Genomic DNA, 114,801 nt, shown 5'->3' with positions numbered 1-114,801 from the left:
CGCGGTTCGGTTCCATCCGCTTCGCCCTGGCGAAAGGCTCCCAGCGCCGCTGTGGCAACTGTGGTCGAAGCCCGATGACCGGCGGCGGCCAGCGCATGCTTGCAGGCCCCGACAATCAACCCGCGCACCAACCCCGCTTCGCGAAAGCGCACTTCGGTTTTGGCCGGATGAACGTTCACATCCACCAGCTCGGCCGGGAGATCGACAAAGAGAGCCACCAGCGCATGACGGTCGCGTGCCAGGAAATCCTGATAGGCACCGCGCACCGCACCGTGCAGCAGCTTGTCTCGAACCGGCCGGCCGTTGACGAAGAGATACTGATGCTGCGCGTTGCCCCGGTTCAGGGTCGGCAGACCGATGTAGCCGGACAGGCGCACACCTTCCCGCTCCGCCTCGATGGGAAGAGCGTTTTCCGAGAATTCGTGCCCCATGACGGCTGCCAGCCGCTTCAGGCGGCTTTCGAAGAGGTCGCCTTCGGCGGGCGCGAGACGGATGATCCGCCGGGACTCGTCCGATAAAGTAAAACCAATGTCGGGATGGGCCATGGCCAGGCGGTTGATCGCATCCTGCGCGTGGTTGATTTCGGTGCGCGCCGTCTTCAGGAATTTCAGGCGCGCCGGGGTTGCATAGAACAGATCCCGCACTTCGATCCGGGTGCCCGGTGCCTGCGCCGCCGGAGCGGCCGGCAGCACTTGACCGCCTTCGACAGTAAGGCTCCAGCCGTCCTCGCTACCGGGGAGGCGGCTGCTGACCGTCATGCGCGAGACGGCACCGATCGAGGGCAGGGCTTCGCCACGGAAACCCAGGGTTTTGATGTCGACCAGATCGTCGGCCGGCAGCTTGGAAGTCGCATGGCGTTCGACCGCCAGCGTCAGCTCTTCGGCGGTCATGCCACACCCGTCATCTGCGACCGAGAGGAACGCGCGGCCCCCGTCTCGCATCACAACGTCGATATGGCGCGCGCCGGCGTCAATGGCGTTTTCGACCAGTTCCTTGACCGCCGCCGCCGGCCGTTCGATGACCTCGCCCGCCGCAATCTGATTGACCAGCGTATTGGGCAGGCGGCGAAGAACCCGCTTCGGCAAGCCTGTCTCCGCGCCTTTGCCAAGGCTTGATTGGATATCTTGGTCGGCTGTGGTCATCACATCGCTTTTTATCGAGACCGCTGTGCGAATCGCGCTGCAGCTGAATGACCTCAAACTAACAGGGAAGCACGCCGTCAGAAAGGCGTTTGGGCAAAAGGGGCACCCCCGTCGAGAAGACATCGATCGTCGAAAAATTACGCCGCCAAATACAGTTCGGGCCGGCGTGGGATACACACCGGCCCGAAAAGACTTCGATGGTTTCTGCTTCGCTGAACTTAGGAGGCGCCATCCGGAGCAGGCCGGGTGGCTTTGACGTTTTCGGGGCGTCCGACGACGACCACGGTCAAGGCCTCCGGCTTGAAGAGTTCACGGGCCACACGCTGCGCCTGCTCCAAAGTCACGGCCTCGATATAGCTGTTGCGCATATCGAGATAGTCGATGCCCAGGCCTTGAATCTGCATCCCCAGCATCATGCCCGCAATCCGGTCCGACCCGGACAGGCGAAGCGGAAAAGACCCGGTGAGAAAAGTCTTTGCATCGGCCAGGTCTTCAGCGCTCAATCCCGCATCCGCCATACGTTTCCATTCCGCGCGCAGAATATCCAGGGTTTCAGAAACCCGGGCGTTTTGTGTCGCCACACCACCGCCGATCAAGGATGCATGGTCCAACGGATTCAGATAGCTGTAGACTGAATAGGCCAGACCACGTTTTTCACGAATCTCTTCGTACAGCCGCGATGACATCCCGCCACCGCCGAGTACGTAGTTGACCACATAGGCAGCATAGTAATCCGGATCGCTGCGCTTGATGCCCTGATGTCCGAAGGACACAACACTTTGCGGCAGGTTTTTATCGACCACAACCAGATCACCGGTTCCCATGACTTCCGTATCGGGAATCGGCGGAAGGCTGGAAGTTTTTCTCAATCCACCAAAGGTCCGGTCCAACAGGGTCGCGAGCTCCTCTGGGGTGAGGTCGCCAACCACCGCGATCTTTAGGCGGTCCAATGCAAAGCGCTCACGCACCAGCGCCTGCATATCTTCGACGGTAATTGCCGGTACGCTCTCCATTGTACCTTCGGTCGCCTGACCGTAAGGGTGGTCACCAAAGAACAGTGCACGAAGCGTCTTTCCGGCGATTGCGTCGGGCGATTCTTTCCTCTGCGCAAGGCCGACCATGATCTGGCTGCGAATACGGGCAACCGCTTCTTCGTCAAACCGCGGCGAGGTCAAGGCAAGCCGCATCAGATTGAAAGCCAGGTCCTTGGTTTCCGTAAGGCTGCGCAGGGAGCCCGAGAACTCATCCCGGCCGGCATCGAAACTCAGCCCGATCGAATTTTCGTCCATGAGGCCGCGAAAGCCTTGGGAATCCAGCTCACCGGCACCTTCATCAATCAATGCGGCCGTCATTCCCGAGAGACCGGCTTTATCGGCCGGGTCCTGCGCCGCTCCGCCCTTAAAGGCGAATTCCATGGCAATGATCGGGTTCCGATGATCCTGCACCAGCCAGGCTTCGATACCGCCAGGGCTGACAACCCGTTCGATTTCGACAGCGTTAGCGGGAGCGGCGGTCAAGAAGACCACGGCGACGCTGACTGCCAGGCTGGAAACAACATTTTTCATCATTGGCATCACCGAAGGCTTCGAAAAAGAGGAGAGGTTCATGTAACTGTCCCGCATTACGATGTCGGCTTCGGCAGAAGAAGACCGGTCACGGAGCTTTCGTCCCGGAAGACGGCGCGTGCTGCTGCCAGGACCTGCTCGACCGTGACCTTATCGATCAGATCGGGCCAGTTTTCGATCTCTTCGATCGTCCGGCCGGTTGCCAGAGACATGCCGATGATGCGCGGCGCCGTGCCCAGGTCGTCACGAACATAAACCGAACCGGCTCGCTTGCGCCGTTTCGCCGATGCCAGTTCCTTGGGCGTGATGCCGTTCTCGAGAACTTTGGCGATCTCGGCACGCACGGCTGCCTCGAGGGTCTCAACTTCCACACCGGGTTGCGGCGAGGCATAGAAGCTGAAATCAGTGAGGTCTAGCGAACTCGCGCTGTAATTGCTGCCGACGGAAACCGCCAGTTTCTTCTCGACCACCAGCGTCTTGTAGAGTCGGCTCGTGGAGCCGCCGCTCAGCACCTCGTCAAGAACCTGCAGAGCATAAGCGTGCTCGGTCGCACCCCTGCGATAGCTGGGGGCAAGATAGTTAATAGCGAGGGTCGGCTGTCGAACGCGGGCGCTCTTGTGAATAACACGGCGCGCGGAGGTTTGCGGCGGCTCTTCAATACGGATGCGTTCCGGTACGGGCTTCGCAGGAATGACGCCATAGTATTTTTCGGCGAGAGGACGCACCTCCGCCGCAGTTACATCGCCGGCGACGATCAGGATCGCGTTATTGGGCGCATACCACTTTCGGTAAAATGCCAACGCCGTCTTGGTGTTCAGCGCTTTGATTTCGTGTTGCCAGCCAATGACGGGCAGACGGTAGGGGTGATTCAGATAAAGCGCCGCCCGCATGGTTTCGAACAGTTTGGCGCTGGGATTGTTGTCGGTCCTGCTCCGGCGCTCTTCGACCACCACATCACGCTCCGGCAGAACCACCTCATCGGTCAGGACCAGATTGGTCATCCGGTCCGCCTCGTGCTTCATCATGGTTTCCAGGCGGTCGCTCGCGACGGTCTGGAAGTAAGCCGTGTAATCCTGGCTGGTAAATGCGTTTTCCCGTCCGCCATTGAGTTGAATGATGCGCGAAAATTCCCCGGGACCAAGAGTCTTGGTGCCTTTGAACATCAGGTGTTCCAGGAAGTGGGCATTACCGGATTCGCCGGCGGATTCATCCGCAGCGCCGACTTTGTACCAGACCATGTGGGTGACGATCGGCGCCCTGTGATTTGGCACCACGACGACCTGCATGCCGTTGTCCAGCGTAAAGGTCTCAGAATCAAAGACACTAGCGTCTGCTGTTGCCTGGAACCAGGCAGATCCGCCAAAGACGATCGCCGCCAAGGCAAGGATATGAAGATTGGAGAGGAAGCGGAGAGACGTCGTGCGTGAAAAAAGATGCATGTCTTTTCCGGGAAAAAAGCGAACCAAAGGGCGAGTACGACTGAAACCAGAGTAACGAATTATGGTTAATATGGCGTTTACTTTGGTGACCTCAAGCCGTTCCGCGAACAGGCGGGCATCACATATGCTTGATTTTTGTCACAGACTCCCGCGCGACACGCAATTTTGCACCGGGTAAAGCCTTCGAGACTCTCACCCATCACCCTGGCCAAAAGGCATCAAGCCCCGAGCGTTATGCAGGTATCCTTCCGAGTCCGAAATCTCCAAAATCCGACCGGAGTCTAGAAAATTCCTTCGAGAAAGGCTTCATCCTCGCGCACGATCGTTGGCGTTTGCCCCGACGTCACCGACTTACCCAGCGCGGCATTCTCGCGGATGCGTTGCGACTCACCCTCGGCGTCGATAACCTCACCCGCTGGCGGTTGGTCTTTCCAGAACACGAGGTCGTTGATAAAGCTCTCATTTTCCTCGTTCAGACGGCCGGTCTCGCGATCCACGATCTGACGAATATCAGGCTCGGCCTTGTCCGCACCAGCGGCCATGAGCAGAGACCTCTCGCCGATAGAACGGCCGTCGGCAGGGATCCGCTCATCCAGTGACACGCCTGCTGTTTCCGCCCGGAACACAGCCCGCTTGGCCCGGTCTTGCGCCGAACCTTCCTGTGGACGAACGCTACCCGGCTCCGGCGGGCGCAGAGTAAACTCCGGCGGCAGACTCAATGGTGCCCGCGAAACCACGCGAAATTCATCCGGCGACTGTTTGTTCAGTCCCAGCTCGGAACGGACATTTTCGCAGGCGGACAGCAACAGGGCCGCGCCAGCCAAGCAAAAAATGCTAAAGAAATTTGTTCGAAACATCATGTTCCTCCCGCTAGAGCTTCCTGCATCAAACCTGACGCAGTTAAGATGCTCCAACCCATCAATGTAGAGCAAATGACCGCCAGACAACCAAAGCAGATTGTGCGTCGTTTGCTCTAGAGTCTGATCGTTTTTCACTGAACCAGTGGAAAACGTCAATCAGCCTCACCTTCATATAGTGAGAGGGCGATTTACGTTCGTGACCGTTTACATCAAGAACAATCGCACTCTAGCCCTTACCTTTTACCCTCACTGACGTAACCAAACAAGCTAGCAAACATCAAGACGGCTACACCCAGGGTAATGGCCATATCCGCGACATTGAAGGCCGGCCAGTGCCATCCGGCAAAATGAAAGTCCAGAAAGTCGACCACAACGCCAATGCGAATCCGGTCGATCACATTCCCGATCGCCCCGCCGACCACCAGTCCGACGGCAACGGCGTTGATCCTGTGGTCCTGTCCGCGCAGCCAGATCAGCAGTCCGACAACGATTGCGGCAGCCACCGCGCTCAACACATAGGGCATCCAGGTCGTGTCGTTTCCGAACAGGCCGAAGCTTACCCCCCGGTTGAACGCCAGAACGATATTGAAAAAGCCTGTGATCTCAAAGGTCTGCACCGGCTGCATAACGACCTCCAGGATCAACCACTTGGTGAGCTGATCCAGGACGACCACTATCGTGGCCAAGACGGCGGTAAGCTTGTACATCAGGCGCTATCCAACCGTCGTTTTATTGAGCTGCAGCGCCATAGTGCTGCACGGCATCGGCGCAGCGGCCACAGGTGCCCGGCGCCCCCTCAAATGTCCCGACTTCGGGAAGCGTTTTCCAGCAGCGCTCGCACTTCTCGCCTTCAGCCATCTCCACACTGACACCCACGCCGGACACCTCATCCAGAGTAAAGGCGCCATCCGCCGGCGTTCCTTCCACCAGAGTCAGGTCCGACGTGATGGCGACATCCATCATGTCGACGCCGCGTACGGCTTCCATCAGCTCCGGGCGGTCAATTGTCACGACGGGTTTTGCCTGAAGGCTGGATCCGATGCGCTTACCAGCGCGTTCCAGTTCAATCGCACCGGTCACCACGCGGCGGACCTCGCGAACCGCAGACCATTTCTGCGCCAGGGCCGCATCATGCCACTCGGCGGGAACCTCAGGGAACAGCCGCAAGTGAACACTTTCTTCCGGCCCGGTGCCGCGCGCCAACCAGGCTTCTTCGGCCGTAAAGCAGAGGATCGGCGCCAGCCAGGTCACCAGACAGTTAAAGGCTTGATCGATCACTGTCCGGCACGCCCGCCGCCGCAGGGCGTCCGAGCGGTCACAGTAGAGAGCGTCCTTGCGGATATCGAAGTAGAAGGCCGAGAGATCGACGGCGCAGAAATTATGCAGGTTCTTATAGATGTTATGGAAATCGAACTCAGTGCAGCCCTTGCGCACCACGACATCCAGTTCCTGTAGCCTATGCTGCACCCAGCGCTCCAGCTCCGGCATCTGTTCGGCCGGAAGGCGCTCTTCCTCTGAAAATCCTTCCAGCGCACCCAACATGAAGCGCAGGGTGTTGCGCAGGCGGCGATAGGCATCCACCTGATAGCGAAGGATCTTCGGACCGACCCGCAGATCTGCGGTGTAGTCGGACGCCACGACCCAGAGGCGGATGATGTCGGCACCGCTCTCGTTCATAACATCCTGCGGTTCGACGCCGTTCCCAAGGGACTTGGACATCTTGCGGCCCTTCTCGTCCAGCAGGAAGCCGTGAGTGAGGACCGCATCATAGGGCGCGCGGCCCCGGGTGCCTGAGGATTCCAGCAGCGACGACTGGAACCAGCCGCGATGCTGATCGGAGCCCTCCAGATAAAGCGATGCCGGCCATTGCAGCTCCGGCCGGGCTTCCAGCACGAAACTATGGGTACAGCCTGAATCGAACCAGACTTCGACCACGTCGGTGATCTGCTCGTAGTCCTCGATCTTGTAATCGTCACCCAGGAAACGCGAAGGATCGCTGTTGAACCAGGCGTCGCCGCCTTCCAGCGCAAAAGCCTCGGCCACGCGTTCGATAACGGCGGCATCGCGCAGCGGTTCTCCCGTCGCCTTTTCGACGAAGATCGGCAGCGGTACACCCCAAAGCCGCTGGCGGGACACACACCAGTCGGGACGGTCCGCCACCATCGACAGCAGCCGGGTACGGCCGGATGCCGGTACGAAGCTGGTGGATTCGATCGCCTCAACCGCATTCTTCTGCAGGTTGTTGGTGTCCATCGAAATGAACCACTGCGGCGTATTCCGGAAGATCAGGGGCGCCTTTGATCGCCAGGAATGCGGATAGCTGTGGCGCAGACTGCCCTTTGCGATCAGCGAGCCGGCCTCCATCAGAGCGCCGATCACCTTGCCGTTGGCGTCGCCTTCCTTGCCTTCACTTGTATAGACAACCGTGCCGGCGAAGAGCGGAACATGCGCGAAGAAGCTGCCGTCCGCATCGACGGTCTGTGGAATTTCCAGACCGTTCGCCTTGCCGAGCTCAAAGTCATCGGCACCGTGTCCCGGCGCAATGTGCACGAAACCGGTGCCTGCCTCTGTCGTGACGAAGTCGCCGTTGAGAACCGGCGCACCGGCATCGTAACCGGCAGCAGCCAGCGGATGATCGCAGCGCAACCCCAGGAGTTCGGAGCCGACGCCCTGCCAGAAGACTTCGTGCTCGGTGATCTCGCACTTTTCGGCAAAAGCGTCATAAAGTTCTTTGGCCAGCAGCAGTTTCTCGCCAACCTTGGCGCGGCTGTTCTCGCCGACAGCCTTGACCTCGATGCCGATGTAATCGAAATCCGGTCCACAGGCGACCGCGCGGTTGCCGGGGATCGTCCAGGGGGTCGTGGTCCAGATCACCACGGCGGCGCCCTTCAGGACATCGGGGCCTTCTACGACCGGGAAACGGACCCAGATAGTCGGCGACTTGTGATCGTGATACTCGACCTCGGCGTCCGCGAGAGCGGTTTTCTCGACCACGGACCAGAGCACCGGTTTGGCACCGGCATAGAGGCCGCCATTCAGCAAAAACTTGCCGATCTCGCGCACGATCCGGGCTTCGGCATCGAAGCTCATGGTCGTGTAGGGGCGTTCCCAGTCCCCTTCGACCCCGAGGCGTTTAAACTCCTCGGTCTGAATCTTGACCCATTTTTCGGCGAATTCCCGGCATTCGCGGCGGAACTCGACGACCGGAACCTCGTCCTTGTCCTGCCCCCGCGCCCGATAGCCTTCCTCGATCTTCCATTCGATCGGCAGTCCGTGACAGTCCCAACCCGGGACGTAGTGCGCGTCCTTACCCAACATTTGTTGAGAACGGTTGACCACGTCCTTCAGCACTTTATTGAGCGCATGCCCCATGTGCAGGTGACCGTTGGCATAGGGTGGCCCGTCGTGAAGAATGAACTTCTCGCGGCCTTTCGAGTCCTCGCGCAGCCGCTTGAAGAGGCCGATTTCCTCCCAGCGCGCAAGAATTTCAGGCTCACGCTGCGGCAAGCCGGCGCGCATCGGGAAATCCGTGCGCGGAAGAAATACAGTTGATTTGTAGTCAACGCTCATCGCGAGACTCTTCCATGTTGCATCATCGAAATTAACCTGCCTGCTCGGGCGGCAAACCGGGCTTTTCCAGGATTTAAGCTGGATAAACCGCCAGAATGCGGCGCGCCTGTTCGCAGTCGGAGGTGATTTGTGCCTTTAAACTGTCCAGGCCGTCAAACTTCTTTTCCCCGCGCAGAAATTCGATGAGCTGAACCCGCAGGAAGCGCCCGTAGAGATCTTCGTCAAAATCGAAGAGATGAACCTCGAGTTGGACCCTGCTGCCCTCGACCGTCGGCCGCCGCCCAAGGTTCGCGACCCCATCGACCCAGTTGTATATACCACTTCCGTCGTCCCCGCCCTTCATGCCGGCCCGGACGGCGTAGACGCCCAGGTTGGGGTGCATATAGGCCTCCATGGAAAGGTTCGCGGTCGGCACGCCGATCGTCCGCCCCCGCTTGTCGCCATGCAGAACCATACCGTCGACTTCCCAGGGTCGGCCAAGCAAGGCCGCAGCCCCCGAAAGATCACCTGCCAGAAGGCATTCGCGGATCCGGGACGAAGAATAAACCTGCTGATCGCCGGTCTTGACCGCCTCGGTCACGGTGACTCCAAAGCCGAGATCGGCGCCGCGCCGGGTCAGCAAAGCCGCATCACCACCGCGTTTATGACCAAAACAGAAATCCCAACCGACCACGATATGGCGCGCGCCCAAGTCGCTCTGCAGCACGCCGGTCATAAAATCCTCGGCGCTGCGTTTCGAGAAATCCGGGGTAAAATCCAACACGAAGACATGATCGACCCCGACGGATTTTAGGGCCTCGACCTTGGCCGGCAAGGGGGTGAGGCGAAAAGTCGGCAAGTCCGGTTTGAAGACAGAGCGCGGGTGCGGCTCGAAGGTCAGAACGGCAAGCGACGTGTCCAGCCGATCGGCAATCGCCCGCGCCTGCGCCAAAACCGCCTGATGTCCCAGATGCACGCCGTCAAAGTTCCCGATCGCGACAACCGCACCACGAGCCTCTGCCGGAACACTGCTGGAACTGTGAAATATCGTCATTCGCCTTGCCCGCCTCCGGTTACCGCCCCGGATTGCCATAAACCCACCGAAACCGCCACTGATTTAGCCGAACGGATCTAGATTTAACCCTGATCCGTCCGAAGATTCGCCGATCACCGCGAACCTCCGGCCGACCATAGCGCGGCGAAAGGGGCTTTGGGTAGGCAGCTCTTCCTTGGAGAAAGCTTGAAGGCGAACCAGGCTCTGGGGACAAGACCCTCGGGTCCTCCCTAGAGGCGAACTCCCCTTAACCGCTAGGGAAAGCCAGATTGGCGCAAAGTACTGGCCGCTATTGCTGCAGACAGACCCTAACTTGAATTCGGATATTAGGCGGCGCGCTACGCCGCCTTGCGGCTCACCATCAGCATGGCATCGCCGTCAATAACGACCTTGTCGCCGACACTGCAGACCGTATCGAAGACGACGCGGTTTTTTTCGCCGATGATTTCACGAATGGTCACTCGTGCCGTGACCGTATCGCCTGATTTGACCGCAGCTTTGAAGCGCAGGTTTTGGCTCATGTATATACAACCGGGCCCGGGAAGCTTGGTGCCGAAAACCGTGGACACGAAACTCGCCGACAACATCCCATGGGCGATACGATCACCGAACATGGTCTGCGTGGCAAAACTCTCGTCCAGATGTACAGGATTGGTGTCTCCGGAAACCCCTGCAAACATCACAATATCAGCGTCAGTCACCGTTTTCGCGAACACCGCCGTCATGCCGACGGTCAGATCTTCCATGTAGTAGCCGTGCTTCTCGAGCATAGTCTCATCCACCGTTCTGGCAGCTTCCGCTGCACCCTCACAAAAAACGAAAGATTATTATCAAAATCTTTTATGTAGTGTAATTTTCGAAACACAATCTAGTACAAGACGTAACAAGGCTGCAACAAGCTTTTCGCACCTGCACAATTATTTTGCGATAAACTAAATTACCGAACGGTCAGTCACAAATTGCCGACGCGCGAAACACTTGATACTGATGCCTGACCGGCAAGAAAGATACGGGTAAGGCCTGGAGCGCGCTTAACTGCAGGCCACAGGCCTCATTGCACCAGTATATTAGCGCTGACGATCCATTAAACAGGCTTGGTCGGGCTCTGTACTTCCTACAGCTTCAGCCATTCAAGCCAGCGATTTCAATAAGAACAAACCGGCAGGGTTCTCTGCCCGCACATCTCAGTTCAAATAGACTGTTGGACGTACTGCATTGCAACAAAGCGTCCATTGCGCCCAGTTCATACCTGCGGCCTTCGACCCTATCAGACACCTGCACCGTCGTTTCTTCCAAGGACAAGATCAGCAGAGCCGTTGCCGAACCTGACAGCGTCATGCCGGCCGGATTGGACTCGCACAAGCGTACGGAGCCACGCAGCCTGTGCCGCGCGAACATCAGGTTCAGGTTCTTGACCGGACCGTCACTCAGACGCCCTGTCAGAGTGCGTTCCCCGGGGAAATAGGTCGGTGCGTGAGGCACTACACGATCGCAGGTTCCCGCTGGGCGCGCATCAAGCTCAAGCCCCTTGCCCTCAACGACAGTGAGAATACGGCCGAAACCGGGAAAGGCGGAAAAGCCGGCGTCTTCGCTCATGCTCGCAAGGCTGACCCGCCAGTCAAAGTCGCCCACCGCCAGATCCGTATCTGCCGGAAAAACCGCGATTTCAGCGGTTTCACCGTGGCCGGATCTCCAGGGCGTGGTCTTCCAGTCAGACGGTCGGATCAGTTTCATCGGACGATTGAACCCGAGGTGCGTTAATCGGCAGTGAGTTCATCCAGACGCGCCTTCGCGGCGGCATCAAAGCCGACAACCACCTCACCGGCCAACTCAAAGACCGGGCGCTTGATCAGCGTGGGATTGTCCAGCAACAGGCGCTTTATTTTTAGCTCGTCGAGGTTCTCGCGCTCGGCTTCCGGCAGCTTGCGCCACGTGGTGCCACGCCGATTCAGAAGTTTTTCCCATCCGGCGGCGTCCAGCCACTGGACTACGGATTCTTCGCGCAATCCATCGACACGCAGGTCGTGAAAGCTATGCTCACGCCCTTGCTCCTTGAGCGCCTTCAAGGCGTTTCGACAGGTATCGCAATTCTTGATGCCGTAGACAGTGATCATTTCTCAGACCTTGCAGGTGGTTGGATTCGCGTGGCTAAGCGTCTTGATGAACGCGGGAGCATTCCGTAAGTGCTCCGAAGATTCAAGATCCCATTCGAACGTCACCAAGTAGATCTGAATAACCTAACCGTGCCGAAATCTCGGCTGTATGGCGCAACAACGCCCGCCAATAAAAACGACGATCATCGCGCAGGCGGAAGAGAGGGACTGAAACGCTCACCGCAGCGACCGGCCCACCGGAAACATCCCTGATAGCCGCCCCGAAACAAACGATATCCTTTTCGTTCTCCTGATCGTCGTAGGCATAGCCCAATTCATCTGCCCTGATCATGAAACGCTTTAGACGATCACGATCGGTGTTCGTTTGATCCGTCACCGCATCAAGCGGGAGCCGATCCAGAAGGGCAAGGGCGTCTTCATGCGGCATTGCGGAAAGATAGGCTTTGCCGACCGAGCTGGAATGAAACGGAACCGGCGTTCCGATCGTTGATGCCATGCGCACGACTTCGCGGCTTTCGATCTTGTCGATGTAGATCATCTGCTCGCGGTTCCGGACCGCCAGATGCACCGTTTCACCGGTGTCGTCCCGAAGCATCTCTAGCGATGGACGGGCCAGACTTCGCAAATCCATCTGGGCAAGCGCCTTGTGCGCCAGTCCAACCAAACGGGCTCCGAGCCTATAGCGTTTATCGCTCGTCTGCTGGATCAGCCCTTCTGCTTCCAGAGACGCCAGAATGCGGTAGAGCGTCGGGCGCGTCAGATCGCACAGCTTCAGGAGGTCGGATACGGACGGCGAGTCCCGCTCGGAGATCAACTGCAGGACAGCGATGCTCCGTGAAAAACTCTGCGTCCCAAGAATTCTATTGTTCACCGTCAAGACTTCCATCCGCCGACGTACTGGAGCGATTCAATACAGTTTTCGAAAAAGGCAGGACTGTGCCGCCTGAACTCATTGACAAAAGGCAGGCATTCTTTCAACTTATCATAAATTAGACGTATGTCCATATATTGGACAATTTGAACAACAAAAGCACAGCATGTCCAGCAACGATCACAAGCTTCAGAAACGCCGCACAGCATTTGTCACCGGTGGGACCAGCGGAATCGGTCTGGCGCTGGCGCAAGGTTTTGCACAGGCCGGCTACAAGGTTGCGGCAGCAGGTCTTGGTGACTTGCCCGACGGAACCGAGAGCATCACGTTTCACAGCCTCGATGTCTGCGACCAGAATTCGATAGAACAACTGATATCCGGTTGCGAACGGCTTGATGTCGTGATCAACGCGGCAGGGGTAATTCGCCGCGGCGAGGAACTTGATCCGGAGGTTTTCTCTTCGGTCGTCAACATCAACCTGAACGGTGCGATGCGGGTTTGCGCCGAATCCCGGACGAAACTTGCCGAGAGCCAAGGCTGCATCATCAACATCGCATCGATGCTTAGTTACTTTGGCGGTGGCCTGGTGCCCGGATATGCCGCGTCCAAAGGCGGTATTGCCCAGCTCACCAAGTCGCTCGCGATCGCCTATGCGAAGGACTCGATCCGGGTAAACGCCCTGGCCCCCGGCTGGATCGCCACGCCGCTCACTCACGACCTTCGAGGCGACGAAGAACGCAATGCCGCCATCATGGGACGCACGCCGATGGCGCGCTGGGGCAAGCCGGAAGAATTGATCGGACCCGCGCTGTTTCTGGCGGGTGATGCCGCATCCTACATTACCGGTACTTTGCTGAACGTTGATGGTGGCTACGCCGCAATGTGACCGTCCGGTCGGGAAAGAAAGTCCGCCCGCCCAAAAAAAAATCATTTTGAATAGAGAGACCGAACCCATGCCTCTTGCCGAAAAAGATGAAACAGCACGCATACCCTACCAATTGCCCATGCCGCCGGACGCCCTGCCCGAGATCATCGTTCCCGATGCAAATTCAGAGGACGAACGGCTTTGGGTAAAGCAGGCCGAGAACGTCTATTTCCGGCCGCTTTGCCTCAATGTGTCCCAGGGCTACTGGGTGACTTTACTGAAGGTCAGAAAATCCGGTGTACTGTCGCGCCACCGTCATGCCAACGCTGTACATGGTTTCGTCCTGAAAGGCCGCTGGCATTATCTTGAACACGACTGGGAGGCCCGGGAAGGCAGCTACGTCTACGAGCCGCCGGGTGAAACGCACACCCTGATCGTGCCCGACGATGTTGAAGAGATGATCACCTTTTTTCAGGTCAACGGCGTGATGTATTACGTCGACCCTTACGGCAAACATCTCGGATACGAAGACGTCTTCACCAAAATCGACATGTGCCGTGCGCACTATGAAGAGGTCGGTCTGGGCGCCGACTACGTTCAGCAGTTCATTCGTTAGACGGATGACGCAGATGCCAGACGTGAGCTACGGATTTGAAGGCCGTGTCGCAGTGGTCACCGGAGGTGCAAACGGCATCGGTGCCGCGATCGCCAGGAAACTCCATAACGCCGGTGCAACGGTGGTCGTGTGGGACCTGGAGGAACCTGAAGCCCTGGGCTTCGAACATGATTTCTACGATGTCGACGTCACGGATTTAACTGCAATAGAAACGGCCGTTGCCCAGACGCTTTCCCGTCATGGCCGTATCGATTTCCTCAGCCACAATGCCGGTTTTTCAGGCCCCACCGTCCCTGTGGCCGCCTACTCCGCAGACAAATGGCAGGCCGTAATCGACGTGAACCTGGTCGGGACCTTCAAGATCTGCCGCGCGGTCGTGCCTGTGATGCAAAATCAGGGCTTTGGACGGATTGTGAACATGGCCTCGCTCGCAGGAAAAGAAGGCACCCCCAACGCCTCCGCCTACAGCGCAGCCAAAGCGGGCGTGATGGCGTTCACAAAATCACTGGGTAAGGAGCTTGCGGGCACCGATATTCGGGTCAACTGCATTGCCCCGGCAGCCATTCGTACAGCGATCCTGGATCAAATGACTCCGGAACATGTGCAGACCATGATCGACAAATCGCCGATGAAACGGCTTGGAGAATCCGACGAAGCCGCAGAGCTGGTGTTGTGGCTCTGCTCGACCGCCTGCAGTTTTAATAGCGGTGCCGTATTCGATCTGTCAGGCGGCCGGGCCACATATTAGACTCAGGTCTTCAGCCATTGGACCCGCTTGTAAAACCAAGCACCAAACCCACATTCAACAATCAGTAACTAGGCCGCCACAAAACCAGCACTGGACTTTTGCACCCGAAGCATGATTCAACTTAAGACATTGGATACAATGCGATTCGCAGCTCGGAATTTGCAGCACTGGGCCATTGATTTGTTTCTACAACGACTAAAATTTCCGCAAACCTTCGCCGCCGTACGCGACTTCGCCGGCCTCGAAGCCCGTCATCAAGATGGAACGCAAAGCGATATGAAACGGAGCCGCAACAAGGCGAACTGGGTGTTCTTTCGACAATGGTTGCGCAACCCCTTTGCAATCGGCGCGGTCATGCCGAGCGGTCGTGAATTGGCAAGGGCCATGGCGAAAGCCAGCGACAGCGAATCCGGCCGTCTCGTCATCGAACTAGGCGGCGGGACCGGGAGCATCACACAGGCCCTGTTGGACAGCGGTCTTCCTCCTGAGCAGCTCGTTGTCATCGAACGCGACCGTCGGCTTTACCGGGTACTGGCGGCACGCTTTCCGCAAGTGCGGATTCTCAATATGGACGCCGTGAAAGCACTGAAAACACTTGGCGTTGAATATCGTGGCGATGTGGGCTCAATTGTCTCCGGTCTGCCGCTGCTCTCGATGCCACCCGAGTTTCAGGAAACGCTATTAGAAGAAAGCTTCCGGTTGGTTGGCCGGGACGGCGACTTCATTCAGTTTACCTATGGACCGGTATCACCGGTCTCGCAAAGACGGCTTGCAGCATTGGGATTGCGTGCACAAAAAGTTTCGCGCGCGCGCCTGAATATTCCGCCAGCATCCGTCTGGCGCTTTCTCCGCACAAGCGATTGGCTGCGCGCTTCGAGAGAAGCCGCCCAGCAAAAACGCAACGGAAACCGGGAAGCCACTGCGGCCTAGAACGGGTCATGTTTTCTGGGAACCACAACTTGGTTTCGTCAAAACATGCGAATCCGCCACAACTCATATGGTCGGAGTCGGTTCACCGGGCCGACGGGATCACCCGGAGTGATTGCGCCTAATCCGGAACTCCTCTCGTGCGGTGAAACGCAGAAGCGTCTGAATGAACCGCCAGCGCTACAACTCGCCATCAGATTGCTGTTGCAAGCGATAGTCCGCCGGCGACAACCCGAACGCATCCCGGAAAGCCCGGCTGAAATAGCTTCGGCTGTCATAACCGACCTGTTCCGCCACCGTCTTGACCGGAATGTCCGAATTTGTCAGCAGCTGCGCGGCCTGCACCAGGCGCAGTTCGCGCACCAGATCCATCGGGCCACGGCCGAAGGTGTTTTTGAAACGTTCGGCGAAACTCGAACGGCTCATTCCGGCGCGCTCCGCCAATGCATCGAGCGAATGGGCGGCTTCGGGGTTGCCGAAGATATAGCCGGTCGCCGCCCATAGGCGCTCGTCCTGAGCCGCCGCCATCCAGGGAATGTGACATTGCCCGCCGACACAATGCTCGCGCAGGAGCATGATGAGCAGCTGTTGCATCAAGGCCCTGATCAGCGCACGGCTGCCGGGCCTGGGAGACGCAAATTCATTGAGAATCTGGGTGAGCGCATGACCTAACCCCTCATTATGCGCGAGATCGGTCACAATCGGTTCATGCAGATAATTAAAGACGCCCTCAACATCCCGGTAACTCGCCCGGATCCTGCCGCAGGTCACCAGGACTCCCTCTTCGCCATCACCCGCGCTCCGGTGCGCCCAACCCGGTTCCAACGGCATGCAATGCGGTAGTACGGCCCCGCCCTGTCCGCCGGCACGTAGTCGGTGCGGTACCGCAGGCGGAATAATGACGACCGTGCCCGCCTTTGCCGAGATATCCGGCCAGGCGGCGACACGAAACGCACCTGTGCCGGCGATCACATAATGGAGTGTCGCCCGATCCTGGCAACCGACCTCGAGTCTGCCTTCGCCGCGCACTTCACAAAGCGCAAAAGGCTCGACGTCCACGACCAGCCCGTCAAGTACGCGATCCAGACTCAACACCCTGACGCCCCCTTTTTTCTCAGCCCCAACTCCGAATGGCTATTCCAAGAGTCCAACCCCCCGAGGGCTAATCCTCAAAGATCGCGCCCCCGGGCGACGCCATCTTGCGTCACACGCCACGCCCCACTCTACGATCAAGCAGATTGAGACTGCATTCAAGCCGGCTTGGACGATCGGGCACAGCTTAGCGACCAAAAGGCACCTGGCAGTCATTAGCTTTGAGGTATCACTTTCACCAAGAGGAGGACACCCAATGTCATGCTGCGATCATCACTCGGACGAGGAAAAAAAACTCGGCCGCCGGGACATGCTGAAAGCAAGCGCCGTAGCCGCGACTGCAGTCGCCGCGTCCGCCGGCTTCGCAACCGCAGCCCAGGCCGGCGATAAAAGCGCTTATGCCGATCCGGCAGAAGGCGCGCTGCCCGCAACCGATGTTGCCATCTCCCTGAACGACACGGCACTGGTGGTCATTGATCCTCAGATCGACTTCCTGAGTCCGAAGGGCGTGACCTGGAAGGTCGTGGGGGAAAGCGTCACCGAGCACAACACGGTTCCCAATATCGGCCGCTTGTTCAAGGCTGCCAAAGACTCCGGCATGACGGTCGCGATCTCGCCGCACTATTACTATCCAACCGATCATGGCTGGAAGTTCGAAGGCCCACTGGAAAAGCTGATGCACTCGATCGGCATGTTTGACCGCAAAGGTCCGCTCGATCTGACCGATTTCGACGGCTCGGGCGCTGACTTCATGCCCGAGTTCAAGGAATACATCAACGACGGCAAGACCATTATCGCCAGCCCGCACAAAGTCTACGGACCAGAGGTCAACGACCTGAGCCTTCAATTACGAAAATCGGGTGTGAGCAAGGTCATCCTGGCGGGCATGTCGGCCAACCTCTGCGTCCAGGCGCATCTCTACGAACTGCTGGAACAGGGCTACGAAGTCGCCGTGGTCCGTGACGCGACCGCGGGCGCAAAGTTGCCGGAAGGCGACGGCTATCTCGCCGCGCTGATCAATTTCCGCTACGTCGCCAATGCACTTTGGTCGACCGATGACGCCGTTAAGCGGATCCAGAACGCCGGCGCCTAAATCCGGAACCTGAACGTTTCATTTTAACTGAAACAATCACGCCAGTAGCCAAGCGGAGGTAAGCCCACGCAGGCTAGCAACATAGAATTGATGGTAGAACTTGGGGGTGTGCGGTAGCGCACACCCTCCTTTTTGCCCGCAACATTTCCTTGGAAACACTGCATCGCGATGCGGCAAGCCATGAACAAGAACGCGCTCAGGCGTTGAGGGCCTGGCCATGCTGCTGTTCCGGCTGGACCGAAATCTGGTCCTTATTGGTCGCTACGATCGATCTCGGAGAGTTGTTCAATCGGTCCCAATGGGCATGGGTCACACCCTGCGCCATCAGGGCGGCCTTCACTTCCCGCCAGATCTCGGGGGTAACTTGACCGTTGCCGCCGATCAATTCCGCCCAGTCGCCCCGGCGATTTATTGTGCATGAGAAGTCGTATTCATCGCCATGTTCGGCGAAGTTTCTTCCGGCTCTGATGACCCCGGTCACCCATTCAATCTCTGCTGCCATCTTCTACTCTGAGTCTCTCGAATTCATTTCTTGATCCCATGACGCCCTTTGCGCCGATCCAATGCTCCGGTCTCCACCCCGTCTCCCAACCGGAAAGGCCGGAGAGAACTCATACACTGCCATCTTGCCGTGGCTTCAGTACCCGAGCCGTCGAGAGTGTTTTCCAGAACGGGAAGTAGTTTGCATTGCGGTTATTAACCAAGGCTTTCCGCAGCAGTGGCAATCTTGTGTCAAGACGCTTCGCAGCCCTTAAATCCCGGCACGAAATTTCTATCAGATCAGCCGAATTCCGTCGGAAAGCGTAGGTTTCTTGAGGCAAATGAAACTCTATCCGGCCTGTAGCGCCTGACGCCCTTAAAATAACCGATCCCTGACACGAAACATATTTCTACAAACAAACACCACCACCGTGAATAATATATGACGCTTTATGTTCGCCTATATTGTGCAGAACCTAAGATTATTTATGTCATAGTAATGATATTTATGGTTCTTGTGTTAATTAACGGATATTCGATTCTGTTTATTGATTTTATCTCGGAATAAAAGCCTAATACTTCTTGAATTTACGCCAATACACTACAGCGGATCTTTCGATTGAAGATTTTCTGAACCTTTTGTGTTGGCCGCGCGACATAACCACGGGGCATTGAAGGCATAGGTTCATTTTAGCGCTCTGCGAAGGGGGGAAGATTCTTCGCCGTCTGCTGGTTTCCGAGGCCGTTTCATCGCCTCCCCTTGTCGAACTTTCGAGACAGGTCGGACACATCTCAAATGCTGCAAGGAGGCAGTATGTTTAATCTCGCGAAAAATTTCGCACCCCTGCGTAAAGGCAGACCTGCCAGAAACTGCCTGGGTGCGTTGGCAGCTGCGCTGCCTTTGGTCTTAATGACGATCCCAGGCGCCGACGCGGCCCTTATTACCGAATGGAACTACCGCGTGGATTCGGCGTTTACCGACTTTTCACCTGCAGGCGTCGTCCCTTCGGCGGGAAATCCCGAGCTTGCAAACAGTCCGACCGTCCTGTCCTGGGGTGATGGATCGGTCGGACCGTCATCGCTTTCGGTTGACCCTTCGATCACCGATCCACCCAACGTGGTGACCAACGGCGGGTCGGTCAACGGGGCAAGTCTGGTCCATCAGAATAATCCGATTTCCGGTGTCACCTTAACCTCCGCCACTTTGTTCTCGCAGATCACACTAACCTCGTTCCTGCCCGATAATTCGACGGTGGAAATCAGATCGCGGGAGTTTGACATCAGCTTCTTCGAATCCGGCAACACCGGCGATTGCGGCTTTGTCTCGACATCTTCCTGTGACGACATTTTCATCGTCAATAATCCGGAGGCGCTGGTGCAGGTCTTCCAGATCGAAGACTTCATCTACACGCTGACCATCGACGGCGAAGGCCTGGGCCAGCTCGCGGACGATGCCTGTCTGACCGCGGGCGCAGCAATAGGCTGCGTCGGCTTCCTGACTCTCGAAGGCCTGACCAATACGCTGCAAACCACCTTTTCCATCACGGCCCAAGCGGTGGGTGTCGCAGAGCCTGCGACCCTGGCCCTTTTCGGCTTTTCACTGGCTGGCCTGGGTTTCGCCACCAGGCATGGCAGAAAATCCGTATCCACGAAAGCCACTCTATAACAGCGCAACGTGGATAGAGTGCCCCTTGACGGCGGTTCCTGACGGAACCGCCGTTTTTTTTTGCCGCAGGCGCTGACCACACTCGATCGTGTCGTCCCGCTTTACTGGACGGGTGACGGCCCGAGTTGAGCGTCAACCGGCAATGGGCTCTTGAGGCAAGTCTTCAATCGGGACAAAGCACCCAACTTATCGAGACGCGCCTGCATCTCATCCAATCGCGCCTTTTCCTCTTCTTTTCTGTCGATTGCCAAAGCCGCGGGAGGGAAAAGGACACCGGACAGATATCCAGCCGTCTGTTCCTCTTTCCGCGTGCTGGTAATCTGGCGCTCGAGAACGCCATAGCGGTTATTGATGCCAGCTTTTTCCGCCGCAATCTCTCCGCAGGTCGCTTTGAGGTCGGCCTGATCGAAATCCGCCTCCGAAAGCTCTGCCTGTGGATTTACCGAAGCATAGTCCGCCGGCAGTTCGGGCGCAGATCGCGCGCAGGCCGCCAAGCCCAGGCACGCGATCACGGCGACCTTACTCTTCAAACGCAATAGCACGACCATTTCCGTCCAACGAGCCCCAGCTAGCAAGTCCCACGCCCACAGTGCCGTAGCGCACCAGGATTACGGCGTCGGCCCCAAGCTCCGCGGCTTCTTCACGCAACTCTTCATCGACCAGGGCAGGCGTTGGGTCGGGATGGAACAGGGTGGTCTTGTTGACCGTTACATTGATGTCTCCAAGGACACGGTAAGGCCGGTCCTCGATATCATCCTTGGTCACCAGAATGTCTGCCGGATTTGTTTTCTCGGCTGGCGCCGCCTTAGCTTCTGCCTTTGTCCCTGAATCTTTAGCTGTTGTACCGGCAGCTTCCGGTGCTGGCTCAACCTTTGCCGTCGACCAGGTGGAACAGCCAGACACTGCGAGTGCAGCTACGATAACAAGTACATGGTGAATTTTAAGCATAGTTCCTCATTGATGGTGTCAGTTGATTGAAGGTGAAATTTACGCCGAATGTAATTCTCACTAGGGGTGTAACACACAAGCTACTTCATTTCCGTTTAAAAGTCATAGACCATACTTCTATACGTTGTTTTTTACTGCAATTTTGAGCGACAGGAGGAAAGAGGAATTGAAAGCACCAAAATCCTCCACTTGAGATTGGCGCCCACAACGGACATTCCCTATGATCGGCTCTTCGAGGCGGACAAGGCTGGAACTGGCCGCGGACTGGGGAGCACAGGCGCAGAGTGACGGAAACGCAGGACATCGTTGTCGGTCTGACGGCCGTGGTTCTTGCCGTTACGGACGAAGTTCCACGGGTCCTTGTTGTCCGGCGGCTCAGCCACCCCCTGTCGACCCCGGCGCAGCGCGGCTCTGAAAGTTCGCAGGTCGACAGCCCGGATACCCTGCCCTTTGGCCCGTTCGATCCGACGCGCCACCGCACGCTTGAGCTCGGTCTGCGGCATTGGGTTGAGGAGCAAACCGGACTGGACCTTCGCTATGTGGAGCAGCTCTATACCTTCGGTGATCAATACCGGGATCTGCCGGAGTTGCAGGGCGGCCCACGCGTTGTATCGATCGCCTATCTGGCGCTGACCCACGAATCCGACGTGGCAGGCAGTGGCGAGGCCGACTGGCAGGACTGGTACCGCTTTCTCCCTTGGGAAGACTGCCGCGACGGCACGCCAAAGGTGGTCGAAAAGGTGATCCGCCCGGCTCTGCGGCGCTGGATCCGGCAAGCCGGGGACCGATCTCAACGCAGTCAGCGTGAGGAGCGCGTTTCCGTCTGCTTCGGGTTGAAGGCGCCCGCCGAGCTCGACCGCATTCGCACGCTTGAGCGCTATGAGTTGCTCTATGAAGTCGGGCTGGTGCTCGAGGCTCACCGGGATCACCAACAATTGCAGCTGCTGAATGGCAGCGACGACATCCCACCGGATCCAGAGTTAGTGGAGACCGCGCGGCAGCTCAGTCCGCCCCTGGCGCTCGACAACCGCCGCATCCTGGCAACTGCGCTCAGCCGGATCCGCGGAAAGCTCGCCTATCGGCCCGTGGTCTTTGAACTGCTGCCCAAGGACTTCACACTTCTGCAGCTGCAGCGTGTGGTCGAAGCCCTGGCGGGCGTGCGCCTGCATAAACAGAATTTCCGCCGGATGCTCTTTACCGGCGAATTGGTCGAACCGACGGGGCGCCGGGATGCCAGCGGCCGCGGCCGGCCCGCAGAGCTCTATCGCTTCCGCCGCGAGGTCATGCGTGAACGCTCTGCGGTCGGCGTCGGCCTTCCCAACCTGCGCGCCGCCGAATAAGCCTCTGGTCGCAACGTCTCGGCATCACGGTGCCGATCCCATGAAGGCCGCGGCGGAAACATCGCTGCGCGTCCGGTTCCTCCATGATATTTACCGCGTGAAGATCACCGGGTGAGGATTATCGGGTAACGCTCACCGCGTAACACCCACCAGTGAAATACGATGCCGGGTGTCCCCGATGCCTCATCTGCTGTCTGGCGACATTCACCCGGTGGCCAACGCATGGCTCCATTGAATGTCTCCTATCCCCTTGAGCGGCCCTTAACTGAGTAACGGCGACCTAGTGCCTGTCGACCGGCAAGTCATCCCCTCTGAACCCTCCGGCAGTTTTCTTTGAAACAGATTTTTCTTGATTATGCTCGTTTAGAGTATATATATTGCTCGAAATGAGCATAAATACTTTTAGAACCCTCGGAGAAGAATCATGACTACCGCCCTGTCCAGCCAGGCCACCGCAGCGACAGCCCCTGCGCCTCTCGACAGCGCCGCGCTTTACGAACGGGTCAAACGGGTCATCCCGCCCATGGAATGGCCGCAGCACGCCGGTCTGGTCGCCGACGTCCTGAAGCTGAAACGGGAGCGCAATGCGGTCGTACTCGCCCATAACTACCAGACCCCGGAAATCTACCACTGCGTCTCCGATATCGTTGGTGATTCCCTAGCGCTTGCGCGACGGGCGACGGAGAGCGATGCCGAGGTGATCGTGATGGCCGGGGTCCATTTCATGGCCGAGACGGTGAAGCTGCTCAATCCGGAAAAGACCGTGCTGATCCCCGATGCCAAAGCCGGTTGCTCGCTCGCCACGGCGATCACCGGCGCCGACGTGGAACGCCTGAGAACAGCGCACCCGGGCGTGCCCGTCGTGACCTACGTCAACACCACCGCCGAGGTAAAAGCCGCCGCCGACATCTGCTGCACTTCCGGCAACGCGGTGAAGATCGTCGAATCCCTGGGCTGCGACGAAGTGATCTTTATTCCGGATGAGTATCTGGCCAGCTACGTCGCCAGGCAGACCAAGGTGAAGGTGATCAGCTGGCACGGCCACTGCGAGGTGCACGAGCGCTTCACCGGCGAGGAGATCCAGCGCTACCGCGAGAACCTCGATGATGTGGTGATCGTCGCCCATCCCGAGTGCCCGCCGGACGTGCTCGATGCATCGGATTTCGTGGGCTCGACCGCGGAGATGATCAGCTACGTCAAGCGCGAGCAGCCGAAGCGCGTGGTCATGCTGACCGAATGTTCCATGAGCGATAACGTCGCCGCCGAAGTGCCCGAGGTGGAGTTCACCCGCCCCTGCAACCTCTGCCCCCACATGAAGCGCATCACCCTGGACAATATCCGCCAGGCACTGCTGACGCTTGAGCCGCGGGTCGAAGTACCCGAGGCCATCGCGGAGAAAGCGCGCGCCTCGGTCCAACGCATGCTGGCGGTGCGCTGACCTCCCGATGATAAAAGGTCCTCACATCACGCGCATCGAGACACCCGTCGTCATCGTCGGCTCAGGTGCCGCCGGCCTCGCCTGCGCGCTGGCATTGGCGCCCACGCCGGTCACGGTTCTGACCAAGACTCCACAGGCCGCCAGCGGCTCCAGTCCATTGGCCCAGGGCGGCATTGCCGCAGCATTAGGGGCCGGTGACTCGGCGGAGCGGCACGGCGAAGACACGCTGGCGGCCGGTGCCGGTCTGTCCGACCGAGACCGGGTTCGGCACCTAGTCTGGGAGGGAATTCCCGCGGTCAAGGATCTGATCGCCCGCGGCTTTCCCGCCGACCGCGACGCGAACCACCGCCTGAAGCTGGGCCGCGAAGCCGCCCACAGCCTGCCCCGGATCCTCCATGCCGACGGCGACAGCACCGGCCGAGCGCTCGTCGAAACTCTCCTGGCACAAGTTACATGCTGCCCTTCCATCACGATCGCGACTTCGGCCCTGGCCATCGACCTGCTGTGCGAGGACAGCCGGGTCACCGGGCTGCTCACCTATCAGAAGGACCAAGGTTGGATCCGTTACCGGACGCGTGCTGTGGTTCTGGCGAGTGGCGGCAGCGGCGCGCTCTGGCTGGAGACCACAAACGCAGCCGGCGCCACGGGCGACGGCCTCGCCCTGGCCTCCCGCGCCGGTGCCGAATTGAGCGACCTGGAGTTCATGCAGTTCCACCCCACGGCCTTGCTGCCTAAGGATCGGAACGGTGGCCAGCGGCTGGACCTGATGACCGAGGCCTTGCGCGGTGCCGGAGCCCGCCTGCTCGACGACGCGGGCGTGCCTTTCATGACGGCGGAACATCCGCTGGTCGATCTGGCTCCCCGCGATGTGGTCGCACGGGCAATCGGGCGGCGGCGATTGCAGGGGCAAAATATCACGCTCGATCTGCGGCCTGCGCTGGACTCGGCGGGCGAGAATGCTTTTCCGCAATGCCTCGCTCTCTGCCGCGCGGCGGGATACGAGCCAACCCGAACCCCGGTGCCGGTGGCCCCCGCCGCGCACTATCACATGGGCGGCATTCGCACGGATGCGGACGGCCGTAGCTCGGTCTCGGGCCTCTGGGCCTGTGGCGAGGCGGCGGCAACCGGTGTGCACGGCGCCAACCGTCTGGCCAGCAACTCCCTGCTCGAATCCCTGGTCTTCGCACGGCGGGTCGCGGCGGCCCTGCGTTCAGACGGCGAAGCCGTAGCCGAGCGTTCAGGCGGCGAAACCGTAGCCGAAGCGGCTGTTCCCGACATTCCTCTCCCGAAGATGCCAACAGGCCAGGTAAATAAGCTCGCCGACCTGACCCATCAAATCCGCAGCGCCATGTCGCGCCACGCCGGCCTCGTGCGCGATCCGCAGGGTTTGTCGAAAGCAGTGACAAAGCTGGGCAGACTCCAAACCGAATTCAATAGCCTGCAGTGTACAGTCAGCAACAGCAGGCAACCGGGTTTCGACGACCTGCAGCGGTGGAGTGAACTGCGTAACAGCCTGCTGGCCGCCCGTTTGATCCTGCAAACTGCCCTCCGCCGTGAGGAGAGCCGCGGCGCGCATTTTCGGGCCGACCTGCCCGCGCCCAATCCCGTCTGGGCCCATCATCAGATCCTGACCCTCACCGACTTGATCTGATCCAAATTGCCTCCCGTAACGAAACCGGAACCCAACCCGATGACCACGCCTCCTTTCACACCCATCTCGCCATTGCAATATGACGCCGTCATCGCGCGCGCCCTGGATGAAGACCTGGGTCTGGCGGGCGACATCACCACCAACGCCCTGATCCCCGCCGACGCCAAGATCGAGGCCTGGCTCGCCGCCCGGCAGTCCGGCCGGATCGCCGGCCTGCCCATCGCGCTGGAAGCCTTCCGTAAGCTCGACCCTGACGTCACGGTGCAGATCGCCCAGCCCGACGGCGCGGATGTGGAGCCGGGCTCGGTCATCGCTATCCTGCGCGGCCCGGCCCGTGCGATCCTGACCGGCGAGCGCACCGCGCTCAACATCCTGGCCCACCTCTCCGGCATCGCCACGGCAACCCGCGAAGCAGTCAAAGAGATCGACGGCACCGCCACCCGCATTGCCTGCACCCGCAAGACAACCCCCGGCCTGCGCGCCTTGGAAAAATACGCCGTGCGCGTCGGTGGCGGAACCAACCACCGCTTCGGCCTGTTCGATGCGGTCCTGATCAAGGACAACCACATCGCGGCAGCCTGTGGGCTGCGCCTGGCCATCGAGCGCGCCCGAACATCTCTGGGTCACATGGTGAAAATCGAAGTGGAGGTGGATAACCTGGCGCAGCTGCGCGAGGCGATGGAGATCGGCGTCGACGCCGTCCTGCTGGACAACATGAAGCCGGATACGCTTAAGGACGCCGTAAAGTTGGTCTCGGGCCGCGCCGTTACTGAGGCGTCCGGCGGCCTGCGCCCCGGCAAACTGCGAGGCTATGCAGAGGCCGGCGTCGACCTGCTGTCGCTGGGCTGGCTGACCCATAGCACAGCGTCATTGGATGTCGGGTTGGATATGGGGTGAACACGCTGACGCACCGTCTAGAGGAGGAGGCCGAACGCTGGTCTAGCCGCGACGTACTTCCTACCACGCTGATCGCCTCCGAACGCACCGGCCGCTCATACAGCGATCACGCTTTTGGGCACGTTTTCCGCGATGTCCGCACCTCGGCGGTAGAGGAACGGCCTGAAATGTCTGAGCTATGGTTCATGCGCCTGCGGCATACAGCCGTCGCGCGGTTGGGCGAAGCCGGCGTCAACGTCCCGCAGATCGCGTCCATTACCGGTCACACGCTAAAGACGTGCTATGACATCCTCGAGCGTGACAATGTGCGAACAGACAAAACGGCAGTCTCCGCCTTCCTACAATGGTTGGAATCGAAAGCGCACGACTGACACCCGGTATCGCTTGAAACCGTCAATTGCCATACACACATATTTTTTTATGGTTGATGGGCTCGTACTGGTCATGGATTTAATTGCACTCTTCGTCACCACGACAGGAACGGTGATTACCGTGAATCGTAACCAAGAAAAACAAGGCATTGCAGGTGTGCGTGTCGTTTACGGTAGAAAAAACTGAATTTTTTGTGCACTAAAATCCAGTAACGATCGACCGTGATCGCGCCACCCAGCCTCTGACAGAAGGCCTCCACCGCCGACTGAGCAACTTGATCACCCCAGGCGAAGCGAGAGAAATCGACCTCGACCGACAGGACCTTGCTACGATCTTCGATCCCGATCAGGTTCAAGAGCCACCTCGCATCCCCCTTCACTATCGCGGCACCGACAACGAAGACTGATCGCGCAACTAAAGAACGATCTACACCCACACTCATACGACTTGGCGCGGAACGTTCCACTTACAAAAGTCACTTAAACTCGAACGGTACTTCCGGATCGACCCGAAAACCATTCAAGTAATTCGTGTTAAGTTGTTTGCGGGGATTGCGCTAAACGCTTGAAACTAGATGGTGCCCCCGGCCTGACTCGAACAGGCACGCCCGTGAAGGCAACAGATTTTGAGTCTGCCGCGTCTACCAATTCCGCCACGGGGGCTTATGCGGCGGCATGATAGTCATGGAGGCGAGCTTGGCAATAGGGCAATGCGGTGCTTGGAAGAAATATTGTGCCGGGGGTGTAAGCGGGAATCTTCGCTGACATGGATTTAAGGCGGTCACGGCCTGCGGAGCGCAGAGACCATCGCGTCGCGGTCTCACGTTGGATGCTCGGTCAGCGGGAGGGCGATTGGACTCAGATTGGACTCTTGGTTGAGTCGCGGCATGGGCCCGGCGGAATGCGCGATCGGGAGACAATGGACTCGCCAATCGAGACCCGGTCATTGGCAATTGGTCTCACAGGCGTGGTGCGAATTTCAGTAGCTCTCTCACCACAAGTTGAGGTACAACTTAGTTAAAGGCTGTGGATTGTTGTGCAACATTTTCGGTATTTCAGTGACTTAGCCAGAGAAACCTCAGGGGATAGCCCTGGGAACAGGGAAGAGTTTTCTGATATGCCGGTTGGACGGCGCCATGGATATAATTTGAGGCAGTGCGGTCGTTACTTGATTGATAGAATACAGAAACCTCCAAAGGGACCCTGACGACGGATACAGGCCGTGGATCGGGAGCCGGATGGGGGTGCGAGTAATAGAGCGCCCATATTGGAGCTGTGTAGTAGAATGAACACCCATCGCAATTCTGATCGGATGGACACGACCCACCGAGAAGTCACTGCAGTGGTGAAGTGGTTTAATCCGACAAAGGGCTTTGGCTTCGTTCAGCTTAGCGATGGTTCTCCGGATGCGTTTCTTCACATTTCGGCCGTAGAGCGCGCCGGCCATCGCGATCTTCCTGACGGCACGACCCTGGTCTGTGATCTTTCCGCAGGTCAGAAAGGTCCGCAGGTCGCGCACATTCATCACATCGAATCCATGCCCGATGCACCGCCGCGCAGCAGCGGTGGCGGCGGTTATGGCGGCGGCGGCGGTTACGGCGGCGGTGGTGGCGGCTTTGAAGATACCGGAAACGACGAAGTGGTCGAAGGTTCCGTGAAGTTCTTCAATTCCGAAAAAGGCTTCGGCTTTGTCGCACCGGACAACGGCGGTAAAGACGTCTTCGTGTCGGCACGGACCTTGGAACGTGCGGGCGTGATGAGCCTGGAACCCGAAGCCCGGGTCCGGATGACGACGCGCATGGGGCAAAAAGGCCCGATGGCGTCCAGCGTCGAACTGCTTTAAGCGCCTTTCGCCTCTCAGGAGGCGGCCTAAAAGTGATTTAGGTGGCGTTACGGGGATCCATCCCCGGTCTTCTTCAGTCTCCAGGTAGGAGTGTTTGTTTTCGTGCCAAGATTCGGCGCGGTGCCACAGGAATGACCTGAAGAACCAAGCGCGTTGGGCTAGTCATGCCGGTGCTGTGCGCACAAAAAAACACTTAATCTATCTTGGCGTCTCCGGACGCCTTTTTTATTGCCCGCAGGTTTGAATGCCGCTCCTGGCCAATCGCCACGGGAACGCCTGCAGGCTGATCACCGGTCTATTGCTGCAGAAGCAGATTGCGTAACGGGTCTGTCACTGTAAGGGGCCAGCCTCAGGCTCTTCGTCAAGCGAGAGCGGCGAGACATTGCAGGGCCCGGCCTGATGATGAACCATCCGCCATTCACCCATCTCGCGGGCAAACACGTTGGTGGCGACCAGCACGCTGTCGCCAACCTTTTCGTAACAGACCACGAAGGCGGAATCCCGGCTGCAGACAAAGGCCTGCGCCCCGTGGCAGGAGACATCCGGCGCATCGGGGTTGGTCAGGATTGCCTTCCAGGAATCCAGCACCTCCTCGCGACCCGCAATGGCGGGCCAGCCGGGGTGCGCACAGGCAACTGGGAGCCGGTCAGCCCAGAGCCGCGCCATCATGGTGAGATCACGCTGCCGAAACACATGATAAAAGCTCTCGTTCAAGAACAGGACTTCGGCTTCGGCGTTCATGTTCCATCTCCCAGGCGAAAGACCAAGGTCCCTAACGATGGGCGAAAAGCCCGGTCATCACCGGAAGATCGCCGGGAAACAGCATAACAAAAAAACCGCTCCAGGTGGCTCAACCTTCTCACAGGCATTCGATCTTTTCGTCTGGAACTCGCTACGACGGGCCTGAAGACAAATCCTGGAGCTGTCGCCTCCTAACACCAAGGAGCGCTGGTAAAGTCGAATGGAAGCTCCGAAATGATGCCGGAACACAGCACACAACAGCTGTGACGGCGGCAATGGCTTCGTGCGCAAACCTTGAGCCGCCGCATAGGGATGCCGATCAAGCCGGCAGTTTCAAGTCAGACTGCCGCCACCTGCTTCTCCGACTTTTTCTTCGCCTCATGCTTGGCTTTCGCCTCGGCCTGATGGCGGGCCTTGGCCACGGCGGCGCGCGCGGAATCGTTCAACTCGAACATCTCCAAATGTTCTTCTGCAGCCTCGGCTTCCTCCACCGGTGTCAAGGCGACGTCCGTATAGGATTTGGAGGCGGGGTCGTTCTGGATCCGTTTGCGCATGCGGTTGATGCGCAGAACATAAAGCGCGAGCGCTGAATATTTGATCACGGTCTCGAGCAGGTATTTCGGATAGAAGGTCAGCGGGTTTTCCAGCGGCAGGGTTGAGCGCCGTTGGCGTCTAACCTTGCGCCGGACGTAGCCGCATTGCTGCGGATGCACCCGCTCGTAGCGCATGGCACTGCTGAGCTGGAGCGCATTGATCATCACCGCATGAGGTTTGATGCCACTCGCCACGGCGCGGCGCATCATGCGTTCGATATGCTCTTCGGTGTAATATAGGTCCCAGGCTTCGCGGTAGATCGAATCCCACTCCTCCGGCGACATCAGAGGATGCGCGGTAGTTACGTGCTCCAGGTCGTACTTGTTCATATCAGGGTCCATCCAGACGCCCATGTCGGTCAGGACCTTGTGATCCTCGGAACCCGGCAGCGGGGTCAGGTTGGTAAAGCCCAGGAGGTCGACCGGCAATTCCTTCTGAATGATCTCGATATCGCGGCGGATCGTCTCCGGCGTATCGACCGGGAATCCGAGGATATAGCCTGCGTAACTGATAATCCCGTGCGCCCGCCACTTCTGCAGCATGGTGCGGTATTCGGTGATGCGGTTCTGGCCCTTTTTTGCGATTTCCAGATTGGCCGGATTGATGTTCTCCAGTCCGATGAAAACCCGTTTGCAGCCCGCGCGCTCGGCCTTTTCGATGAAGTTCTTGGTCTTATGGGCCAGAACATCAACCTGAATGATGAAACGGATGGGGATCCCCTCGTTCTCCCGCAACTCGATCATGCGGTCGAAGATGGCTTCCCAGTTGCGGTTGCGCGCAAAGTTGTCATCGCTGATGAAATAACGCGTGATGCCCTGGGCGTAGTTCACGCGAATGATCTTTTCGATATCATCTGCCGAGCGATAGCGCGATACCCGTCCTTGCACATTGATGATAGTGCAGAAACTGCATTGGAAAGGACAGCCACGCCCGGCGTCAAAGCTTGCGTTGGAGCCGTCGTATTTATGCACGAACTGGTCGGGGAGGAAGGGCGTAAGCTGGTCCTGCAGCGACGGCAAAGTGCTCATATAGTTATAGATCGGCTTCAGCTTGCCCTGGTCGGCGTCAGTCAAAACCTCGGCGAAGTGCTCCTCCGCCTCGCCGGCGAATATCGAGATACCGAGATCGATGGCTTCCTGTATGTCGGCGGGGAGTTCCTTCAACATAGAGAGGCAGCCGCTGACATGAAATCCGCCGATCGCGACCTGAATGCCCTCTTTGCGAAGCTGGCGGGCCATATCCATAGCGCGCGGGAACTGGTTGGATTGCACACCCACCATACAGACCAGGCCACGGTTGCCGTTGGCCTTCATCCGCCGCGCCATCTTCTTGATGGGGATGACCGTGTTGACCTCATCATAAGGGTTGACGACGATTTCGGTGTCGTCGCCGAGCGCCCCGTCTTCGGACATGGCCTGACCGATGGCATAGAGGCATGCGAGGGAATTGGAGGGGATCCAGGCCTTGAACCACTGGATCACATAACCATCGTCGTCATAGTGTGACGGCTTGATCAGTTCGAGGTAAAACTTCTTCCGGTTATCTGCAGCGGCTGCCTGCATATCGTCCCCCAACGACTGCTCAGGCGTAACACCTTTCGACTTAGGCTGGCCTGACGGTGAAAATCACACAAACAAAGGCTTTTCCTGCTTCGGGTATACAGGAATCCGCGACTCTGGTCTAGAAATCAAACCTCTATCGGATGTTGCCGCCCCTGAGACTTGGAAGTAGCCGCCAGTGGGTTGCTGCGATTGCTTCACCCAATCTTAAAGACGGTGGGCTATTTACGGCGTCTCGGCGAGGAATCCGGGGGATGGAACCGCATTGGTTGCCCGCAGGCTGTGCAACTGCTAAACGGGGCCAACTGCTGAACCGGCCCAACTGCTAAACCGGTAAGACAGCCGCGGCACGTGATGCCGTTTCGAATTTGAGGATCAATTCCGGTCTGTCGGCGACCGGCCAGGGGGACTTCCAAGAGTGCTGCGACGGCTTTATGACTGGACCATGGACCTGGCCGCGCATCGCCATGCCCTGCTGGCATTGGGCGCCGTGTCCTTTATCGAATCTTCGGTTTTTCCGATCCCGCCCGACGTTCTCATTATCCCCATGGTGCTCGCAGCCCGCGACCGGGCTTGGCTGATTGCCCTGATCGCGACCGTGACCTCGGTATTTGGCGGTCTCGCAGGTTATGCCATCGGGGCATTCCTTTTCGATACTGTGGGGCAGTCGATCCTGGAATTCTACGGCAAGGAAGACGCCTACATCCGATTCCAGTCTCTTTACAGCGAATGGGGCGCCTGGATCGTGGCGGCGGCTGGCTTCACGCCGATCCCCTATAAGGTCTTCACCATTGCCAGTGGCGCACTCAGCCTCGATCCGGCGGTGTTCACCTTTGCCTCGGCCCTGTCGCGCGGAGCCCGCTTTTTCATGCTGGCCGCGCTTCTTTGGTACTTCGGGCCGCCGATCAAAAATTTCATCGACCGGCATCTTCCGATCTTGGCGACGCTGTTCTTCATCAGTTTGTTCGCCGGATTTATCGCGATCCGCTATCTCTTTTAGCTCAAGCTGGCTTCATTCCAGCTGCAACCCGCCGCCCGCTACCTTTTGAAGCAGGCGGTCAAGAAGGCTGGGCAATTGAACGACTTAGCGCTATATCTGACCTGTTGATCCTAACGTCTGATTGGTTTTCACTAAGCCAGCGAAAAACGTGAATCAGCCGCGATTAATCACAGTGCCGGAGTCCGAATGTCCGTCCTTGCCGAGCAAGACCCGCTGTTCAAAAACCCAAGGCTGATCCCTGCCGCCATTGTGTTGGTCTGCCTTGCCGCGCTTGGAAGCGCCTTCGCATCGGAAATCTGGGGCGGCCTTGACCCCTGTGTTCTGTGCATATATCAGCGCTACGCCTACGGCGCAGCCATGATTTTCGGCATTGGCGCATTCGTCGTCGCCGACCGGCCGAAGCTCAGGCGGATGGAGATTCTGCTGGCCGCCCTGGCATTCCTGGCTGGTGCCGGCATCGCAATGTTCCATGTCGGGGTCGAGCAGCAATGGTGGCAGGGGACGGAATCCTGCTACGCGCCGGCCGTCGACTTCAACGCCTCGATCGACGACCTGCGTCAGCAGCTCCTGGCCAAGAAACCAGCGACCTGCGATCAGGTCGCCTGGTCCCTGGGCGGCATTTCCATTGCCGGCTATAATGTGATCGCATCTCTTATCTTTGCTGCCGGCTGCCTGTGGGCTGGCCGCCGCGCCGGCACTTAGTAAAACCGGGAAAGAGACCGATGAAAGATCAGGAACACGCGAACGATCTGGCGAATGCCTCCCCCGATAGGGATGCGACACCAAAGCGGCTGCGCCGCCTGCCCGGCGACCTGACCCGGAAAGACGAACTGGCGCGGATGATCCGCGTGGATCAGGCAGGCGAATATGGGGCACGCCGGATCTACGAGGGTCAGCTGGCGGTGATGGGCCGGAACCATCCCAACAGCGAAACCGTCAGGCACATGCACCAGCAGGAGCTCCGGCATTTGGAGACCTTCGACCGGCTGGTGAGCGAACGCCGTGTGCGCCCGACAGCTCTACAGCCTGTCTGGCACATCGCGGGCTTCGCCCTGGGGGCTGCGACAGCCATGATGGGTGACAAGGCAGCCATGGCCTGTACGGTGGCCGTCGAAGAAGTGATCGACGAACACTACGCCAAACAGTCAGAACGCCTTGACGATGACGAGGCGGATCTTCGCGATACCATTGAAGAGTTTCAGGCCGAAGAGCTCGAACACCGAGACACGGCATTGGAACACGGCGCGGAACAGGCGCCCGGTTACGAAGCCCTGAGCGCAGCCGTCAAAACCGGCTCCCGGCTCGCCATCTGGCTGTCGGAACGGCTCTGAAAACGCACAGTGAAAGAAGGTGGGCCCTGCAATAGCGGCCTGAGCGTTCTTTATTAGGATTCCAGTTCCGAATCCCAGTAAAGAAAGTCGTTCCAGCTCTCATGGAGATAGTTGGGCGGAAAGGCCCGGCCGTTCTGTTGGAGCTCGTAGGTGGTCGGCGCTTCGACCGGCCGCAACAGTTTCATACCGCAATTCCCCAGCAACTGGTTGCCTTTGGCGAGATTGCAGTCCTGACAGGCTGTGACCACATTGTCCCAGGTCGTGCGGCCACCTCGGGAACGGGGAATCACGTGATCGAAGGTTAAATCCTCGGACGGCAGATGGTCGCCGCAGTATTGGCAGAGAAATCCATCACGCAGAAAGACATTAAATCGAGTAAAGGCAGGCCTCCGGTCGAGATGGACGTATTCCTTGAGGGAAATCACGCTTGGAAGCTTCATCTCGAAGCTGGGAGAACGAACCGTATGTTCGTATTCCGAGATGATGTTTACGCGTCCCAGGAATGCGGCCTTTACCGAATCCTGCCATGACCAAAGAGACAAGGGAAAATAACTCAACGGGCGGAAGTCCGCATTGAGCACCAATGCCGGAAAAGCATTAGCCGTACTACCCACGCTGTGCACCTCCTTCTGTATTACTACATAGTGTGCTTTCGCGTTTTTTCGCCGGATATCCAGCGACGCTCTAGTTCTTGATAGCTGACCTAGGAAGGATACACAACATATTGTGGCTAAAGGGTGAAAATCTTCACCGACATGACATACGGCGGTCAGCCTGACCCTAGATTTCTCTCGCCAATAAAAGCCCCGAGCCCTTTGACTTCTATGAAGAAAGGCTGTTTCACGCCTGTCGCTGTTTCAAGAGAAAACAGTCAGATTCTATGCATTATCGCCGGGAAGAAGGCTTCCAAGGCTCTCCATCAGAAAGCCTATCCCCATACGCAGACCGTTTTCGTCAATCCCGTGGGCAAGCCCGGGAACCATCTGGGAGTAGACTGTCACATTCTGGGCCAATAGAGCTGTCTCGGCGGCAGCAAGCGCCTGCGGCGGCACGACATCATCATCCTCACCGTGAACCAGCAGGACTGGTGGGCGACTCTTCAGTTCATCGTCCAGAAAACCCGGCGCGATCAATGCGCCCGAATAACCGATCACCGCCGCACAGGCATTGGGACGCCGCAGTGCAACATGCAGCGCCATCATGGTGCCTTGAGAGAATCCGAGCAGAACCAATTTATCGTCAGCCAGGCCGTGTGCCTTTAATTCATCGTCGATGAAGGCGTCGAGCACGGGTGCCGCCGCGCGCACGCCGGCCAGAATTACCTCTGGATCGCGGTCCTTAAGGCTAAACCATTGATGCCCCATGGGTGCCATATCACAGGGATCCGGCGCATTGGGGGCGACGAAGGCTGCGTTCGGAAAGGTCTGTGCCAGAAGTGGCGTTAGGCCGAAGAGGTCGTTTCCATCGGCGCCGAGACCGTGCAGCATGACGATCAGGTGTTCGGCCTCATTGCCCGACGCAGGTGTCGCACGCGGTCCATCAAGTTTGTTCGCAACTGCCATAATGGCGGAATCCTTCGATAATCCAGCATCCGTCATAGCCGATTCGTAGCGCGTCGTCACCTTTAACGAAATTCGGCGCGATCTTGGCACGCCACAGGAATGCCCGAGAAGCAATGCCGAGTGGGAGCTTATGCCGTCGTCCGGTTCTAGAATCCGCCCTCGGGAACGCCGGGATGCCGATAGAGGTGCCAGAGGAAACGAGCCGCTGCACTGCGGTAGGGCCGCCAAGCGTCAGCCAGCGCGATCATGGTTTCGCCGACCGGACGCTCGGGCAATCCCTTGAGCTTCTGTGCTGCCACCTGCACCGCAAGATCGCCCGCCGGCCAGACATCGGGACGTTGCAAAGCAAAGAGAAGATAAACTTCAGCCGTCCAACGGCCGATCCCTTTGGCCTGAATCAGCGCCTCGATTGCGGTCTCGTCCTCGAGATCTGCAATCCCGGTCAGATCAATCCGCCCGGATAGAATATCCTCGGCCAACGCTCGCCCGTATCTCTGCTTCGGACGGCTCAGCCCGATCTTCTTTTGCGTTTCATCATCCAGAGCCAGAAACCCCTCTGCCGTAACAGGCCGCAATTCCCTATCGAGCCGGCTGATGATAGCGCCGGCCGCCTGGGCCGAGACCTGCTGGGCAGCCATGATCCGGATCAGTCCGGCAAAGCCCGGTTCATGCCGACGCATCGGCGGCAGGCCGCAGGCCTCGTAGGCAACCGCAATATCGCTGTCCCGCTCGGCCAAAGCCTCCAACGCCGGTCGGAGGGATTCGTCGCCGGAAACTGCGTTCACCGAGCCTGGCAGCTGTTCATTCGAAGGCGTAGAAGACCGTCTTTTGGGCGTGGCGGATGAAGGTGTTGCGCTGTTCATCGCTGGACATTATCGGAGATCTGCCGGAAAGTCCGCCAACTCTTGAAACCAGGTCCCGAAACAGCCAGCAATGTCGGCAGCTCCCGTCACCACCCGCTTTGCCCCCTCGCCGAGCGGACATCTGCATCTCGGCCATGCCTTTTCAGCATTGTTCTCGGAACGAGCCGCGCGGCAACAGGGCGGAGCATTTCTGCTTCGTATCGAGGATATCGACACGACCCGCTGTCGCCCAAAGTTTGCGCAAGACATGATCGAAGACCTGGAATGGCTCGGCCTCACATGGGACGGCGCCCCCTTGTATCAGTCGTCGCGAAACAGAGACTACGCGCAAGCTCTCGAGCGCCTCACCGACCTGAACGTCCTCTACCCCTGCTTTTGCACGCGGGCTGACATTAAGGCAGAGATCGCCGAATCTGCCGCCGCACCCCACGGTCCCGACGGACCGCTTTATCCGGGTTTATGCCGCGGACTGTCAGATAACGAACGAGAAGCGCGCCGCGCCAGGGGCGTTCCCCATGCGCTCCGTCTCGACGTTGGACGCGCGATGGCAATCGCGGGGCCACTGAAATGGTTCGATCAGGGTAAAGGAGAGATTGTCGCGCAGCCCGAGATCTTTGGCGATGTGGTACTGGCGCGAAAGGACATCGCCACCAGCTATCATTTGGCCGTAACACTGGACGACGCCTTTCAACAAATTACGCTCGTGACCCGCGGTGAAGACCTCTTTGCCGCCACCCATGTCCATCGATTGTTGCAGGCGTTGCTCGAACTGCCGGTGCCGCAGTGGCATCATCACGCCCTTCTTGAGGACGATAGCGGACGCCGACTCGCCAAACGGCACGCGGCGCTTTCACTGCGGCAGCTGCGAACGGACGGAAAAAGCCCTGAAGAATTGCGGAGAATGGCCGGCTGTTAGAACTTGGCCGTTTTTTCATGAACATGATCAAGAACGGCCGCACTCCAGCATCTGACCGCTATCAGCCCACGCCACCTCTGCGCAAGCCTTCGACAATGTGCATGTAGTCCGGATCATCCGGGCCGAGATAACCATGCCTCAGCAGGAAGTCTATGATCACCAGATTGACGTTGAACTTGAAGTCCTCGGTCTCGCGAATACGCTCGATCACCTGGTCCAACGGCCAGAGATAGAAATCGTCGACTTCACCGTCCGTATTACGCGGAACAAAGTCAGCCGGCAGATCGAGATCGTAGCAGAACGCCACGTCGTCGCGCAGCCCGTCGGTCCATTCGCAAAGATAGGAGACCAGTCCGGCAGGCTTGGCCTGCTCGGCGAGAAGCCGTGGAATATCGGCCTCCTCGGCGCATTCCTTGATCAGATTCTCCCTGATGGTCAGGCCATGAGGCTGCCCGCCGGCCACGATATGATCGAGTTTGCCCGGCGCCGAGGGTTTATTCATGGCTCGAAGGCCAATCCACATGAAAGGCTGCCCGTCACGCTGCGTGACACCATTGACGTGAACACCAAAGCTGCGAATGCCAAAGGGGGCCGCCGCGCATCTATCGATGGTCATGACAGGTGTGTCGCCCCAGCGCCGCAGCAAGGGATAGTTCTCGCCGCGCCACTCGGGCAGATCACCGCTCTCGACCAAACGCAGCACGGCCTCTCCGACCGCTTCGCTGCGGCTGTCGAACCCATCCAGGCGGGACGAAAGACTTACCTGTGCGGCACCGACGTCGAAGATGCCGGGAAAGTCCGCAAGCCGCGCCGCGAGACCGCCGGTGATATAGCCGAAGGACGTGCCTTCAATGACAAACGGGCGATAGTCAGAGGGATTCCAGCGATGGCAGGCTCTGATCCGGTCAAGCAAGCTCACGCGTCGTTATCCTTTCAAACGATCCGGTCACGCATGCGGTTCCCGGACCCTGTTCACTCTGACGGTGATTACTCTGCCGCAAAGGCCCGCTTCTCCGATGTCAGAACGGTCTCGACGCCGTAAACCTGCCGCAGGCAGCGGGCAACATAGTCGGCCGTCTTACTATCGAGTCCCCCTACCTGAAGATCGATCGAGAGGTCACGGTTGGCGGGTCCGGTCACGTCGCTGTGCCAACGGTTGGGCACCAGATTACGTTTGGCAAAGAGTTCCAACACCCGGGGCATGACACCAGGTTCGGCAACGGCATGGATGGAAAAACAATGGACGGCTTTACCGGTGGCCAGATTGGCACTTCCGGCTGGAACGGCAAAACTGTCAGGTGCGGAAAATAAAGGCTGTGCAGACATCACAGTCATCCTCAAAAACGGTTGTGTCGCAAAAATCGAAAGGTCCCGGTCGCCCACTTGGCGCCGGGTCGCTAATTCGAATTGCGAAACCACTGAGGTACTGTGTTGTCATAACTTCTAACACTAGCCGCAGGCTGACCAGGGGGTCAAGTCGTGTAAATCGGCAGTCAGGGACCATATTTCGAAAACAGAAGGAATTGACCCCAAACGGGTGTTTGTTCACAGAGCTGTTACTTGCCCGTATTTCGATCTTAGGCACTGTTCACATTGTGTTTTTAGACCAACTCAAAGGAAGCTGCGATGAAATATCAGCCGCTCAAAACCCTTACAGGGATTGCGCTTGCCGCCACTTTTTTAACGACTGCTGCTGTATCCGCGAATGCTGCAGAATTTAAGGTCGATCCCTCACACTCGTTCATCGAGTTCAAGACCAAGCATCTTGGTTACAGCTGGCTGCCCGGCCGCTTCAATACTATTGAAGGGACGATGACCTACGACCCTGCCGCCGGACCCTCCAGTCAGAAGATCAACCTGACCATCGACACCGCCAGCATCGACACCAATCACGCCGAACGCGACAAGCACCTGCGCAGTGCCGACTTCTTTGACGTGGAAAAATATCCGACGGCGACCTTTGCCAGCACGGGCTATGACGGCGACGCAAACGGCGGCACTCTCACGGGCGATCTCACCCTGCACGGCGTCACCAAGTCGATCTCCTTCGAGATCCAGAAGATCGGTGAAGGCGACGACCCCTGGGGCGGTTATCGCGCCGGTTTCTCGGGTAGCTACACGCTCGTACGCAAGGATTTCGAAATGGGTTACAACCTCGGTCCGGCTGCCGAGGAGGTCGAACTCGATCTGCTAATTGAGGCAATCCGCCAGTAAAAGGGCTTATTTCCCAAATGCTGAGCAATACAGCCAATGGCTATGGGCTGGTGAGCAAACTGCTTCACTGGCTCATAGCCTGTTGTATTATCGGCTTGATCGGCCTGGGCTGGTGGATGGTGGGTCTCAGCTACTACGACACCTGGTATCACCGCGGTCTCGAACTGCACCGGGCGATCGGCATTGTCGTGCTGCTCATGGCAACTGTCTTCGTCGTTTGGAAAATACTCTCCCCTTCACCGGGTCTTCAAAATGAACTGAAGCCCTGGGAAAAACTGGGTGCGCGAGTCGCGCACATTCTCCTGCTGGCCGCGATGTTCGTCATTCCGCTGTCGGGCTATGTGATATCGACATCCTCCGAAAGCGGATTTACCTTCTTCGATCTCTTCGAAATTCCTGCCATTCTACCGAAGTCGGAATCTTCCAGAGATCTCGCCATCGCCGTCCACTACTACATCGCCTACGGACTTGTGGCGGTGGTCGCCGTTCATGCCGGCGCCGCGATCAAGCATCAGCTCATCGACAAGCATGGCACCTTACGGCGCATGCTCTTTTGAGAGGGCGCCGCGGGTAGATTCGATCCGGCGAGAACTTTCAGAAGCCGATAGAACGGCAATTCGACCCATTCAGGCCGGAAAAACACTTTCCACCCAGAGAAACAATCGCGCGTGAAGTCGCCGCATCGTTTCCAGAATGTCATTTTAATGTCACAGGGCTCCATCGGCCTGCGCAAGTGCCGCGCGCCCAAACCATGAGACCAGGCGCTCCAGCGCCCTCGCTTGCGAACCAGGCGGGACTTACAGTTCGAGTAGAGTCTTCAGGACGACAAATCGACCTGTGGGATCCCCCCTAACAAGGATCGCCCCTAGTCCAGCACCTTCGGCCAGTTGCTATCGCCCTTGACGATATTACCGGCAACATCGGTCTCCCACCGGCGTTGAACGCTGTGGCTGTAGTTTAGATACAGTTTGCCGTCGACGATCCGCCAGGCGGTTGGATCGGTTGAAGCCGTATACCCCTGAGAGACCGCCCAGGCACAATAACCGCCGTACTGCGGCGCGAAGGCTTCAGGGTCTTGCATGAAGATCTCCTGGTTCGCTGAACTGGCAAAGCGCCAGGTCACCCCGTTCCACTCGAACTCGTGATCCGAACTGCCCTCGACAGGCTTTCCCTCATTGAAATAGGCCACGGGATCGTAACCGCTAACGGCGAGCGAGCTGAAGGTGGTGGTATAGACAGGATCCTTCGCAGCGGCAGGCGTCGAAAGCTGCGGCAGTGCCGCGGCGAAGACTAGAGCTGCAAGGGCGACAAGACGGACCATCATGGCAAAACACTCCTCGAAACACGATGAACGGCGGTTTGCGTTTAACCAATACATCGCCTTCTCGTTCTTGGCGAAATCATATCTGCTCAAACAAATGTGACCGATCCGGAGCCTCCGATACAAACAGGCTCGGGCCTGGTACTGATCCGATTACGCCGCTTCCTGTGTCGTGCGCTCAACAATGTCCAGGATGTCCGAGAGGATAGCTGTCAGATCAAAATCCTTCGGCGTATAGACAGCCGCAACCCCTGCCGCTTTCAAAGTCGCCTCGTCTTCCGGCGGAATAATTCCTCCTGCCACGACCGGCACGTCGATCAAGCCGGAGGCGGTCATGCCCTTCATAACGTCACTCACCAGCGGGACATGCGAACCGGACAGGATTGAAAGGCCGACAACGTGGACGCCTTCCTCCAGCGCCGCGTTCACGATCTGGGCTGGCGTCAGTCTGATCCCCTCATAGACCACCTCAAAACCGGCATCCCTAGCGCGGACAGCGATTTGCTCCGCCCCGTTGGAGTGCCCGTCGAGGCCAGGCTTACCGACAAGCATCTTGATACGTCGGCCAAGACGTTCGGACAGGCCGGCCACACGGCTACGCAGAGACTCCAGACTGTCGCCCCCCTGGACCGCCACGGCCCGGCCGACACCCGTGGGCGCGCGGTATTCCCCGTAAACCTCGCGCAGCGCCGCCGCCCATTCACCGGTGGTGACGCCGGCATGGGCACAGGCAATGGAGGGCTCCATGACGTTGCCCTCCGCGCCTGCAGCCTGTTTCAGGGCAGCAAGGCTGTGCTCCACCGCCGAAGCGTCGCGGGCCGTGCGCCATTCCTGAAGACGGGCAATCTGCCCCGCTTCGGCATCACTGTCGCTGACCATATAACCGCCGTCGCCGCCCTCGGTCAGGGGCGAAGGTTCGGATTCCGTGTAGCGATTGACACCAATGACGGCCTGTTCCCCGCTTTCGATTGCGTTGAAACGGGCCGTGGCACTTTCGACCAGGCGCTCCTTCATGTAGGAGCTGTCCACTGCCGCAACGGCACCCCCCAACTCTTCGATGCGCTCAAGCTCCTCGCGAGCCTCCGCCATCAATGCCTCAACCTTCGCCTCAACCACGGTCGATCCGTTAAAGAGGTCGTCATACTCCAGCAGGTCGGTCTCGAAAGCGACGATCTGCTGTAAACGAAGCGACCACTGCTGATCCCACGGCCGCGGCAAACCAAGCGCTTCGTTCCAGGCAGGAAGCTGCACTGCCCGGGCGCGGGCGTCTTTAGAAAGCACCACAGCAAGCATTTCGATCAGAATGCGATAGACGTTGTTTTCCGGCTGCTGCTCGGTCAGGCCCAGGGAATTAACCTGCACGCCGTACCGGAAACGCCGGTATTTTTCTTCCTCAACGCCATAGCGCGTCCGGCAAATCTCGTCCCAGAGGCGTGTAAACGCGCGCATTTTGCAGAGTTCGGTGACAAAACGAACGCCGGCATTGACGAAAAAGCTGATCCGGCCAACGACCTTTGCAAAGTCCTCCGATGGTACCTGACCGGAAGCCTTTACCTCATCCAGTACCGCGATCGCGGTGGCCAGGGCGAAAGCCAGTTCCTGAACCGGTGTCGCACCGGCTTCCTGAAGGTGATAAGAGCAGACGTTCATCGGATTCCAGCGCGGCGATTCCCGGTAGGTGTAGGCGATCACGTCGGTGATCAGCTTCATGGAGGGCTTGGGTGGAAAGATATAGGTCCCGCGGGAAAGATATTCCTTGATCAGATCGTTCTGCGTGGTGCCTGACAGATCGGCCCGGGCCACACCCTGGGTTTCGGCACAAGCCGTATAGAGCGCCAGCAGCCAGGGCGCCGTCGCATTGATGGTCATAGAGGTGTTCATGCGGTCCAGCGGAATCTCCGCGAACAGGGTCTGCATGTCCCCCAGATGCGAGACCGGGACACCAACCTTGCCGACTTCGCCACGGGCCAGTTCATGATCCGAGTCGTACCCGGTTTGCGTCGGCAGATCGAAGGCGATCGAGAGACCGGTCTGTCCGCGCGCAAGATTCTTCCGGTACAGCGCGTTCGAAGCGGCTGCCGTGGAGTGCCCGGCATAGGTCCGGAACAGCCACGGCCGATCGCGCTGGCCTTGGGCAGGTATTTCGGACGGAGAGGCAGGCGGGGTCTTTGCTGCATCTGCTTCCTGCATGTGATCTGGTCGTTTCTCACTCATGCTTTCTACTCCAACCGCATCATCATCATTCTATTTTTACATAGTTAACGACAGAAAATTTCATTAATCATCGATAAATCGCAAAATTAAAATATTTTGTGCATTGCAAAAGATCCAAACTGGCGATAAATGTCAAGGCAATCCGGTGGCCGGTGAAGAGATTTTGTGGCAAGATACAGCCTACTCTTTCTGCGCCGCCGCAATAGAAGACCAAGGCAACTCCAACTTTGACTCTACTATAACAGGGCCAAAGCAACGGGAAACCAAGGGTAGATTAAGGTGAATGCCGAAACCGCGGGGTTTCTGATTTTCAGAATTCACGGTGATCGGAAACGACGAGGTAGATAACGCGATACCGGATTAACCCGGTCCAAACGACAGAGCGGTAGAGTTCGCTCGGCAAAACGATCGAAGGATCCCTTCGATGACTGTGGCCAGAGTTGAACCCGATGAACCCGCAAAGGATGGACGCGGAGGATCCGGACCACTTGGGAGAGAGGTCATGACCGACAGCGCTGAAGTGATGCAAGTTAAGCCCGGGCACGGACAAGAGAAGAAAGATCTCTACGAGATCGGCGAAATCCCCCCGCTCGGTCATGTGCCGAAACAGATGTACGCCTGGACGATCCGGCGCGAACGCCAAGGCAAGCCGGAACAAGCCATGCAGGTCGAGGCCGTTGACGTCCCCGAGCTCGACAGCCATGAAGTCTTGATCATGGTGATGGCCGCCGGCGTGAACTACAACGGCGTTTGGGCGGGCCTCGGCATTCCGGTCTCGGTCTTCGACGTCCACAAAGCCGACTATCATATCGCCGGGTCCGACGCGTCCGGCATCGTTTGGGCCGTCGGTTCCAAGGTGACACGCTGGAAAGTCGGCGACGAAGTCGTGGTGCATTGCAATCAGGACGACGGCGACGACGAGGAGTGCAACGGCGGCGACCCGATGTTTTCAACTTCCCAGCGGATCTGGGGTTATGAGACCCCGGATGGCTCCTTCGCACAGTTCTGTGCGGTTCAGTCACAGCAGGTTATGGCCCGTCCCAAGCATCTGACCTGGGAAGAAAGCGGCTGCTACGTGCTGACGCTGGCCACTGCCTACCGCATGCTCTTCGGCCACCGCCCGCATATCCTGCGGCCCGGCCACAATGTTCTGGTCTGGGGCGCCTCCGGCGGCCTCGGCTCCATGGCAATCCAGTTGATCGCAGCGGCCGGTGCCAACGCCATCGGCGTGATTTCCGACGAGAGCAAACGCGATTTCGTGCTTTCACTCGGCGCGCGCGGCGTGATCAACCGGAAGGACTTCGATTGCTGGGGCCGGCTGCCGGAAGTCGGCGATCAGGCCGCCTACAGCGCCTATATGAAGGAATGCCGCAAGTTCGGTAAGGCGATCTGGGAAATCACCGGCAAGGGTAACGACGTCGATTTCGTGTTCGAGCACCCCGGCGAGCAGACCTTCCCGGTCAGCTGTTTCGTGGTCAAACGCGGCGGCATGGTGGTGTTCTGTGCTGGTACCACGGGCTACAACATCACCTTTGACGCCCGCTTCGTCTGGATGCGCCAGAAGCGTATTCAAGGCAGCCACTTCGCCAATTTGAAGCAGTCCTCCCAGTCGAACAAGCTGATGATCGAACGGCGGATTGACCCCTGCATGTCGGAGGTCTTTTCCTGGCACGACATTCCGCGGGCGCACACCAAGATGATGAATAACCAGCACAAGCCCGGCAACATGGCGGTTCTGGTTCAGGCCAAACGCCCGGGCGCACGGACCCTGGAAGATGCCGTCGAAGACTAAGATCGAAACCTTCAGACTCGCATCGTTGCCGGAGGAAGTTCCCTTCGCGTCGGCGGTGCGGGTCAAGGATACGGTTTACGTTTCCGGCCAGATCGGCCATCGGCCAGGCGAAATGCGGCTGGTCGATGGCGGGTTCGAAGCGGAAGCGACGCAAGCGATGGACTATATGCGCGAGTCGCTGGAGATCGCGGGCAGCTCTCTCGAGCGGGTCATCAAATGCACCGTATACTTCGCCGACATTAAGGATTTTCGGAGCTTCAGCGCAATCTACCGGCGTTACTTTCCGAACCACCTGCCGGCTCGCTCAGGGATGGAAGTTCAAGGGCTGGCCCTTGGCGCGCAAATAGAAATCGAATGCATCGCACTGGTTGAATGATCGTCGGTGCATCAGATGATCACGGCACCACGGTCGCTGGACAGCCTGTGATCTGATGAGATCAGAAGAAGGACAAGTTTCATGCCCCAGACGGCCGCCAAGGATTGGACCACGACGGACAGCGTTTTTCTTCCGGACCTCATAGCGCTCTGCAGCGATGCACTGACATCTGCCGAAACCCTTCGGGATCAGGCGCGTGCCTCCGTATCCACCCTGGTTATGGGCGGCAACGGAAAACCGGATCCGGCCTTGCTGGAGCGCGAGCAGTTTGCGGTTCACGGATTTGCCTGGCTTTGCACCTACACCGCCGCTCTACGCGAAATGCTGAGCTGGGCCCAGCGGCTCGAGAACGCCGGCACCTTGCGCGATCTTGAAAAGCTGATGCTACAGGCCGCATTCGGCGAGTACCTCAGCCAGATACGTGGTGGAATCGCCCTGAGCCAGGTGGAGATTCTGCGCTTAGCCGACTTAGGCCTCCCGCCCCAGGCGGAAGAAACCTTCGACAATGCGAGCGTACGGAAGCTCATTTCGGGTGGCAATACTTCCGCTGTCCGGCAGCAGCTTGCCGAATTGATGAGCGAAGGCAGTGCGAATGGCGATCTCGGCAATCCTGCGCTCGACGACGAAACCCTGGATATGATCCGCGACCAGTTTCATAAGTTCGCCGACGATCACATGGATGCCGCGCACGAGTGGCATTTGAAGGATGAGCTGATCCCGCTGTCAGTGGTCAACCAACTCGCGGAGCTTGGTGTTTTCGGCCTGACCGTGCCCGAGGAGTTCGGCGGACTGGGTCTTGGTAAACTTTCAATGTGCGTTGTCACCGAAGAGCTGTCGCGCGGCTATATCGGCCTCGGCTCTCTCGGCACGCGTTCGGAAATTGCCGCCGAGCTGATCCGCCTTGGCGGCACGGAAGAACAGAAAACGAAGTGGCTCCCCGCGATCGCCTCAGGCGAGATTCTGCCCACGGCCGTCTTTACCGAGCCTAATACGGGCTCCGATCTGGGATCCCTGCGGACCCGGGCCGTGCGTGACGGCGAGATCTATCGCATCAAGGGAAACAAGACCTGGATCACCCATGCCGCACGCAGCGACATCATGACCCTGCTCGCGCGGACCAATCCGGAAGAGGCCGGTTACAAGGGCCTCTCCATGTTCATTGCCGAGAAACCACGCGGTGACGAGGCCGATCCCTTCCCGGCCCCCGGCATGACCGGCGGCGAGATCAAGGTCTTGGGTTACCGGGGCATGAAGGAATACGAGCTCGGCTTCGACGATTTCGAAGTCAAGGCGGAGAACCTGCTTGGCGGCGACGAGGGCGAAGGTTTCAAACAGCTGATGGCAACCTTCGAATCCGCCCGTATCCAGACTGCGGCGCGGGCCGTCGGTGTCGCACAGTGCGCGTTGGAACTGGGCATGACTTACGCAAAGGACAGGGTCCAGTTCGGAAAAGCGATCTATGGCTTCCCGCGTGTCTCCGGCAAGCTGGCCTGGATGACGGTCGAAACAATGATCGCCCGGCAGTTGACCTATGCCTCGGCGCGGGAAAAGGATTCTGACCGGCGCTGCGACATCGAGGCCGGGATGGCGAAACTGCTGGCAGCACGGGTGGCCTGGTCGAATGCGGACAACGCACTACAAATCCATGGCGGCAACGGCTACGCCGAAGAGTACAAGATCAGCCGCGTGCTCTGCGACGCGCGGATCCTCAACATCTTCGAAGGTGCGGCGGAAATTCAGGCACAGGTGATCGCACGCGGCCTTCTGGCCGGCCGAAATTAGAGGATAGCGGCCCCTAATAACGATACAGACTAACTGAGCAACTTTGTCGCGGGAGATCTTGTCAGGACAGACTGGCCGGGACAGACGGCGCGGGATATATCTTGTCCATGACGACTCTCTTCAACATTTTGATGGTGCTGGCACTGCTTGCGGTTCTCGGTGCCCTGGGCGGCGGTCTCTACTCCATGGCGCGGGGCGGCGACTACAACAAGAAAAACGCCAACAAGTTCATGCGGTGGCGGGTCATTCTGCAGGGTGTCGCGCTCATTATCCTCGCGGTGGGGCTTTACGTTACCCGAGGCTAACATCGCACAACCGACAAAAACCTAGTCGATAAGGAAATCGGCGGCAGGAGGAGTCTTCGGTGGTTCAACTGACACGCATCTACACCAAGGGCGGTGATAAAGGGAAAACCTCTCTCAGCAGTGGATCCCGGGTTCATAAGCACGACCCGCGCGTGGCCGCCTACGGCACCGTGGATGAGACCAACGCCACGGTCGGCCTGGTCCGCCTGCATAGCGATGGCGATGTCGATCAGATACTGTCACGGGTTCAGAACGATCTTTTCGATCTGGGGGCGGATCTGGCGACACCGGAGGTCGAAAACCCCGAATATCCGCCACTGCGCATTACGGCAGAGCAGGTCGAACGCCTGGAACAGGAGATCGACCGGATCAACGCTAACCTGGCGCCGCTGAAGTCGTTTATTCTGCCCGGCGGCTCACCTGCCGCAGCACACCTGCATCTGGCCCGCACCGTGTCGCGCAGGGCCGAACGCGAAATCACCGCGCTCGCGGAAAACGACAGCATCAACCCTGAGGCGATTCGCTACATCAACCGCCTGTCGGACCTGCTTTTTGTGCTCTGCCGCCATGTCAACGACGACGGTGCCAAAGATATTCTCTGGGTCCCGGGCGCGAATCGATAACAAAGGGTCGCAAATCCGGCAAAATTTGCACTGCAGAGAGCCTTCGTGAACCCGCGGAAACACTAGGTCAGAACTGATGTTTTCAGGTCGTTGACAGCCATGAAGGGGACACTTAATGTGCAGCCGCACAAAAAGCCGGGAAGCCGGAAATATAAAGGCCGGCAGCCTTGTGGGATGACACGGCATTTGACGTGAAAGCCCCGGTACTGGATCAACAACATACGACCGCGAGTGTTCAATGAAGGTTCTTGTTCCGATTAAACGCGTTATCGACGCGAACGTTAAGGTCCGCGTCAAAGCGGATGAGAGCGGTGTCGAACTGACAAACGTCAAAATGGCGATGAATCCATTTTGTGAGATTGCGGTCGAGGAAGCGGTTCGCCTGAAAGAGGCCGGAACCGCATCCGAAGTCATCGTCGTCTCTGCCGGCATCGCACAGTCGCAGGAGACCCTGCGAACCGGACTGGCCATGGGTGCCGACCGGGCCATTCTGATCCAGACCGACGTTCCGCTCGAGCCGCTGGCGGTTGCCAAGCTGCTGAAAGCGGTTGCCGACAAGGAAGAGCCGGGGCTGCTTCTGCTCGGCAAGCAGGCGATCGATGGCGATAACAATCAGACGGCACAGATGATTTCCGCGCTGCTGGGCTGGTCCCAAGCCACCTTCGCTTCGAAGGTCGCGATCGACGGTGACAAGCTGAACGTCACACGTGAAGTCGACGGCGGCCTTGAAAACATCAACCTCAACATGCCGGCCGTTGTCAGCGTCGATCTTCGCCTGAACGAGCCGCGCTATGCTTCGCTGCCGAACATCATGAAGGCCAAGAAAAAGCCGCTTGAGTCCCTGACTCCGGAAGATCTGGGTGTCGACGTGACCCCGCGGGTCGAGACGGTCAAGGTCTGCGAACCGCCTGCACGCAAAGCCGGCGTGAAGGTTGCGAGCGTCGCGGAGCTGGTGGACAAACTAAAGAACGAAGCGAAGGTAATCTGATGAGCATTCTGGTTATTGCAGAGCACGAAAACGCAGCTCTGAAGCCGGCCGTCCTGAACGCCGTGACGGCGGCTGTCGAACTTGCCGGGCATGCCGGCGGCGAAATCCACCTGCTGGTCGCCGGTGAAAACGCCGGCGCTGTTGCCAGCGAAGCCGCTCAGGTTGCCGGTGTCGCCAAGGTGCTTCATGCCGAGGGCGCCGAGTACGCACACGGTCTCGCAGAGAACGTGGCGCCTTTGATTGTCAAGCTGGCCGCAGATTACAGTCACGTCCTCGCAGCAGCCACGACCTTCGGCAAGAACGTCCTGCCGCGGGCGGCAGCCCTGCTGGACGTGCAGCAGATCTCCGACATTTCCGCCGTCGAGTCAGCCGACACCTTCGTGCGCCCGATTTACGCGGGTAACGCCATGGCGACCGTGCGCTCCACGGATTCGGTCAAGCTGATCACCGTTCGCGGTACGGCATTCGATGCCGCAGCAGCGGAAGGCGGTTCCGCTGCAGTCGAAACCGTCGACGCGACCGGCGATACCGGTCTGTCACGCTTTATCGGGCAGGAACTGACCAAGTCGGAACGTCCGGAACTGACCACGGCCGGGATTGTGATCTCGGGCGGGCGCGGTATGCAGAGCGGCGACAACTTCGCCATGTTGGAGAAGGTCGCTGACAAGCTGGGCGCCGCGATCGGCGCTTCGCGCGCGGCGGTCGATGCCGGCTTCGTCCCCAACGATTACCAGGTCGGCCAGACCGGCAAGGTGGTTGCGCCCGATCTTTATCTGGCGATCGGCATCTCCGGTGCGATCCAGCATCTGGCGGGCATGAAGGACTCCAAGGTCATCGTGGCCATCAACAAGGACGAAGAGGCACCAATCTTCCAGGTTGCCGATTACGGCCTGGTTGCCGACCTGTTTCAGGCGGTGCCGGAACTTGAAGCAGCCCTTGACGGTTAACGCCGCCGGACTACAGTTGCGCTGTCAGCCGAGATTTTCGAACCAAGGCTGACAGCGCGGCAAAAACATCGAACGCGACAGTAGCAACGGAACAAAAGACCGGACCCACTCATGGCAGAAGTAGACATTCAGGGCATTAAGTCCATCGGCGTCCTTGGCGCTGGCCAGATGGGCGCAGGTATCGCCCAAGTCTTTTCCCTGGCGGGTTATGGCGTCAAATTGACGGATATCAGCGACGAAAAGCTGGCCGGAGCCGTCGAGACGATCGAACACCACATGCGGCGCCAGGTCGCTAAAGGCCGTACGAAACCGGAAGAGGTCGAGGCTGCTCTCGCCAAGATCGAAACCGCCACCGACTACAGTATCTTCGCCGATTGCGATGTGGTGATCGAAGCGGCGACAGAGAACGAGGAGCTCAAGCGGGAGATCTTCAAAGAGCTCTGTCCGGTCTTAAAGCCGGAAGCGATCCTCTGCTCCAACACCTCTTCCATCTCGATCACGCGTCTGGCCTCAGTCACCGACCGCCCGGCACAGTTCATGGGCATGCACTTCATGAACCCGGTGCCGGTCATGCAACTGGTCGAACTGATCCGCGGAATCGCCACCGAAGAATCCACCTTCTCGACGATCCGGACCCTCACCCAGGCGCTGGGCAAGACGACCGCGTCGGCTGAGGATTTCCCGGCCTTCATCGTTAACCGCGTCCTGATGCCGATGATCAACGAGGCGGTTTACACTCTTTATGAGGGCGTCGGTTCGGTCGATGCCATCGATACCGCCATGCGTCTTGGCGCCAACCATCCGATGGGGCCGCTGGAACTGGCCGACTTTATTGGCCTGGACACCTGCCTGGCGATCATGTCGGTCCTTTACGAGGGCTTGGCCGACACCAAGTACCGTCCTTGCCCGCTGTTGGTGAAGTACGTCGAAGCCGGCTGGGTCGGACAGAAAGCCGGTCGCGGTTTCTACGACTACTCAGGCGACGTACCGGTCCCAACGCGCTAGGTCTCGCCGCACTAGGTCTCGCCGCACTAGACTGCGGTCGTTTTTCACCGAGCCAATAGTAAGCGGTCAGGCTCCGGACTAGAGCCGGGTTGAACGGGCGCGTCATGCACGATCTGTTGCCTTGCGGATCAACCCTAACCTCATGACCCGGTCCAGAAAGCTGAGTTTTCTTGCGCGGCGAGGCTCGCTGTCGAGCGTGATCTGCAGCCACGGGTCGGTCTACTGGGATTCGTTGAACTTCTCGTAGATCACCGATCCCGTCATCAGATCCAGATGCGCGCCGCCACCATTCTTGAAGAGCGTCACGGCATCTGAGCCGCTCCGCCCCGCACCGCCATTGCAGAGATCGTAAAGATCGCCTCTGACGTCCTCTTCCTTAATGACGCCGGATGCGAGGGGGATAGCAAGTTCACCGATGTCTTCAAAAGTCGTGTCGCGGGAATCGACGAAAACCTCGGCCTTTCGCATCAGTGCGTCATCCGCCTCGCGCATGTCGGGACGGTAGGCGCCGATCAGATCCACGTGGGTGCCCGGCTGGACCCACTCCCCCTTAAGAATGGGTGACGTGGTCATGGTCGCCGAGGAAACGATATCGGCAGATGCCACGGCTTCGGCAAGATCCGGCATCACCTCGACATTGAAATCCTGAGCGGCCAGATCACGCGCAAGGTCCTCAGCCTTCATCACATTGCGATTCCAGATGGCAAAGGAATTCAAGGCGGGAAAGACTTCGCGATAGGCGGCGAACAGCGTCCGTGCGACCGTACCGGCGCCCACGACCAGCAAACGCCGGGAATCCGTCCGTGCCAGAAAACGCGCACCGAGAACGGAGTCGCCGGCCGTCTTCCACTTGGTCACCAGTACCCCGTCCAACACCGCCTTAACCTGTCCGGTTTCTCCGTCGAACAGCAGCATGGCACCATGGATCGAGGGCAAGGGCGGTGTACGCGCGTTGTTGTCCGGAAAGACCGTCATGGACTTGAGCGCCAGTCCCAATCCCTTGATCCAGGCGCCACGATTAAGCAGAGCGCGATCTTGATCTCTGAGTAATAGGTCCCCGACCTGCGCCTTCTGAAATCGGTGCCCCGCCTCCAGAGCGTCGGCAATTTCCGTCCAGCTCAATCTGTGATCGATATCGTCGAAGCCGATGTTCTGCATGCCGTTACGCCTATTACAATCAGGAAGCGGGGACCCTGAGGACGCCAGTGCGTATGGCGACTCGGGGCCGCAGTCATTTTAAGCGATATCTTACAGGTTTCGCGAGATGCTCATTCCATTTCAGGCACTAACGCGATGAGAGAGACAGCAAAGTTATGCGGTCTTGGACAGCTTCGGCAGGTATCGACGTTCCGCAGGAAGGCTAATCGTCACAGTGGTTCCTTCGTCAAGGGCCGACTCGATAGACAGGGCACCCCCGTGGCCTTCGACATAGGCCTTGGCCAATGTCAGCCCGAGTCCCGACCCCTCATAGGTCCGCTGCAGGCTGCTGTCTGCCTGCCCGAAAGCCTTGAGACAGGTCTCGATCTGCTCGGCCGGAATACCTATGCCACTGTCCGACACGGACAAAAGAGCATCACCGTTATCACCGACAGAGAGCGACAGCGTAACCTGCCCTTCTTCTTTGTTGAACTTGATTGCGTTCGATAAGATCGAGCCCAGCGCCTGCTTCATCAATCGTTCGTCAGCGACGAAGAAAATATTTTCTTCGGGAGGTTCGATCGTCAGAGAAAGCCCGGCCTCCTCTGCGCGTTCACGCGACAGAGATCCCAGGCGCGCCATGAGGTCGCCAAGATCGATTTCTTCTTCACGCAGCTCCAGCTTTCCGTCTTCGATGCGTGCAAAATCCAGTACGTCGGTCACTGTGGCCAGCAATCGCGCGCCGCCGTCATAAATATCCTTGCTGTATTCCACGTAGTTGGGCGACCCCAGCGGCCCAAAGAGCTCGTTCTGCATGACCTCCGCGAACCCCATCACTGCGTTCAACGGGGTCTTGAGTTCGTGGCTCATGTTAGCGAGGAATTCAGTCTTGGCCCGGTTTGCCAGTTCGGCCTTTTGCTTGGCCGCCTTCAACTCCCGCTCCCGTCGCCGCGCACGCTTCTCAGCCTTCACGCGCCGGTCGATGTCCCGCATCAGAAGGATCAGGCCACCGCCGTGCTCCTCCTCCAATCGGGTCACCGCCATATCCGCATGGAACGCCCGGCCGGTCGTCCGCCTGCAGAGAATATGCATCGGATAACCTGATAGAGCGGCCTGCTCCAATACCTGTTCGAAGTCGGCACAGCCGGTTAGTTTCGAAGGTATATAGAACGCGTCCATCTTCAGGCCCGAGGATTTTGCCCGTGAAACCCGGAAGATCCGAACCGCGGCGTTGTTGATACTGCTGATTTCGCAATTTTTGTCGATCGTAATCAACGCATCAAAAGCATTTTCGGCCACGTTGGCCATCATGGCCTGGGACCGCAGTCGCGCCAGGCGCTCTGCAACGACCTTGAGCCCGAGTTCCCTGAACCGGATCAAGACAATGAAGGTGCCGGTCAAGAACGCCCCTACGATCAGTGGCGCGACGGGAAGCAGCAATCCCAGTTGGGACTGAATGACAAGCGCAGTCACGAACGCAACAACATCCAACGCCATGTTCGCAGCAAACGCTTTGTCAGGCCGCAACCGCCAAGTCAGGAAGGCAACGCCGGTCGTCATGCCCAGCAACAGAACAATCGTCAGGAAGATGGGCACCGGTTGCAGTGCCCGCCCTTGAATTAAGGACTGCGCTGCAAGCATCTGCACAAAGACACCCGGCAGAGATCTGTGAAGCGGCGTCGCGACATTGTCGCCGAGTTCAACCGCCGTCGCGCCGACAAGAATGGTTTTCCCAGTCAACAAAGCCGGATCCACCACGCCACCTGCAACGTCGGAAAAAGAATATCGCTGGATCGAACCCGGTCGGATGCCGTAGTCGATCCACAGGTTTCCTACCGGATCGCCTGTATCCACCGCAGTCTGAGGCAGCCGCGCAACACTGCTTGGAATTGAAGGAATGACTGACCCATTCCAGGCCTGCGCGGCCGGTAATCGCCAGATGAGCCCATCGTTTTCCGGGAAGACGTTTGCCGCCGCAATCTCACTGTGCTGGGCAAACCGCGGCAAGGGCCCGACATCGACGAACACGCCTTCCGACTCGCTCCATTGGCGGAAGGCAGCCAGCACAGTTCGTCCGCTGCGCCGGGCAAGGGCATTTTCCAAAGCCGCGTCTTCGGCCTCGCTGCTGGCAAGGCTGAAATCGACATCAAAAACGATTGTACCTGCGTCCGCTGCCGTCAGACGATCGATCAGCAAAGCGTGAAGCGATCGCTTCCAGGGCCAGGTACCGATCTGGCGTAAACTTTTTGGATCTATTTCGACAATAACGAAGCCGCTATCCGCGTCGCGCTGACTGAGTTTAAAGCGCTGCTCCATCAGGGGCCGCTCGACGAATTCGAGCGCCCCTGTGACAAATACAAGAATTGTGATTAAAGCAGCGGCAAGGCTACTGGCGAGCCTCGAAAACATCAGGCGCCAACAACGTCCAGCAAACTAGGCTCTGCCACCGTTACCGCCGCCACCGCCGCCGCCATTGCCGCCGCCATTGCCGCCGCCATTGCCGCCGCCGTTGCCGTTGCCATTACCACCAGCGTTGCCGCCGCCGTTACCACCGCCGTTGCCGCCGCCATTACCGCCACCATTACCGCCACCGTTGCCGCCGCCGTTGTCACTGCCACCACCGTTGTCGCTGCCGCCGCCATTGTCGCTGCCACCGCCATTGCCGCCGCCGTTACCACCGCCGTTGTCGCTACCGCCGCCGTTATCGCTGCCGCCGCCATTGCCGCCGCCGTTACCACCACCGTTGTCGCTGCCGCCACCATTTCCGCCGCCGTTGCCGTTACCATTGCCGCCGGCATTGTTGTTTCCCGCTCCGGCGTTAGAATTACCGCTTGCAGCGGCACCGTTGCTGTTGGCACTGGAGTTCGATACGCCGTTGCTGTTGCTGGAGCTTGATGAACTTGAGCTGCTTGATGAACTTGAGCTGCTTGACGAGCTGGAACTGCTTGATGAACTGGACGACACACCCGCTTCGCTGGCGGCTGCACTTGCCGACATTCCTGCCGTCACGTCTGCCGTGCTGCCATCGCGCGAGTCGGTAACAGAGACATTGCCGTGATCGACACTCACCTCCGCTGACTGTTCGTCAACGTCGACGCTAAACCCGGTGCCTTTAACGACGGCAACAAGATAAGGCGTCTTGACTGAAAAGGTGCCGGATTTGCGCTTTTGAACCGAATAGCCCACCTTGCCTTCGGCCTGACTGACCACGGTTGTTGCATCAGCGTCGTTTTCGGGGGAAATGTTGACGACCGACTCGGGTCCCAGCTCAATCTTGTCGAAGCCGTGTACGACCACCGCGTGAGCCGTCGCAAAGGTCCGAATTTCGATTTTCGCGGGAAGTTTCTGATTCTTGTAGAGCGTCTCCCAATCGGCACCACCCTGCGCAGGGCGCCACTGAGTCTTGCCTTCCACGAACAACACCGACCAATATTCAGGCGACTTTGCAGTTGAAGATTCAGGCATCGAGAAAAAGAATGCCGACAGGCCGGCGAATACAATCACTCCGGCAAGAATAGAATTCCTGAAACCACTCAAAGTATATTTAACGCCGAACATGTTTTTCTCCCACAACCTGGCAACCCCATAAAAGAAAAAAACTTTTCTTTCAGGTCACAATTATGACAGAGAAAAATTAAGCAAACGTTTTCTATTCCTAAAATACCATTTATTTAATTCTAATCGTAATTTTTTTATTCGTAAATTATTGTTGAAATAAATAAGAAAACAACTTTTCCAAGAACAGTATTGGTTAACGCTCCATCTTATATTGACGCTGGTGATGTGTGGAGGAGTCACATGGGTAAGGGCAAGCGTCAGGCCAGCCACAGAGAAAGACGAAACTCTCGCTGGGAAAAGCGAACTGAGCTCGGATGAGGTTCAACAGCTATGGCCGCCCGGGAGTCAGATCGTTTTCCGATACAGTTGAATTCGCGAATCATTCTCTCGATCATATAGCTAGAGCGTGTTCATTCTTGATAAATTCAGTCGAAAACGAACACGCTCTAGCTGTAAAAACGAGACAACTGTTCTCTTCCTGTATTGTATTGAGTTCAGTCTTAACGATAGACAGCGCAAAATAGAAGTGTCTGAGGCGCACCACGCAGCGCGCCAAGGGATACCTCGAAAACGAGCCTCCACGAGACATCTTAGAGAAGATGAACGCCGATCAATAGTTACACCTAGCTGCCGGCGCCGGAGCGCCAATCAGCCCAGCTCACCGTTGAGTTGCGGTGGCTTTTTGGCGCTGCGCTGCAATCGTCAAGCCTGCCAGACCGAGCAATAGAAGTGCAAGCGTACCGGGCTCGGGAATTTGAGTGGTCGTACCGCCTACCAGCTTCCAGACCGTCACATGAGAAATGTTCGGAGTGTTGCCGCCACCGTTGACCAGGCCCTCCGTGGTCCAGGGGCCGGTTGTCAGGCCCTCGATATTGTAGATAGAGAAATCGTTCGAGGCCTTGACCGTAAGTAGATAGAGTTCCTCGACGCCAGTGTAAGTCCAGGTCCCGGATGACGAGCCAGCGCCGGTGATGCTGAGGCCTCGAGAGGGATTGTCGTCGCTTTTGGCCGCTTCCATGACGTCGATGAAAGATCCAAAAACGTCGAAGAGCGCAGCTTCAACGACGTTTTCCTTATCATTCCCGTTGTTCGGAACCGTGACTGGACCTGATGGGCCTGTCAGATTTTGCCCCGCAAAGACTCGACACGCCAAGTCTGTCGCCGTATCGCAACCAATCATCGGCGTCGCCGGCATGGGCATCGCACTGACCGAAGTCGACATCATCGCGATTCCGCCGAGAATCGCTGAAAAAACCACCGAGAGTATACGCATTACGCCGTCCCCATATTAAAGTTCATGCTTTGAGCATGATTTTGTTAATTCTGGCTCATAAACACGCAATGTTCGTGCCAATCCCATGACCACGCTGTTTCCATTCACCTTTTTATCAGGGAGCCAAACCTGGTCATATAAGGGATAGTCCGCGTGTTAATTGGACCGACAGATCTAAAAAGGAAACTTTGTTTGTTTTCAATAAGTTAATTGATTACCACTTACCGGTGTGTAAAATTTATCGACAAATGACTTACGCCTCCATGCCGAGGTTCCCAGAATTCACAAGGCCATAGAGTCGCCTCAATTCCTCAACAGGCTTTGATAACATTTGGGTGCTAAAAGAAACGCTGTGCCCAGCTTGGTTAGCGCAAAATAGGAACAAATTTCATGCCAGAGCCTCAAGCCAAAGGACGCGGCAATCTCCGGTTCAGTCAGACTGGACATAGTCAGATTGGCCACATTCAGACTGGCCATATTCAGACTGGCCGCAAACTTCTGGCCGCAGGCATCGCAATCGCGGTTTCTGGCATTTGGGCGCTCGCGCCAAGCCTAGCCTACGCCGATCCCCCGCCCTGGGCACCTGCCCATGGCTACTACAAGAACGGCAAGGGCAAGGGGAAGGGGAAGCATAAAGGCAAGAAGAAAGGGAAACATAAGGTCGAACAGCACGACAGCTACGTCGCCCCCTTCGATCTGAACATCGGCACCTGCAATCGTGAACTTTTGGGCAGCGTCCTCGGCGGTGCCGTAGGTGGTGCAGCGGGAACACAGGTCGGAAAAGGCAGTGGAAAGACTGTCGCGATCATCGGCGGTACGATCGTCGGCTACCTGATTGGTGGTGCCATCGGTCGCTATATGGATCAGATCGACCAGAACTGTATTGGCCAGTCGCTGGAACATTCCCCGGACGGCCAAACCATCGCCTGGGAGAACCCCAATGACAACGGACGTTACAGGGTAAAACCTACCAGAACCTATCAAACCTCTAATGGCGGATATTGCCGGGAATATACAACGACCTCGGTCATCGGCGGAAAATCGCAAACACTTTACGGCACGGCCTGTAGACAACCCGACGGTTCGTGGAAGCTCGTAAACTAGAGCTGGGGATCTACCAGTCCGACGCACCGTCTGCAGACGCAGCCTCTCCTGAGCAATTGACCCGCGCCCAGCCGTAATAGGCTTCTACGGGTTCGCTGGTCTGATCGTTGTCGCTGAATAAGGCAAAGGCCTGAAGGCCTTCCGCCGGCGGGTGACCGAAGGCGCGCGTGAAATCCTCGAGGATATTGCGGTGCTCAACCACCCAGGCAGCAGGGGGTGAAGCCTGGTCGCCGGCCGGACTTGTAACGCGGACGGCGATGCTTTTCACGACGCCGGAAAGATAGGGATTGTCGATCACCTCATCCGGCTGAACGTGATCGGTAGTCCAGACGTATCGAAGCGTCGGGACCGGGTCGGGATCGGAATAGAGTCCGGGATCACCGAACAGCAGAAACAGTGAGGCGGCTACATCGTCACTCTGTTTGTCGTGCAGATTGACGCTCTGTTGTATCTTGGTCGCAGCCCAGGCCCATTCGATTTCGGGACAAGCCACAGGGTCGATGTCGACCGCACGGATCAGTCCGGACGCAGACTCCTGCCCGCGCGCTCGAATGGCCACCGCCTCATCGAAGATCGTCAACTGATAGTCGGTCTGCCCCCGCATACGCATGTGGAACCAGTCGTCCTGAATGCTGGTCGCAGCCTGGAACAGATAATTCGAAGTTCCCTCTGCCTCAGACGCAATCTCGTTTGCAGCATCGGGGAGACCGCCGTCATGCGTTTCCTGGGATGCACAGGCGCCGAGGAGGAGGAGCGGCAGGAAACAAAGGGTCCGTGGCGACAAAGACGGGACGGTAAACGGCACGATGACTCAGCCCGAGCTGGCAGGCATCGGCTGATCCAAGTAAAATTGCATCAACGCCTTGGCTTCGGGCGAATCCCACTCCGCAGGACCTTGCAGAATGCCGATAATCCGGTTGCGGCGATCAACCAGCAACGAGGTCGGCAAGCCTCTGACCTCGAACTGCCGGGATGCCGTGCCCTTGGGATCCAGGTAGATCCCCATGGCATCTAGATCCAGCTTTTCATAGAAGGGCTTTACGATGTCCAGGCCACGCCGGTCTTGGGATATGGCAACGATCCGAAAGCCCTGGGGAGCGAGCTCCGCCTGCAAGCGGTTGAGGGCTGGCATCTCTGCGACACAGGGGGCGCACCAGGTCGCCCAGAAATTCACCAATACGACCTCGCCTTTGAAATCCCGCAGGGTCGTACGTCCTTCGGAAGCGTCCGAAAATGCCGTCGGCGGTGCTGGTATCGGCGGTTCGAAGAGAGTAAAGTTCCCGCCGAAATCGCCCGCCAGGGGCGGTTCGCTGTTCTGCGCGGCGGTGGAAAAACCGGTGGCGATCCCAGTGGCAAACACTGCGACACCAAGTAACGCCGCAGCCAATCTGCGAAACCGCACCCCTATGGCGATGTTTTTTTGCATAACGAATCAGGTCCACCCAGTCATATGACCTCAGAAAAAACTCCGGCAGCCGGGCATACCGGCGGCGCCGCTACCTCTTCCGACAATGCCCCGGCCACGACCGATTCCCCCAGTGCGAACAAGATGTGGGGCGGGCGCTTCTCCATGGGCCCGGCCGAGGTCATGGAACAGATCAACGCGTCGATTTCCTTCGACCAGCGGCTTTACGCCCAGGACATCCAGGGATCCAGAGCGCACTGTAACATGTTGATCGCCCAGAACATCGTCTCCCAGGAAGATGGCGATGCGATCCTTAAAGGTCTAGACACGATTTTGCGAGAGATCGAAGCGGGCAGCTTTACCTTCAGCGCAGCCCTCGAAGACATTCACATGAATGTCGAAGCGCGGTTGCGCGAGTTGATCGGCGACGCCGCCGGCCGCCTGCACACGGGGCGCTCGCGGAATGATCAGGTCGCGGTGGATATTCGCCTCTGGGTCCGCGACAGCCTCGATCAACTCGACGCCAAGCTGGCCGAGCTACAGGAATCCCTGATCGACAAGGCGGAGACTTACGCAGACAGCGTCATGCCAGGCTATACGCACCTGCAGGCTGCACAGCCGGTGACCTTTGGCCATCATCTGCTGAGCTACGTCGAAATGCTTGGACGGGACCGCAGCCGTGTTGCCGATTGCCGGACAAGACTGAACGAGTGTCCTCTGGGAGCGGCCGCTCTGGCAGGCACGTCCTTTCCCATCGACCGGCATGCGACAGCACAGGCACTCGGCTTTGACCGCCCGACCGCCAACTCCATCGATTCCGTGTCGGACCGGGACTTCGCCCTCGAATACCTCTCGATCGGCTCGATCCTCGCGATCCATCTTTCGCGCTTCGCCGAAGAGCTCGTGATCTGGTGCAGCGAAGGTTTCCGTTTCGTCGATCTTTCGGACGCCTTCACCACCGGCAGTTCGATCATGCCGCAGAAGAAAAATCCCGATGCCGCGGAACTGGTGCGCGGCAAGGCGGGCCGGGTGATTGGCTCACTCAACACCCTGCTGATGGTCATGAAGGGTCTGCCGCTGACCTATGGCAAGGACATGCAGGAAGACAAAGAACCCTTGTTCGACGCTACTGACACCCTGGCGCTATGCGTCGCAGCCACAACCGGCATGGTGCGGGACCTGACCGCTAACGAAGCCCGCCTGAAGGCCGCGACGGCCGCTGGCTTCCTGACCGCGACGGACCTCGCCGATTGGCTGGTGCGCGTCCTCAACCTGCCGTTCCGCGACGCCCACCACATCACCGGTACGATCGTTCAACGCGCCGAAGCCGCGGGCTGTGATATCAGTGATCTGCCGCTTGCCGATATGCAGGCCGTCGAACCGCGCATCACTGAGGCCATCTTCGAGGTTCTGACGGTTGAAAGCTCGGTTGCCAGCCGTACCAGCCATGGCGGCACCGCACCGAACCGGGTGCGCGAAGCCGCCACCGAAGCTAGAAGGCGCTTCCTATAGGGTTCCGGTCGCCTTGAGGCCTGGACCAGAGCCTTTGACCAGGCGCCCCTTAAAACTAGGCGCCCTTTGACTAGATGGGCCGGCATCAATATCGTGTTGCAGCGGCGGGCTCAAAAGGGGTGTTCCGCAGTGTAGAGGATTGCGCGTTTCACCGGCGAAACGCTTGGAGACCATAATGAAGGTGAAATCACTGACACGGCGTAGCGTCGTGCTGACCCTGGTTGCGGCCGCCGGCCTCGCCGGTTGCGGTAAGAAAGGCGATTTAGCGCCGCCGGAGGGCGAGGAAGATCTCTACACCTATCCCGGAACCTACCCCAAACCTTCGTCACAGGTTCCCGGAGTCAACAAAGAGCGCACGCCGCAAAATACCACGCCGGACAATATCTCGATCTTCCCGGATTCACGCACGAAGACAAAAACCTACTAAAATCGCCGGACAACCGCATATTGTGTAGTCTGAAACCTGCAATCCGCGTCTCTGCGAGAGCGGCATCTTGTAGATTCCAGGTGATGATCCAGCGAAGGGTTGGTCACAGCGAGCAGAACTGAAGCGAAGCCTTATGACATTCTTTCCTTATCGAAACGGCCGCCTGCACATCGAGGATGTATCCCTCGACGAACTTGCCGCGCGGGTTGGTACACCGTTTTTCTGTTATTCCGCCGCAGCTATGGAATCAGCCTACACAAGCTTCGTGCGTGCGCTGGGTGATCTGCCAGCGACCGTTTGCTACGCGCTGAAAGCCAACTCGAACCAGGCGGTGATCCGGACTTTTGCGCAGCTGGGCGCCGGTGCCGACGTCGTATCTGAAGGCGAGCTTCGCCGTGCGCTCGCTGCAGGCGTGCCTGCAAGCAAAGTCGTCTTCGCAGGTGTCGGCAAGCAGCCTTCGGAGATGGCGACTGCGCTCGATGCCGGTATCCTGCAGTTCAATGTGGAATCCCTGCCGGAGCTGGAAGCTCTTTCGCGTATCGCACAGGAAAAGGGGGTACGTGCACCAGTCGCCCTGCGCATCAACCCGGATGTGGATGCGCTGACCCATGCGAAAATCTCGACCGGGAAGGCGGAAAACAAGTTCGGGATCGATATTCCCAGCCTTCGGGGCTTCCTGGACTCAGCAGCGCAGCTGCCGGGCGTTCGGATCGAAGGCCTGGCGGTCCACATCGGTTCCCAGATTACCGACGTCAATCCCTATCGCATGGCTTTCGAGCGGCTGGTTGCGCTCTTCACAGAGCTGCGGGACGCCGGCTGGCCTTTGGAGCGCCTGGACATGGGCGGCGGCCTGGGCATCGCCTACGAGGGCGATGCCGCTCCGGATATTGCCCGCTACGCGGAAATTGTACGGGAAACCACAAAGGGCCTCGATGCCAAGCTGATTTTTGAACCGGGCCGTTTCCTGACCGGAAACGCAGGTTTGCTGGTCACGCGAACCGTTTATGTGAAACATGGGACGGCACGGCGTTTCGCGATCGTCGATGCCGCCATGAACGACCTCATCCGACCGACCCTTTACGACGCCTGGCATGACATTCTGCCGGTCGCTCAGTTCGCTGCCGGCGCAGACCGCGAACCTTATGATATTGTCGGTCCAATATGCGAAAGCAGCGATATCTTTGCCGAGCAAAGAGAGCTTCCGCCGGTTGCTGCAGACGACCTGCTCGCGATTTGTTCATCGGGAGCCTATGGCGCTGTCATGTCATCGAGTTATAATTCCAGACCTCCGGCACCGGAAATTCTGGTGCGGGGCAATGATTACGCGGTGATCCGCCCCCGAATCGACTATGATGAGTTGATCGGTCAGGATAGGCTGCCGGATTGGCTGGATGACGGACAACAAAGCTCCGAACCGCGCGGAGCCGCCTAGATTTGAGAATTGGGCCAGATACAGAAGTGAACCGCCCGTTGTAAGGTAAACCGTTCTGAACATTGATTGAAGGCGGTGCGAAGCGGGACGAAAGTGCACGAGACTGCGAAGCAGGCTCTCGTGTTTAGGTAAGTTGGGGGAAGTTAGAGCTAACGACGCGAGGACGCGCAGGTGGTAGATCGAGAACACCCTAGCTTTGGACCAAATACGGCCGACCGCGACAGGCGCGCAATGGCTTTTGCCCGTGGCAGAGCCGCCAATGCGATAGCCATGTCATCGCGCCTCACCCTCGAATTGGGGCTCGCCAGAGCCGCATTGGTCTGGGAACGTTTCTGGCCCGCGATCTGGCCGCTTTCGGGGATCGCCGGTTTGTTTCTCGTTATTGCCCTGTTTGATCTCCTTCCCACCTTGCCCACATGGATCCATGGCGGTGCCCTTGCCATCTTGGGTTTGGCGGCCTTTTGGGGGCTCTGGCATTTTTTCCGCAGCTTTCGGTTGCCCGGCGAGAAAGAGACCCGGCGCCGCCTTGAGCAGGATTCGGGGCTACAGCATCGCCCTCTAACCTCTTTGGATGACCGCCTGACCAAGGGCGACGGAACAACACGTGCACTTTGGGCGCTGCACCGCTCGCGCCTGGTGGCGCAAAGCGGCTCATTCAAAGCCAAACCGCCCCGGCCCCGGTTCGCAGCACTCGATCCCTTTGCGTTACGCTGTGGATTGGCCGTCGTTCTCACGGTGGCCCTTGTAATCGGTGCCGGTGATTGGCAACAGAGACTTGCGCGCGCCGTCACACCCCAGCTATCGGGCGGTGCACTCAGCCAGGACATCAGCTTCGATGTCTGGATCAATCCACCGGGTTATACCCGCCGCGCGCCACAGTTTCTTGCCCCCGCAAGCGCCGCGAATGCGTTGCTGAACATTCCAGCCGGAAGTCAAATTCTGGCGCAGGTGCAGGGTCCGGCGGAAGACCCTGAACTGCTGTTGGGGCCCGATGCAACCAGGTTCGACAGCGCCGGCGTCGACTTCTTCAAGGTCTCGGCTCAGATCAATGGCGGAGATCGCATTGCCATTGTCCAGAACGGCCGCACTCTGGCGGAATGGCCTATGGCGGTGGTTTCCGATGCAGCACCCACCATCGCCTATCTGACGGCGCCCAGCCGAAGCGAACGCGCCGCACTCCGGCTACAATATCAAGCCAGCGACGACTATGGAGTGGACAAGGTCCGGGCTCAGGTGCAGCGGCTCGACAAACCCGAGACGCCGCCCTTCCATCTTGAGCTCGCGCTGCCCAAGTCAAGCGCAAGCGAGCTGGATGCCACGAGCTATCATGATTTAACACCGCATCCCTGGGCCGGCTTGGCGGTGGAGATAACACTGATCGCGGAAGATGCGCTTGGACAGCAAGGTCAGAGCGAAGCGCTGCGCACCGTACTTCCTGAGCGGATCTTCAATCACCCGGTTGCCCGTGCCCTGGTCGAACTGCGCAAAGAACTGACCCTCGCGCCCGAGGAACGCTTTCCGATCGTTCGGGCACTCCGCAATATCTATCAACGGCCCGATCACTTTCACCATGATGTCGTTGTTGCTCTGGCGGTGATTACTGCCGAACGCCGGCTGATACATGATGCACGGCCAGAAATTATTCCAAGCGTACAGCAACTGCTTTGGGATACGGCATTGCGCCTGGAAGAAGGCGAGTTAGCCATTGCAGAACGTGATATCAGAAACCTGCAGAAGGCACTTCAGGAGGCTCTCGCCCGCGGCGCCGACGCGGCAGAAATCGAAGCCCTTCTTGATAAACTGCAAGAAGCACTTGATCGCTTTGTCGAGGCTATGAACGAGCAGATGCGCGAACAGCTGTCCCAGGGCATGGAACCTCAACCGCTGCCGCCCGATGCGCAACTATTGGACAGCAGCGATCTCAACGATCTCATCGAAAAAGCCCGAGAATTGGCCCGCAACGGCTCGACCGAAGCTGCCCAAGAGCTGTTGGCACAACTGCAGGAAATCCTTGAAAACATGCGCGCCGGAAACTTCGCCGAGCAGATGAACAAGGCCATGCAGGATGCTCATGGCATGATGCAGGAGATGGAAGATATGGTCCGGCGTCAGCAGGAACTGCTGGACCGCAGCTATGAGCGCGAACAACGGGAAAGCCAGGATAAAAAAGGCAAAGACGGCGATCAGAGGGCCCGTGAGCGCAGTGACGATGCCGGTTCCCAGGAAAAGCTGCGCAAAGACCTGGGTGAAATGATGCGGCAACTGGGCGAAGCGCTGGGTGAAATCCCGCGCTCTCTTGGCCGGGCGGAACAGTCCATGCGTGATGCGCGCGATGCCTTGAACGGCGGCAAAGAAGGTCAAAACCCTGTTCAGCCCCAGTCGCGGTCGCTCGATCAGCTACAGCAAGGCATGAAATCAATGGCCGAAAGCTTCATGCAGCAGATGGGCCAGCAGGCCGAACGCGGCAGCGGGACTGTCGGCGCACAGCCTGGCCGGAGTTCCGACCCCTTTGGACGCGAGACCGGGCGCGGCGGCATCAACGATGCCCGTAACGGCGTGAAGATTCCCGAGGAAGGCGACATCGTCCGCACACGGGAGATTTTGCAGGAACTTCGCCGCCGCAGAGGCGAACGCCAACGACCTGCGGGTGAGCTCGAATACATCGACCGCCTGCTGCGTCAATTCTGACTGGGGAAACCCCCTAGCCTTCAGGAGATACGACGGTCAGGGCAAAGATTCGCCTGACCGGTGCCGCGCCCGGCTGTGTAAATCACACACCGTTTTTTGTGGTTGGAGGGCAATTCTCGTTCTTGATTAGAGCAATCAAGAACAATCACATTCTAGTGGCAGGCGACTTTACTGTCTGCCATCACCTCGTCGGCTGTGGCGCAAATCTGCTTCAAGGTGAAAGGCTTCGTAATCACACGGCAGATCAGCTCATCGAGATTGTGCGCGCGCTGGCGCTCGGCCGAATAACCCGTCATCAGCAGGATCGGCAGTTCGGGGTAATCCTTGGTCACCTTCAAGGCCAAGGCAATACCATCCAACTCCGGCATGACGATGTCGGTAATCAACAGATCGAAGCTGTCGGACCCGAGCCGCTCCAATGCCTGCACGCCGTCGTCCGCCGTCGTAACTTTATGTCCTTTGTGGGTCAGCGCCCGGGCAACGAAGCTTTGCACCGCCCGGTCGTCTTCAGCCACTAAAATCCGAGCCATCACTCTACCTTGCGTTCAACTTAGAACCGAGACTTTCCGATCTAAAGCAAGATCGCCTTCTAACCATAAGAATGAGCATCTGATTTCTTCGCTTTGTCTCAAAGCGAACCGTTAACCATCTCTCGTTCCATAGATTAGAGCACACAGAAAACCGCGTTCTACTCAGCGCACATATTGCGGTAATTAAGATTAATATGGGGTTAACGAACTGGTCAGGCAGCGTCATTCCAGGATCTACTGCCGGGAAGCCAAAGGTGACGTCATCCTTTCAACTCTAGCCCCGATCGACCGGTTTTGTTGGCGGCTCTCGACAAAGTTAACCAGCGCAACGGCATTCATACTCAAAATTTCGGGTAGGAACTCAAAACCATAATGATGGCGACTGTTGCCCTAGTCCGCACATCGGAGAACAGGTGCCGTGGAAACGGCGAGCAGGAATAATCGATGTACGAAAAACTAAAACACGGCGATCTCTTGAACATGACGGCCGATGTCGTCTCGGCGCACGTCTCAGGCAACGTTGTTTCCGTAAACGAACTGCCGCAGCTCCTTCGCGACACCTACCATGCTCTTGCAACAGCCGGATCATCATCCGTTGGAACGCCGGAACGCCCGGTTCCTGCCGTTCCGATCAAGAAATCTGTGACACCGGACTACATCATATGTCTTGAGGACGGTAAAAAACTCCGAGTCCTCAAACGCTATCTGATGAGGAGCTTCGGCATGTCGGTCGAAGACTACCGCGAACGCTGGAACCTGCCGGACGACTACCCCGTTGTTGCGCCCAAATATTCTTCGGAGCGTCGCAGGCTCGCAAAGGAAATCGGTCTGGGTATCAAGTTCCGGCGCCCTAGCAAGAAACCCTGATCCTGCGGGTGCGATCATATACCGAGTGGGAGGATCTCCGCTTCTGTTCCACCGTCCAGGTTCTGATCACAGTTCGCGGCAAGTGCGGTAGTTGCTAGGCCGCGCGCGTCGACCCAGGCACTTAGACCGCTTATTGGATGGTGACCTATTCAGAATAATGAGGTCGCAAAAAATCAGCGCGGCAGGATTACTGCTTGGTTGCTGTCGGTAGAATACTTGGTTCGTTCTCTGCCGTCTCGGCTGAAACGAAAATGATCGATATACCGATGCTCTGCCGGCCCCAGCTGTCCCCGATTGATGTTTCGAACGAAACATCACCGTTCAGCCCGACCTTCGCTGTTTCGGCTTCAAAGTACCAGCGGGCCAGAATATTGGCATCAACGTCAGTGATCGTGGCCCGCAATGTCGGCACGGGTTGCTCTTGATCTGTTTCGTTAACGACGACACCTTCAACGACGATCATTGGTTCGCCGGCAACGCGTTTGCGGCTTTTCAAGAGCTTGTCTGCAGGAATTGAGAGGCCCTCGCCTGGGACGCCCGCCACTTCCTCGTGACCGTCCTGATCACTATGGGCCTTGAGGCCAACCAGATCGTAAAGCTTTTGAAACCTTGGCTCGAACGCCACGATCTGACTCTGGCCAAAGTAGAATCCAAGAACGAGCAGAACAAAAACAACGAGGAAAATACTCCATCCCAAGACCGCAAATCTTCGATCTCCGTCATCCAGGACATCTTCATCGTCCGATTCGAAAAGCTTGGGGCCACGGACTGGAGGCGGAGTATCCGCTGCTGTTTCCTCTTCCTGCATCGGCGGAGGCACTTCGACAGCTTCCGGTTCTGGCGCAGCTTGCACCGCCTCGGTTGGTTCGGCAGCAGCAGACTCAGGTTCCGCAATAGGCTCAGGGGCGGCAGCTTCAGGAACGGCAGCAACGGGCGCGGTAGCGGCCTCTGGCATCTGATGCCAGCGATGGGCGCACTCGCCGCACTTCACTTTGCGTCCACGCGTGCCGAGCAACGACTCGTCAAGGGCAAAGCTGGTGTCACAGGACGGACAGGTAACGATCATTTAACCGCCTTAGTCCCTTCAGCTTCTTTCTCGGGGGAATCCAGACTTGCCACGCACCACTGCCTTTATCTGTCGCTTTGGCGCCATTCTCCGCGCCATTCCGTTCAGGCATCGGTCTAGCGTAAAACGGTTAATCTTATATGAGCCACTTGATGGCAACGCAAGTCGGGCGCTCAACGCTTTACCTCGGTGCGACCGCTGTGCCATTCTCGGCACTAGAGTGCGATCGTTCTTGATTGAGGCAATCACGGACGTGAATCGTCCTCTAACCATATGATTGAGAGGCTGATTCACGTTTCACTTTGGTTCGAAGTAAAACGGTCAGACTCCGGCATCTCCTCATAGGATCGCTTGTACCTTGGTTCGCTTTCAGGACGTTTCACTGCGCTATGGGGCGGGCCCTGAAATCCTTGATCGCGTGTCATTGGATCTGGCGCCCGGTTCTTTCCACTTCGTGATCGGCGCGAGCGGCGCGGGAAAGTCTTCGCTTCTCAAGATGATGTATCTTGCGCAGCGGCCGACCAGCGGGCGCATCAGCCTGTTCGGGCGCGATGTATCATCCCTCTCACGTCACGATGCGGCACTGCTCCGGCGCAGGATCGGTGTTGTATTCCAGGACTTTAGACTTCTCGATCATCTAAGCACTTTGGATAATGTCGCCCTGCCCCTCAAGGTCAGCGGACAGCGCTCGGAAGAAATCAGAAAGGATGTCGTCGAACTGCTGACATGGGTCGGTTTAGCCGATCATCTGGATGCAAAACCCGCCACTCTCTCGGGCGGCCAGCAACAGCGCGTCGCCATCGCACGAGCGGTCGTTTCCCGCCCAAGCCTGCTGCTCGCCGACGAACCTACCGGCAATGTCGACAACCGAATTGCCGAACGCCTGCTCTACCTCTTCGAAGAGCTCAACAAGCGCGGTACGACCATTGTCGTTGCAACACATAACGAAGCTCTCATATCCCGCTTTCGCTATCCGGTTATCCGGCTCGTGCGCGGTGAAGTGCGGCTGGAGCACGCGGAAACGCTAATTCGCACCAGTGACATGCCCGGATATGAAGCCTCGGGCTCCACTACATCGGGCGGCGCCTCGAGACTTCGCGGCAGTCCGGAAAGCGCTGGCTAAGATGCTGTTGCGCAAGTCCGTCGTCCCGCTAAATCGCGATTCAACCGGCCGTTTTCTACCATGGCTAGTCGCAGTGATGGTCTATCTGGCCGCGCTCGCACTGGTCAGCGCCATGGCGATGAGCAAGATCGTGACCCGCTGGGACCACGGACTGTCGGGCCAAATCACGGTTCAACTTCCGGTCAGCGAGAGTGAGCTGTCAGATGCCGAAGTCGATGCGCGCAGAGAGAGCGTCATCAGGCTCCTGCTCCAGAGCCCGGGAGTTTTATCCGCCAATCATATGGGCGCCGAGGAAACAGCAGCGTTGCTTGAACCCTGGTTGGGACAAAGCTCGGGTCTTTCGGAACTTCCTCTGCCGGAGCTGATTGCCGTTGAGATCGATCAGGTTGCACCGCCCGACACGGCCAGCTTAACCGCACGGGTCGAAGAAATTGTCCCCGGGGCGACGATCGACGACCACCAGCGCTGGCTGGGGAATTTACTCAGTCTGGCCCGTTCAATCGAGATCGTAGCGGCTCTGGTCGTGCTGCTGGTTGGTTTGTCAGCGGTCATCATGGTCGTCTTTGTCACGCGCATGGGCCTCGCCGTGCACTATCAAATCGTCGAGCTGCTACATCTGATCGGTGCGCAAGACGGTTACATCGCCCGCGAATTCCAAATTCATTCGCTAAAGCTTGGATTCTTCGGCGGACTGGTCGGCGTCACCCTGGCCGCCGTTACTATTATCGGTATCAGCCAGCTGTTGGGACGTGCCGGGACTGCATTGCTGCCGGAACTGACCCTGGCACCCATCGAATGGGCAATCCTCAGCTTACTTCCCTTCGCCGCGGCGTTGGTCGCAATGGTAACAGCACGATTTACGGTTTTGCGCACACTGGCGCGTATCCCATAATATTGGCTGCCTGCATGCGAGTGGATGTAACGCTCTAACATATTGAACAAGAGGCTGTTTCGCGCTTCACTACACGTCGGAACGGTACAAACAGTCTCCAGGATAGAGGGCAAATGAAAGGGGCAACAAAACGTTTTTCGCAGCGCCGCGGCCGGCGTTGGATCGCGTTTTTCGCCATTTTCACCTTTGCCTGCAGCCTGGTGTGGGCCGGTGGATTGCTGTGGTTTTCCTCGACCCTGCCGAAAACCGTCACCGATCCTTTGCGCAAGACCGACGCCATCGTCGTGCTGACGGGTGGAAGCGGCCGCTTGGAACAAGGCTTTGACCTGATCACGCGTCAACGCGCCAAGAAGCTGTTCGTTTCCGGGGTTCATCAGGGCGTCGAAGTCGAAGAACTACTCAAAATCTTTCAACGCAGCCCGAGCGGGGTGACATGCTGCATGACCCTCGGACGCGCTGTCGATACGGTGGGGAACGCCGCTGAAACCGGCGAGTGGATGACTGAACAGGGCTTCAGTTCGCTTCGTCTGGTGACTGCCGCTTATCACATGCCGCGCAGCCTGGTCGAGTTCAATCGGGTGATGCCGGACATTCAGATCATCCCCAATCCGGTGTTTCCAACGCACGTCAAGCAGCGTGACTGGTGGCGTTGGCCGGGCAGCGCGGGCCTGATTATCACCGAATACAACAAATTCCTTGTGGCATTGCTGCGAAGCTACATTATCCCTGCATGAACATGATCGTCCTACGCTCCTTTATCTTCAACGCGCTGTTTTTCGGATGGAGCACCATCTATCTGACAGTCTGTTTGCCGATATTGCTGTTGCCTCCACGTGCGAGTTCCCAAGTCGGTAAGATCTGGACCCGCACGACCTTTGCGCTTCTCAAGTTCATCTGCAAGCTGGACTATGAGGTCATCGGGCTCGAGAATTTGCCCGATGCGCCCTTCATCGTTGCGTCCAAGCATCAGTCGGCCTGGGAGACGATGGTCTTCAGCGTCCTGCTCGACCACCCTTGTTTCATTATGAAACGCGAGTTGAACTGGATCCCCCTCTTCGGTTGGTTCACCGCACGCTCTGGCGCCATCGGTATTGATCGATCCGGCGGCGCTTCGGAGTTAAAGCGGCTGATCGCGCTTTCACGAGAAATCGTTGCCGAAAAGCGCCCAATCATTATCTTCCCTGAGGGCACCCGGGTTCCTCCGACCCAGCAGATCCCCTATCAGCCGGGTGTTGCCGCACTTTACGGTCAGCTCAAAATCCCGGTCGTCCCCGTGGCTCTCAATTCAGGCTATTTTTGGCGCCGGCGGGCTTTTGCCAAGCGGCCCGGCAAAGTCACCCTGGAATTCCTTCCGGCCATTCCGCCCGGCCTGCCACGCAAGGAGTTTTTGCCACGGCTGGTCGACAGTATCGAAAGCGCCTGCACCAGACTCCCCGTTCCAGTTCACCACGATTCACCCTTCGGCCCTCAATCAACGGATACGGCTGAGGCGACGGATAAAGCTGGCGCGACAGATAATGTTCTGGAAACTGCAGCTGCAGTTCCGGGCGAACCCAAAGATTAACGCTAATATCGGAAACACACCTTGGCACAACGTCTCTGCAGAAGCTGTGGTTCGGCACTGGATGTAGACCAGGATGTCTGCCAGTCCTGCGGTACCAACAATCCTTTGGTCAAACCTTGGTATACTTATCCTCTCGGCGCTTTGATCGTGGCGGTGCTCGCTTACCTTCTGATCGATTTCGACGATCTGAGGAAGCTGATCGAGTAGCGACCTATCCCATCTCCAAGGCATGTAAATTGCGTGCGATCGATTTCACTGAAGCAGTGAAAACGCGAACCGCCATCAAGATCATAGAGATTCGCTTTCACGCGCATCCACTTCTGCCAGCAATGCTGAGAGATAATCGTCGTGAAGACCGAGAGCCGCCAGGTGATGAACCGTGTTTTGCAGATAGTCGCGGCAGGTGCCACGCTGTCCACGTCCTTGCACAACCAATTGAACCAAGTCCTCCTGGGGAAGACGTCCTGCGTACTGCTCGTGCCCGGGATCCGCGACAAAGGTAATTGCGGACACCGTACCGCCGTCAGTCGAGACATCGTGCCAGCCCGGCAGATATACGCCGGTCACCATTTCGCGCTCATCAAGATACTGCATGACTTCGGTTGCTTCTGCGGCCGGAACCCGGAACACCAATCCCTCGCAGTCTCCGCCTTGATCAAGCCCTAACACCAAGCCAGGGCATTCCGGCGTGCCGCGATAACGGTGCGAGTAGACACAAAAATGACGATGGTAGCCCTTTAACAGCCCGGATCTGACTTCGACATGCGGAAAGCCAGGGTTCCAGATCAGCGACCCGTAGCCAAACACCCAGAAATCCTGTCCTTCGGGGGGAAGCAGCGCCTGATTCCAGTCTTTCATCCGATCCAATACCTAACGAATCCCGCTCAATAGTCCGTCCGCAGCCGGTCAGTAAGACCATCCGGCGCGGGCATTTCCCAGCTGCACCTCCGAGTACAAGACATCTTATCTAGACAAACAGCCTGCCGAAAGGCTGGACAAGTCCGGGTCGCGCACCGAAGTTAGGAAAACCTGAGATCCGGACCGCTGTCGGCGCCAGGGATCAAAAACGAACCGCGTCCTCGCCTTTTGAAATCGAGTCTGAGAATCGAGCTGTATGACAACGACACCCTCTATAAGCCTAAAAAGCCCTGGCAGACGTCTCTTTCTTACTTTGGCTGGCGGAACCCTTATCCTGGCATTGCTCGCGACCGCTTACTGGCACTGGGCCGCAGGACAGATTGTTACCGGGCTCGAGAACTGGCGGCATCAGCAAATTGCCCGTGGCTTCGTCGTCAATTACGGCAAGCTGGAGCTTTCCGGCTATCCCTTCTCATTTGACCTTTCACTCTCGTCGCCAGCGATATCGGCGCCTGATGGACGCTTTTGGCAGGGGCCGCCAATGAGAGGGCACGCCGCGCTTTGGGATCCTTTTACAATCGACGCCGATGCGGCCGGCACTCACCTTTTCGGCGGGCTCAAGCACATTGGCGAGCTTACCGGCCTCGCGAAACAGGCCTGGCTACAAATCCATCTCGCCTTTAACGGTTCGGTCGATCATGCCGTAACTTCCATCGCCGGATTCGACATACTTCATCAAGAAGCCCAGGTTCTCAGCGTGGAGAGGCTCGACGCCGTGCTTGGCCCCCTGCGGCTGGCAGACGAAGGTCAACTTCAGGAACTGGATTTTGATGGCTCGGCGCAGGGGATCGTCTTACCAAATGACGGTGGAACCCCGCTCGGCAAAGAGGTCGAATCTCTATCTCTGACGGCGACGCTCCGCGGCCCTTTACCCGCCATGGATATTCGCAAAGCCCTGCCCATTTGGCGGGAGGCAGGCGGCGAGGCGATTGTGCACAGCGCCGACATCGCCTGGGGTCCGCTTACGCTTCATGCGCAGGGTGGGGCCACTCTCGATGCCTTGATGCGCCCGGAAGGTCAGTTCGGCACCCGGATATCAGGCCTGACCGATGTGCTTGACGCTCTTGTTGCACGTGGTCAAATCAAGCGTACGCAGGCCGGCCTTTTGAGCTTCGCCTTGCTGTCCCTGGGGGGCGGCAATACGCAACAAGTCGCACTACCGATCACCATGAAGAACGGCCTTTTGAGCGCCGGTCCCGTGCCAATCGCACCGCTTAAGCCTCTCATACGCTAACCCCGGCGGGGCAGCGGCCTTTAATCGTCAGCCTTCGGCTCTCTAGGATCGAAGCTGCCCGCCTGATGGGCCTCGACGACGCCCTGGCGGATTTCACGTGTCCGCAGGAATAACGCTTCAAGGGTATCCCCTTCGCCCCAGCGGATCGCCCTCTGCAATGCCGTAATGTCTTCGCTGAAACGCTGTAGCATTTCCAGCACCGCTTCGCGGTTGTTGAGAAACACGTCACGCCACATCACCGGATCGGAACCGGCAATCCGGGTAAAGTCGCGAAAGCCGCCCGCGGAAAACTTGATCACTTCGGCGCGTTCACTGGCCTCAAGGTCGGTTGCCGTTCCGACAATCGTATAGGCAATCAGGTGAGGCAAATGCGACGTGATCGCCAAAACCTTGTCGTGGTGGGCGGGCTCCATGAGCTCGACCATACTGCCACAGCGGCGCCAGAGCTCACTGACCGCCTCGACCGCGCGATGGTCGGCGCCGGGCGGCGGGGTCAGAATGCACCAGCGTCCGTCGAAGAGCTCTGCAAAGCCGGCGTCCGGCCCTGACTTTTCGGTACCTGCGATGGGATGCCCTGGAACGAAATGAACCCCATCGGGCAGATATTGATCGACGTCCCGGATCACCGCCTGCTTAACCGAACCCACGTCGGTAACGACAACACCTGCCTTCAGATGTGGTCCGATCACCGAAGCTATTCCGTCGTACGCTCCGACCGGCGAACAAAGAATAACGAGATCCGCGCCCTCGACCGCCTCTGCAAGATCACTGTGAACGCTATCTGCAAGGCCGAGTTCCGCTACCCGGTCGAGCGTCGATTGGGAACGCGCCGCAACAGCGATCTGTTTGACGATGTTACGGCTCCGAAAAGCCCGCGCCAGAGAAGAACCGATCAGGCCGACACCGATAAGGGTCACCTTTTCGAAAAGGAATTCACTGTTCGATTGACCAACCATTTTAGCAGCCTGCGTTTCGCGAGTTCGGTTACACAATTTATTCTTCCGCCCCGAAAAACCGGATCGGGTGAAAAAAACTCACTCAAAAAATCAATTTCGTTTAAGAACGTATCAGGACAGGAACTTGTCCAGCGCCTCAACGACGCTTCTGGTCTCGTCTTCGGTCCCAATTGTAAACCGGAGATAATCCGGTAATCCGTACCCACCCATACCCCGCACCAGGATACCACGGGTCTTCAGGTAGGATAACGCCGCGGCAGCGGACTTTTCTTCGGGTCCGGGGAAGCGCACCAGGGAAAAATTACCCACACAGTCCCCCGGTTCGGCACCCAATTTGGCCACCTCTTCATTGAACCATGCCAGCCACTTCGCATTGTGTTTTCGCGAGTATTCGACGTAGGACTTGTCTTCGATTGCGGCCACACCCGCCGCTTGTGCAGCCAGGCTAACGTTGAAGGGTCCACGCAGCCGGTTGAGGACATCGACGACAGCCAGCGGACAATAGGCCCAGCCTAGACGCAGGGATGCAAGCCCGTGAATCTTGGAGAAGGTCCGCGTCATGACGACATTCTGCGATTCACCAACCAATTCCGCACCCGCGCTGTAGTCGTCGGCCGCGACATACTCGGCATAGGCCGCATCTATCACCAGCAGTACCGATTCCGGCAGTCCTCGCCGCAGACGGCGCAACTCATCGGCTGAGATATAGGTCCCGGTGGGATTGTTCGGATTGGCCACGAAGACCAGTTTTGTCCGGGACGTCGTCTGGGCAAGAATCTCATCGACGTCGGTCGTTAAATTATGTTCCGGTGAAGCCACCGGCGTCGCTCCGACCGCCTTGGCCGAAATCGGGTACATGAGGAACCCGTGCTCGCTATAGAGCACCTCGTCGCCCGGTCCGGCGTAGGCACGCACCAGGAGGGAAATGAGCTCGTCCGATCCTGCTCCACACACGATTCGGTCCTGGTCCAGGCCTTCGCTCGTGGCGATCGCCGTCCTCAGATCGTTCGAGCCACCATCAGGGTAGCGATGCAGTTCACCTTGAAGATCCTTATAGGCTTCAATGGCCTTTGGGCTCGGCCCGAGCGGATTTTCATTCGAAGCCAGGCGTATTATCCGGTTCACACCCTCTGCAGAGGCGTCGCCGCCGACATAAGGCGCAATATCCAGAATTCCTGGGCGAGGCTTTAATGGAGAAGTCATCGGCTTTTCGGTCACGCAGATTGGCTAGGTTCCGCAGCAGCATCGCTGTCCGCGGCTGGAGCCTTCAGAATTTCAGTTTCGCTCTTCAGCGATGCTGTGGCACCCCCGTTATCCGCACCAAGATCCAAGGGAACGGCATAGCCACCGGCCGCCCAGACCCAGGCGATCTTGCGTTCATTTTCTTCCTTCAAGGCTACCAGGCGGGAATCGTCCGGGGCCACATATCCAACCACCTCGACCAGATGCATCGGCGAGCCCGGCTCACGGTCTGGAGTCTGCACGTCAGCAGTTTCCATCCCGACATTCGCGAAAAGCGTCCGCATGCCGCTCCGAGACATCTCTTCCGCGGTCTCAACGATGATGTAGCTTCGGTCATCACCGGTATCTTCTTGAGGCACGAAGCTGATGGTTAGTGCCTCGACCCGATTCCGGCTGGAAGCGTCGGTCTTGGTGAAGGGGAGTTTAGCCGTAATACGAGGAGAATCTTCAAAATCGCGCGCCAGATGGCGCCACCAGTTCTCGCTGTCTTCGGACTGCGGGACAGGCAAAACACCGGCCGTCGCCCGCCGGTCGGATACGGCACGCATGACACCGGAGACCGTACCGTAACTCGAAATAGGCGTCAGTGCGCCAAAATGATCGCGTGCCAGAGTGTAGAGCTCAGGATCGTGTTCGGGGGCATAGACCGCAATGCTCAAATCACCCTGCAGAGTCGTCGCGCTAGAAAAAATCTCCCGCCAGACCCGAATAACCGCTGCTTTGGGCAAAATACCCCTGTGTCGAGCAACAAGACGCCTCAAAACCTGAGCTTCACGGCCGGGCCGCAGGTACACGGCCCCCTTGCCCTTGGCCTTCCCAACCTGCTGAGCGATTTCCGTACGGCGGATCAGCAGATCGTGGAGTTCCGTATCGATTTCATCGATTTGAGCACGAAGCTTGCCCAGAGTATCTTCTGTATCTGACATGGGACCTATTGTCGAAGCGACTGGCGAGCCAAAAGAAATAGTCGCAGCACTGCACAAAAGCAAAGGAAACATCGCGCAGGAAAGCGTTGACAGGATGGCGTTTGAGCCAATAGCTGCGCACGCCCTCCTGAACTCTCATCGATTTTCACTGATATAGCTAAAAACGACCAGACTGTATTTTAGTGTCTTCGGAAGTGATTTCCATCTAACAAGTTGAAGTAAATCAATTTTCTCACCAGATTGGGCCGGGTGACAGCGGGCAGAGGATCACATGACCCTAAGGCCGAGGTTAGGGGGCCAACCTCGGAACCTCCAGCAGTCATGCCTTTAACTGTGGTCGCGCCGGGCTACTTGAGGAATCGAAACGACGCGTGGGCGGCGAACTTTTGGGCGTTGCCGTGCCGGGCTGGCCGCATAGAGCTGCTTTCCCGCTTCGATCATCACAACACCTGAGAAGGTCGGAAAAAAACGGCCGCCCATCCGCTCCCATGCCGGCGCTGAACGAAGCAAAGTGTTGGAGCGCGTTGGCGGAACGTAGAGTGCACGACCGCTGCGCATCGGCATGAAGAGATTCTGCCGTAACAGCCGCGATAGTTGTGCCTGACTGTAGGGATGCCCCCAACCCAGAGGCGTACGGTCGCTACGCGCCCAGATACCGCGCCGGTTGGGCGCCACGACAAGCAGGCGCCCTTCGCCGGTCAGAACCCGCCATACTTCGTGCAGCATATCGCGCAAATACTCTGTACTCTCGACGCCATGAACCAAGAGGACTCGGTCCACCGAGTAGTCGGGCAGAGGCAGTTCCGTTTCGTCAACCAGTGATACAACGCAAGGGCCTTCGGGCGGCCAATGATGCACACCCTGCGATGCCGGCATGAAAGCGATCAGCCGCTCGCATTCCTCCTTGAATACCCGCAGATAGGGCGTCGAATAACCTAATCCCAACAGACTCTGTCCGTGCAAATCCGGCCACATCGAACGCACGCCACGCCGCACCATATGCCGCGCGACCTGCCCGACCTTGGACTCGTAAAACTCTCGTAAATCAACAACATCCGTCCACATAAGGCCGGAACGATAGCACAGTTACAAAAAATGCTATAGCCGCGATCCATCCCTGCAAAAGCCATCGTTTTGAATTGCATGCCTGCTCAGGTCGCTTAATCTACTGGCCGAACGCACGGACCGTGTTCACCAACATTCTATCACTGGAGATTCCCGCGCTATGCAGCTGCGTCACGCCGCCACCTCGCCTTATGCCCGAAAAGCACGCGTTCTCGCCCATGAAGCCGGTCTGACCGATCGAATCGAACTGATCGACACCAATCCCTACGAACAGGGATCAGATCTCCGCAGCATCAATCCACTCAGCACGGTACCGGTCCTGATCACAGATGACGGTATGGCCATCTGTGATTCGCCGGTCATCTGCCAATACCTCGATAGTCTGCACGACGGTGCGAAGTTTTCACCGGAATCAGGAAAATCGCGATTTGAAGATCTGAACCTAGAGGCGCTGGCAGACGGCCTGCTGGACGCGTCTTTGTCCCGCATGTCTGAAATTCGACTCCGGCCGGAGGAGTTTCAGTGGAACGGTCACCACAAACGCATGCGTGCCAAGGTCAGCCGCACGCTTGACCTATTTGAGCAGATGGTCACCGACGGCAGTCTTCCAACCATTGCCCTGGACGACCGCCCCTCCATCGGGATCATCACCGTCGGCTGTGCACTCGGGTATCTGGATCTCCGCTTCGCTGCCGACAACTGGCGCGATGGCCGACCGGCACTGACTGTCTGGTACGAAACCTTCAGTGCCCGTCCCTCCATGCAGGAGACACGCCCGCCAGAGGCCTGAATGCGAAGAGGAAAGGCAGCGATATGAACAAATCCGTTACCGCAGAGGACATCATCAAAAAGCTGGGCCTCCTGCCCCACCCTGAAGGCGGACACTTTATCGAAACCTATCGCCACGCCGCTGAAAATGGCGGGCGTGGCGATCAGACGGCAATCTATTACCTTCTCGGCGCCGGCGAGCGATCCCATTGGCATCGGGTCGATGCAGTCGAAATCTGGCATTGGTATGCCGGGGCCGCTTTGGACTTGGGCATCTCGGAAGATGGCACTTCGACCAGGACGGAACGGCTGGGTAACGATCTGATTGCAGGCGAGAAACCGCAAGTCATCATCCCGGCTCAAGCCTGGCAGAGCGCCGAATCCTACGGTGATTGGACCTTGGTGGGCTGCACCGTCGCACCGGCATTTGAATTTGAAGGCTTCGAGCTTGCTGCGCCCGACTGGAAACCCAGTTAGGACCATTCACGGATGCTGGATGGCGGCTTTGATCGAAGGATGCGATCGCAGCACCCATGGCAACCGAAAAGCAAGACGCCCCGTAGAGTCGGTTCCTTCAGCCTGAGCGAAGTGAAACCGGCGAGCCATTGGTGCGGCTCTCTGGTTGTCTAAGGCTTGGTCGATCACAATCTTCCGCGCGGCCCTTCAGAGTTCGCAAAGACACCTACCACGTGTCGCCTAGATATAATGCCGATAGTATTTTGCCTGCCATCTTTTCAGAAATCTGAAACCCAACCGTCACGCAATCCCACTACACAAAGTTTCATTAAGCCGTTAGCATGCGACTGGGTGAGGAAGCTCTCTCGGGGGAATATCGGCGAAAAATGGCGTGCCATGCTTTGGCGAAGCCTGGGTGTTCGGGAGTCCGAAACCAGGAACACCTCGCACGGCAGGCCGATAATTTGTCAGGGAGAGAGCCGTGTCCTCACGTTCCGATCAGAGTCTTCGATCCAAATGCAGAACAAAGACACCAAAGCTACGCCGCTTCCGGAAAAACCTGACAGCAGCCACATCGGTGTTCGCGCTTTTGCTGTCGCAAACGACGGCACATGCCGTCCCCATGGATCTGTTTTTCTCCGAATACATCGAAGGCTCTTCGAACAATAAGGCGCTGGAGATCTACAACGGAACCGGTAGCGCTATCGATCTGGATGCCGGGCTCTATGATGTTCAGTTCTACTTCAACGGAAATTCGAATCCTGGGTCAACGATCGCTCTCAACGGCAACGTAGCAAGCATGGATGTCTTCGTCGTCGCGGATAACAACGCCAACGCCGCCATCCTGTCACAGGCTGACCAGACCCCGACTAACAGTTTTTTCAATGGCGACGACGCAATTGTTCTGCGCAAGAATGGGACCATCATTGATTCCATCGGCCAGATCGGCGTCGATCCAGGCACCCAATGGGGCTCCGGCCTGACCTCGACGCAAAACAACACTCTACGCCGTAACGCCGACACGATGGTCGGCGACACGGATACCTCGAATGCCTTCGACCCCGCCACCGAATGGACCGGTTTCGCGCAAGACAGCGTCGATCAGCTCGGCACCTTTCCAGATGCTGCGCCGCCCCCGGTTGCCGAGCGCAAGATTTACGAAATTCAGGGTGAGAATCATGTATCGGCTTTCGATGGTGAAGCGGTCAAAACCACCGGTATCGTGACGGCCCTGGCATCCAACGGTTTCTACGTCCAAGACCCGGATGGCGACGGCAACGACGCGACCTCTGACGGTGTCTTTGTCTTTACCGGCGGCGCACCGAGCGTCGCAGTCGGCGACGATGTCGAGGTGACAGGTTCCGTGTCCGAATTCACACCGGGCGGCGCAGCATCGGGCAACACCTCGATCACCCAGATTTCCTCGCTACAGTCGGTCACGACGAGCAGCAGCGGCAACAGCCTACCTGCCAGCACTATTATCGGCAGCAGCGGCCGGGTACCGCCCACAGAGACCATTGAGACAGGTGACTTCAATTCCTCCTTCGACCCGGCGACCGACGGCATCGATTTCTACGAAAGCCTGGAGGGAATGATCGTCACGGTCGAGGACGCCCAGGCGGTCTCACCTACGAACCGTTTCGGCGAAATCACCACCGTCGCCAATCAGGGTGCCAATGCGACCAACCAGGGCTCTCCCGGACTGAACAGCCGCGGCGGCATCAATCTGGACGAAAATGATGCCAATCCGGAACGCCTGCAGATCGATGATGGGCTGCTTCCAAGCAATTCACCAACCGTGAACACCGGCGATAAATTGGGCGACGTGACCGGGGTCATCAGCTACAGCTTTGGCAACTACGAACTGCTACCTACTGAAGAATTCACCCCCACCGATGGCGGTTTGACCAGGGAAGTCACCAATCTGGTCGGCACAGAAGACCAGCTTACCGTGGCAAGTTATAACGTCCTAAACCTGGATCCGGGCGACGGCGACCAGCGATTCGCCGACATAGCCGGTCAGATCGTCAGCAATTTGCTTTCACCCGACATCGTCGGTCTCCAGGAAGTTCAGGACAATACCGGTCCGACCAACGACGGCGTGACCTCTGCGAGTGAGACCGCCCAGCTCTTGATCGACGCGATCGCAGCGGCCGGTGGCCCAACCTATACCTACGTCGAAATCCCGCCTGAGGACGGACAGGATGGCGGACAGCCCGGTGGCAACATCCGGGTTGGTTACCTTTACAACGATGACCGGGTGGATCTGGCGGAGGCCTCCGTCGAGCGGATACTCGACACGGACGGCGACGACGCTTTTACCGCGACCCGCAAATCCCTCGCTGCAAAATTCATTTTTAACGGCGAAGAAGTCACCATCATCAACAATCATCTTTCCTCAAAGGGTGGCAGCACACCCCTGTTCGGCACCACCCAGCCTTCGACCAACGGTCGTGTCGACAATCGGACGGCACAGGTTGGTGTCTTGCTCGACTTTATTCAGGAAGTATTCAACGCCGATCCCGACGCAAACATCATTGCGTTAGGCGACTTCAACGAGTTCCTCTGGGAACTGCCGCTCGAGCTACTGTCTCAGGTCCTTACCGACCTATTGACCCTGCTTGATCTGGACGACCAATACACCTTCAATTTCCAGGGCAATTCACAGGCGCTCGATCACTTCTTCGTCTCGGCCAACCTGCTTGGCCTTGCGTTGCCGGAAATAGATATCCTGCATATTAATACGGAATTCGCCGATCAGGCCAGCGATCACGATCCCATCGTGTCGCGATTCAGTTTTGGTCAGGTCGTCGCCAGCGTCCCCGAACCGGGCACACTGGCGTTGATGCTGTTCGGATTGGTGGCCTTTGGTTTGGTGCGCCGGCGTGATCTTGCGCAGACAAAGCTCCAGCAGCAATAACCCTACAATTCCAAAAGAACGGCGGTGGTCCAGAATTGGGTCGCCGTCGTTGTTTTTCCACGCTCGCTTCATTTCCAATCATCAGAGTAGACTGTCAGGGTTGATGAAACTCATCCGACAACAACTCAGTAGAGACAGCAACGGCATGTCAATTTTCAGAGGTTTCAAATGGGCGGGCAATTTGGTGCTGGCCGTTTTCCTGTTTGCACCGATCAGCGTACCCAGGGCGGCGGACGATACGCAAAACTTTGCGGTTAAAGGCGCAGGGTTGGCGAACTGCGGTGCCTACATCGAGGCGCGGCAACAGAATGCGCCGGCCTTCTACCAGTTTGGCGGCTGGATCAACGGCTATCTGACCGCCCTGAATCAGCTGACACCCGAGACCTACGATCTCGCGCCCTGGCAATCCTCGGATCTGCTTGCCGGAGTGATTTTACGTAATTGCCGGGAAAATCCTGAGCAGCGTTTCGTCAAGACGGTCGCGGCCATGGTTTCGTCCTTAAATGAACAAAGGCTGCTGACAAAATCTCCGCTGGTCGAAGCACGGGTCGGCGCGACACGGATCCGGATCTACCAGGAACAACTCCGCCGTACGCAGGAGAAACTCGCCGAGAGCGGGCTCTATGCCGGCCAACCGGACGGCCTCTTCGATCAGCGGACCGAAGATGCCTTACGCGCCTATCAGCAGGCCGGCAGGCTTGCTGAAACCGGGTTGCCCGATCAGGCGACGTTGCTCGCGATGTTCTACTAACGGCAAAGCGGATATTCTTAAAAAAGCGGCGCTGCTCTTCCTGCAACACCGCTTCTTTCTTGCCAAATTCAGCCTGTTAAGGGCTGATCAAGCCATGTACTGCCCACCGTTAGCAGTCAGAGTCGCTCCGGTAATGAATCCGGAGCTATCCGACGCAAGGAAAGCGACACAGTCTGCGATCTCTTCCGGCTCGCCCAGGCGTCCGACCGGGATCTGTGGGATGATCTTGGTGTTCAACACTTCTTCCGGCACAGCGCGGACCATTTCCGTCCCGATGTACCCTGGCGCCACGACGTTAACCGTAATCCCCTTAGCAGCATTCTCTTGCGCTACCGCCTTGGAGAAGCCGACGACGCCGGCCTTCGCAGCAGAATAGTTTGCCTGACCGAATTGGCCTTTCTGCCCGTTAATCGACGATATGCTGATCACCCGGCCAAAGCCGCGCTCACGCATGCCCTCGATCACGTTGCGTGTCATATTAAACAGCGAATCCAAGTTGGTGCTGATGACGGCGCTCCACTTTTCAGGCGTCATCTTATGCAGCGTCGTATCGCGGGTGATACCCGCATTGTTGACCAGCACATCCACGGGACCGACTTCCGCTTCGACTGCCGCGACACCGTCCTTGCAGGCGTCGAAGTCGGACACGTCCCATTTAAATACGGGAATGCCATGTTCCTCTTTAAACTTTGCGGCCGCTTCGTCATTGCCGCCATAGGTCGCGGCCACCGAATAGCCGGCTTTTTTTAGTCCGATCGCAATAGCTGCCCCGATACCTCGAGTTCCGCCCGTCACCAACGCCACACGCGCCATATCTCCGTCCCCTCATTACTGCGCTGCACAATTCCGCAAAGCGGAAAAACGATATCGATTGTATGAAAGCATGTATTCCCGTTTCATCCAACCGGAGAAGCCGAAAATTTACCAAAAAAACGCCTGTTTCCTGCTGATTTTTGGTTGCTCGCGCCACAAACGAAAAACGGACCGCCCGAGAGGGGCGGCCCGTCATCAAAATACACACTGCGGGCGCTCATGCTGCACCCGCTAGAATGCTACAGTAAGCTTGGTCAGTCGCGCTCAACACACATGGCGATACCCATGCCGCCACCGATGCAAAGAGTCGCGAGACCCTTCTTGGCATCGCGCTTCTGCATCTCGTGCAGCAGTGTGACCAGGACACGTGCGCCGGAAGCACCGATCGGGTGACCGATTGCAATCGCGCCGCCATTGACGTTGACCTTGTCCGTATCCCAACCGAGATCCTTGTTTACCGCCAGGGCCTGAGCAGCAAAGGCTTCGTTTGCTTCGACCAGGTCGAGATCGTCGACCGACCAGCCGGCTTTCTCCAGAGCCTTGCGGCTCGACGGGATCGGGCCGGTGCCCATGATTGCAGGATCGACACCCTCGGTTGCCCAGGAGACGATGCGTGCCAGCGGCGTAACGCCGCGCTTGGCAGCTTCGTCAGAGGACATAAGAACGACAGCTGCAGCACCGTCGTTGATTCCCGAAGCATTACCGGCGGTCACGGTGCCTTCCTTGTCAAAGGCGGGACGCAGTTTGCCCAGGCTCTCAGCGGTCGTGCCGTGTTTGGGATACTCGTCTTTGTCGATAACGATATCGCCCTTGCGGGTCGAGATCGTGACTGGTGCGATTTCATCGTCGAAACGGCCGGAACTCTGTGCCGCTTCCGCTTTCTGCTGCGACGCAGCCGCGAAAGCATCCTGCTGATCCCGGGTCAACTGCCATTGCTTGGCGACGTTCTCGGCAGTATTGCCCATGTGATATCCGTTGAAGGCACACCAGAGGCCATCGCGAATCATGCTGTCGACAAACTTGAGGTCGCCCATCTTCTGGCCATTGCGCAGATGCGCCACATGCGGTGCCTGGCTCATGCTCTCCTGACCGCCTGCGACCACGATGTCGGCATCGCCGCACTTGATTGCCTGGTAACCAAGGGCAACGGTCCGAAGGCCGGAGCCACAAAGCTGATTGACCTGGTAAGCGGTCTTTTCGACTGGGATACCGGCATTGACCGCGGCCTGACGCGCCGGGTTCTGTCCGGCGCCGCCGGAAAGGATTTGGCCCAAAATCGCTTCATCCACATCATCCGGGGCAATTGACGCCCGGCTGATCGCTTCCTTGATCGCAACCGTCCCCAAAAAGGATGCCGGAACACCGGAAAGTCCGCCGTTGAACGAACCGACAGGCGTCCGTGCCGCGCCCGCAATCACCACATCAGTCATACTGAGATCCTCCCTTGTAGGCGCCCGGTCATGTGTCACCCTGAGATCAGGGTCCGAGACCAAGCATCCGATCCAACGTCAGCCGGTCCGCCGAGAAGCGGTTTAGCTGCACTGCAAAACACTTTTTAAGATATAACGACGCCCGCCCCTCCGGTGCAAGTAATGCTTGGGGCCAAAGGCAATAAAGACGCCCTGAAAGCTCTCTTGACGCGGCCTAGTGCCTCAAAGCAGTCATCCAACACGCCAATGGCCGCCATAGCTCGTCGACAGCCTGCTGCCCGACAATCATGCCAATATGCCCAGAGGATGGACGCAGTATCTCGACCTTTTTTAGTGCAGTGCACAGCGCAAGCGCCGAGTCCGGCGGCACTATCCTGTCCTGCGTCGGCACAGCAGCAAGGCAAGGAAGTTCAAGCTCTTCGGGAACAACTGTTTTTCCGGCGATTTGCCAAGTGTTTGTGCCTGGCCGATTTTGCTGGTACCAGCCCTCCAGACACTCGCGTGCGACCGGTGCCGCCAAAGGTACGCCGTCGTTGATCCAGTCTTCGACGGCCACAAACTTCTGCGCTGCGAATCCAGCCGGATCGAGTCTGGAAAAAGTCACGAATTTCCGCGGAACCACCATGGGTTCGAGAATAGTGAAGAGGCTCTGCAGAGCATCCACCGGCAAATGTCCGAGCTGAGATGCCAGTGGCAGGTAAGAACTGTTCACCATCGCCATCTGGTCAATCGAGACACCTGATCCTGCGGTATGAAAATTCCAGGGTGTCGCCAGCAACGCGAGACCGGCCAGATCCTTTTCGCGGCGCTGCGCCAGGGCCAACGCCAAGAGTCCGCCCATGCAGTATCCCATCAACACCGGCGGCCTGCCACCAGTCTGCGTCAGCACATGATCCAGCGCCCGGTCCAGATAACCTGCAATGTAATTCGTAAGGGAGAAGCTTTCCTCGATCTCGTTCGGCGCTCCCCAGTCGAGCAGATAAGGACGGAAGCCCTGCGACGAGAGCCATCTCATCAAGCTGCTCTGTTCGGTCAAATCTAGGACATAGGAGCGGTTGACCAGCGAAGGCACGACCAGGATTGCTGTTTCCTTCTTCCCGGCTCGGGCGGTATCTCGGCTCCCCGTCTGCAGCGTACCGAAGTCGAGTAAACGGGTTGAGCCCTCTTCCCAACAGATTGGCGGATCGGTGAGTGCGCGACGATAAGGATGAGCGCGGTAAGTCTCAATACCCGCCAGGAATGCAGATAAGCGGCCGCGGACCTCCTGTGTTAAAGATTGTGTGAAATCGGAGAGATCATGGGCTTCGATCTCGTTCAGAAGCTGCTGAAAATTAGCCGGGCTTTCGCTTTTTGGGCGCTGCGGCCGTGCCTCCCCGGCTCTCAAGAACGGTAAGCCGCTCTTCAACAGTGGCAAGCCGGCGCAAGAGCTCGTCCATGTCATGTAGGCTGTCGCCAGATGGAGGGGCAGCGGTCGTGGACCCAGGCGATGAGGATTCTCTGCTGCGCTCATCCTTCTTTCGACTCCCTTCGGCCGCCGTGGCCGAACACCCGGTTTGTCCTGCAGCCTTCTCAGCCGCAGCGATCATCATAGCCTGCCAACGCATCCAGGCCTCCCAAGGCGCCGGCACCGATCCTGAATCATCGGCCGGAAAGCCTGTGTCCTTCAAAACCTGTAACCAACCGCCTTGATCTGAAAACTCCATCGCAAGGCCCGGCGCCTGGTCCTGCCAGAGGTCAAGGAAGCGTCTTGCCAAGTCATCGATATCGGTTGGTTCTGTCATCCGCCGGCAATATAAAGCGCCAGCCTATGAAATGTCACTATTGCAGCGGCTGCAGCCGCTGGGACAATTCTATGCACGACATCGACAAGAGACCGATCCGTTTTCTCAATATCCGGAGAACAAGCCGTACCGGTCTCGCTTTCATATAATCAAAGGGCAACACGCGCTCATAACTGGTTCCATCAAGAGCTATCGCACTCTGGATATCCGATGCGCGGGTTATGGTTAAATTACTAGACATTGACAGACCTTATCGCGCCGCAGCAATATCGCAGTGCAGCTTTAAAGAAAACTCAGATGTTTGACTGCTTGGACAGGGCTTACCGGTTGAGCCGAAACGAAAGGCAATAACGTGTCGGCGAAAAAGACAAACGGCGAGAATGGGCCGATTACAATCAAGAAATACGCTAATCGCCGGCTGTACAATACGGCGACGAGCAGCTACGTCACTCTCGATCACCTCTGCCAGATGGTTCAAGAGGACATCGATTTCGTCGTCTACGACGCCAAGAGCGGCGACGACATTACACGTGCCGTACTGACCCAGATTATCGTTGAGGAAGAAGCCAAGGGGCAGAACCTCCTGCCGATCAACTTTCTGCGCCAGCTGATCGGATTTTACGGCGACAATATGCAGTGGATGGTACCGCGCTACCTCGAACACATGATGGAAGGCTTCGCCACGAATCAGGAGAAGCTGCGCCAGTCCATGCAGGAAACCTTTGGGGGTATATTCCCCTTCGGCAATCTCGAGGAAATGGGCAAGCAGAACATGGCGATGTTCGAAAACGCCATGAAGCTGTGGACGCCTCCGGGCGCAGCTACACCTTCTGATGACGAAGCCGCCGGTGAAACGCCTCAAAGCAAAGCCGAGGCCGATGTCTCTGCTGCTGAATCACTGGACGATCTGAAAACCAAGGTCGAAGAGCTGCAAAAGCAGCTCGAGGTGATCAGCAAGTCCGAGAAACCGGACAAGTAAGCGCTGCACGGACTGGCGAGCTCCGTTGCTTTCCAGGCACCAGGTAACGATTCACTCTCCTATGGGAAAGCAAACCGCTACAAAGCAGTAGTTTAATGGTTCACGCCGAGATTTTGCTCCCAGCCGCTTATGGCTTTTTGGCCTGGCTGTCTGCGATCAGAGAGACCATTTCGAACATGACGGCATTCGCGACCATCGAGGTGATGCGATTCGGGCTGTCCCTCGTCGGCATGAGACAGACGACGTCTCCACCAATGACATTCAATCCACGCACTGCATGCATCAGCCGGATTGCCTGGGCAACCGTAAAACCGGTGGAACCTGCTTCAATGTTCGCCACACCAGGCGCGACCGTTGGATCCAGGCAATCCAGATCGAAGGTAATGTAGACTGGACGATCGCCGATCCGGTTCCGAATGATGTCGATACAGCTTTCCTGGCCAATCTCTTCATAACGGTCCATCGTAATAACCTCGTAACCCAGGTCATAACTCGGTTTCAGCCAGTTTAAGGTTCGTGGATTGCCGCGAATACCGACCTGGACGCTGCGCGATGCATCGACATGGCCCTCGCGCACGAGGTATGCCGCCCAATGTGCGGCGGATTTTTTGGCACCCAGGAAATGCTCCATATGCTGGAAGGTGTCCGTATGGGCATCGAAGTGCAGAATGGAGGCCTTTTCACCGCCCGTAAGTTTAGAATTTGCCCCGCCCAGCGCCTGGAGAATTCCGCCTGTGATCGAGTGGTCGCCGCCGATGGAAACGGGCCGAGCGCCGGCCGCATCGATCTCTCGGTAAAACTCCGTAATGTGCTCGATCGACCGTTCATTGTTATTGCCTTCGGGCAGCGGCACGTCGCCCAGATCATGAATACGACAACTCTGCCAGGGATCGATCTCAAACTTCATATGGACCCGCCGTCCCAATGCCGAGATGTCCCGGACGGCGCGCGGCCCGAGGTGCTGGTCACGCTCCGTCGTACCGTTCCCGGTGCTGTGAGGCACGCCCACCAATGCGATATCACTGTTATCGGGCGTCTCGGCGTAAGGGCAGCGGAACAGCGTGGGAATTCCCCACCAATAAAGCCCTTCCATAAAGACCTTGTGGTTGCGCGACACTTCGCGATTGCCTGCGTCATCTGTCATCAAATGCCCTCCCCAGAGCTCTGTCGTTTTTCGCAGCATCAATGCAAAACTGCATCAACGCCGGTTCCATTGACTTAAGAGAAACTCGCGTTCTAGGAATCGTCCGTCTGGAACCACAGGTCTCTAGGATTCCAATCGCCCGATCAGCCAGAGAAAAAATCGGCCAGTTCGAAACCTCTGCAATTAAAATCGTTGTGCATTGAAGGTTCCAGCGATTTAAATTGAACGCTAGATCGAAAAAAACTCATGACGAGTGTGCTATGTACCGGTATCTGCCATCCCTCAACGCTTTGCGCGCCTTTGAAGCCGCCTCGCGCCACGGAAACTTCACGCGCGCTGCTGAGGAACTCTGCGTGACGCAGGGTGCCGTCAGCAGACAGGTCAAAAATCTTGAGGAATACTTTGACGCCAAGCTCTTCTCTCGTGGCGCAAATTCTTTGAACCTGACCGATGCGGGTCGGTCTCTCGCTCCGTCTATCACTGAAGCACTGTCAAATCTGGACCGGGCAGCCGGCGCACTTCTGCGCGACAGGAATGTCCTGCGCCTTCAGGTCATGCCGACCTTCGCCGTACGCTGGTTGATGCCACGGTTGCCCGAGTTTTCAAAGGCGCACCCCAGAATCGACGTAAGGGTCACCATCGCATTGCATCCCGCCCGGCTCGATACCGACAGCTTCGATGCTGGAATTCTCTACGGTGACGGGTCCTGGCAGGATACTGAAAGCTATTGCCTGTCCCGGGAATGCCTTGCTCCGGTCTGCGCAGCCGATTGGGCCGATTCCCATCCGGCGTTTAACAAGCCGGAAGATTTTGGCCAGACCACGTTGCTTCATACCACAACGGACCGCCGGGACTGGCCCTGGTGGCTGAAAGCTGTCGGCGCGGATGGCCTGTCGGGCGACAAGGGACCCGCCTTTGAAACCCTGGATATGGCGGTCCGTGCAGCGGAAGCCGGCCACGGCATTGCGCTGGGCGATCTGTCGCTGATTGCGGAAGATCTCAATCAAGGCAAGTTGAGGCTGGCTATGCCGCCCCCTCTCTATACCGGAAGAGGTGTGTATTTCGTGCTGCCCAGCCAGGGCAGACACAATGACGCCTTGATAACATTGTGCGACTGGCTGCTGGAAACTGCGCCGGTCAAGACATGTCCGGAACGGTCATTCATCTGATGAAGTTCAACGGAAGGCCCCGATACGAAGCAACCGACTCTATTTCTGAGACTGACCGGTTGCAGGCAGTGGAACCAGTATGGCGGCTGACATATCCTGCTGGGCCGATTGCCCGGCCGCAGCACCTTCGCTGACGAGAGTCCGACCGGCACGCGAACTGCGATCAATCGTCTGCCAGGAAGGCTGGAGCTCCGGCTTGCCGAAGAAGTAGCCCTGAAGAAGATCGACACCTTCGGATTTCAGAAAATCGGAATCGTCCTGAGTCTCGACACATTCGGCAACCGTCGTCAGGTCCAAGGCTTTCGCAAGCGATAGCAGATTACGTACGAAAAGCTGATTGTCGGGCGAAGCCTGGATGTCACGGACAAACGAACCGTCGATCTTTACGATGTCGACCGGTAAGGTTTTGAGGTGATGAAAGGTAGTGTAGCCGGCGCCGAAATCGTCAATGGCCACCCGGCAACCCAAGGCACGCACGGATTCGACAAACCGGGCCGATTCGTCGTTGTCGTAGAGGGCAGCTGTCTCTGTGATTTCCACGATCATGCGCTCGGCGACCTGACGCTTATCTCTCAGTCGCGACTGCAGGCTCCGCAGCCAGGAACGATCCGCGACCGTGAGCCCGGAGATATTGAACGCCAACACCACATCGCGATTCAGCTCCAGATCCTGCAGCACCAGATCTAGCACCAAGCGATCCACGGCGCGCATCAAACCGAGCTTTTCCACGACGGGGATAAAACGGCCGGCGGGAACGAGACTGCCATCCGGGGCATACATGCGCAGCAAGCATTCGTAACACGACGTTTCGCCGTTTTGCGCCTCAACCAGCGGCTGATAGGCCAACGCAAGACGATCTTCTTTGATGGCCTCACGGACCTCGGTGCCGATACCGACGGAATTCCGGTATTCGCTTCGTTGTTCCTCGGTCATTTCGTAGGCATGGACGCAGTCTCTGCCTTTCGCCTTGGCATCCAGCAGAGCGCTCTCGGCGTGGGTTATAATATCCAGGCTATTCTGACCGGCCGAAGGATAGCTTGCGACCCCTGCTGAGGCGGAAACGTGAAGGCGGCCCGCGTCGATATCGACGAACAGGCTGCGTATGGTGCTGAGGACGCGGTCGGCGACGACGTCGGCGTCTCCTTCGTCACGCCCTTCGAGCACGATGCCAAAGCGATCACCGCCCAAACGGCCGACCGTATCGCTCATACGCAGGCAATCGTCGAGGCAGCGGGCGACATCAACGAGGATTGCATCGCCCGAATCGCAGCCATAGGCCGTATTGACCATGCCGAGCTTGTCGATACCGATGACAACGAAGGCGCCTGATTTGCCGGCACGCTCAGCACGCGCCATGGATTGTTCCAGCGCTTCGCGAAGCCTCAATTTATTAAAATGGCCTGTAAGCTCGTCGTAGTTGACGAGATACTCCAAGCGCGCCTCAGTCTGCTTGCGTCGATCGATATGCCGCAGGGTACCCTGCATGCGTTCAGGCACGCCCGAAGCCGACAATTCAACGCTGCCGCGGTCATGAATCCAACGAGAGCTGCCATTCTCCATGCGGATACGGTACTCAACATCGTACTCCGTCAGGCCGGCAAGATGTTCGGTTAGCGCCCGCATCCGCGGTGGCAAGTCCTCGGGACTAAGCTTCGCACTCCAGTCATCCCCGGAAATCGGCAGTGAATCGGATGAAGCGCCGAACACGTCGGCAGCTCGCCCGGTCCAGCGGATTGTATCCGCCGCCAGGTCCCAATCGTAGAGGACGTCTCCTGAAGCATCGATGGCCGAACGCAAACGCCCGATCTCATCCAAAAGATGCCGTGTCGATTCCGACCGTGTCACGGTCTTGCTCTCCTAGCTAAAGCTCCCGCGTTCCTACATGGAATGGGGCACATCCACCTCAATAACCTGGGCAATAAGGCTTAGCAGGCTATGGATACCGTAGCCGCCTTAAGGAACAGTGAATAAAGATTGATCTCGATAGTGTGTTTTCCCATCTATTTTCATATAAACATGTGTAAATTCTAGGAAATATCACGAAATACAACAGCTTTTATTATTAACAAATATGGTTAATCCAACACATCACAAAATTTTTATTTAATTTACATAAAATTAGATATAGATTGTAGGCAGGAGTAGGTTAGACCGAATCCCGTGGACGGAATGAACGAGCTTATCAAAATCAGCCCCAATCCGGCAAAAGTGACAGTGGCACGCCCCTTGGGCCGAGCCCTGTCAAATAGCGGATCACGGCCGGTTGAAGCGGTTCCCCCGGTGGTTCTGGATAATGACGCTGCTCTGGGCTTTTTGCGGGAAAGGTCCCGTCAGACCGGATCGGGCCGGGGCGAAGCAGATCAAACGGACAGGCGCCTGCCGAGGGGTGAGCAGGCGCGTGCGGGAGAAACCGGGTCTCCTGCGCAGCGGCGCGCGGATGCCTACGACGACAGTCGAAACAAAGCATCAGGCACCCGACACCAGTTCCCCAGCAAACCCAGTCTGTCAGCCGCATCGAACACCGGGTTCGTTGCACACCTAATGGCTCAACATGAGGACGGCCAGACAAACGCCTCGTCATCTTTTCAGAGGCAGGAACTCATAGAGAGATACGGCAGATCGAGCGAAGCTTATCGGCGCGCAGGCGCGGAACCAGCCTATTACGGCCAGGCGTCGCAGGTCGTACGCGTCGCGGTCTGAACCTTTTGGTTCCAACCAACTTCACAAAGAACGCCGAACAGCTAAAACCTCGCATTCGGCAATCGAGGTCTCCACTTGAGTCCGCAGTCTTACTGCCTCGGGCAAGAAAAAGATTTTTCGACCGGCTCTGCCGATAATATCCTGGATAGCGATCAGGACCATCGGGGCTCTCGACCTTTATAGGCTTACGAAAAGCTGGTGATCATGGTAACGCCGGTTTCAGTGAAGTTTCCCATCTGCTCCAGAATCTTTGCACCTTCGGTCAGGTCGACACTCCTTGTGATAAGTTTTGAAGGATCAACCCTTCCGCTCGTCACCATACTCATCATGTTCGCAAAGGTATGGCCGGCCATTGCATGACTGCCGACAATCTCCAGTTCATGTGCGATAACGCGATCCATTGGAATAGGCGGGTTGTTCTCACCGCCAAGTAACAGGCCAACCTGAACATGGCGGCCTTGCCTGCGGAGAGATAGGATCGAGTTGATACAAGTCTCCGGACTGCCGAGCGCGTCGATGGAGACATGCGCACCACCCGCAGCAATATCGCGTACTGCCTCCGGCACTTCATTGCTTTCCCGCGCATTAATGGTGTGGACGGCTCCGGCGGCACGGGCCAGTGCGAGCTGGTCGTCGCTGATATCCACCGCAATAACATTCGCCCCCATCGCCGCTGCAATCATTACCGACGAAAGGCCGACCCCACCGCAGCCGTGAACCACAACCCACTGTCCGGGTTCGACCGATCCCTGTTGAACAACGACCCGGAAGGCTGTTGTGAAACGGCAACCTATGCTGCCTCCGACCTCAAACGAGAGGCTCTCTGGAAGTTCTACCAGGTTGGCGTCCGCATAGGGGATGGCTACGTATTCTGCGAAAGCACCCCAACCGGTGAATCCAGGCTGATACTGATCCGGGCAAACCTGATGTTGACCGGCGTGGCAGAAACCACACTTGCCACAGCCTGAGACCACGGGAACAATTGCACGCATTCCCGGCCGCCAGTTCCGAACGCCAGCACCGACCGCCTCTACGACACCCGAGCATTCATGACCGGGGACATGTGGCAGTGATTTAATATCCGGGTCATGTCCCATCCAGGCATGCCAATCACTTCTACAGACTCCATTCGCCATCACACGGATGACTACGCCATCGACCGGCGGTGAGGGATCAGGCGCAGTCTCGACGTCAATCGGCCCCATGAATTCGTGAAACATTGCTGCGCGCATCTTATCCCTCTCTGATCACCTGATCTGAATTACTCAACCGGCAAACCCAGGGCCGCACGAAGGCGCCCTTTATTGATTGCGCCGTCACGGAGTGCCATGACTTTTGGTTTGTTTCCCCCGGCTATCTTCACCACCGCGACGCTGGGGCTGTCCCGCAGGCTATGCAACCGGGGCGCCAGAGTCTCAACGTCATCCATCGTCGTAAGCGTTCGAGCATCTTCAAGGCCACAGCTTGCCGCAATCTTGGCCAAATCGGCACCAAAGGCGGCATGCGTTTCCTGGGAACCGGTCTCACCGTAAAGTCCGTTGTCGAGGACGACCACGCTGAGGTTGCCCGGGTTCTGCAGAGCCAGCGTCGCGAAAGATCCCATACCCATGAGCATTTCGCCGTCTCCAGTCACGACAATAACGGGTATGTCCGGTTGGGCGAGCGCGAGCCCCAGTCCGATCATCGCCGCACCACCCATCGCGCCCCAGAGATAGAAATTACGGTCGTGATCTCCGACATCTGCAACATCGTAGGTCGCTGCGCCGAGCGCGGAAACGACTATCGCGTTGCTCCTGCCGCGCAAAAGCGCGGCGACCACGGCACGGCGATCGAGGCGGTCCTTGATCTTGTCTGTCATTTCGTAAAGTCCTTCGCGCCAATCAGACTTTGTGACAGCAGAACGGCACAGGGCGTTCCTCCGAGAAAAGCCATGGACGCCGCCGAACGCACGGTTTGTACGACTTCTTCCGGCCTGTCCGCCCGCATTACCGTGACACCCATCAGCGAGAGACAATCTCCGACAACCGAGCCCATCGGCACTTGCCAGGGATTGAACTCACCCCACTCGCCGCGCATGGTTATGAGTGTCAGGAACGGAAACTTGCAGTGCTTGATCAGCGACAGCATGTTGATGCAATTGCCAACTCCGCTGGACTGCATCAAGAGAACACTGCGCGCACCGCCTAGCCAGGCACCTGCACTTTGCGCCACGCCTTCTTCTTCCGTCGTGAGGGAAATAGCTGCGATCGACTCGTCCGCCTGAAAGCGCTCGATCAAGCGCACATGGCCACCGTCGGGCACGTAGGACGCCTGCGTCAATTCAAAGGATTTCAGAACGTCGAATATCCCGTCAGCCCAATCCTGCCGGGAGTCATCCGGCAACGAGGTGTCTGTGGAGCTGTCAGCCATGCGTGCGTCTTCCTTGGTGTGAGCCGAATCGGGCCTTGCAGATTAATTCGATTCTAAGGTTTCACAAAAACAGAATATAGAGATATCTTCCATCTCAATAATAGATAGATCAGCAATGGACCTAAAGCAGCTTAAGACATTTATCCGGGTTTCGGACGCAGGCTCTCTTAGCTCAGCGGCGGACCGTTTGCGCATTGCACAATCCGCTCTATCACGCCAGATCAAGCTGCTTGAAACTGAGGTCGGCGCCCCCCTGTTCGACCGCCATGCGCGGGGCATGAGCCTGACCTTTCACGGACAGGAACTTTACAAACGCATTTCCCCCCTAATCCGGCAGTTTGAGCAATCGATCGACGACGTGCGCTCGCTGGGTGAAACCATCACCGGCCATGTTTCCTTTGGCTTGATGCCGACGACAAGCGCCAAGCTGGCCGATCGTCTGGTCAGCAGGGTTGCACAGGAGCAACCCGGAATTTTTCTTCGGTTAGTTGAAGGCTACGCCGGACATTTGGTGGAATGGCTGCAACGCGATGAGATTGATGGAACCTTGCTCTATGGTCCGGCGGACAGTCTGCATTTGAGAGCAACACCGCTGTTTACTGAAGATCTCGCATTGATCAGTCCGGCGATATGGCCCGAGCAAGTCGGCGTTCCAGTAAAGTTCGAATCTGCCGCAGCTTTGCCGCTGGCACTGCCTAGCCAATCACATGGTCTGCGGTCGGTGGTGGAGGTCGCGGCAAGAAAAGCCGATTGTCATTTAAATGTTTGTGCAGAGGGTGACTCATTTCGCGTTCTGAAATCGCTGGTCCTGCGCGGTCTCTATCATACGATCCTGCCTTTTTCAGCCGTACAGGAAGAAGCCGAGGCGGGGCTCGTGAAAACCAATCCACTGACCAGGCCGAATGTCACGCGACAGATCGTCTTGGCGCGTCCGTCCCACCGGGCGGATACCATCGCGACCCAAGCCGTGGTCAACATCCTTTTGGACGAAATTGCTGCGATGATCCGAACAAGAGACTGGGTCGCGCTGCCGGAAGAATATCTTCTTCAACGAAATCTCTGATACCACCTATTGAATGGCCAGTTGTGTCTCCGTGACATTTAGAGGGCAAGAATGTGTGTCATCGCGGGCACGCGATTCGCGGCTCCGCAACTATAAATTTGGTTTTGGCAAACACCTCACACGCCGTTTTATTCAGTCAATTCTGAGAACATCATTTTGATTTGAGTTTAATTCAAAACGCTCACCACACCGATAGGATCATCTGGCCCGCGTTATTTCTCATTTGGAGCCAGAGCCATGACATTACAAGCCAGTATAAAACTGTCGAACGCTGAGACTGTTCAAGCCGAAAAGCTGTCCAAATACATACAAATCGATCTCGCCAGCGAGAACGAAACGACACAGAATGCGCTCGCGGGTCTGTCGGTAAATGACCGCGTGCTGTTTCAGCGCTTCGGGGTCGGACCGGTCGCCGAACCTTCTCACCGCTCCATCCATGGGGCCATCGAAGCTCAGGTAAAGACCGCTCCTAAATCCATCGCCGCGCGGCACCTGGGCTCGCGCATCACCTACGGTGCATTGAACCGACAGGCAAACCATCTCGCGGCGAAAATGGCTGAGCAGGGAGTAGGACCCGGAGATGCGGTTTGCCTGTTCCTGCGGCGTTCGATCCCGATGCTGATCGGTATTCTGGCAAGCTTGAAGCTCGGCGCCTGTTATGTCCCGCAGGACGTCGCCGTCGCACCCGACGAACAGTTGCGGCATATAGCAAAGGCTGTGAAAGCCAAAGTAATCCTGACACTCGAATGCTTCGAAGATCAGATGCCGCGGCTTGCAGGAGTGACGACGATTGCGATCGAAGCGGCCGTACGTGAACCGAGATCATTGCAGCCGCCATCCGTGGAAGTTCTGCCCGACGACCGCTGTTTCATCCTCTTCACTTCGGGAACAACCGGAACGCCGAACGGAGTGCAGGTAACCCACAGGAATCTCTGCAACATATTGCTGACCGAACCCGGCTCGCTTGGTATCAAGCCGGGCACCAAAGTGGCCCATATCCTCTCAATCGCCTTTGACATGGCGGCCTGGGAAATCCTCGGTTGTCTGTCCCACGGCGGCACGCTTGTCATCCGGGGCACCGATATCGAGGAGGCCGTCCGGCAGGCCGACGTCGTGATCGCAACGCCCTCCGTGCTTGGAAAATGCGTGGCGGAAAATTGCCGCAACGTCAAGACCGTGGCGGTGGCGGGCGAGCCCTGCCCCCGCCCGCTGGCCGATTCCTGGGCCGCCTTCGCGACCTTTTACAATTCCTGCGGGCCTACCGAGACCACGATTGTCAATACGATGTTGCCTCACTCTCCGGAGGCCGCACGCCTCACCATCGGCGTTCCGACACCGAACAACACGGTCTATATCCTTGACGAGGATCTGAGGCCCCTGCCGATCGGTGAAGTCGGCGAGATGTGGGCGGGTGGTGACTGCGTCACCGCCGGTTATCTCGATAACCCACTGCTCACGGCCGAACGCTACCTCGCGGACCCATTCCTTGGTGGCGGACGGATGATGTTCCGGACACGCGACCTCGGCCGCTGGACCCCGGAAGGCGCCCTCGAGCATTTCGGGCGCACCGACGATCAGGTCAAGATCCGGGGTTTCAGGGTTGAACTCGACTCGGTTTCCAATGCGCTGGAAAAGACGGAAGACTGTCTGCAAGCGGTTACCTTGAAGCTGGACGACCGAAACCTCGCGGCCTTTGTCCGTCCCGCCTCCGTAAATTCGGCGGGCGCCCGAGCGCAGATCGAAAAAGCCTTGCCCTACTATTGCATGCCATCGGTTCTTCTTGCTCTGGAGGCTTTTCCAATGACGAGCCGAGGTAAGATCGACAAGCGCAAATTGCTGTCCATTGCGAAGTCGGAGACCCAGCCCGACGACAAATCCAAATTTAGTTCCGGCGCCAAAGCCACCGGCAAAAGGCAGGTGGCGTGATGTCAGACCTCACGAGCAACCTAAACCGGCTGTCCGTTCCGGAAACACCCAGACCGAACGCCCTGCGGCGCCTGTTTGCGCACCCTCACCTCTCCCAGTACCGACGCCTGGCAACGCTGGTAATTGTTGCCAACCTCCTGTATCTGGCGATGGGCCTGCACGATGGGATCTTCTGGACCCACAAAGGCCCGGCCCTTGCACAATTGTCCAATCTTGCCGTCGCCAACCTGACGTTCGCAATCCTGATCCGGCAACAATACGTGATCAATTTCCTATTTTGGGCGGCAACCCGGGTGCCAACTTCCTGGCCGCTCTCGATACGCTGGACCTTGGGAAAGGTCTTCCATTTCGGCGGTCTCCACAGCGGCGGAGCGACCATGGGAAGCCTTTGGGTGGCTTTCTTTTGCGGTGCGGCTCTTTGGGAGCTGTCGAATGATTCACCGAGGGTTTCAATCGAATTGGGTGCGGTATCCGCCGCGCTCGTTGCGCTGCTCATCGTCATGCTGGTTACGGCCCTCAGCCCTTTGCGCGCAAAATTCCATAACATGTTCGAACGCGTGCACCGCTTCGGAGGGTGGGCAGCTCTGGCATTATTTTGGGCTCAATCGCTTCTGTTCATACGCGGTCAAGGCGTTTCAACCTTTGAAACACCGGCCTTCTGGGCGCTCTGCATGATCACCTTCAGCATCGCATTGCCTTGGCTGCGCCTGAAGAAAGTTCCCGTCGAGATCGTCAAACCCTCGGACCATGCAGTTGCCGTGCGCTTCAATTACGGTGACGATGCCTTTCCAGGATCTTCCAACGCGATCAGCCGGAATCCACTGCTGGAATGGCACTCCTTTGCCTCCATTCCGGCACCGGGCGAAAGGGGTTACCGCCTGATCATTTCGCGGGCGGGCGACTGGACGGGAAAATTCATCGACGACTGTCCCTCTCATGTCTGGGTCAAGGGCATCACGACCTCGGGTGTTGCCAGAATCGAGGTTTTGTTCAAACGCGTGGTTTACGTCGCAACCGGCAGCGGCATCGGACCGGTCCTGCCTCACTTGCTGGCGCAACAACTACCGATCCATCTGATCTGGGCCACCAGAAGCCCGCGCAAAACCTATGGCGACGCCATCGTCGACGAGATCCTCCGCGCCTGCCCGGACGCCCACATCTGGGACACCGACAGCCACGGCAAACCCGATCTCGCGGCCTTGTCGCTACAGGCCTGTCGTTCTTTCGATGCGGAGGCAGTAATCTGCATTTCAAACCAGAAACTGACCCGTCACGTGGTCGCCGAAATGGAACGCCGGGGTATCCCCGCTTTCGGCGCTATCTGGGATTCCTGAAACTGGAGGCTTCAACAATGACCGAGACTATTATACTCGAGCGCGCCGGTCGCGTCGTGACCGTACGGTTAAACCGGCCGAAAGCTCTGAACGCATTGAACAGCACCGTCATGCGCGAATTGACAACGGAACTGTCCCGACTTGATGAAGACCCGGGCGTTGGCTGTTTTGTCATCACCGGTTCCGAACGGGCCTTTGCCGCCGGCGCCGACATTTCTGAAATGCAGCCCAAAGGTTACGTCGACATGGTGGAGGCGGATTTCTTTGCGGGCTGGGAGGCCTTTAACCGCTTGCGCACGCCGAAGGTCGCGGCAGTCTCCGGTTACGCTTTGGGCGGCGGCTGCGAACTGGCCATGATGTGCGACATGATCTTTGCCGCCGACAGTACAAAGTTCGGGCAACCTGAAATCAAACTGGGCGTAATCCCAGGCATCGGCGGCTCGCAGCGCTTGCCGCGGCTGGTTGGCCGTGCTCTCGCGATGGATATGATCTTGACCGGACGCATGATCGATGCCGAAGAAGCCCTGCGCGCTGGTTTGGTGTCCCGAGTAATCCCAGCGGACTCCTTGATCGAAGAAGCCCAGTCGGCAGCTCAGACAATCGCAAATTATTCCAAGCCAGCCGTCATGGTGGCCAGGGAAGCGGTCGCCCGCGCCGAGGAAAGCTCATTGAACGAAGGGATTCTTTTCGAACGAAGGGTCTTTCACGCACTGTTTGCAACTAACGATCAGAAGGAAGGTATGGCCGCCTTCCTTGAAAAGCGGCCGCCCGCGTTCGAAGGAAGGTGAGCATCGGGTATTCTGCCAACGAATTCTTCATCTGATCAGTCAGTTTGTCGTCGTATTTTGATCTTTATCAACGCCCGCAAGCGTTAAAGAGCTTTGAATGGGTTAAGTCGAACAACCCTTTCAAAGCTCTAAGATCAAAGGAGAGTCAGATGTCAAAGACAGGCCGAGCGTCAGCCTTCGTGATTGTAGCAGCATCGTTGTTGCTGTTGAGCGGCTGTGCCAACCAATCCGAAATCACGACATTGCGGAGCGAAGTGACGGCGGCAACGGAAACCGCACGCATGGCCGAAGAACGCGCCGCCTCGGCAGAACAGCGTGCGACAAAGGCAGAACAGCGTGCGGCAGCAGCGGAGCAACAGGCAACAGCAGCAGAACAACGTGCAGCAACGGCCGAGGAACAGGCCCGCGCGGCAAATGCAAAGGCCGACCGGACCTTTAAGCAGTCGCTGACAAAATAGCTTGGGCAAGATCATGAAACGCGATCGCCCTTGATTTCAACGACCAAGGGTCTGAACCAGTCTCAAACCATATGTCCCAGAGACTGATTCACGTTCTTCATTGATCTAGCAAAACGATCAAACTCTAGCTGATGTCAGCTATCATTAGGCTCCGTGATCCGGATAGGGATGCCACGTCGTTCCATTGATACACGCCGGATCACGGACCAATTCAATCGATCGCTTTGCGCTTTCGCGGCAGCAAGAACAGTCTCAGCTGTTTTCGGTATTGCGTAAGGCGTCAACCGTCCGGTTGCCGCCAGGGCGTCGATCTGAATGGCCGTCGGATGGACCTCCAGATAGAGTTCCCCGTTAACCCAACCCACTTTGACCGGTTGATCGATGATCCTAACCGGGATCCCCACCTCCACCAGCTCGAACAATTCGGAGATGTCGGCAGGATACATTCGGATGCAACCGTGACTGACTCTGCGCCCAATGCCGTAAGGCCGATTGGTTCCGTGGATGATGTAGCCTGTCCAAGCGAGATTTAACGCATGATTACCGAGTGGATTTTGCGGACCTGGAGGCACTATCTCTGGCAGGTCCGGGTTTTCCTGCCGGATCGATTCAGGCGGTATCCAACTTGGATTGGTGCGTTTTTTGATCACGGTTGTCTGGCCGGTCGGCGTCTCATTGTGCATGCTTCCGATGCCAATGGGATAGGTGCGAAGCTGGCCACCGCTGTCTGGGAAATAATACAAGCGAAGCTCCGGCAGATTGACCACGATGCCCTGGTGCTTCGTCTCCGGCAACAAATGAGAGTGCGGTAGCACGATACTTATGCCCGGCGGTGGCAGCCAGGGATCGACGCCGGGATTCGCCAATAGCAGCTCGACATATCCGAGATCGTTGGCGACAGCTACGTCCAGCAAGGTTTCGCCGTCGGCAATCACGTAGTTGCTTTGTTTGCCGATGAGAGCGGGAACGTCGGCAGCCTTTAAAATAGGCTGTGTCAAGATCGTACCGGCGAAAACTGCCAGCGCCACAAACATACCTGATCGACGTTTACTGCGGATTCTCGATTGCTCCGTCATGCACCGCAATGATCATTCCTCACACTATCAAGAATCCGACGAGCCAGTATGTCCGGTTCAGCGTTACTCTCGATGCGTTGCCACGAGACTTCACCCAGATTGTAACCGAGTTGCAGCTCGACGATTTTTTGAGTCGCATCGGAAACGTCATTCCTGCGAACCGCGACCCGCGATTTTAAAACATCACCGGGGGCAGACAGCCAAAAACACCACGGCCGTATCGACATATCCGACGCAACGGTTTCGAAGGAGCGGCGCTTCGCCTGCACAGAAAACACGGCGTCAACGACAACACTGCAACCAAGCTTCAGAATGTCGCGTGCGCGTTTTTCTAAAACTTCGTAGACTTGAGCACTCGCCCACTCGCTGTAGGCCGAGCGAGGCAACCGCTGGGTCTCTGCGACGCCAATGAGTTCCTTCCGAATAACATCGCTGTTCAGATGTATCGCCCCAGGCGCTGCCCCAAGTTCCGGCGCCAAAGCGCGGGCGAGACACGATTTTCCGCTCCCGGACAGCCCCCCGACGGCGATACAGGTAGGCTGCACCCGTGTCAAAAATCGGACGGCATGACAAAAGTAGGTTGTCGCCTCTTCAGACCGCCCCTGCGCAGCCGAGACCTTGGCCCGGACCGACGCGCGAACGGAAAGGAACAACGGCAAGAGTGGCAGGGCCGAGTAGTCGCCAGTGATCGCTAAATAGCGATTGAAAACAACGTTGGCTTCACGCCTGCAGCCGCGTTCCCAGAGATCCATTATCAGGAACGCCAGATCATAAAAGACGTCGACTGTGGCAATCCGGTCGTCAAATTCGATGGCATCGAACAACACGGGCTTCTGATCGATAATGACGATGTTGGCGAGATGAAGGTCCCCATGACAATGCCGGACCTTGCCACGTTCCTGCCGCTCGGCGAACAAGGATGCATGTGCTTCGACAACGGCAAGGGATTTAGCGGTCAAGTCCAACGATTGCTCGCGTGGAAATAGCGACTGATATTCGTCGAAAGCCAGGTCGTTTCCGTGGATAATCGCTCGAAAGCTCTTTGCGTTATCGAAACCTGTTGCCAGCGGATCCACCGAGCCGTGAAAGGCGGCAATGGCCTCGGCCAGATCCTTGAGTAAAGCGTCATTCAATTCGTGGCGCGCCACCATTCGGTCGAGCATTTTTTCGCGATCGAAGCGTATCATCTCTATGACCCACTCCACGACGGCGCTTGGATCCTGATCTGCGTCGCCACGATCAATGTACAGTTGTCCATTCGCACGCCGCCGAATAGCCCAGACGCCCAAATAGAGCGCCGGCGCCGTCCTGCGGTTGACCTCTAGTTCATGCAGGCAAGCAGCGTGGCGTCTCGGCAAAGTCGAGAAATCCAGATAGGGGTACTTGACAGCACGTTTGATCTTGTAGGCACGGTCACCGACCAAAAAAACGACAGCGGCATGAGTATCTATCCGCTCGACATCAGAACCCCAAGGTTGGCAAAACGCAGTCGAAGCCAAAAATTCTTCGACCTCGGATTGATCCTCCATCCGATGCGTATTTTTGAGCTCACCGCAGGCCTTGCGGCTCGCATTACCCGCAACGGCAGAATGGGCGTAATTCGACCGTTCATCCCTGCTGTGAGATGCCGAGAATTTCATGGTCAATCGCCCTTTCTAGGCTGCCGACATATCGCTGGTCTGTCCGACTTTCGGGGCTTTGATATCGGTCAGGCGCGGTAAGTCCCCGCTTGTGAGCGTTTCTCTTTCCAAGAGCCGAGCTGCGCCTTCGTCTAGTTGCCGGCGATAGGTCGTTAAAACCTCTCTCGCACGTTTCAAGGCGTGATCCGTCAGCTCTCGAATGCAACGGTCGATATTGCGGGCAGTCTCTTCACTGTATTCGCGGCGTTCCGAATTACCGATCACACCTTCACCAAGAAACGCCTGTTGCCGCATTTCGTAAGTCACCTGGCCAAGCTTTTCTGACATGCCGAACCGGGTCACCATGTGGCGCGCAATTTCGCTGGCCTTCTCCAGATCGTCGGCTGCGCCGGTCGACACTTCTTCGAAGACGATCTGCTCGGCTGCCCGACCACCCAAAAGTACCGCCATCTTGTTTTCCAGTTCGCTTTGGGTCACGAGAAAGCGATCTTCCGTCGGGCGCTGCATGGTATAGCCGAGAGCTCCGACACCGCGCGGGATGATCGATATCTTGTGCACCGGATCCATCCCAGGTAAGGCCGTCGCGACCAATGCGTGACCCATTTCATGAAAAGCGACGACCTTGCGTTCGTGTGGATTGAGCAGGCGGCTTTTCTTCTCAAGCCCGCCGACGATCCGTTCGATCGCCGCCGTGAAGTGCTCCATGGCAACAGCACCGGCGCCGCGCCGGGTCGCCAGAATTGCGGCTTCGTTCACCAGATTTGCGAGATCCGCGCCGGAAAATCCAGGTGTCAGCGCGGCGATGTTCTGCAAGTTGACGTCTTCGGCTAGTTCGATACCCTGAACATGCACTTCCAGGATTGCCGCGCGCCCGGGCTTGTCCGGCCGGTCCACTAAAACCTGCCGGTCGAAACGCCCGGCACGCAACAGAGCCGGGTCCAGGATCTCTGGCCGGTTCGTTGCGGCAAGGAGAACAATTCCCTGACGCGGGTCGAACCCATCGAGTTCCGACAAGAGCTGATTAAGCGTTTGTTCTTTTTCGTCGTGGCCGCCGCCAAAGCCACCAACGCTACGCGCCCGTCCGAGCGCGTCAAGTTCATCGATGAAGATGATACAGGGTGCTGCTTTCTGTGCCTGCTCGAATAGATCCCGGACCCTTGCGGCCCCAACTCCGACGAACATCTCGACAAATTCCGAACCGCTAATGGAAAAGAATGGAACACCCGCCTCTCCCGCGACTGCTCGCGCCAGAAGAGTCTTGCCGGTACCTGGCGGTCCTACGAGCAGGATACCCTTGGGGATTCTTGCGCCGAGCCGGCCGTACTGGTCCGGATGCTTCAGGAATTCGACGATTTCCTCCAGTTCGTCCTTCGCCTCGTCAACCCCTGCAACATCGTTGAAGGACACTTTAATATCGGTCTCGACGTAGACCTTTGCCTTACTCTTGCCGACCGACATCATGCCGCCGAAACCCTGCTTCTCAGCAAACCTCCGAATCACGAACATCCAGATCGCAACGAAGAAAAGCACCGGCAGGATCCACGACAACAAATCCCGGAAAAATGTGCTTTCGATGACACCGCTATAGACAACTCCGTACTTGTTAAGTTGTTCGGTGAGCTCAGCATCCACTCGCGTTGTCTTGAATTTCTTAAGCGGTTCTACTGATGATCCGCGAAGCGTACCCTGAATGCTGTCTTGTGTGATGGCAACTTCCGCAACCTTGCCATCTTCCAACAGCTGTTCGAATTCACTGTATGGAATCTGCTGGACCTCGCGCGCATTGATCCACCAACTCTGAAACAACAGGATCACCCATACGGCAACAACCGCGTAGATGATGTTGAGCCGTGTTTTCTTATCCATGTCCGCTGCGTTCCTGCTCCAACTTTCAAACAGGCTGGTTCTCGAAACCTGAGGGCAGCCTATGTCGGGGATGCGTCGTCTTGCTATGACCTGGATCAAGTGCCTTAAGGACAGAACGCAAAGGCAAAAGGCAGATCCACTCTTCAACCTGCGAAATTGAGCGACATCAATGTCCATACACAGACGATGAGGCTGAATAGCGTGAACATGGGACCAAGGGAGTGGAATCGACGTGATGAGTGATACTGCCGCAAGACTTATCGACATCGACGCCTACACGCCGGCACAGGTGGCGCTGCGCGTAGAAAACGCCGGTGTCGCCAAAGCCAAACTTCCCACGATACCGACTCTCATTCTGGCGGCCCTCGCCGGCGCATTCATCGCATTTGGGGCAATGTTCTACACCTTGGTGGTCACCGGAAGTCAGTTGGGCTTCGGGCCGACACGGCTGCTGGGCGGCATGGCCTTTTCACTCGGACTTATTCTTGTGGTCGTCGCAGGCGCCGAGCTCTTCACGGGCAACAATCTGATTGTCATGGCTTGGGCCGATCGCCGCATCACGCTCGCCCAGATGCTACGCAATTGGGGGCTGGTGTATTTCGGAAACTTTGCGGGTGCAGCGGGTACTGCGTTCTTGTTTGCCTTATCGGGCATTTTCGATGCTAACAGTAGTGCAGTGGGAACAACCGCCGCCTCGATCGCTGCAAGCAAACTTCAGTTGGATCCCGGGGAAGCCCTGGTTCGTGGAATTCTCTGTAACGCCTTGGTCTGCCTGGCAGTTTGGCTATGTTTTGCCGCCCGTAGCGTGACCGATAAGGTTCTGGCAATCCTCTTCCCCATCTCCGCTTTCGTCGGCCTCGGGTTCGAACACTCCGTCGCAAACATGTATGTCATTCCCGTCGCGATGATGTCCGGATATCTCGAAGCCGATCTCATCGGTCTGGCACTCAACCTCTCGATCGTCACCCTGGGAAACGTCCTGGGCGGATCGGTTCTGGTAGCCTTGATTTACTGGCTCATCTACCGGCGCGACTGGACGCATTGAGGCGTGCCGCATCCTTTAAACCCGGTTCTGGTCAATGGCCGGTTCGGCGATCCGGCCCTTTATCTAGGGTTCAAACACGAAAAGCGGGCGTTGCTGATAGACGCCGGAGACCTGACATCTTTGCGGGCATCTCAGTTGCGCATCATTTCCGACCTTTTCATCTCTCACACCCACATGGATCACTTCGTTGGCTTCGATCATTTATTGAAGAGCCAACTCGATCTCGACAAAGAACTTCGGATATACGGTCCCACTGGCATCATAGATAAAGTTGGTCACAAGCTTGCGGCTTACAGCTGGAACCTTGATGCACCAAAGTCATCTGCACTGCGCATCATCGTCATGGAAATCAATTCAGGCGACAGCGCACGCCGCACTCACTTCGCTATTCAAGACAGATTCGAACGTGGCAATATCAAAAGGTTGGCACTCGACGACAGTCGGTTGCTGGAAGACCACGACGTCATCGTCGATTGCGCCTTGCTGGATCACAAGCTCCCCTGCCTGGCTTTTGCCATTCGCGAACAAGCTTCGTGGCATATCGATGATAGTAAGCTTGCCGCACTGGATTTGCCGGGCGGTCCCTGGCTGTTCCGCTTGAAAGAGGCACTCCGGCAGCAGTTACCACCAGACACATCTATCCTCATCGACGAGTCACGAGGTGCATGCAGGCTTGGTGATCTCGTTGACGCAGTCATTGTGGCAAATCCGGGCCGCAAAATCTGTTACGTGACCGACTGTCAGTTCAATGATTGGAACGCTGCTCAAATTGAAAAGCTGGCTGACCATGCCGACGTCCTCTTCATTGAAGCGAAGTTTGCCGCCTCAGACAGTGCGCTTGCTCATTCCCGTTATCATCTGACCACTGCTCAGGCCGGCCGGCTTGCCGCCAGTGCCGGGGCAATCAGCATCGAGCCTTTTCATTTTTCGCGGCGCTACCGCGGTCAGGAACGGCGCATGCTCCGTGAGGTAGAATCCGCCTACCACGACAGAAAATTTCAACGATGTGAACAGCAGGAAGTTAGGAAGGAGCGCCAATGACTCTTTCTCTCAAGTTTTGCGGTGCCGCCGGAACGGTCACTGGTTCTTGTTTTTGGCTACGCTGTGGCGGGCATCAGATCTTGATCGATTGCGGTCTGTTCCAGGGTTCCAAAACTTTAAAATCGCTCAATTATGACGACTTTCCCTTCGAACCCAAAGACATCGACTGTGTCCTGCTCACGCACGCCCATATCGATCATAGCGGTCTTATTCCCCGCTTGATCCGCCAGGGTTTCGCCGGTCCGGTCTATGCCACGGCGGGCACCCGTGACCTCCTGACCTACATGCTTCCCGACAGCGGTCACATTCAGGAGATGGAAGTCAAGCACCTGAACCGGCGCCGTCGGCAACGTGCGCATCGACCTATAGTGCCGATTTACACCCATGCGGATGCCGAAAAGGCTTTAAACAGTCTGCGCGCTCTCGCGTACGAGCAATGGCATGAGATCGCTCCCGGCGCAAAACTGCGGTTTTGGAACGCCGGGCACATACTCGGCGCAGCTTCCATCGAACTCGAGCTCGCCGACGACGCATCAGATGGCAGAAAACACCGGTTGCTGTTTTCCGGCGACATCGGACCGGATCACAAACTCTTCCACCCGGACCCGGACGGGCCGACCGGTTTGGATTACGTGATCTGCGAGGCGACCTACGGCGGAAGAAACCGGACCGACATTCCGGTGGCGGAACGCCGTCGCATATTGGCTCAGGAAGTCACCGATGCATTGAACAAAGACGGTGTTCTCCTGATTCCTTCCTTCGCCGTCGAACGGACTCAGGAACTGCTCGCTGATCTCGCCATATTGATCAGCCGGGGCGTGTTGCCTCACGTGCCGGTGTTCCTGGATTCGCCGTTGGCAATACGGGCCACGAAAGTCTTCGAAGACCACGCCGAAAACCTGGAGGATATTTCTGAGCAGGGCGCCATCTTCAGTCACCCCGCTTTCCACTTCACGGAAACCGTCGATCAAAGCAAAGCAATCGCCCGCTACAGCGGCGGCGTCATCGTCATCGCTGCAAGCGGCATGTGTGATGCCGGCCGCATTCGCCATCATCTCAAACATTTCCTCAGCAATAAGAAAACCACCGTTCTGATTGTAGGCTATCAAGCACCCGGGACTCTTGGCAGGTTGCTGCTTGAAGGCACGTCAGCCGTCAGGATCCAAGGGAGCGACATCAGGGTGAAAGCGCGCATACGTTCGCTGGATTTTTATTCGGGGCACGCCGACGGGAACGGCCTCATCGACTGGATCAGAATGCGTTTGCCCATCACGCGGGGGCTTTTTCTGGTCCACGGCGAACAGACTAGTTTGAACGCCTTGAAGGAAGGTGTGACGGAGAAAGACCTGCCAGCGGACAGCGTGATCATCCCAAAACTAGACGATGAATTCGATCTCAGCGGCCATGGTGCGAAACTGATTAAAGGCGCCGCGCCGCGCCGTCTCGCAGTCGAAGCAGTGAACAAGCTGGATTGGCACAATCGGCTCGCCGCCTTTTCGCTGGACCTACGTGGACAATTGGAAGCAGCAGGCGACGATACCGCGCGTGAGGCAATCCTGGCGAGATTGGCGAAATCTCTGGCGTCCAATCCATCTCAATAGTGATAGAGCGGAATGATCAAGTCTCGTCGGTGACCAGCCGGGACAGTTCCTCCGCCGCCTCGCGTAACCTGGGCAGATGGCTGGAAGCCTCCTTCATCGCCATACGCTGCACAGGTGCATGAAAGGCGATAGTCGACAAAAGCCGGCCACTTTGATCGTTGATCGGTACAGCGAGCGCGATCATGCCTTCCATGAACTCTTGATTGTCCTGTGCGTAACCGCTGCGGCGCACGGCATTGATTTCCTCGCGCAGGTGATCATGGTTCGTAATCGTGCGCGGCGTATGTTGCTCAAACGTCGTATGCTGCAGATAGCCGTCGATTTGAGTGTCGTTTAACGTGCTGAGGTAGAGCTTGCCGCTGGCAGTGCAATAGAGCGGCACGCGGCTACTGACCGGCAGCCGGATCCGAAGGGGCCATTTGGTCTCCACCCTTTCGAGATAGAGCATTTCATCACGGTCTGGAATAGCAAGATTACACGTTTCTCCGACATCTTCGGCCAGGGCCGTCATAGCGGCCAGCCGTGCCGCGCGGAGACTGCGGGCGGAGAGGACTTCTGCAGCCAAAGCTCTGAGTCTCGCACCCGGCGTATAGCTTTTCCCGTCCAGGTTCCGCTGCAAAAATCCTTCTTCTTCCAGAGTGGTGAAGAGCCGGTGAATCGTCGGTTTGGGCAGGCCCAGATGTTGATTTATCTCTGAGGGCGTTACCGGAACACCCTGCCTTGCAACCTCCTCAACGACCAGGAGGAGGCGCAAGACGGTGGGGATGCTGTCCGGCTTCTCTTTCTGTTCAGCCGTCATCACAGCAATACCTCTGGATCAGCCCCCCACCTTGGGTAGCAGGGCTGTCGAAAGCTCTGGAACAAGCGCCACAAAGATCCAGACACTTATCAAAGCGACGAGATACGGAACCGTATAACGTAAGAGTTTGAAATAGGGCACGCCGGTCACGCCGCTCGCCACGTAGAGATTCAGGCCATAGGGTGGCGTAATGAATCCGATCGATCCGCCGACCAGGAACACGACCGCAAAGTGGATGGGATCCACACCGATTGAGTGCGCGATGGGTGCGAGGATCGGCGCCAGAATGATGGTGTTCGGCAGGCTCTCCAGTACCATCCCGGCAACGAATACGATAATCATCGCTGTAAAGAGAATGGCGTAATAACCGCCCATTCCGGTGACAAACTCCTGGATGGCTTCCCGTGCGCCCAAAAGCGAAAGAATTTGCTGCATCACGACCGATACCGCGATCAGTGGCGCGAGGATGCCGGTAATCTGAGCGGAACGAATCACGATCCCGGGAATCTCGGTCAGAGTGAAACCTTCAACCAGGGCCATCTCGCCGTAGCTTTTTTCCTCCGGCGAGCGGTCGGGATCGCGTTCTCCCATCATCCGATAGAGAGGAAGGGAGATCAGACCCACGATAATACAGAATCCGACGGTAACACCGGCCGCTTCCGTCGGCGAAAACTTACCAGTATAGATTCCCCATAACACCAGGCCGATCGCAAAAAAGCCCAACCAGGCGCCAAAGGCCGTCTTAAGAACCCGAACCAGCTTCAGCTGAATCAGGTGACCCCAACCGTTCAACGTGCAGACGAGCCAGCAGGCCACCTGCATGCCGATCACCATCAACAGGCCGGGAATGATACCGCCGACGAAGAGTTCCGAAATCGGCAGGTTCATAAGGAACCCGTACACGATGAAGATGATGGATGGCGGAATGATGATCCCGACCGTGCCGCCGGCGGCAGCCGTGGCAGCGGCAAAGCGTTCGTCGTAGCCACCCTTGACCATCTCGGGATGCATCATGGCACCAATCGTCGCGGTCGTTGCGGAGTTGGAACCGGAAATCGCGGCAAAGAGTCCGCAAGCCCCGAGGCTAGCCATCGCCAAACCACCACGGAGCCATCCCAGGCAAGCATAGGCAAAGTCGGAAAGCCTGCGTGCAATGCCAGACTTATTGATCAGATCACCGGTCAGAATGAAAAGCGGCATGGCGAGAAGCGCAAAGCCATCGGTAAAGACATCCGAAAGCGCAACGCCGATATTATCGAGGGTCAGACCAAGCACAAAACTCGCGCCTATGACCCAAAAGCCGATCACGAGAAATATTGGCACACCGAGCATAAAGAAGACGGTGACGCCGATTGAGATTATGAGTATCCAGTTGCCGTCAGTCATTGCCGCCTCCTAATCGCTTATCATCGCGGTTTGTTGAACAACGGGTTCGCCAGAGCGGAACCGCGATACGTCTTCGATAAGGTTCTCGATGACTCGCGCGCTCAGCATCAACCAGCTGGCCGGGACACAGGCGTAGAACCACCACTGCAAGATATTGTCCGTGCCCAGCAGGATTTGAAAATTCGCTGCCGAGTTGGCGGTCTGCTTAAGTGTCGTGACGATGACGATCAAGGCGAAGATCAACCAAAGAACAGCGTCCAGACACACGCAAAACAGTTGACCGGTCGGGCGCATACCTGCGCGAAACTCCGAGAACGAAAGGTGCGAGCGCAAGCGCGTGTTATAGGCGCAACCGACCCACGTCATGATTAGGAAGAGATAAGGTGGCAGGGTCGTTGACCACGGTGCCTGTACTTGAAAGACGAAACGTCTGATGACCTCGACAAAGATGACCATCGCAATCACCAGATAGCTCGTGATCAAAATGGTTCGCTCCAGGTGACGATCCAGGATCGGAACGACCTGAAGTATCTTCATAACGATAAATCCGCCGACAAGAACAACGAATATACCCAATATATAGGCTGCAGAATGATTCAACGAATCTGCGAACATCCACGAATCCCCGGATAGGATTGCGTCGAATATCGCACCGGCACCCTCAAAAAACGATGACATGCTCGATCCCTCCCGCCATCAGACTTTTGTCTGTTATTCTTATAGAAGCTAAAAGGACGCCACGCCCCGCAGTAACATCTGCAGGGCGCGGCAATAATTTTTAGATCAGGCTTTCCACCAGCGCCGTGGTTCGACGTTCTCGGGCAGCATGTCGGCAGGGACTTCGCGGGCAATCCGGTGAATCTCGGTGTAGGTATCAATACCACCGGCCCAGCCGTTAAGCCGCTCGCGCCACTGTGCCCAAGGCTCCGGATTGAATTCCGGCGAACACATTTCTTCGGCCATCTTGATTTGATCAGCCGGCAGGAACGCCGGACGAACATTATGTTCCGCAAACAGCGTGCCCGGCATCTGAGGATCGGAGAAACCGACGGTCTTGACCAGTGCCGCTTCGTTGGCGGCCTGTACATGGACCTGCGCCAGGTATGACGACTCCAGGACAGCGTCCTGCAGATGTCCTTCAAGGCCGTCAAAGACCTTCGCTGACATGGAGGTATGTTCGGTACCGCAGAAGAACTTCAGATCAACAGCCTGAGACACCACCGGCGACATGTTGGCGTAGGCAACCGCAGATGCCCAGGTTTCGGCACCGTCGATCAGACCCTGCTTCAGGCCGTCGAGGGTTTCTTCCCAGGCAATCGGAACCGGGTTCAGATTCAAGATCTGCATCGCGATGCGGCCAAGCTGCGTACCCGTGACGCGGTTTTTGGTTCCGAACAGCGTTTCCAGCTTGTCCACCGTCGGCTTGTCTTCCCACTTCAGACCCAGCTGGATACCGCGCAATTCGCAATGGCTGAACAGGAACTTCAAACCGTGACGCTTCTCGAGGGGATCACGCAGGATCCGCTGGCTTTCCGGGCTGTAGAGGAAGTGATACTGAGACGCCCGGCCCGGGAACATGAAGGCATAGTCCAGAACGTTCAGATAAGGTGCACCGCCCGCTGAGTTCTGCGTCGAAGCCGCATAGATATCGACGATTCCCTGTTGGGTCTTCTTCACGCAGGACAGCTGGCCGCAGAGCTGGTTATCACCGATGAATTCGATGCGAATCTCGCCGTCTGTTCGAGATTCCAAATCACGGGCGAACTCCAAGGCACCCGCACGTTCGATCAGCAGATTTCGCGCGTTGAAACCCGAAGCACCGAACTTCAGCGTGTGCTTCGCCTCCTTCGCAAAACGCTTTTCGTAAGTTGACTCGGCAGCCCGGGCGAGGCCGGACAGCGTCATGGCGCCGCCGAAGCTGGCAGCAGCCATAAGAGTCGATGACATACCGTATTGTCCGGCAACCCGGAATAGGTCCCGTCGTGAGATTCCATTGAGCTTATCGGAAACAGTCACTTTATCCTCCCTTGCAATTAAGTGCGCTTTATGAGACTTATGGTCTCAAAAATTACACATCTTGCACAAAAAGGCAAGCCAATCATTAAGGCCACATGATCGGGAGGAGGACGACGATGCAGGAAATGGAAGCAGACTTTGTAGTCGTAGGCGCTGGTTCGGCCGGCTGCGTGTTGGCCAACCGGCTGAGCGCCGACTCAAAACACCGCGTAGTCCTGCTGGAAGCAGGCGGTCGCGACTGGAATCCCTGGATCCACATTCCGGTCGGGTACTTCAAGACGATGCACAATCCAAGCGTCGATTGGTGCTACAAGACCGAGCCTGATCCGGGCCTGAACGGACGCCAACTCGATTGGCCAAGAGGTAAAGTTCTAGGCGGCTCAAGCTCTCTCAATGGACTTCTTTATGTGCGCGGTCAGCAGGAAGACTATGAACGCTGGCGGCAGATGGGGAACCCCGGCTGGGGCTGGGACGATATACTGCCTCTTTTCAAAAAAGCAGAGGATCAGGAGCGCGGCGAAGACGACTATCATGGCGTCGGTGGCCCCTTGTCCGTCTCCAACATGCGTCTAAGCCGTCCGATCTGCGACTCCTGGGTCGCCGCCGCCCAAAATGCAGGTTATGCCTACAACGACGACTACAACGGGGCTCAGCAGGAAGGCGTGGGCTATTTTCAGCTGACCACACGTAATGGACGGCGCTGCAGTTCCGCGGTGGCGTATCTCCACCCAGTCAAAAACCGCCCCAACCTGCAGATCATTACCAAAGCGATGACTGCGCGCATTGTGATCGAAGACAAGCGTGCCGTCGGCGTCGCCTATATAGACGCCGATGGAAAAGAGCAGGTGGTCCGGGCAAAGAAAGAGGTGATCCTGTCATCCGGTGCAATCGGCTCGCCGCAGATTCTCATGCTGTCTGGCATTGGCGAAGCTGAACAACTCAAGTCAAACGGTCTCGAGGTTCTGGCCGACCTTCCCGGAGTCGGTAAAAACCTGCAGGATCATCTGCAGGCGCGGCTCGTATACAAATGCAAAGAACCAACCTTGAATGACGAAGTCCGTAGTTACTTCGATCAAATGCGCATTGGCCTGAAGTACATTCTGTTCCGTGCCGGACCGATGACCATGGCCGCGAGCCTTGCAACCGGATTCCTTAAGACGCGGGATGAAGTGGCGACGCCCGACATTCAGTTCCACATTCAACCCTGGTCCGCGGACAGTCCTGGCGAAGGGGTTCACCCCTTCTCAGCCTTTACCGCGTCGGTCTGTCAACTGCGCCCGGAAAGCCGCGGAGAGATCAAGTTAAACGGGCCGGACCCAAAGACCTATCCGGCGATCCACCCAAATTACCTCGCGACAGAAACTGATCGCAGAACCATCGTCGACGGCATTAAGATCGCCATTAACATCGCGGAACAGCAACCTCTAGCCGGCAAGATCGCCGAGCAGTTCCGGCCAGGCCCCGACGAAACCAGCGACGAGCAGTTGCTGGAATGGGCAAAGAACAATGCGACAACGATCTACCACCCCACGGGCACCTGCAAAATGGGACAGGATCCGCAAGCCGTTGTCGACGCGCGCCTGCGTGTCCACGGCATTGCCGGCCTTCGGATCGCCGACTGCTCGATCATGCCTGAGATCGTGTCGGGTAACACCAATGCACCTGCGATCATGATCGGAGAGAAAGCGTCGGAAATGATTCTGGAAGACACGCGGGTCACCGCCCACTGATGCAATCTAATTTGGACGACAAGAAGGGATTTTAGCAATGAAGATGACGACGGAAGAAGCCTTTGTGAAGGTATTGCAGATGCATGGCATT

General features: G+C 57.6%; 107 protein-coding genes and 1 tRNA gene (1 of these 108 only partly in view). 54 read left to right on the top strand and 54 right to left on the bottom strand.

What is annotated here, in order from left to right; all coding sequences use genetic code 11:
• The 11 genes from mutL to QMZ18_RS16850 form a co-directional block, all read right to left on the bottom strand.
• On the bottom strand, positions 1-1,142 hold the 5' portion of the coding sequence (mutL, locus tag QMZ18_RS16900; RefSeq protein ID WP_282607502.1) for a DNA mismatch repair endonuclease MutL. 796 nt of this gene lie to the left of the window's left edge; only the first 1,142 of its 1,938 coding nucleotides appear in the window; it begins with the start codon at positions 1,140-1,142; the stop codon falls past the left edge of the window.
• A 218-nt stretch (positions 1,143-1,360) separates the two neighbouring features.
• Positions 1,361-2,710, bottom strand: a complete 1,350-nt coding sequence (locus tag QMZ18_RS16895; RefSeq protein ID WP_282607501.1) for a pitrilysin family protein — start codon at positions 2,708-2,710, stop codon at positions 1,361-1,363.
• 53 nt (positions 2,711-2,763) lie between these two features.
• On the bottom strand, positions 2,764-4,146 hold the full coding sequence (locus QMZ18_RS16890) for a pitrilysin family protein (protein WP_282607500.1): 1,383 nt from the start codon (positions 4,144-4,146) through the stop codon (positions 2,764-2,766).
• A 281-nt stretch (positions 4,147-4,427) separates the two neighbouring features.
• Positions 4,428-5,006, bottom strand: coding sequence for a DUF3035 domain-containing protein (locus QMZ18_RS16885; RefSeq protein WP_282607499.1), 579 nt, complete (start codon positions 5,004-5,006; stop codon positions 4,428-4,430).
• Between the two features lie 233 nt (positions 5,007-5,239).
• Entirely contained in the window at positions 5,240-5,713 is a 474-nt protein-coding gene (gene lspA / locus QMZ18_RS16880) for a signal peptidase II (protein ID WP_282607498.1), read from the bottom strand.
• A 22-nt stretch (positions 5,714-5,735) separates the two neighbouring features.
• Positions 5,736-8,576 (bottom strand): isoleucine--tRNA ligase, encoded by a 2,841-nt coding sequence (gene ileS, locus QMZ18_RS16875; protein ID WP_282607497.1) that lies wholly within the window; start codon positions 8,574-8,576, stop codon positions 5,736-5,738.
• 73 nt (positions 8,577-8,649) lie between these two features.
• On the bottom strand, positions 8,650-9,609 hold the full coding sequence (locus QMZ18_RS16870; protein ID WP_282607496.1) for a bifunctional riboflavin kinase/FAD synthetase: 960 nt from the start codon (positions 9,607-9,609) through the stop codon (positions 8,650-8,652).
• 338 nt (positions 9,610-9,947) lie between these two features.
• Positions 9,948-10,379, bottom strand: coding sequence for a MaoC family dehydratase (locus tag QMZ18_RS16865; RefSeq protein WP_282607495.1), 432 nt, complete (start codon positions 10,377-10,379; stop codon positions 9,948-9,950).
• 352 nt (positions 10,380-10,731) lie between these two features.
• Positions 10,732-11,343: a HutD family protein gene (locus QMZ18_RS16860; RefSeq protein ID WP_282607494.1), complete on the bottom strand. Its 612-nt coding sequence runs from the start codon at positions 11,341-11,343 to the stop codon at positions 10,732-10,734.
• 23 nt (positions 11,344-11,366) lie between these two features.
• The gene (locus QMZ18_RS16855) at positions 11,367-11,723 is read right to left on the bottom strand and encodes an arsenate reductase (protein WP_282607493.1); all 357 of its coding nucleotides are present in this window, start codon (positions 11,721-11,723) and stop codon (positions 11,367-11,369) included.
• An 82-nt stretch (positions 11,724-11,805) separates the two neighbouring features.
• Entirely contained in the window at positions 11,806-12,594 is a 789-nt protein-coding gene (locus QMZ18_RS16850; protein ID WP_282607492.1) for an IclR family transcriptional regulator, read from the bottom strand.
• 166 nt (positions 12,595-12,760) lie between these two features.
• Here QMZ18_RS16850 and QMZ18_RS16845 point away from each other — a divergent pair, with 166 nt between their 5' ends.
• From QMZ18_RS16845 to QMZ18_RS16830, 4 genes are all read left to right on the top strand, one after another.
• Complete coding sequence (locus QMZ18_RS16845) at positions 12,761-13,480, top strand: SDR family NAD(P)-dependent oxidoreductase (protein ID WP_282607491.1); 720 nt, start codon at positions 12,761-12,763, stop codon at positions 13,478-13,480.
• Positions 13,481-13,547: 67 nt separating this feature from the next.
• On the top strand, positions 13,548-14,075 hold the full coding sequence (locus QMZ18_RS16840) for a 2,4'-dihydroxyacetophenone dioxygenase family protein (RefSeq protein WP_282607490.1): 528 nt from the start codon (positions 13,548-13,550) through the stop codon (positions 14,073-14,075).
• Between the two features lie 13 nt (positions 14,076-14,088).
• Positions 14,089-14,823, top strand: a complete 735-nt coding sequence (locus QMZ18_RS16835) for an SDR family NAD(P)-dependent oxidoreductase (protein WP_282607489.1) — start codon at positions 14,089-14,091, stop codon at positions 14,821-14,823.
• 138 nt (positions 14,824-14,961) lie between these two features.
• Entirely contained in the window at positions 14,962-15,753 is a 792-nt protein-coding gene (locus tag QMZ18_RS16830) for a class I SAM-dependent methyltransferase (protein ID WP_282607488.1), read from the top strand.
• Positions 15,754-15,930: 177 nt separating this feature from the next.
• Here QMZ18_RS16830 and QMZ18_RS16825 read toward each other — a convergent pair whose 3' ends face one another.
• Positions 15,931-16,845: an AraC family transcriptional regulator gene (locus QMZ18_RS16825; protein WP_282607487.1), complete on the bottom strand. Its 915-nt coding sequence runs from the start codon at positions 16,843-16,845 to the stop codon at positions 15,931-15,933.
• Between the two features lie 253 nt (positions 16,846-17,098).
• On the opposite strand from QMZ18_RS16825, the gene QMZ18_RS16820 reads away from it, so the two are divergent.
• A complete protein-coding gene (locus QMZ18_RS16820) occupies positions 17,099-17,935 on the top strand; it encodes a cysteine hydrolase (protein WP_282607486.1) in 837 nt (278 codons plus the stop codon).
• Positions 17,936-18,131: 196 nt separating this feature from the next.
• Here QMZ18_RS16820 and QMZ18_RS16815 read toward each other — a convergent pair whose 3' ends face one another.
• Positions 18,132-18,437 (bottom strand): hypothetical protein, encoded by a 306-nt coding sequence (locus QMZ18_RS16815; RefSeq protein WP_282607485.1) that lies wholly within the window; start codon positions 18,435-18,437, stop codon positions 18,132-18,134.
• A gap of 792 nt (positions 18,438-19,229) precedes the next feature.
• On the opposite strand from QMZ18_RS16815, the gene QMZ18_RS16810 reads away from it, so the two are divergent.
• Positions 19,230-20,081 (top strand): THxN family PEP-CTERM protein, encoded by an 852-nt coding sequence (locus QMZ18_RS16810; RefSeq protein ID WP_282607484.1) that lies wholly within the window; start codon positions 19,230-19,232, stop codon positions 20,079-20,081.
• Positions 20,082-20,182: 101 nt separating this feature from the next.
• On the opposite strand, the gene QMZ18_RS16805 is transcribed toward QMZ18_RS16810, so the two are convergent.
• Positions 20,183-20,623, bottom strand: a complete 441-nt coding sequence (locus QMZ18_RS16805) for a hypothetical protein (protein ID WP_282607483.1) — start codon at positions 20,621-20,623, stop codon at positions 20,183-20,185.
• Entirely contained in the window at positions 20,601-21,029 is a 429-nt protein-coding gene (locus QMZ18_RS16800; protein WP_282607482.1) for a hypothetical protein, read from the bottom strand. Before QMZ18_RS16800 ends, QMZ18_RS16805 begins: the two co-directional genes overlap by 23 nt.
• A 284-nt stretch (positions 21,030-21,313) precedes the next feature.
• On the opposite strand from QMZ18_RS16800, the gene QMZ18_RS16795 reads away from it, so the two are divergent.
• From QMZ18_RS16795 to QMZ18_RS16775, 5 genes are all read left to right on the top strand, one after another.
• Positions 21,314-22,369 (top strand): NAD regulator, encoded by a 1,056-nt coding sequence (locus QMZ18_RS16795; protein ID WP_282607481.1) that lies wholly within the window; start codon positions 21,314-21,316, stop codon positions 22,367-22,369.
• A 424-nt stretch (positions 22,370-22,793) separates the two neighbouring features.
• Positions 22,794-23,807: a quinolinate synthase NadA gene (nadA, locus tag QMZ18_RS16790; protein ID WP_282607480.1), complete on the top strand. Its 1,014-nt coding sequence runs from the start codon at positions 22,794-22,796 to the stop codon at positions 23,805-23,807.
• Positions 23,808-23,814: 7 nt separating this feature from the next.
• Entirely contained in the window at positions 23,815-25,458 is a 1,644-nt protein-coding gene (locus QMZ18_RS16785) for an L-aspartate oxidase (RefSeq protein WP_282607479.1), read from the top strand.
• Positions 25,459-25,497: 39 nt separating this feature from the next.
• A complete protein-coding gene (nadC, locus tag QMZ18_RS16780) occupies positions 25,498-26,355 on the top strand; it encodes a carboxylating nicotinate-nucleotide diphosphorylase (RefSeq protein WP_282607478.1) in 858 nt (285 codons plus the stop codon).
• Positions 26,352-26,726, top strand: a complete 375-nt coding sequence (locus QMZ18_RS16775) for a hypothetical protein (protein WP_282607477.1) — start codon at positions 26,352-26,354, stop codon at positions 26,724-26,726. The genes nadC and QMZ18_RS16775 overlap by 4 nt, the downstream gene beginning before the upstream one ends.
• Positions 26,727-26,842: 116 nt before the next feature.
• On the opposite strand, the gene QMZ18_RS16770 is transcribed toward QMZ18_RS16775, so the two are convergent.
• Both QMZ18_RS16770 and QMZ18_RS16765 read right to left on the bottom strand, forming a co-directional pair.
• The gene (locus QMZ18_RS16770; protein ID WP_282607476.1) at positions 26,843-27,193 is read right to left on the bottom strand and encodes a hypothetical protein; all 351 of its coding nucleotides are present in this window, start codon (positions 27,191-27,193) and stop codon (positions 26,843-26,845) included.
• Positions 27,194-27,302: 109 nt separating this feature from the next.
• Positions 27,303-27,389, bottom strand: a tRNA-Leu gene (locus QMZ18_RS16765).
• Positions 27,390-28,011: 622 nt separating this feature from the next.
• On the opposite strand from QMZ18_RS16765, the gene QMZ18_RS16760 reads away from it, so the two are divergent.
• The gene (locus QMZ18_RS16760; RefSeq protein WP_282607475.1) at positions 28,012-28,569 is read left to right on the top strand and encodes a cold-shock protein; all 558 of its coding nucleotides are present in this window, start codon (positions 28,012-28,014) and stop codon (positions 28,567-28,569) included.
• A 330-nt stretch (positions 28,570-28,899) separates the two neighbouring features.
• On the opposite strand, the gene QMZ18_RS16755 is transcribed toward QMZ18_RS16760, so the two are convergent.
• Together QMZ18_RS16755 and QMZ18_RS16750 are read right to left on the bottom strand one after the other, a co-directional pair.
• A complete protein-coding gene (locus QMZ18_RS16755; RefSeq protein ID WP_282607474.1) occupies positions 28,900-29,310 on the bottom strand; it encodes a nuclear transport factor 2 family protein in 411 nt (136 codons plus the stop codon).
• Positions 29,311-29,648: 338 nt separating this feature from the next.
• Complete coding sequence (locus tag QMZ18_RS16750; RefSeq protein ID WP_282607473.1) at positions 29,649-31,466, bottom strand: radical SAM protein; 1,818 nt, start codon at positions 31,464-31,466, stop codon at positions 29,649-29,651.
• Between the two features lie 415 nt (positions 31,467-31,881).
• Between QMZ18_RS16750 and QMZ18_RS16745 the strand changes: the two genes are divergently transcribed.
• From QMZ18_RS16745 to QMZ18_RS16735, 3 genes are all read left to right on the top strand, one after another.
• On the top strand, positions 31,882-32,463 hold the full coding sequence (locus QMZ18_RS16745) for a YqaA family protein (RefSeq protein ID WP_282607472.1): 582 nt from the start codon (positions 31,882-31,884) through the stop codon (positions 32,461-32,463).
• Positions 32,464-32,649: 186 nt separating this feature from the next.
• Positions 32,650-33,165 (top strand): disulfide bond formation protein B, encoded by a 516-nt coding sequence (locus QMZ18_RS16740; protein WP_282607471.1) that lies wholly within the window; start codon positions 32,650-32,652, stop codon positions 33,163-33,165.
• A 20-nt stretch (positions 33,166-33,185) separates the two neighbouring features.
• The gene (locus QMZ18_RS16735; protein ID WP_282607470.1) at positions 33,186-33,794 is read left to right on the top strand and encodes a demethoxyubiquinone hydroxylase family protein; all 609 of its coding nucleotides are present in this window, start codon (positions 33,186-33,188) and stop codon (positions 33,792-33,794) included.
• A 53-nt stretch (positions 33,795-33,847) separates the two neighbouring features.
• Here the strand turns inward: QMZ18_RS16735 and QMZ18_RS16730 are convergent, their stop codons facing one another.
• The 3 genes from QMZ18_RS16730 to QMZ18_RS16720 form a co-directional block, all read right to left on the bottom strand.
• Positions 33,848-34,408 carry an HNH endonuclease gene (locus QMZ18_RS16730; protein ID WP_282607469.1) on the bottom strand — a complete coding sequence of 187 codons (561 nt, stop codon included), beginning with the start codon at positions 34,406-34,408 and terminating at the stop codon, positions 33,848-33,850.
• A 264-nt stretch (positions 34,409-34,672) separates the two neighbouring features.
• Positions 34,673-35,356 (bottom strand): alpha/beta hydrolase, encoded by a 684-nt coding sequence (locus QMZ18_RS16725; protein WP_282607468.1) that lies wholly within the window; start codon positions 35,354-35,356, stop codon positions 34,673-34,675.
• A gap of 146 nt (positions 35,357-35,502) precedes the next feature.
• Entirely contained in the window at positions 35,503-36,219 is a 717-nt protein-coding gene (locus QMZ18_RS16720) for a DNA-3-methyladenine glycosylase (RefSeq protein ID WP_282607467.1), read from the bottom strand.
• Positions 36,220-36,289: 70 nt separating this feature from the next.
• Here QMZ18_RS16720 and gluQRS point away from each other — a divergent pair, with 70 nt between their 5' ends.
• Entirely contained in the window at positions 36,290-37,135 is an 846-nt protein-coding gene (gene gluQRS, locus QMZ18_RS16715) for a tRNA glutamyl-Q(34) synthetase GluQRS (protein ID WP_282607466.1), read from the top strand.
• Positions 37,136-37,196: 61 nt separating this feature from the next.
• Here gluQRS and QMZ18_RS16710 read toward each other — a convergent pair whose 3' ends face one another.
• Together QMZ18_RS16710 and QMZ18_RS16705 are read right to left on the bottom strand one after the other, a co-directional pair.
• Positions 37,197-38,054 (bottom strand): DUF4743 domain-containing protein, encoded by an 858-nt coding sequence (locus QMZ18_RS16710; RefSeq protein ID WP_282607465.1) that lies wholly within the window; start codon positions 38,052-38,054, stop codon positions 37,197-37,199.
• Between the two features lie 68 nt (positions 38,055-38,122).
• Positions 38,123-38,461 (bottom strand): hypothetical protein, encoded by a 339-nt coding sequence (locus QMZ18_RS16705; RefSeq protein WP_282607464.1) that lies wholly within the window; start codon positions 38,459-38,461, stop codon positions 38,123-38,125.
• A 300-nt stretch (positions 38,462-38,761) separates the two neighbouring features.
• On the opposite strand from QMZ18_RS16705, the gene QMZ18_RS16700 reads away from it, so the two are divergent.
• Both QMZ18_RS16700 and QMZ18_RS16695 read left to right on the top strand, forming a co-directional pair.
• Entirely contained in the window at positions 38,762-39,349 is a 588-nt protein-coding gene (locus tag QMZ18_RS16700; protein WP_282607463.1) for a YceI family protein, read from the top strand.
• Between the two features lie 17 nt (positions 39,350-39,366).
• The gene (locus QMZ18_RS16695) at positions 39,367-39,906 is read left to right on the top strand and encodes a cytochrome b (protein ID WP_282607462.1); all 540 of its coding nucleotides are present in this window, start codon (positions 39,367-39,369) and stop codon (positions 39,904-39,906) included.
• A 308-nt stretch (positions 39,907-40,214) separates the two neighbouring features.
• Here the strand turns inward: QMZ18_RS16695 and QMZ18_RS16690 are convergent, their stop codons facing one another.
• Both QMZ18_RS16690 and QMZ18_RS16685 read right to left on the bottom strand, forming a co-directional pair.
• Complete coding sequence (locus QMZ18_RS16690) at positions 40,215-40,673, bottom strand: YHS domain-containing (seleno)protein (RefSeq protein WP_282607461.1); 459 nt, start codon at positions 40,671-40,673, stop codon at positions 40,215-40,217.
• Positions 40,674-40,823: 150 nt separating this feature from the next.
• Positions 40,824-42,860 carry a protein meaA gene (locus tag QMZ18_RS16685; RefSeq protein ID WP_322097236.1) on the bottom strand — a complete coding sequence of 679 codons (2,037 nt, stop codon included), beginning with the start codon at positions 42,858-42,860 and terminating at the stop codon, positions 40,824-40,826.
• Between the two features lie 526 nt (positions 42,861-43,386).
• Between QMZ18_RS16685 and ccrA the strand changes: the two genes are divergently transcribed.
• The 8 genes from ccrA to QMZ18_RS16645 all read left to right on the top strand — a co-directional run bounded on the left by ccrA (position 43,387) and on the right by QMZ18_RS16645 (position 50,702).
• Positions 43,387-44,676, top strand: a complete 1,290-nt coding sequence (gene ccrA, locus QMZ18_RS16680) for a crotonyl-CoA carboxylase/reductase (protein WP_282607459.1) — start codon at positions 43,387-43,389, stop codon at positions 44,674-44,676.
• Positions 44,660-45,052: a RidA family protein gene (locus QMZ18_RS16675; protein ID WP_282607458.1), complete on the top strand. Its 393-nt coding sequence runs from the start codon at positions 44,660-44,662 to the stop codon at positions 45,050-45,052. The genes ccrA and QMZ18_RS16675 overlap by 17 nt, the downstream gene beginning before the upstream one ends.
• A gap of 81 nt (positions 45,053-45,133) precedes the next feature.
• Positions 45,134-46,834: an acyl-CoA dehydrogenase family protein gene (locus tag QMZ18_RS16670; RefSeq protein ID WP_282607457.1), complete on the top strand. Its 1,701-nt coding sequence runs from the start codon at positions 45,134-45,136 to the stop codon at positions 46,832-46,834.
• 107 nt (positions 46,835-46,941) lie between these two features.
• Positions 46,942-47,139, top strand: coding sequence for a twin transmembrane helix small protein (locus tag QMZ18_RS16665; protein WP_282607456.1), 198 nt, complete (start codon positions 46,942-46,944; stop codon positions 47,137-47,139).
• Between the two features lie 59 nt (positions 47,140-47,198).
• Positions 47,199-47,762, top strand: a complete 564-nt coding sequence (locus tag QMZ18_RS16660) for a cob(I)yrinic acid a,c-diamide adenosyltransferase (protein WP_282607455.1) — start codon at positions 47,199-47,201, stop codon at positions 47,760-47,762.
• Between the two features lie 238 nt (positions 47,763-48,000).
• Positions 48,001-48,750: an electron transfer flavoprotein subunit beta/FixA family protein gene (locus tag QMZ18_RS16655; RefSeq protein WP_282607454.1), complete on the top strand. Its 750-nt coding sequence runs from the start codon at positions 48,001-48,003 to the stop codon at positions 48,748-48,750.
• Positions 48,750-49,697 (top strand): electron transfer flavoprotein subunit alpha/FixB family protein, encoded by a 948-nt coding sequence (locus tag QMZ18_RS16650; protein WP_282607453.1) that lies wholly within the window; start codon positions 48,750-48,752, stop codon positions 49,695-49,697. Before QMZ18_RS16655 ends, QMZ18_RS16650 begins: the two co-directional genes overlap by 1 nt.
• 126 nt (positions 49,698-49,823) lie before the next feature.
• A complete protein-coding gene (locus QMZ18_RS16645) occupies positions 49,824-50,702 on the top strand; it encodes a 3-hydroxybutyryl-CoA dehydrogenase (RefSeq protein WP_322097235.1) in 879 nt (292 codons plus the stop codon).
• 219 nt (positions 50,703-50,921) lie between these two features.
• On the opposite strand, the gene QMZ18_RS16640 is transcribed toward QMZ18_RS16645, so the two are convergent.
• The 4 genes from QMZ18_RS16640 to QMZ18_RS16625 all read right to left on the bottom strand — a co-directional run bounded on the left by QMZ18_RS16640 (position 50,922) and on the right by QMZ18_RS16625 (position 56,670).
• Entirely contained in the window at positions 50,922-51,860 is a 939-nt protein-coding gene (locus QMZ18_RS16640) for an ornithine cyclodeaminase family protein (protein WP_282607451.1), read from the bottom strand.
• 153 nt (positions 51,861-52,013) lie between these two features.
• A complete protein-coding gene (locus tag QMZ18_RS16635; protein WP_282607450.1) occupies positions 52,014-54,248 on the bottom strand; it encodes a CHASE2 domain-containing protein in 2,235 nt (744 codons plus the stop codon).
• Positions 54,249-54,272: 24 nt separating this feature from the next.
• Positions 54,273-55,397, bottom strand: a complete 1,125-nt coding sequence (locus tag QMZ18_RS16630; protein ID WP_282607449.1) for a FecR family protein — start codon at positions 55,395-55,397, stop codon at positions 54,273-54,275.
• Between the two features lie 658 nt (positions 55,398-56,055).
• Positions 56,056-56,670 (bottom strand): PEP-CTERM sorting domain-containing protein, encoded by a 615-nt coding sequence (locus QMZ18_RS16625; protein WP_282607448.1) that lies wholly within the window; start codon positions 56,668-56,670, stop codon positions 56,056-56,058.
• A 390-nt stretch (positions 56,671-57,060) separates the two neighbouring features.
• Here QMZ18_RS16625 and QMZ18_RS16620 point away from each other — a divergent pair, with 390 nt between their 5' ends.
• Positions 57,061-57,774 carry an RT0821/Lpp0805 family surface protein gene (locus tag QMZ18_RS16620; RefSeq protein ID WP_282607447.1) on the top strand — a complete coding sequence of 238 codons (714 nt, stop codon included), beginning with the start codon at positions 57,061-57,063 and terminating at the stop codon, positions 57,772-57,774.
• 10 nt (positions 57,775-57,784) lie between these two features.
• Here the strand turns inward: QMZ18_RS16620 and QMZ18_RS16615 are convergent, their stop codons facing one another.
• Both QMZ18_RS16615 and QMZ18_RS16610 read right to left on the bottom strand, forming a co-directional pair.
• The gene (locus QMZ18_RS16615) at positions 57,785-58,579 is read right to left on the bottom strand and encodes a DUF3047 domain-containing protein (RefSeq protein ID WP_282607446.1); all 795 of its coding nucleotides are present in this window, start codon (positions 58,577-58,579) and stop codon (positions 57,785-57,787) included.
• Between the two features lie 6 nt (positions 58,580-58,585).
• Positions 58,586-59,200, bottom strand: a complete 615-nt coding sequence (locus tag QMZ18_RS16610; RefSeq protein WP_282607445.1) for a TlpA disulfide reductase family protein — start codon at positions 59,198-59,200, stop codon at positions 58,586-58,588.
• A 123-nt stretch (positions 59,201-59,323) separates the two neighbouring features.
• Between QMZ18_RS16610 and argH the strand changes: the two genes are divergently transcribed.
• From argH to QMZ18_RS16590, 4 genes are all read left to right on the top strand, one after another.
• Positions 59,324-60,691: an argininosuccinate lyase gene (gene argH / locus QMZ18_RS16605; protein ID WP_282607903.1), complete on the top strand. Its 1,368-nt coding sequence runs from the start codon at positions 59,324-59,326 to the stop codon at positions 60,689-60,691.
• Positions 60,692-60,866: 175 nt separating this feature from the next.
• Positions 60,867-61,118, top strand: a complete 252-nt coding sequence (locus tag QMZ18_RS16600; protein ID WP_282607444.1) for a lipoprotein — start codon at positions 60,867-60,869, stop codon at positions 61,116-61,118.
• Between the two features lie 133 nt (positions 61,119-61,251).
• Positions 61,252-62,550 carry a diaminopimelate decarboxylase gene (gene lysA, locus QMZ18_RS16595; protein WP_282607443.1) on the top strand — a complete coding sequence of 433 codons (1,299 nt, stop codon included), beginning with the start codon at positions 61,252-61,254 and terminating at the stop codon, positions 62,548-62,550.
• A 270-nt stretch (positions 62,551-62,820) separates the two neighbouring features.
• Positions 62,821-65,238 (top strand): TIGR02302 family protein, encoded by a 2,418-nt coding sequence (locus QMZ18_RS16590; protein WP_282607442.1) that lies wholly within the window; start codon positions 62,821-62,823, stop codon positions 65,236-65,238.
• Positions 65,239-65,390: 152 nt separating this feature from the next.
• On the opposite strand, the gene QMZ18_RS16585 is transcribed toward QMZ18_RS16590, so the two are convergent.
• Complete coding sequence (locus QMZ18_RS16585; RefSeq protein WP_282607441.1) at positions 65,391-65,768, bottom strand: response regulator; 378 nt, start codon at positions 65,766-65,768, stop codon at positions 65,391-65,393.
• Between the two features lie 444 nt (positions 65,769-66,212).
• Here QMZ18_RS16585 and QMZ18_RS16580 point away from each other — a divergent pair, with 444 nt between their 5' ends.
• A complete protein-coding gene (locus QMZ18_RS16580; protein ID WP_282607440.1) occupies positions 66,213-66,635 on the top strand; it encodes a MucR family transcriptional regulator in 423 nt (140 codons plus the stop codon).
• A gap of 187 nt (positions 66,636-66,822) precedes the next feature.
• Here QMZ18_RS16580 and QMZ18_RS16575 read toward each other — a convergent pair whose 3' ends face one another.
• On the bottom strand, positions 66,823-67,701 hold the full coding sequence (locus QMZ18_RS16575) for a DUF3426 domain-containing protein (RefSeq protein WP_282607439.1): 879 nt from the start codon (positions 67,699-67,701) through the stop codon (positions 66,823-66,825).
• Between the two features lie 358 nt (positions 67,702-68,059).
• Here QMZ18_RS16575 and ftsE point away from each other — a divergent pair, with 358 nt between their 5' ends.
• The 5 genes from ftsE to QMZ18_RS16550 all read left to right on the top strand — a co-directional run bounded on the left by ftsE (position 68,060) and on the right by QMZ18_RS16550 (position 71,487).
• Positions 68,060-68,824 carry a cell division ATP-binding protein FtsE gene (gene ftsE / locus QMZ18_RS16570; protein ID WP_282607438.1) on the top strand — a complete coding sequence of 255 codons (765 nt, stop codon included), beginning with the start codon at positions 68,060-68,062 and terminating at the stop codon, positions 68,822-68,824.
• Between the two features lies 1 nt (position 68,825).
• A complete protein-coding gene (locus QMZ18_RS16565; protein ID WP_282607437.1) occupies positions 68,826-69,716 on the top strand; it encodes an ABC transporter permease in 891 nt (296 codons plus the stop codon).
• Between the two features lie 113 nt (positions 69,717-69,829).
• Positions 69,830-70,450, top strand: coding sequence for a YdcF family protein (locus QMZ18_RS16560; RefSeq protein WP_282607436.1), 621 nt, complete (start codon positions 69,830-69,832; stop codon positions 70,448-70,450).
• On the top strand, positions 70,447-71,280 hold the full coding sequence (locus tag QMZ18_RS16555; RefSeq protein ID WP_282607435.1) for a 1-acyl-sn-glycerol-3-phosphate acyltransferase: 834 nt from the start codon (positions 70,447-70,449) through the stop codon (positions 71,278-71,280). Before QMZ18_RS16560 ends, QMZ18_RS16555 begins: the two co-directional genes overlap by 4 nt.
• 21 nt (positions 71,281-71,301) lie before the next feature.
• Positions 71,302-71,487, top strand: a complete 186-nt coding sequence (locus QMZ18_RS16550) for a hypothetical protein (RefSeq protein ID WP_282607434.1) — start codon at positions 71,302-71,304, stop codon at positions 71,485-71,487.
• A gap of 81 nt (positions 71,488-71,568) precedes the next feature.
• Here the strand turns inward: QMZ18_RS16550 and QMZ18_RS16545 are convergent, their stop codons facing one another.
• Positions 71,569-72,138 (bottom strand): gamma-glutamylcyclotransferase, encoded by a 570-nt coding sequence (locus QMZ18_RS16545; RefSeq protein ID WP_282607433.1) that lies wholly within the window; start codon positions 72,136-72,138, stop codon positions 71,569-71,571.
• A gap of 256 nt (positions 72,139-72,394) precedes the next feature.
• Here QMZ18_RS16545 and QMZ18_RS16540 point away from each other — a divergent pair, with 256 nt between their 5' ends.
• Positions 72,395-73,432 carry a DUF2125 domain-containing protein gene (locus QMZ18_RS16540; RefSeq protein ID WP_282607432.1) on the top strand — a complete coding sequence of 346 codons (1,038 nt, stop codon included), beginning with the start codon at positions 72,395-72,397 and terminating at the stop codon, positions 73,430-73,432.
• Between the two features lie 20 nt (positions 73,433-73,452).
• Here QMZ18_RS16540 and QMZ18_RS16535 read toward each other — a convergent pair whose 3' ends face one another.
• From QMZ18_RS16535 to QMZ18_RS16520, 4 genes are all read right to left on the bottom strand, one after another.
• Positions 73,453-74,388 (bottom strand): prephenate/arogenate dehydrogenase family protein, encoded by a 936-nt coding sequence (locus QMZ18_RS16535; protein ID WP_282607431.1) that lies wholly within the window; start codon positions 74,386-74,388, stop codon positions 73,453-73,455.
• Between the two features lie 111 nt (positions 74,389-74,499).
• Entirely contained in the window at positions 74,500-75,591 is a 1,092-nt protein-coding gene (hisC, locus tag QMZ18_RS16530) for a histidinol-phosphate transaminase (RefSeq protein ID WP_282607430.1), read from the bottom strand.
• Between the two features lie 11 nt (positions 75,592-75,602).
• The gene (pheA, locus tag QMZ18_RS16525; RefSeq protein ID WP_282607429.1) at positions 75,603-76,556 is read right to left on the bottom strand and encodes a chorismate mutase; all 954 of its coding nucleotides are present in this window, start codon (positions 76,554-76,556) and stop codon (positions 75,603-75,605) included.
• Between the two features lie 327 nt (positions 76,557-76,883).
• The gene (locus QMZ18_RS16520) at positions 76,884-77,621 is read right to left on the bottom strand and encodes a class I SAM-dependent methyltransferase (RefSeq protein ID WP_282607428.1); all 738 of its coding nucleotides are present in this window, start codon (positions 77,619-77,621) and stop codon (positions 76,884-76,886) included.
• Between the two features lie 160 nt (positions 77,622-77,781).
• On the opposite strand from QMZ18_RS16520, the gene QMZ18_RS16515 reads away from it, so the two are divergent.
• The 4 genes from QMZ18_RS16515 (at position 77,782) to QMZ18_RS16500 (ending at position 82,516) form a co-directional block, all read left to right on the top strand.
• The gene (locus QMZ18_RS16515; RefSeq protein WP_282607427.1) at positions 77,782-78,411 is read left to right on the top strand and encodes a glutathione S-transferase N-terminal domain-containing protein; all 630 of its coding nucleotides are present in this window, start codon (positions 77,782-77,784) and stop codon (positions 78,409-78,411) included.
• Positions 78,412-78,434: 23 nt separating this feature from the next.
• A complete protein-coding gene (locus tag QMZ18_RS16510; RefSeq protein WP_282607426.1) occupies positions 78,435-78,866 on the top strand; it encodes a cupin domain-containing protein in 432 nt (143 codons plus the stop codon).
• Between the two features lie 460 nt (positions 78,867-79,326).
• On the top strand, positions 79,327-81,765 hold the full coding sequence (locus tag QMZ18_RS16505; protein WP_282607425.1) for an endonuclease/exonuclease/phosphatase family protein: 2,439 nt from the start codon (positions 79,327-79,329) through the stop codon (positions 81,763-81,765).
• Between the two features lie 145 nt (positions 81,766-81,910).
• The gene (locus QMZ18_RS16500) at positions 81,911-82,516 is read left to right on the top strand and encodes a peptidoglycan-binding domain-containing protein (protein WP_282607424.1); all 606 of its coding nucleotides are present in this window, start codon (positions 81,911-81,913) and stop codon (positions 82,514-82,516) included.
• An 87-nt stretch (positions 82,517-82,603) separates the two neighbouring features.
• Here the strand turns inward: QMZ18_RS16500 and QMZ18_RS16495 are convergent, their stop codons facing one another.
• The 3 genes from QMZ18_RS16495 to QMZ18_RS16485 all read right to left on the bottom strand — a co-directional run bounded on the left by QMZ18_RS16495 (position 82,604) and on the right by QMZ18_RS16485 (position 86,269).
• Positions 82,604-83,329 carry a beta-ketoacyl-ACP reductase gene (locus tag QMZ18_RS16495; protein WP_282607423.1) on the bottom strand — a complete coding sequence of 242 codons (726 nt, stop codon included), beginning with the start codon at positions 83,327-83,329 and terminating at the stop codon, positions 82,604-82,606.
• A 254-nt stretch (positions 83,330-83,583) separates the two neighbouring features.
• Complete coding sequence (locus tag QMZ18_RS16490) at positions 83,584-84,759, bottom strand: acetyl-CoA C-acetyltransferase (RefSeq protein WP_282607422.1); 1,176 nt, start codon at positions 84,757-84,759, stop codon at positions 83,584-83,586.
• A gap of 214 nt (positions 84,760-84,973) precedes the next feature.
• Entirely contained in the window at positions 84,974-86,269 is a 1,296-nt protein-coding gene (locus QMZ18_RS16485; protein ID WP_282607421.1) for an alpha/beta fold hydrolase, read from the bottom strand.
• Between the two features lie 623 nt (positions 86,270-86,892).
• On the opposite strand from QMZ18_RS16485, the gene phaR reads away from it, so the two are divergent.
• Positions 86,893-87,519, top strand: coding sequence for a polyhydroxyalkanoate synthesis repressor PhaR (phaR, locus tag QMZ18_RS16480; RefSeq protein WP_282607420.1), 627 nt, complete (start codon positions 86,893-86,895; stop codon positions 87,517-87,519).
• A gap of 127 nt (positions 87,520-87,646) precedes the next feature.
• Here phaR and QMZ18_RS16475 read toward each other — a convergent pair whose 3' ends face one another.
• Positions 87,647-88,663, bottom strand: coding sequence for an arginase family protein (locus QMZ18_RS16475; RefSeq protein ID WP_282607419.1), 1,017 nt, complete (start codon positions 88,661-88,663; stop codon positions 87,647-87,649).
• Positions 88,664-88,923: 260 nt separating this feature from the next.
• Here QMZ18_RS16475 and QMZ18_RS16470 point away from each other — a divergent pair, with 260 nt between their 5' ends.
• The gene (locus QMZ18_RS16470; RefSeq protein WP_282607418.1) at positions 88,924-89,832 is read left to right on the top strand and encodes a LysR substrate-binding domain-containing protein; all 909 of its coding nucleotides are present in this window, start codon (positions 88,924-88,926) and stop codon (positions 89,830-89,832) included.
• 39 nt (positions 89,833-89,871) lie between these two features.
• On the opposite strand, the gene QMZ18_RS16465 is transcribed toward QMZ18_RS16470, so the two are convergent.
• Positions 89,872-91,677 (bottom strand): bifunctional diguanylate cyclase/phosphodiesterase, encoded by a 1,806-nt coding sequence (locus tag QMZ18_RS16465; protein ID WP_282607417.1) that lies wholly within the window; start codon positions 91,675-91,677, stop codon positions 89,872-89,874.
• Between the two features lie 324 nt (positions 91,678-92,001).
• Here QMZ18_RS16465 and QMZ18_RS16460 point away from each other — a divergent pair, with 324 nt between their 5' ends.
• Positions 92,002-92,532 carry a hypothetical protein gene (locus tag QMZ18_RS16460; protein WP_282607416.1) on the top strand — a complete coding sequence of 177 codons (531 nt, stop codon included), beginning with the start codon at positions 92,002-92,004 and terminating at the stop codon, positions 92,530-92,532.
• Between the two features lie 185 nt (positions 92,533-92,717).
• Here the strand turns inward: QMZ18_RS16460 and QMZ18_RS16455 are convergent, their stop codons facing one another.
• The 3 genes from QMZ18_RS16455 to QMZ18_RS16445 are packed head-to-tail and all read right to left on the bottom strand — an operon-like array spanning position 92,718 to position 94,941.
• A complete protein-coding gene (locus tag QMZ18_RS16455; protein WP_282607415.1) occupies positions 92,718-93,764 on the bottom strand; it encodes a zinc-dependent alcohol dehydrogenase family protein in 1,047 nt (348 codons plus the stop codon).
• A 29-nt stretch (positions 93,765-93,793) separates the two neighbouring features.
• On the bottom strand, positions 93,794-94,390 hold the full coding sequence (locus QMZ18_RS16450) for a thiamine pyrophosphate-dependent enzyme (RefSeq protein ID WP_282607414.1): 597 nt from the start codon (positions 94,388-94,390) through the stop codon (positions 93,794-93,796).
• Positions 94,387-94,941 (bottom strand): phosphonopyruvate decarboxylase, encoded by a 555-nt coding sequence (locus QMZ18_RS16445; protein ID WP_282607413.1) that lies wholly within the window; start codon positions 94,939-94,941, stop codon positions 94,387-94,389. The genes QMZ18_RS16450 and QMZ18_RS16445 overlap by 4 nt, the downstream gene beginning before the upstream one ends.
• A gap of 115 nt (positions 94,942-95,056) precedes the next feature.
• On the opposite strand from QMZ18_RS16445, the gene QMZ18_RS16440 reads away from it, so the two are divergent.
• The 5 genes from QMZ18_RS16440 (at position 95,057) to QMZ18_RS16420 (ending at position 100,510) form a co-directional block, all read left to right on the top strand.
• The gene (locus QMZ18_RS16440) at positions 95,057-96,004 is read left to right on the top strand and encodes a LysR substrate-binding domain-containing protein (protein ID WP_282607412.1); all 948 of its coding nucleotides are present in this window, start codon (positions 95,057-95,059) and stop codon (positions 96,002-96,004) included.
• 237 nt (positions 96,005-96,241) lie between these two features.
• Positions 96,242-97,930 carry an amino acid adenylation domain-containing protein gene (locus tag QMZ18_RS16435; RefSeq protein ID WP_282607411.1) on the top strand — a complete coding sequence of 563 codons (1,689 nt, stop codon included), beginning with the start codon at positions 96,242-96,244 and terminating at the stop codon, positions 97,928-97,930.
• Positions 97,930-99,264 carry a hypothetical protein gene (locus QMZ18_RS16430; RefSeq protein WP_282607410.1) on the top strand — a complete coding sequence of 445 codons (1,335 nt, stop codon included), beginning with the start codon at positions 97,930-97,932 and terminating at the stop codon, positions 99,262-99,264. Before QMZ18_RS16435 ends, QMZ18_RS16430 begins: the two co-directional genes overlap by 1 nt.
• A 17-nt stretch (positions 99,265-99,281) precedes the next feature.
• Positions 99,282-100,052, top strand: a complete 771-nt coding sequence (locus QMZ18_RS16425; protein WP_282607409.1) for an enoyl-CoA hydratase — start codon at positions 99,282-99,284, stop codon at positions 100,050-100,052.
• A 149-nt stretch (positions 100,053-100,201) separates the two neighbouring features.
• Positions 100,202-100,510: an alanine-zipper protein gene (locus QMZ18_RS16420; RefSeq protein ID WP_282607408.1), complete on the top strand. Its 309-nt coding sequence runs from the start codon at positions 100,202-100,204 to the stop codon at positions 100,508-100,510.
• 134 nt (positions 100,511-100,644) lie between these two features.
• On the opposite strand, the gene QMZ18_RS16415 is transcribed toward QMZ18_RS16420, so the two are convergent.
• Genes QMZ18_RS16415 through ftsH form a run of 3 tightly spaced genes read right to left on the bottom strand, consistent with a single transcriptional unit; the run spans position 100,645 to position 105,092 of the window.
• Positions 100,645-101,538 (bottom strand): L,D-transpeptidase family protein, encoded by an 894-nt coding sequence (locus tag QMZ18_RS16415; protein WP_282607407.1) that lies wholly within the window; start codon positions 101,536-101,538, stop codon positions 100,645-100,647.
• Between the two features lie 44 nt (positions 101,539-101,582).
• The gene (locus tag QMZ18_RS16410; protein WP_282607406.1) at positions 101,583-103,226 is read right to left on the bottom strand and encodes a bifunctional aminoglycoside phosphotransferase/ATP-binding protein; all 1,644 of its coding nucleotides are present in this window, start codon (positions 103,224-103,226) and stop codon (positions 101,583-101,585) included.
• Between the two features lie 15 nt (positions 103,227-103,241).
• Complete coding sequence (gene ftsH, locus QMZ18_RS16405) at positions 103,242-105,092, bottom strand: ATP-dependent zinc metalloprotease FtsH (RefSeq protein WP_282607405.1); 1,851 nt, start codon at positions 105,090-105,092, stop codon at positions 103,242-103,244.
• 235 nt (positions 105,093-105,327) lie between these two features.
• Here ftsH and QMZ18_RS16400 point away from each other — a divergent pair, with 235 nt between their 5' ends.
• From QMZ18_RS16400 to QMZ18_RS16390, 3 genes are read left to right on the top strand one after another with little or no spacing between them, the layout of a single operon-like run.
• The gene (locus QMZ18_RS16400; protein WP_282607404.1) at positions 105,328-106,137 is read left to right on the top strand and encodes a formate/nitrite transporter family protein; all 810 of its coding nucleotides are present in this window, start codon (positions 105,328-105,330) and stop codon (positions 106,135-106,137) included.
• A 3-nt stretch (positions 106,138-106,140) separates the two neighbouring features.
• Positions 106,141-107,178, top strand: a complete 1,038-nt coding sequence (locus tag QMZ18_RS16395) for an MBL fold metallo-hydrolase (protein ID WP_282607403.1) — start codon at positions 106,141-106,143, stop codon at positions 107,176-107,178.
• The gene (locus QMZ18_RS16390; RefSeq protein ID WP_282607402.1) at positions 107,175-108,779 is read left to right on the top strand and encodes an MBL fold metallo-hydrolase RNA specificity domain-containing protein; all 1,605 of its coding nucleotides are present in this window, start codon (positions 107,175-107,177) and stop codon (positions 108,777-108,779) included. Before QMZ18_RS16395 ends, QMZ18_RS16390 begins: the two co-directional genes overlap by 4 nt.
• Positions 108,780-108,795: 16 nt before the next feature.
• On the opposite strand, the gene QMZ18_RS16385 is transcribed toward QMZ18_RS16390, so the two are convergent.
• The 4 genes from QMZ18_RS16385 to QMZ18_RS16370 form a co-directional block, all read right to left on the bottom strand.
• Positions 108,796-109,578: an IclR family transcriptional regulator gene (locus tag QMZ18_RS16385; protein ID WP_282607401.1), complete on the bottom strand. Its 783-nt coding sequence runs from the start codon at positions 109,576-109,578 to the stop codon at positions 108,796-108,798.
• Positions 109,579-109,596: 18 nt separating this feature from the next.
• Positions 109,597-110,964: a TRAP transporter large permease gene (locus QMZ18_RS16380; RefSeq protein ID WP_282607400.1), complete on the bottom strand. Its 1,368-nt coding sequence runs from the start codon at positions 110,962-110,964 to the stop codon at positions 109,597-109,599.
• A 9-nt stretch (positions 110,965-110,973) separates the two neighbouring features.
• Entirely contained in the window at positions 110,974-111,642 is a 669-nt protein-coding gene (locus tag QMZ18_RS16375) for a TRAP transporter small permease (RefSeq protein ID WP_282607399.1), read from the bottom strand.
• Positions 111,643-111,747: 105 nt separating this feature from the next.
• Positions 111,748-112,980 (bottom strand): TRAP transporter substrate-binding protein, encoded by a 1,233-nt coding sequence (locus tag QMZ18_RS16370; RefSeq protein ID WP_282607398.1) that lies wholly within the window; start codon positions 112,978-112,980, stop codon positions 111,748-111,750.
• Between the two features lie 116 nt (positions 112,981-113,096).
• Here QMZ18_RS16370 and QMZ18_RS16365 point away from each other — a divergent pair, with 116 nt between their 5' ends.
• Complete coding sequence (locus QMZ18_RS16365; RefSeq protein WP_282607397.1) at positions 113,097-114,710, top strand: GMC family oxidoreductase; 1,614 nt, start codon at positions 113,097-113,099, stop codon at positions 114,708-114,710.
• The last annotated feature ends 91 nt before the right edge of the window (positions 114,711-114,801 follow it).

Origin of the sequence: Pelagibius sp. Alg239-R121 (assembly GCF_947331435.1) — a bacterium.
Lineage (GTDB): Bacteria > Pseudomonadota > Alphaproteobacteria > Kiloniellales > Kiloniellaceae > Denitrobaculum.
The sequence above is the reverse complement of the archived record's forward strand: the minus strand, read 5'-3'. Positions and strand labels throughout refer to the sequence as shown.

Excerpts from the sequence above, each read along its gene's own strand:
- QMZ18_RS16895 (WP_282607501.1), bottom strand. The coding sequence starts at position 2,710 with ATGATGAAAAATGTTGTTTCCAGCCTGGCAGTCAGCGTCGCCGTGGTC.
- QMZ18_RS16890 (WP_282607500.1), bottom strand. The coding sequence starts at position 4,146 with ATGCATCTTTTTTCACGCACGACGTCTCTCCGCTTCCTCTCCAATCTT.
- QMZ18_RS16885 (WP_282607499.1), bottom strand. The coding sequence starts at position 5,006 with ATGATGTTTCGAACAAATTTCTTTAGCATTTTTTGCTTGGCTGGCGCG.
- lspA (WP_282607498.1), bottom strand. The coding sequence starts at position 5,713 with ATGTACAAGCTTACCGCCGTCTTGGCCACGATAGTGGTCGTCCTGGAT.
- ileS (WP_282607497.1), bottom strand. The coding sequence starts at position 8,576 with ATGAGCGTTGACTACAAATCAACTGTATTTCTTCCGCGCACGGATTTC.
- QMZ18_RS16870 (WP_282607496.1), bottom strand. The coding sequence starts at position 9,609 with ATGACGATATTTCACAGTTCCAGCAGTGTTCCGGCAGAGGCTCGTGGT.
- QMZ18_RS16865 (WP_282607495.1), bottom strand. The coding sequence starts at position 10,379 with ATGCTCGAGAAGCACGGCTACTACATGGAAGATCTGACCGTCGGCATG.
- QMZ18_RS16860 (WP_282607494.1), bottom strand. The coding sequence starts at position 11,343 with ATGAAACTGATCCGACCGTCTGACTGGAAGACCACGCCCTGGAGATCC.
- QMZ18_RS16855 (WP_282607493.1), bottom strand. The coding sequence starts at position 11,723 with ATGATCACTGTCTACGGCATCAAGAATTGCGATACCTGTCGAAACGCC.
- QMZ18_RS16845 (WP_282607491.1), top strand. The coding sequence starts at position 12,761 with ATGTCCAGCAACGATCACAAGCTTCAGAAACGCCGCACAGCATTTGTC.
- QMZ18_RS16840 (WP_282607490.1), top strand. The coding sequence starts at position 13,548 with ATGCCTCTTGCCGAAAAAGATGAAACAGCACGCATACCCTACCAATTG.
- QMZ18_RS16835 (WP_282607489.1), top strand. The coding sequence starts at position 14,089 with ATGCCAGACGTGAGCTACGGATTTGAAGGCCGTGTCGCAGTGGTCACC.
- QMZ18_RS16830 (WP_282607488.1), top strand. The coding sequence starts at position 14,962 with ATGCGATTCGCAGCTCGGAATTTGCAGCACTGGGCCATTGATTTGTTT.
- QMZ18_RS16820 (WP_282607486.1), top strand. The coding sequence starts at position 17,099 with ATGTCATGCTGCGATCATCACTCGGACGAGGAAAAAAAACTCGGCCGC.
- QMZ18_RS16815 (WP_282607485.1), bottom strand. The coding sequence starts at position 18,437 with ATGGCAGCAGAGATTGAATGGGTGACCGGGGTCATCAGAGCCGGAAGA.
- QMZ18_RS16810 (WP_282607484.1), top strand. The coding sequence starts at position 19,230 with ATGTTTAATCTCGCGAAAAATTTCGCACCCCTGCGTAAAGGCAGACCT.
- QMZ18_RS16800 (WP_282607482.1), bottom strand. The coding sequence starts at position 21,029 with ATGCTTAAAATTCACCATGTACTTGTTATCGTAGCTGCACTCGCAGTG.
- nadA (WP_282607480.1), top strand. The coding sequence starts at position 22,794 with ATGACTACCGCCCTGTCCAGCCAGGCCACCGCAGCGACAGCCCCTGCG.
- QMZ18_RS16785 (WP_282607479.1), top strand. The coding sequence starts at position 23,815 with ATGATAAAAGGTCCTCACATCACGCGCATCGAGACACCCGTCGTCATC.
- nadC (WP_282607478.1), top strand. The coding sequence starts at position 25,498 with ATGACCACGCCTCCTTTCACACCCATCTCGCCATTGCAATATGACGCC.
- QMZ18_RS16760 (WP_282607475.1), top strand. The coding sequence starts at position 28,012 with ATGAACACCCATCGCAATTCTGATCGGATGGACACGACCCACCGAGAA.
- QMZ18_RS16755 (WP_282607474.1), bottom strand. The coding sequence starts at position 29,310 with ATGAACGCCGAAGCCGAAGTCCTGTTCTTGAACGAGAGCTTTTATCAT.
- QMZ18_RS16750 (WP_282607473.1), bottom strand. The coding sequence starts at position 31,466 with ATGCAGGCAGCCGCTGCAGATAACCGGAAGAAGTTTTACCTCGAACTG.
- QMZ18_RS16740 (WP_282607471.1), top strand. The coding sequence starts at position 32,650 with ATGTCCGTCCTTGCCGAGCAAGACCCGCTGTTCAAAAACCCAAGGCTG.
- QMZ18_RS16735 (WP_282607470.1), top strand. The coding sequence starts at position 33,186 with ATGAAAGATCAGGAACACGCGAACGATCTGGCGAATGCCTCCCCCGAT.
- QMZ18_RS16725 (WP_282607468.1), bottom strand. The coding sequence starts at position 35,356 with ATGGCAGTTGCGAACAAACTTGATGGACCGCGTGCGACACCTGCGTCG.
- QMZ18_RS16720 (WP_282607467.1), bottom strand. The coding sequence starts at position 36,219 with ATGAACAGCGCAACACCTTCATCCGCCACGCCCAAAAGACGGTCTTCT.
- gluQRS (WP_282607466.1), top strand. The coding sequence starts at position 36,290 with ATGTCGGCAGCTCCCGTCACCACCCGCTTTGCCCCCTCGCCGAGCGGA.
- QMZ18_RS16705 (WP_282607464.1), bottom strand. The coding sequence starts at position 38,461 with ATGTCTGCACAGCCTTTATTTTCCGCACCTGACAGTTTTGCCGTTCCA.
- QMZ18_RS16700 (WP_282607463.1), top strand. The coding sequence starts at position 38,762 with ATGAAATATCAGCCGCTCAAAACCCTTACAGGGATTGCGCTTGCCGCC.
- QMZ18_RS16695 (WP_282607462.1), top strand. The coding sequence starts at position 39,367 with ATGCTGAGCAATACAGCCAATGGCTATGGGCTGGTGAGCAAACTGCTT.
- QMZ18_RS16690 (WP_282607461.1), bottom strand. The coding sequence starts at position 40,673 with ATGATGGTCCGTCTTGTCGCCCTTGCAGCTCTAGTCTTCGCCGCGGCA.
- QMZ18_RS16685 (WP_322097236.1), bottom strand. The coding sequence starts at position 42,860 with ATGCAGGAAGCAGATGCAGCAAAGACCCCGCCTGCCTCTCCGTCCGAA.
- ccrA (WP_282607459.1), top strand. The coding sequence starts at position 43,387 with ATGACCGACAGCGCTGAAGTGATGCAAGTTAAGCCCGGGCACGGACAA.
- QMZ18_RS16675 (WP_282607458.1), top strand. The coding sequence starts at position 44,660 with ATGCCGTCGAAGACTAAGATCGAAACCTTCAGACTCGCATCGTTGCCG.
- QMZ18_RS16670 (WP_282607457.1), top strand. The coding sequence starts at position 45,134 with ATGCCCCAGACGGCCGCCAAGGATTGGACCACGACGGACAGCGTTTTT.
- QMZ18_RS16665 (WP_282607456.1), top strand. The coding sequence starts at position 46,942 with ATGACGACTCTCTTCAACATTTTGATGGTGCTGGCACTGCTTGCGGTT.
- QMZ18_RS16655 (WP_282607454.1), top strand. The coding sequence starts at position 48,001 with ATGAAGGTTCTTGTTCCGATTAAACGCGTTATCGACGCGAACGTTAAG.
- QMZ18_RS16650 (WP_282607453.1), top strand. The coding sequence starts at position 48,750 with ATGAGCATTCTGGTTATTGCAGAGCACGAAAACGCAGCTCTGAAGCCG.
- QMZ18_RS16640 (WP_282607451.1), bottom strand. The coding sequence starts at position 51,860 with ATGCAGAACATCGGCTTCGACGATATCGATCACAGATTGAGCTGGACG.
- QMZ18_RS16635 (WP_282607450.1), bottom strand. The coding sequence starts at position 54,248 with ATGTTTTCGAGGCTCGCCAGTAGCCTTGCCGCTGCTTTAATCACAATT.
- QMZ18_RS16630 (WP_282607449.1), bottom strand. The coding sequence starts at position 55,397 with ATGTTCGGCGTTAAATATACTTTGAGTGGTTTCAGGAATTCTATTCTT.
- QMZ18_RS16625 (WP_282607448.1), bottom strand. The coding sequence starts at position 56,670 with ATGCGTATACTCTCGGTGGTTTTTTCAGCGATTCTCGGCGGAATCGCG.
- QMZ18_RS16620 (WP_282607447.1), top strand. The coding sequence starts at position 57,061 with ATGCCAGAGCCTCAAGCCAAAGGACGCGGCAATCTCCGGTTCAGTCAG.
- QMZ18_RS16610 (WP_282607445.1), bottom strand. The coding sequence starts at position 59,200 with ATGCAAAAAAACATCGCCATAGGGGTGCGGTTTCGCAGATTGGCTGCG.
- argH (WP_282607903.1), top strand. The coding sequence starts at position 59,324 with ATGTGGGGCGGGCGCTTCTCCATGGGCCCGGCCGAGGTCATGGAACAG.
- QMZ18_RS16600 (WP_282607444.1), top strand. The coding sequence starts at position 60,867 with ATGAAGGTGAAATCACTGACACGGCGTAGCGTCGTGCTGACCCTGGTT.
- lysA (WP_282607443.1), top strand. The coding sequence starts at position 61,252 with ATGACATTCTTTCCTTATCGAAACGGCCGCCTGCACATCGAGGATGTA.
- QMZ18_RS16590 (WP_282607442.1), top strand. The coding sequence starts at position 62,821 with ATGTCATCGCGCCTCACCCTCGAATTGGGGCTCGCCAGAGCCGCATTG.
- QMZ18_RS16585 (WP_282607441.1), bottom strand. The coding sequence starts at position 65,768 with ATGGCTCGGATTTTAGTGGCTGAAGACGACCGGGCGGTGCAAAGCTTC.
- QMZ18_RS16580 (WP_282607440.1), top strand. The coding sequence starts at position 66,213 with ATGTACGAAAAACTAAAACACGGCGATCTCTTGAACATGACGGCCGAT.
- QMZ18_RS16575 (WP_282607439.1), bottom strand. The coding sequence starts at position 67,701 with ATGATCGTTACCTGTCCGTCCTGTGACACCAGCTTTGCCCTTGACGAG.
- QMZ18_RS16565 (WP_282607437.1), top strand. The coding sequence starts at position 68,826 with ATGCTGTTGCGCAAGTCCGTCGTCCCGCTAAATCGCGATTCAACCGGC.
- QMZ18_RS16560 (WP_282607436.1), top strand. The coding sequence starts at position 69,830 with ATGAAAGGGGCAACAAAACGTTTTTCGCAGCGCCGCGGCCGGCGTTGG.
- QMZ18_RS16555 (WP_282607435.1), top strand. The coding sequence starts at position 70,447 with ATGAACATGATCGTCCTACGCTCCTTTATCTTCAACGCGCTGTTTTTC.
- QMZ18_RS16545 (WP_282607433.1), bottom strand. The coding sequence starts at position 72,138 with ATGAAAGACTGGAATCAGGCGCTGCTTCCCCCCGAAGGACAGGATTTC.
- QMZ18_RS16540 (WP_282607432.1), top strand. The coding sequence starts at position 72,395 with ATGACAACGACACCCTCTATAAGCCTAAAAAGCCCTGGCAGACGTCTC.
- QMZ18_RS16535 (WP_282607431.1), bottom strand. The coding sequence starts at position 74,388 with ATGGTTGGTCAATCGAACAGTGAATTCCTTTTCGAAAAGGTGACCCTT.
- hisC (WP_282607430.1), bottom strand. The coding sequence starts at position 75,591 with ATGACTTCTCCATTAAAGCCTCGCCCAGGAATTCTGGATATTGCGCCT.
- pheA (WP_282607429.1), bottom strand. The coding sequence starts at position 76,556 with ATGTCAGATACAGAAGATACTCTGGGCAAGCTTCGTGCTCAAATCGAT.
- QMZ18_RS16520 (WP_282607428.1), bottom strand. The coding sequence starts at position 77,621 with ATGTGGACGGATGTTGTTGATTTACGAGAGTTTTACGAGTCCAAGGTC.
- QMZ18_RS16515 (WP_282607427.1), top strand. The coding sequence starts at position 77,782 with ATGCAGCTGCGTCACGCCGCCACCTCGCCTTATGCCCGAAAAGCACGC.
- QMZ18_RS16510 (WP_282607426.1), top strand. The coding sequence starts at position 78,435 with ATGAACAAATCCGTTACCGCAGAGGACATCATCAAAAAGCTGGGCCTC.
- QMZ18_RS16500 (WP_282607424.1), top strand. The coding sequence starts at position 81,911 with ATGTCAATTTTCAGAGGTTTCAAATGGGCGGGCAATTTGGTGCTGGCC.
- QMZ18_RS16495 (WP_282607423.1), bottom strand. The coding sequence starts at position 83,329 with ATGGCGCGTGTGGCGTTGGTGACGGGCGGAACTCGAGGTATCGGGGCA.
- QMZ18_RS16490 (WP_282607422.1), bottom strand. The coding sequence starts at position 84,759 with ATGACTGATGTGGTGATTGCGGGCGCGGCACGGACGCCTGTCGGTTCG.
- QMZ18_RS16485 (WP_282607421.1), bottom strand. The coding sequence starts at position 86,269 with ATGAGCGCAGCAGAGAATCCTCATCGCCTGGGTCCACGACCGCTGCCC.
- QMZ18_RS16475 (WP_282607419.1), bottom strand. The coding sequence starts at position 88,663 with ATGACAGATGACGCAGGCAATCGCGAAGTGTCGCGCAACCACAAGGTC.
- QMZ18_RS16470 (WP_282607418.1), top strand. The coding sequence starts at position 88,924 with ATGTACCGGTATCTGCCATCCCTCAACGCTTTGCGCGCCTTTGAAGCC.
- QMZ18_RS16460 (WP_282607416.1), top strand. The coding sequence starts at position 92,002 with ATGAACGAGCTTATCAAAATCAGCCCCAATCCGGCAAAAGTGACAGTG.
- QMZ18_RS16455 (WP_282607415.1), bottom strand. The coding sequence starts at position 93,764 with ATGCGCGCAGCAATGTTTCACGAATTCATGGGGCCGATTGACGTCGAG.
- QMZ18_RS16450 (WP_282607414.1), bottom strand. The coding sequence starts at position 94,390 with ATGACAGACAAGATCAAGGACCGCCTCGATCGCCGTGCCGTGGTCGCC.
- QMZ18_RS16445 (WP_282607413.1), bottom strand. The coding sequence starts at position 94,941 with ATGGCTGACAGCTCCACAGACACCTCGTTGCCGGATGACTCCCGGCAG.
- QMZ18_RS16440 (WP_282607412.1), top strand. The coding sequence starts at position 95,057 with ATGGACCTAAAGCAGCTTAAGACATTTATCCGGGTTTCGGACGCAGGC.
- QMZ18_RS16435 (WP_282607411.1), top strand. The coding sequence starts at position 96,242 with ATGACATTACAAGCCAGTATAAAACTGTCGAACGCTGAGACTGTTCAA.
- QMZ18_RS16430 (WP_282607410.1), top strand. The coding sequence starts at position 97,930 with ATGTCAGACCTCACGAGCAACCTAAACCGGCTGTCCGTTCCGGAAACA.
- QMZ18_RS16425 (WP_282607409.1), top strand. The coding sequence starts at position 99,282 with ATGACCGAGACTATTATACTCGAGCGCGCCGGTCGCGTCGTGACCGTA.
- QMZ18_RS16420 (WP_282607408.1), top strand. The coding sequence starts at position 100,202 with ATGTCAAAGACAGGCCGAGCGTCAGCCTTCGTGATTGTAGCAGCATCG.
- QMZ18_RS16410 (WP_282607406.1), bottom strand. The coding sequence starts at position 103,226 with ATGAAATTCTCGGCATCTCACAGCAGGGATGAACGGTCGAATTACGCC.
- ftsH (WP_282607405.1), bottom strand. The coding sequence starts at position 105,092 with ATGGATAAGAAAACACGGCTCAACATCATCTACGCGGTTGTTGCCGTA.
- QMZ18_RS16400 (WP_282607404.1), top strand. The coding sequence starts at position 105,328 with ATGAGTGATACTGCCGCAAGACTTATCGACATCGACGCCTACACGCCG.
- QMZ18_RS16390 (WP_282607402.1), top strand. The coding sequence starts at position 107,175 with ATGACTCTTTCTCTCAAGTTTTGCGGTGCCGCCGGAACGGTCACTGGT.
- QMZ18_RS16385 (WP_282607401.1), bottom strand. The coding sequence starts at position 109,578 with ATGACGGCTGAACAGAAAGAGAAGCCGGACAGCATCCCCACCGTCTTG.
- QMZ18_RS16380 (WP_282607400.1), bottom strand. The coding sequence starts at position 110,964 with ATGACTGACGGCAACTGGATACTCATAATCTCAATCGGCGTCACCGTC.
- QMZ18_RS16375 (WP_282607399.1), bottom strand. The coding sequence starts at position 111,642 with ATGTCATCGTTTTTTGAGGGTGCCGGTGCGATATTCGACGCAATCCTA.
- QMZ18_RS16365 (WP_282607397.1), top strand. The coding sequence starts at position 113,097 with ATGCAGGAAATGGAAGCAGACTTTGTAGTCGTAGGCGCTGGTTCGGCC.